Source organism: Virgibacillus carmonensis, assembly GCF_057836705.1.
Genome location: NZ_JBYQFJ010000013.1, coordinates 1 through 103,343, shown reverse-complemented (window position 1 = coordinate 103,343; position 103,343 = coordinate 1). Strand labels below are relative to the sequence as shown.

General features: G+C 37.2%; 110 protein-coding genes, 1 pseudogene and 6 riboswitches. Of the genes and pseudogenes, 34 read left to right on the top strand and 77 right to left on the bottom strand.

Going from position 1 to position 103,343, the window contains the following annotated elements; all coding sequences use genetic code 11:
* Positions 1-56 precede the first annotated feature (56 nt).
* The 3 genes from ytkD to AC3G7N_RS12115 form a co-directional block, all read right to left on the bottom strand.
* Positions 57-536, bottom strand: a complete 480-nt coding sequence (ytkD, locus tag AC3G7N_RS12125) for an RNA deprotection pyrophosphohydrolase (protein WP_489422421.1) — start codon at positions 534-536, stop codon at positions 57-59.
* A gap of 143 nt (positions 537-679) precedes the next feature.
* A complete protein-coding gene (locus AC3G7N_RS12120) occupies positions 680-1,000 on the bottom strand; it encodes a hydrolase (protein WP_489422416.1) in 321 nt (106 codons plus the stop codon).
* 160 nt (positions 1,001-1,160) lie between these two features.
* Positions 1,161-1,991, bottom strand: coding sequence for an ABC transporter ATP-binding protein (locus tag AC3G7N_RS12115; RefSeq protein WP_489422415.1), 831 nt, complete (start codon positions 1,989-1,991; stop codon positions 1,161-1,163).
* A gap of 222 nt (positions 1,992-2,213) precedes the next feature.
* On the opposite strand from AC3G7N_RS12115, the gene AC3G7N_RS12110 reads away from it, so the two are divergent.
* Positions 2,214-2,762, top strand: a complete 549-nt coding sequence (locus AC3G7N_RS12110; protein ID WP_489422414.1) for a DUF488 domain-containing protein — start codon at positions 2,214-2,216, stop codon at positions 2,760-2,762.
* 567 nt (positions 2,763-3,329) lie between these two features.
* Here AC3G7N_RS12110 and AC3G7N_RS12105 read toward each other — a convergent pair.
* The 6 genes from AC3G7N_RS12105 to AC3G7N_RS12080 form a co-directional block, all read right to left on the bottom strand.
* Entirely contained in the window at positions 3,330-3,692 is a 363-nt protein-coding gene (locus AC3G7N_RS12105; RefSeq protein WP_489422413.1) for a hypothetical protein, read from the bottom strand.
* A 183-nt stretch (positions 3,693-3,875) separates the two neighbouring features.
* Positions 3,876-5,327 carry an o-succinylbenzoate--CoA ligase gene (locus AC3G7N_RS12100; protein ID WP_489422412.1) on the bottom strand — a complete coding sequence of 484 codons (1,452 nt, stop codon included), beginning with the start codon at positions 5,325-5,327 and terminating at the stop codon, positions 3,876-3,878.
* A gap of 213 nt (positions 5,328-5,540) precedes the next feature.
* A complete protein-coding gene (gene menB / locus AC3G7N_RS12095; RefSeq protein WP_489422411.1) occupies positions 5,541-6,359 on the bottom strand; it encodes a 1,4-dihydroxy-2-naphthoyl-CoA synthase in 819 nt (272 codons plus the stop codon).
* A 38-nt stretch (positions 6,360-6,397) separates the two neighbouring features.
* Positions 6,398-7,207 (bottom strand): 2-succinyl-6-hydroxy-2,4-cyclohexadiene-1-carboxylate synthase, encoded by an 810-nt coding sequence (gene menH / locus AC3G7N_RS12090; RefSeq protein ID WP_489422410.1) that lies wholly within the window; start codon positions 7,205-7,207, stop codon positions 6,398-6,400.
* Positions 7,197-8,936, bottom strand: coding sequence for a 2-succinyl-5-enolpyruvyl-6-hydroxy-3-cyclohexene-1-carboxylic-acid synthase (menD, locus tag AC3G7N_RS12085; protein WP_489422409.1), 1,740 nt, complete (start codon positions 8,934-8,936; stop codon positions 7,197-7,199). Before menD ends, menH begins: the two co-directional genes overlap by 11 nt.
* 2 nt (positions 8,937-8,938) lie before the next feature.
* The gene (locus AC3G7N_RS12080; RefSeq protein ID WP_489422408.1) at positions 8,939-10,324 is read right to left on the bottom strand and encodes an isochorismate synthase; all 1,386 of its coding nucleotides are present in this window, start codon (positions 10,322-10,324) and stop codon (positions 8,939-8,941) included.
* 215 nt (positions 10,325-10,539) lie between these two features.
* Here AC3G7N_RS12080 and AC3G7N_RS12075 point away from each other — a divergent pair, with 215 nt between their 5' ends.
* From AC3G7N_RS12075 to AC3G7N_RS12065, 3 genes are all read left to right on the top strand, one after another.
* The gene (locus tag AC3G7N_RS12075; RefSeq protein ID WP_489422407.1) at positions 10,540-11,460 is read left to right on the top strand and encodes a 1,4-dihydroxy-2-naphthoate polyprenyltransferase; all 921 of its coding nucleotides are present in this window, start codon (positions 10,540-10,542) and stop codon (positions 11,458-11,460) included.
* Between the two features lie 256 nt (positions 11,461-11,716).
* On the top strand, positions 11,717-12,100 hold the full coding sequence (locus tag AC3G7N_RS12070; RefSeq protein WP_489422406.1) for a hotdog fold thioesterase: 384 nt from the start codon (positions 11,717-11,719) through the stop codon (positions 12,098-12,100).
* A gap of 22 nt (positions 12,101-12,122) precedes the next feature.
* Entirely contained in the window at positions 12,123-12,467 is a 345-nt protein-coding gene (locus AC3G7N_RS12065) for a TraR/DksA C4-type zinc finger protein (protein WP_489422405.1), read from the top strand.
* A gap of 380 nt (positions 12,468-12,847) precedes the next feature.
* On the opposite strand, the gene AC3G7N_RS12060 is transcribed toward AC3G7N_RS12065, so the two are convergent.
* From AC3G7N_RS12060 to AC3G7N_RS12030, 7 genes are all read right to left on the bottom strand, one after another.
* Positions 12,848-13,426 carry an ECF transporter S component gene (locus tag AC3G7N_RS12060; RefSeq protein ID WP_489422404.1) on the bottom strand — a complete coding sequence of 193 codons (579 nt, stop codon included), beginning with the start codon at positions 13,424-13,426 and terminating at the stop codon, positions 12,848-12,850.
* 156 nt (positions 13,427-13,582) lie between these two features.
* Positions 13,583-13,729: riboswitch (FMN riboswitch) on the bottom strand.
* Between the two features lie 288 nt (positions 13,730-14,017).
* Positions 14,018-18,370 (bottom strand): S8 family serine peptidase, encoded by a 4,353-nt coding sequence (locus tag AC3G7N_RS12055; RefSeq protein WP_489422403.1) that lies wholly within the window; start codon positions 18,368-18,370, stop codon positions 14,018-14,020.
* 678 nt (positions 18,371-19,048) lie between these two features.
* Entirely contained in the window at positions 19,049-20,260 is a 1,212-nt protein-coding gene (locus AC3G7N_RS12050) for a M20 family metallopeptidase (RefSeq protein ID WP_489422402.1), read from the bottom strand.
* 182 nt (positions 20,261-20,442) lie between these two features.
* Positions 20,443-21,252 (bottom strand): MetQ/NlpA family ABC transporter substrate-binding protein, encoded by an 810-nt coding sequence (locus AC3G7N_RS12045; protein ID WP_089531754.1) that lies wholly within the window; start codon positions 21,250-21,252, stop codon positions 20,443-20,445.
* Positions 21,253-21,296: 44 nt separating this feature from the next.
* On the bottom strand, positions 21,297-21,947 hold the full coding sequence (locus AC3G7N_RS12040; protein WP_489422401.1) for a methionine ABC transporter permease: 651 nt from the start codon (positions 21,945-21,947) through the stop codon (positions 21,297-21,299).
* The gene (locus tag AC3G7N_RS12035) at positions 21,937-22,968 is read right to left on the bottom strand and encodes a methionine ABC transporter ATP-binding protein (RefSeq protein WP_489422400.1); all 1,032 of its coding nucleotides are present in this window, start codon (positions 22,966-22,968) and stop codon (positions 21,937-21,939) included. Before AC3G7N_RS12035 ends, AC3G7N_RS12040 begins: the two co-directional genes overlap by 11 nt.
* Positions 22,969-23,039: 71 nt before the next feature.
* Positions 23,040-23,143: riboswitch (SAM riboswitch) on the bottom strand.
* Positions 23,144-23,246: 103 nt separating this feature from the next.
* Positions 23,247-23,350: riboswitch (SAM riboswitch) on the bottom strand.
* A gap of 80 nt (positions 23,351-23,430) precedes the next feature.
* Entirely contained in the window at positions 23,431-24,489 is a 1,059-nt protein-coding gene (locus tag AC3G7N_RS12030) for a M20/M25/M40 family metallo-hydrolase (RefSeq protein WP_489422399.1), read from the bottom strand.
* 133 nt (positions 24,490-24,622) lie between these two features.
* Here AC3G7N_RS12030 and AC3G7N_RS12025 point away from each other — a divergent pair, with 133 nt between their 5' ends.
* Together AC3G7N_RS12025 and AC3G7N_RS12020 are read left to right on the top strand one after the other, a co-directional pair.
* The gene (locus tag AC3G7N_RS12025) at positions 24,623-25,171 is read left to right on the top strand and encodes a thioredoxin family protein (protein WP_489422398.1); all 549 of its coding nucleotides are present in this window, start codon (positions 24,623-24,625) and stop codon (positions 25,169-25,171) included.
* A gap of 120 nt (positions 25,172-25,291) precedes the next feature.
* A complete protein-coding gene (locus tag AC3G7N_RS12020) occupies positions 25,292-26,296 on the top strand; it encodes a potassium channel family protein (protein WP_489422397.1) in 1,005 nt (334 codons plus the stop codon).
* Here the strand turns inward: AC3G7N_RS12020 and AC3G7N_RS12015 are convergent.
* Positions 26,276-26,686 carry a YugN family protein gene (locus tag AC3G7N_RS12015; protein WP_489422396.1) on the bottom strand — a complete coding sequence of 137 codons (411 nt, stop codon included), beginning with the start codon at positions 26,684-26,686 and terminating at the stop codon, positions 26,276-26,278. The genes AC3G7N_RS12020 and AC3G7N_RS12015 overlap by 21 nt on opposite strands.
* Positions 26,687-26,787: 101 nt before the next feature.
* Here AC3G7N_RS12015 and yugI point away from each other — a divergent pair, with 101 nt between their 5' ends.
* From yugI to AC3G7N_RS12000, 3 genes are all read left to right on the top strand, one after another.
* Positions 26,788-27,177 carry a S1 domain-containing post-transcriptional regulator GSP13 gene (gene yugI / locus AC3G7N_RS12010; protein WP_489422395.1) on the top strand — a complete coding sequence of 130 codons (390 nt, stop codon included), beginning with the start codon at positions 26,788-26,790 and terminating at the stop codon, positions 27,175-27,177.
* A 218-nt stretch (positions 27,178-27,395) separates the two neighbouring features.
* Entirely contained in the window at positions 27,396-28,742 is a 1,347-nt protein-coding gene (locus tag AC3G7N_RS12005; protein WP_489422394.1) for a glucose-6-phosphate isomerase, read from the top strand.
* Positions 28,743-28,973: 231 nt separating this feature from the next.
* Positions 28,974-30,143, top strand: coding sequence for a MalY/PatB family protein (locus AC3G7N_RS12000; RefSeq protein WP_489422393.1), 1,170 nt, complete (start codon positions 28,974-28,976; stop codon positions 30,141-30,143).
* A 36-nt stretch (positions 30,144-30,179) separates the two neighbouring features.
* On the opposite strand, the gene AC3G7N_RS11995 is transcribed toward AC3G7N_RS12000, so the two are convergent.
* A complete protein-coding gene (locus tag AC3G7N_RS11995) occupies positions 30,180-30,758 on the bottom strand; it encodes a superoxide dismutase family protein (protein WP_489422392.1) in 579 nt (192 codons plus the stop codon).
* A 117-nt stretch (positions 30,759-30,875) separates the two neighbouring features.
* Positions 30,876-31,094 (bottom strand): hypothetical protein, encoded by a 219-nt coding sequence (locus tag AC3G7N_RS11990; RefSeq protein WP_489422391.1) that lies wholly within the window; start codon positions 31,092-31,094, stop codon positions 30,876-30,878.
* Between the two features lie 165 nt (positions 31,095-31,259).
* Between AC3G7N_RS11990 and kapB the strand changes: the two genes are divergently transcribed.
* Positions 31,260-31,637 carry a kinase-associated lipoprotein KapB gene (kapB, locus tag AC3G7N_RS11985; RefSeq protein ID WP_489422390.1) on the top strand — a complete coding sequence of 126 codons (378 nt, stop codon included), beginning with the start codon at positions 31,260-31,262 and terminating at the stop codon, positions 31,635-31,637.
* A gap of 49 nt (positions 31,638-31,686) precedes the next feature.
* Here kapB and AC3G7N_RS11980 read toward each other — a convergent pair whose 3' ends face one another.
* The 3 genes from AC3G7N_RS11980 to AC3G7N_RS11970 all read right to left on the bottom strand — a co-directional run bounded on the left by AC3G7N_RS11980 (position 31,687) and on the right by AC3G7N_RS11970 (position 33,945).
* Positions 31,687-32,865, bottom strand: coding sequence for a cation:proton antiporter (locus AC3G7N_RS11980; RefSeq protein WP_489422389.1), 1,179 nt, complete (start codon positions 32,863-32,865; stop codon positions 31,687-31,689).
* A gap of 6 nt (positions 32,866-32,871) precedes the next feature.
* Entirely contained in the window at positions 32,872-33,369 is a 498-nt protein-coding gene (locus AC3G7N_RS11975) for a cation:proton antiporter regulatory subunit (protein ID WP_489422388.1), read from the bottom strand.
* Positions 33,370-33,681: 312 nt separating this feature from the next.
* Positions 33,682-33,945, bottom strand: coding sequence for a phosphocarrier protein HPr (locus AC3G7N_RS11970; protein WP_489422387.1), 264 nt, complete (start codon positions 33,943-33,945; stop codon positions 33,682-33,684).
* Positions 33,946-34,152: 207 nt separating this feature from the next.
* Here AC3G7N_RS11970 and deoD point away from each other — a divergent pair, with 207 nt between their 5' ends.
* The 3 genes from deoD to AC3G7N_RS11955 all read left to right on the top strand — a co-directional run bounded on the left by deoD (position 34,153) and on the right by AC3G7N_RS11955 (position 36,220).
* Positions 34,153-34,860, top strand: a complete 708-nt coding sequence (gene deoD / locus AC3G7N_RS11965; protein WP_489422386.1) for a purine-nucleoside phosphorylase — start codon at positions 34,153-34,155, stop codon at positions 34,858-34,860.
* A 116-nt stretch (positions 34,861-34,976) separates the two neighbouring features.
* The gene (locus tag AC3G7N_RS11960) at positions 34,977-35,570 is read left to right on the top strand and encodes a biotin transporter BioY (RefSeq protein WP_489422385.1); all 594 of its coding nucleotides are present in this window, start codon (positions 34,977-34,979) and stop codon (positions 35,568-35,570) included.
* Positions 35,571-35,746: 176 nt separating this feature from the next.
* Positions 35,747-36,220: a divergent PAP2 family protein gene (locus AC3G7N_RS11955; protein WP_489422384.1), complete on the top strand. Its 474-nt coding sequence runs from the start codon at positions 35,747-35,749 to the stop codon at positions 36,218-36,220.
* Positions 36,221-36,490: 270 nt separating this feature from the next.
* On the opposite strand, the gene spsC is transcribed toward AC3G7N_RS11955, so the two are convergent.
* The 3 genes from spsC to AC3G7N_RS11940 all read right to left on the bottom strand — a co-directional run bounded on the left by spsC (position 36,491) and on the right by AC3G7N_RS11940 (position 39,030).
* Positions 36,491-37,180: a stationary phase survival protein SpsC gene (gene spsC / locus AC3G7N_RS11950; RefSeq protein WP_489422383.1), complete on the bottom strand. Its 690-nt coding sequence runs from the start codon at positions 37,178-37,180 to the stop codon at positions 36,491-36,493.
* A gap of 218 nt (positions 37,181-37,398) precedes the next feature.
* Positions 37,399-37,710, bottom strand: a complete 312-nt coding sequence (locus AC3G7N_RS11945) for a YuiB family protein (protein ID WP_489422382.1) — start codon at positions 37,708-37,710, stop codon at positions 37,399-37,401.
* Between the two features lie 99 nt (positions 37,711-37,809).
* Positions 37,810-39,030: an NAD(P)/FAD-dependent oxidoreductase gene (locus tag AC3G7N_RS11940; RefSeq protein ID WP_489422381.1), complete on the bottom strand. Its 1,221-nt coding sequence runs from the start codon at positions 39,028-39,030 to the stop codon at positions 37,810-37,812.
* A gap of 315 nt (positions 39,031-39,345) precedes the next feature.
* On the opposite strand from AC3G7N_RS11940, the gene AC3G7N_RS11935 reads away from it, so the two are divergent.
* Positions 39,346-40,329, top strand: coding sequence for an NAD(P)/FAD-dependent oxidoreductase (locus tag AC3G7N_RS11935; RefSeq protein WP_489422380.1), 984 nt, complete (start codon positions 39,346-39,348; stop codon positions 40,327-40,329).
* 95 nt (positions 40,330-40,424) lie between these two features.
* Here the strand turns inward: AC3G7N_RS11935 and AC3G7N_RS11930 are convergent, their stop codons facing one another.
* The 5 genes from AC3G7N_RS11930 to AC3G7N_RS11910 all read right to left on the bottom strand — a co-directional run bounded on the left by AC3G7N_RS11930 (position 40,425) and on the right by AC3G7N_RS11910 (position 43,040).
* Positions 40,425-40,913: a CBO0543 family protein gene (locus AC3G7N_RS11930; protein ID WP_489422379.1), complete on the bottom strand. Its 489-nt coding sequence runs from the start codon at positions 40,911-40,913 to the stop codon at positions 40,425-40,427.
* Between the two features lie 192 nt (positions 40,914-41,105).
* A complete protein-coding gene (locus AC3G7N_RS11925) occupies positions 41,106-41,228 on the bottom strand; it encodes a hypothetical protein (protein WP_489422378.1) in 123 nt (40 codons plus the stop codon).
* A gap of 206 nt (positions 41,229-41,434) precedes the next feature.
* Entirely contained in the window at positions 41,435-41,791 is a 357-nt protein-coding gene (locus tag AC3G7N_RS11920) for a HesB/IscA family protein (protein ID WP_489422377.1), read from the bottom strand.
* A 44-nt stretch (positions 41,792-41,835) separates the two neighbouring features.
* Positions 41,836-42,696: a diaminopimelate epimerase gene (gene dapF, locus AC3G7N_RS11915; RefSeq protein ID WP_489422420.1), complete on the bottom strand. Its 861-nt coding sequence runs from the start codon at positions 42,694-42,696 to the stop codon at positions 41,836-41,838.
* Positions 42,697-42,710: 14 nt separating this feature from the next.
* Positions 42,711-43,040 carry a YuzD family protein gene (locus AC3G7N_RS11910; protein ID WP_489422376.1) on the bottom strand — a complete coding sequence of 110 codons (330 nt, stop codon included), beginning with the start codon at positions 43,038-43,040 and terminating at the stop codon, positions 42,711-42,713.
* A gap of 152 nt (positions 43,041-43,192) precedes the next feature.
* Between AC3G7N_RS11910 and AC3G7N_RS11905 the strand changes: the two genes are divergently transcribed.
* The gene (locus AC3G7N_RS11905) at positions 43,193-43,417 is read left to right on the top strand and encodes a NifU family protein (protein WP_089531729.1); all 225 of its coding nucleotides are present in this window, start codon (positions 43,193-43,195) and stop codon (positions 43,415-43,417) included.
* Between the two features lie 410 nt (positions 43,418-43,827).
* Here the strand turns inward: AC3G7N_RS11905 and AC3G7N_RS11900 are convergent, their stop codons facing one another.
* On the bottom strand, positions 43,828-44,802 hold the full coding sequence (locus AC3G7N_RS11900) for a protein kinase family protein (RefSeq protein ID WP_489422375.1): 975 nt from the start codon (positions 44,800-44,802) through the stop codon (positions 43,828-43,830).
* 77 nt (positions 44,803-44,879) lie between these two features.
* Here AC3G7N_RS11900 and AC3G7N_RS11895 point away from each other — a divergent pair, with 77 nt between their 5' ends.
* Positions 44,880-45,392: a phosphatidylglycerophosphatase A family protein gene (locus AC3G7N_RS11895; protein WP_489422374.1), complete on the top strand. Its 513-nt coding sequence runs from the start codon at positions 44,880-44,882 to the stop codon at positions 45,390-45,392.
* A gap of 57 nt (positions 45,393-45,449) precedes the next feature.
* On the opposite strand, the gene AC3G7N_RS11890 is transcribed toward AC3G7N_RS11895, so the two are convergent.
* Entirely contained in the window at positions 45,450-46,211 is a 762-nt protein-coding gene (locus AC3G7N_RS11890; RefSeq protein WP_489422373.1) for a TIGR01457 family HAD-type hydrolase, read from the bottom strand.
* Positions 46,212-46,228: 17 nt separating this feature from the next.
* Positions 46,229-46,666, bottom strand: coding sequence for a DUF86 domain-containing protein (locus AC3G7N_RS11885; protein ID WP_489422372.1), 438 nt, complete (start codon positions 46,664-46,666; stop codon positions 46,229-46,231).
* Between the two features lie 108 nt (positions 46,667-46,774).
* On the opposite strand from AC3G7N_RS11885, the gene AC3G7N_RS11880 reads away from it, so the two are divergent.
* Positions 46,775-47,041 (top strand): SAV0927 family protein, encoded by a 267-nt coding sequence (locus tag AC3G7N_RS11880; protein WP_489422371.1) that lies wholly within the window; start codon positions 46,775-46,777, stop codon positions 47,039-47,041.
* A 236-nt stretch (positions 47,042-47,277) separates the two neighbouring features.
* On the top strand, positions 47,278-47,559 hold the full coding sequence (locus AC3G7N_RS11875) for a hypothetical protein (RefSeq protein ID WP_489422370.1): 282 nt from the start codon (positions 47,278-47,280) through the stop codon (positions 47,557-47,559).
* 22 nt (positions 47,560-47,581) lie between these two features.
* On the opposite strand, the gene AC3G7N_RS11870 is transcribed toward AC3G7N_RS11875, so the two are convergent.
* Complete coding sequence (locus tag AC3G7N_RS11870; RefSeq protein WP_489422369.1) at positions 47,582-47,857, bottom strand: YutD family protein; 276 nt, start codon at positions 47,855-47,857, stop codon at positions 47,582-47,584.
* Between the two features lie 166 nt (positions 47,858-48,023).
* Here AC3G7N_RS11870 and AC3G7N_RS11865 point away from each other — a divergent pair, with 166 nt between their 5' ends.
* Complete coding sequence (locus tag AC3G7N_RS11865) at positions 48,024-48,596, top strand: YhcN/YlaJ family sporulation lipoprotein (RefSeq protein ID WP_489422368.1); 573 nt, start codon at positions 48,024-48,026, stop codon at positions 48,594-48,596.
* Positions 48,597-48,611: 15 nt separating this feature from the next.
* Positions 48,612-49,571 (top strand): M23 family metallopeptidase, encoded by a 960-nt coding sequence (locus AC3G7N_RS11860; protein ID WP_489422367.1) that lies wholly within the window; start codon positions 48,612-48,614, stop codon positions 49,569-49,571.
* A gap of 38 nt (positions 49,572-49,609) precedes the next feature.
* Here the strand turns inward: AC3G7N_RS11860 and AC3G7N_RS11855 are convergent, their stop codons facing one another.
* The 8 genes from AC3G7N_RS11855 to AC3G7N_RS11820 form a co-directional block, all read right to left on the bottom strand.
* A complete protein-coding gene (locus tag AC3G7N_RS11855) occupies positions 49,610-49,726 on the bottom strand; it encodes a methionine/alanine import family NSS transporter small subunit (protein WP_489422366.1) in 117 nt (38 codons plus the stop codon).
* A gap of 1 nt (position 49,727) precedes the next feature.
* Positions 49,728-51,245: a sodium-dependent transporter gene (locus AC3G7N_RS11850; RefSeq protein WP_489422365.1), complete on the bottom strand. Its 1,518-nt coding sequence runs from the start codon at positions 51,243-51,245 to the stop codon at positions 49,728-49,730.
* Positions 51,246-51,471: 226 nt separating this feature from the next.
* Positions 51,472-53,028: a Na+/H+ antiporter NhaC family protein gene (locus AC3G7N_RS11845; protein ID WP_489422364.1), complete on the bottom strand. Its 1,557-nt coding sequence runs from the start codon at positions 53,026-53,028 to the stop codon at positions 51,472-51,474.
* Positions 53,029-53,147: 119 nt separating this feature from the next.
* Positions 53,148-53,325, bottom strand: a riboswitch (Lysine riboswitch).
* A 45-nt stretch (positions 53,326-53,370) separates the two neighbouring features.
* Positions 53,371-54,159, bottom strand: coding sequence for a sporulation protein YunB (gene yunB / locus AC3G7N_RS11840; protein WP_489422419.1), 789 nt, complete (start codon positions 54,157-54,159; stop codon positions 53,371-53,373).
* A 66-nt stretch (positions 54,160-54,225) separates the two neighbouring features.
* Positions 54,226-55,311 carry an HD-GYP domain-containing protein gene (locus AC3G7N_RS11835; protein WP_489422363.1) on the bottom strand — a complete coding sequence of 362 codons (1,086 nt, stop codon included), beginning with the start codon at positions 55,309-55,311 and terminating at the stop codon, positions 54,226-54,228.
* 267 nt (positions 55,312-55,578) lie between these two features.
* Positions 55,579-55,881, bottom strand: a complete 303-nt coding sequence (locus tag AC3G7N_RS11830; protein WP_489422362.1) for a YunC family protein — start codon at positions 55,879-55,881, stop codon at positions 55,579-55,581.
* A 71-nt stretch (positions 55,882-55,952) separates the two neighbouring features.
* Positions 55,953-57,353 (bottom strand): bifunctional metallophosphatase/5'-nucleotidase, encoded by a 1,401-nt coding sequence (locus tag AC3G7N_RS11825; protein WP_489422361.1) that lies wholly within the window; start codon positions 57,351-57,353, stop codon positions 55,953-55,955.
* Between the two features lie 12 nt (positions 57,354-57,365).
* Positions 57,366-58,184: a sulfite exporter TauE/SafE family protein gene (locus tag AC3G7N_RS11820; RefSeq protein WP_489422360.1), complete on the bottom strand. Its 819-nt coding sequence runs from the start codon at positions 58,182-58,184 to the stop codon at positions 57,366-57,368.
* A 786-nt stretch (positions 58,185-58,970) separates the two neighbouring features.
* Between AC3G7N_RS11820 and AC3G7N_RS11815 the strand changes: the two genes are divergently transcribed.
* On the top strand, positions 58,971-59,171 hold the full coding sequence (locus tag AC3G7N_RS11815; protein WP_489422359.1) for a hypothetical protein: 201 nt from the start codon (positions 58,971-58,973) through the stop codon (positions 59,169-59,171).
* A gap of 104 nt (positions 59,172-59,275) precedes the next feature.
* On the opposite strand, the gene AC3G7N_RS11810 is transcribed toward AC3G7N_RS11815, so the two are convergent.
* Entirely contained in the window at positions 59,276-59,611 is a 336-nt protein-coding gene (locus AC3G7N_RS11810; protein WP_489422358.1) for a hypothetical protein, read from the bottom strand.
* Between the two features lie 181 nt (positions 59,612-59,792).
* Between AC3G7N_RS11810 and AC3G7N_RS11805 the strand changes: the two are divergent.
* Positions 59,793-60,362: pseudogene (locus AC3G7N_RS11805) on the top strand (IS3 family transposase); the annotation flags it as partial.
* Between the two features lie 190 nt (positions 60,363-60,552).
* Here AC3G7N_RS11805 and AC3G7N_RS11800 read toward each other — a convergent pair.
* The 9 genes from AC3G7N_RS11800 to AC3G7N_RS11760 are packed head-to-tail and all read right to left on the bottom strand — an operon-like array spanning position 60,553 to position 71,861.
* Positions 60,553-61,941, bottom strand: a complete 1,389-nt coding sequence (locus tag AC3G7N_RS11800; RefSeq protein WP_489422357.1) for a glycoside hydrolase family 1 protein — start codon at positions 61,939-61,941, stop codon at positions 60,553-60,555.
* A 53-nt stretch (positions 61,942-61,994) separates the two neighbouring features.
* On the bottom strand, positions 61,995-62,876 hold the full coding sequence (locus AC3G7N_RS11795) for an ROK family protein (RefSeq protein WP_489422356.1): 882 nt from the start codon (positions 62,874-62,876) through the stop codon (positions 61,995-61,997).
* Positions 62,877-62,912: 36 nt separating this feature from the next.
* Entirely contained in the window at positions 62,913-64,352 is a 1,440-nt protein-coding gene (locus AC3G7N_RS11790; protein ID WP_489422355.1) for a glycoside hydrolase family 1 protein, read from the bottom strand.
* Positions 64,353-64,366: 14 nt separating this feature from the next.
* Positions 64,367-65,407, bottom strand: coding sequence for a mannonate dehydratase (gene uxuA / locus AC3G7N_RS11785; protein WP_489422354.1), 1,041 nt, complete (start codon positions 65,405-65,407; stop codon positions 64,367-64,369).
* Positions 65,408-65,442: 35 nt separating this feature from the next.
* Entirely contained in the window at positions 65,443-66,999 is a 1,557-nt protein-coding gene (locus AC3G7N_RS11780; RefSeq protein WP_489422353.1) for a response regulator transcription factor, read from the bottom strand.
* Positions 67,000-67,004: 5 nt separating this feature from the next.
* Complete coding sequence (locus AC3G7N_RS11775) at positions 67,005-68,750, bottom strand: sensor histidine kinase (protein ID WP_489422352.1); 1,746 nt, start codon at positions 68,748-68,750, stop codon at positions 67,005-67,007.
* A 33-nt stretch (positions 68,751-68,783) separates the two neighbouring features.
* A complete protein-coding gene (locus tag AC3G7N_RS11770) occupies positions 68,784-69,638 on the bottom strand; it encodes a carbohydrate ABC transporter permease (protein ID WP_489422351.1) in 855 nt (284 codons plus the stop codon).
* Between the two features lie 15 nt (positions 69,639-69,653).
* The gene (locus AC3G7N_RS11765) at positions 69,654-70,529 is read right to left on the bottom strand and encodes a carbohydrate ABC transporter permease (protein WP_489422350.1); all 876 of its coding nucleotides are present in this window, start codon (positions 70,527-70,529) and stop codon (positions 69,654-69,656) included.
* A 57-nt stretch (positions 70,530-70,586) separates the two neighbouring features.
* Positions 70,587-71,861, bottom strand: a complete 1,275-nt coding sequence (locus tag AC3G7N_RS11760; RefSeq protein WP_489422349.1) for an ABC transporter substrate-binding protein — start codon at positions 71,859-71,861, stop codon at positions 70,587-70,589.
* Positions 71,862-72,133: 272 nt separating this feature from the next.
* Here AC3G7N_RS11760 and AC3G7N_RS11755 point away from each other — a divergent pair, with 272 nt between their 5' ends.
* The 5 genes from AC3G7N_RS11755 to AC3G7N_RS11735 all read left to right on the top strand — a co-directional run bounded on the left by AC3G7N_RS11755 (position 72,134) and on the right by AC3G7N_RS11735 (position 73,782).
* Positions 72,134-72,598 carry a hypothetical protein gene (locus AC3G7N_RS11755; RefSeq protein ID WP_489422348.1) on the top strand — a complete coding sequence of 155 codons (465 nt, stop codon included), beginning with the start codon at positions 72,134-72,136 and terminating at the stop codon, positions 72,596-72,598.
* Positions 72,599-72,615: 17 nt separating this feature from the next.
* Entirely contained in the window at positions 72,616-72,816 is a 201-nt protein-coding gene (locus AC3G7N_RS11750; RefSeq protein ID WP_489422347.1) for a hypothetical protein, read from the top strand.
* A gap of 40 nt (positions 72,817-72,856) precedes the next feature.
* Positions 72,857-72,982: a tyrosine-type recombinase/integrase gene (locus AC3G7N_RS11745; RefSeq protein WP_489422346.1), complete on the top strand. Its 126-nt coding sequence runs from the start codon at positions 72,857-72,859 to the stop codon at positions 72,980-72,982.
* Between the two features lie 75 nt (positions 72,983-73,057).
* The gene (locus AC3G7N_RS11740; RefSeq protein ID WP_489422345.1) at positions 73,058-73,516 is read left to right on the top strand and encodes a tyrosine-type recombinase/integrase; all 459 of its coding nucleotides are present in this window, start codon (positions 73,058-73,060) and stop codon (positions 73,514-73,516) included.
* Positions 73,456-73,782, top strand: a complete 327-nt coding sequence (locus AC3G7N_RS11735) for a tyrosine-type recombinase/integrase (RefSeq protein ID WP_489422418.1) — start codon at positions 73,456-73,458, stop codon at positions 73,780-73,782. The genes AC3G7N_RS11740 and AC3G7N_RS11735 overlap by 61 nt, the downstream gene beginning before the upstream one ends.
* Before the next feature lie 87 nt (positions 73,783-73,869).
* On the opposite strand, the gene sufB is transcribed toward AC3G7N_RS11735, so the two are convergent.
* From sufB to AC3G7N_RS11625, 22 genes are all read right to left on the bottom strand, one after another.
* Positions 73,870-75,267: a Fe-S cluster assembly protein SufB gene (gene sufB / locus AC3G7N_RS11730; protein WP_489422344.1), complete on the bottom strand. Its 1,398-nt coding sequence runs from the start codon at positions 75,265-75,267 to the stop codon at positions 73,870-73,872.
* Between the two features lie 71 nt (positions 75,268-75,338).
* On the bottom strand, positions 75,339-75,773 hold the full coding sequence (gene sufU, locus AC3G7N_RS11725) for a Fe-S cluster assembly sulfur transfer protein SufU (protein WP_489422343.1): 435 nt from the start codon (positions 75,771-75,773) through the stop codon (positions 75,339-75,341).
* Positions 75,763-76,983, bottom strand: a complete 1,221-nt coding sequence (locus AC3G7N_RS11720; RefSeq protein WP_489422342.1) for a cysteine desulfurase — start codon at positions 76,981-76,983, stop codon at positions 75,763-75,765. The genes sufU and AC3G7N_RS11720 overlap by 11 nt, the downstream gene beginning before the upstream one ends.
* Positions 76,983-78,284 carry a Fe-S cluster assembly protein SufD gene (gene sufD, locus AC3G7N_RS11715; RefSeq protein WP_489422341.1) on the bottom strand — a complete coding sequence of 434 codons (1,302 nt, stop codon included), beginning with the start codon at positions 78,282-78,284 and terminating at the stop codon, positions 76,983-76,985. Before sufD ends, AC3G7N_RS11720 begins: the two co-directional genes overlap by 1 nt.
* 17 nt (positions 78,285-78,301) lie before the next feature.
* Complete coding sequence (gene sufC, locus AC3G7N_RS11710) at positions 78,302-79,087, bottom strand: Fe-S cluster assembly ATPase SufC (protein ID WP_489422340.1); 786 nt, start codon at positions 79,085-79,087, stop codon at positions 78,302-78,304.
* Positions 79,088-79,604: 517 nt separating this feature from the next.
* Entirely contained in the window at positions 79,605-79,775 is a 171-nt protein-coding gene (locus tag AC3G7N_RS11705) for a YuzK family famiily protein (RefSeq protein WP_489422339.1), read from the bottom strand.
* A 213-nt stretch (positions 79,776-79,988) separates the two neighbouring features.
* The gene (locus AC3G7N_RS11700; protein ID WP_489422338.1) at positions 79,989-80,822 is read right to left on the bottom strand and encodes a MetQ/NlpA family ABC transporter substrate-binding protein; all 834 of its coding nucleotides are present in this window, start codon (positions 80,820-80,822) and stop codon (positions 79,989-79,991) included.
* A gap of 12 nt (positions 80,823-80,834) precedes the next feature.
* Positions 80,835-81,503, bottom strand: a complete 669-nt coding sequence (locus AC3G7N_RS11695; protein WP_489422337.1) for a methionine ABC transporter permease — start codon at positions 81,501-81,503, stop codon at positions 80,835-80,837.
* Positions 81,493-82,524, bottom strand: a complete 1,032-nt coding sequence (locus AC3G7N_RS11690) for a methionine ABC transporter ATP-binding protein (protein ID WP_489422336.1) — start codon at positions 82,522-82,524, stop codon at positions 81,493-81,495. The genes AC3G7N_RS11695 and AC3G7N_RS11690 overlap by 11 nt, the downstream gene beginning before the upstream one ends.
* Positions 82,525-82,687: 163 nt before the next feature.
* A riboswitch (SAM riboswitch) is annotated at positions 82,688-82,800 on the bottom strand.
* Between the two features lie 191 nt (positions 82,801-82,991).
* Positions 82,992-83,303 carry a thioredoxin family protein gene (locus AC3G7N_RS11685; protein ID WP_489422335.1) on the bottom strand — a complete coding sequence of 104 codons (312 nt, stop codon included), beginning with the start codon at positions 83,301-83,303 and terminating at the stop codon, positions 82,992-82,994.
* Between the two features lie 181 nt (positions 83,304-83,484).
* Entirely contained in the window at positions 83,485-83,841 is a 357-nt protein-coding gene (locus AC3G7N_RS11680) for a toprim domain-containing protein (RefSeq protein ID WP_489422334.1), read from the bottom strand.
* A 459-nt stretch (positions 83,842-84,300) separates the two neighbouring features.
* The gene (locus AC3G7N_RS11675; RefSeq protein ID WP_489422417.1) at positions 84,301-84,387 is read right to left on the bottom strand and encodes a putative holin-like toxin; all 87 of its coding nucleotides are present in this window, start codon (positions 84,385-84,387) and stop codon (positions 84,301-84,303) included.
* A gap of 413 nt (positions 84,388-84,800) precedes the next feature.
* Positions 84,801-85,184: a glycine cleavage system protein GcvH gene (gcvH, locus tag AC3G7N_RS11670; RefSeq protein ID WP_489422333.1), complete on the bottom strand. Its 384-nt coding sequence runs from the start codon at positions 85,182-85,184 to the stop codon at positions 84,801-84,803.
* A 26-nt stretch (positions 85,185-85,210) separates the two neighbouring features.
* Positions 85,211-85,663, bottom strand: a complete 453-nt coding sequence (locus tag AC3G7N_RS11665) for an arsenate reductase family protein (RefSeq protein ID WP_489422332.1) — start codon at positions 85,661-85,663, stop codon at positions 85,211-85,213.
* A 339-nt stretch (positions 85,664-86,002) separates the two neighbouring features.
* On the bottom strand, positions 86,003-87,787 hold the full coding sequence (locus AC3G7N_RS11660) for an acyl-CoA dehydrogenase FadE (protein ID WP_489422331.1): 1,785 nt from the start codon (positions 87,785-87,787) through the stop codon (positions 86,003-86,005).
* 29 nt (positions 87,788-87,816) lie between these two features.
* Entirely contained in the window at positions 87,817-88,992 is a 1,176-nt protein-coding gene (locus AC3G7N_RS11655; RefSeq protein ID WP_489422330.1) for an acetyl-CoA C-acetyltransferase, read from the bottom strand.
* Between the two features lie 19 nt (positions 88,993-89,011).
* Positions 89,012-91,411: a 3-hydroxyacyl-CoA dehydrogenase/enoyl-CoA hydratase family protein gene (locus AC3G7N_RS11650; protein ID WP_489422329.1), complete on the bottom strand. Its 2,400-nt coding sequence runs from the start codon at positions 91,409-91,411 to the stop codon at positions 89,012-89,014.
* A 196-nt stretch (positions 91,412-91,607) separates the two neighbouring features.
* The gene (locus AC3G7N_RS11645; RefSeq protein WP_489422328.1) at positions 91,608-92,525 is read right to left on the bottom strand and encodes a proline dehydrogenase family protein; all 918 of its coding nucleotides are present in this window, start codon (positions 92,523-92,525) and stop codon (positions 91,608-91,610) included.
* Between the two features lie 205 nt (positions 92,526-92,730).
* Positions 92,731-92,937, bottom strand: coding sequence for a copper chaperone CopZ (copZ, locus tag AC3G7N_RS11640; RefSeq protein WP_489422327.1), 207 nt, complete (start codon positions 92,935-92,937; stop codon positions 92,731-92,733).
* A gap of 21 nt (positions 92,938-92,958) precedes the next feature.
* The gene (locus tag AC3G7N_RS11635; protein ID WP_489422326.1) at positions 92,959-95,343 is read right to left on the bottom strand and encodes a heavy metal translocating P-type ATPase; all 2,385 of its coding nucleotides are present in this window, start codon (positions 95,341-95,343) and stop codon (positions 92,959-92,961) included.
* Positions 95,344-95,357: 14 nt separating this feature from the next.
* On the bottom strand, positions 95,358-95,657 hold the full coding sequence (locus tag AC3G7N_RS11630; RefSeq protein WP_489422325.1) for a metal-sensitive transcriptional regulator: 300 nt from the start codon (positions 95,655-95,657) through the stop codon (positions 95,358-95,360).
* 99 nt (positions 95,658-95,756) lie between these two features.
* Entirely contained in the window at positions 95,757-96,266 is a 510-nt protein-coding gene (locus AC3G7N_RS11625) for a PCYCGC motif-containing (lipo)protein (RefSeq protein ID WP_489422324.1), read from the bottom strand.
* Positions 96,267-96,442: 176 nt separating this feature from the next.
* On the opposite strand from AC3G7N_RS11625, the gene AC3G7N_RS11620 reads away from it, so the two are divergent.
* The 6 genes from AC3G7N_RS11620 (at position 96,443) to crcB (AC3G7N_RS11595) (ending at position 100,315) form a co-directional block, all read left to right on the top strand.
* Positions 96,443-97,396 carry a metal ABC transporter solute-binding protein, Zn/Mn family gene (locus tag AC3G7N_RS11620; RefSeq protein WP_489422323.1) on the top strand — a complete coding sequence of 318 codons (954 nt, stop codon included), beginning with the start codon at positions 96,443-96,445 and terminating at the stop codon, positions 97,394-97,396.
* Between the two features lie 16 nt (positions 97,397-97,412).
* A complete protein-coding gene (locus tag AC3G7N_RS11615; RefSeq protein ID WP_489422322.1) occupies positions 97,413-98,168 on the top strand; it encodes a metal ABC transporter ATP-binding protein in 756 nt (251 codons plus the stop codon).
* An 82-nt stretch (positions 98,169-98,250) separates the two neighbouring features.
* Entirely contained in the window at positions 98,251-99,093 is an 843-nt protein-coding gene (locus AC3G7N_RS11610; RefSeq protein WP_489422321.1) for a metal ABC transporter permease, read from the top strand.
* A gap of 72 nt (positions 99,094-99,165) precedes the next feature.
* Entirely contained in the window at positions 99,166-99,579 is a 414-nt protein-coding gene (locus tag AC3G7N_RS11605) for a Fur family transcriptional regulator (protein WP_489422320.1), read from the top strand.
* Complete coding sequence (gene crcB / locus AC3G7N_RS11600) at positions 99,576-99,974, top strand: fluoride efflux transporter CrcB (protein ID WP_489422319.1); 399 nt, start codon at positions 99,576-99,578, stop codon at positions 99,972-99,974. Before AC3G7N_RS11605 ends, crcB (AC3G7N_RS11600) begins: the two co-directional genes overlap by 4 nt.
* A complete protein-coding gene (gene crcB / locus AC3G7N_RS11595; protein WP_489422318.1) occupies positions 99,971-100,315 on the top strand; it encodes a fluoride efflux transporter CrcB in 345 nt (114 codons plus the stop codon). Before crcB (AC3G7N_RS11600) ends, crcB (AC3G7N_RS11595) begins: the two co-directional genes overlap by 4 nt.
* On the opposite strand, the gene AC3G7N_RS11590 is transcribed toward crcB (AC3G7N_RS11595), so the two are convergent.
* From AC3G7N_RS11590 to AC3G7N_RS11580, 3 genes are all read right to left on the bottom strand, one after another.
* Positions 100,312-100,626 carry a DMT family transporter gene (locus AC3G7N_RS11590; protein ID WP_489422317.1) on the bottom strand — a complete coding sequence of 105 codons (315 nt, stop codon included), beginning with the start codon at positions 100,624-100,626 and terminating at the stop codon, positions 100,312-100,314. The two genes, crcB (AC3G7N_RS11595) and AC3G7N_RS11590, sit on opposite strands and share 4 nt — an antisense overlap.
* Entirely contained in the window at positions 100,626-100,961 is a 336-nt protein-coding gene (locus tag AC3G7N_RS11585) for a DMT family transporter (RefSeq protein ID WP_489422316.1), read from the bottom strand. The genes AC3G7N_RS11590 and AC3G7N_RS11585 overlap by 1 nt, the downstream gene beginning before the upstream one ends.
* Before the next feature lie 53 nt (positions 100,962-101,014).
* Positions 101,015-101,116, bottom strand: a riboswitch (guanidine-I (ykkC/yxkD leader).
* Positions 101,117-101,120: 4 nt separating this feature from the next.
* On the bottom strand, positions 101,121-102,404 hold the full coding sequence (locus AC3G7N_RS11580; RefSeq protein ID WP_489422315.1) for a hemolysin family protein: 1,284 nt from the start codon (positions 102,402-102,404) through the stop codon (positions 101,121-101,123).
* A 280-nt stretch (positions 102,405-102,684) separates the two neighbouring features.
* On the opposite strand from AC3G7N_RS11580, the gene AC3G7N_RS11575 reads away from it, so the two are divergent.
* Positions 102,685-103,260 (top strand): YitT family protein, encoded by a 576-nt coding sequence (locus tag AC3G7N_RS11575; RefSeq protein ID WP_489422314.1) that lies wholly within the window; start codon positions 102,685-102,687, stop codon positions 103,258-103,260.
* Positions 103,261-103,343 lie beyond the last annotated feature (83 nt).

Genomic DNA, 103,343 nt, shown 5'->3' with positions numbered 1-103,343 from the left:
TCACCTACACGGTGATAGCCACGCTTTTTTATTTACTGGGTTTTGTCCCAGCCTCGTTACTTTTTTGATAAATAGTCTTTTTTAATTTTCCCCATACAATGTGTTAACACATCATCTTTCATAATAAAACTAAACTTTGCATTATGTTTCACGTTATTAGGTACCTTATCTAATAATACTGGTCCATGGGTTTCGAAATAAGTAGGTTGATCTACCAATTCATATACAGAAGCATAATAGACATTTTTTATCACAGTGCCGCCTTTACCAGCAACATAATATTGACCAATATATATCATCTGCTCTATTAATCCACCAGTTTCTTCTTTTACTTCACGTATCGCAGCTTGTTTAGCTGTCTCGCCTTCCTCCACTTTTCCACCAGGGAATTCCATACCCCTATCCTTATGTCTGGTTAACAACCATTTATTTCTATACTTACAAATTACCCATACGTGTTTTGGCTCTTTAGAAAAATAATGATCTTCAAATGTTAGTTTTACTTCATTGTTATAATAATCCCTAAACGTATTCATCATTTCAGCTGCCTTTAATTAATTAATTACTATCTACTAGTATATTCCTTTTAAGCAGCTGGCATAAACTACTTTTGCAAATAAGCGCAAGTACGGGCGCTGGCGCTAGACAAAAGTGGATGAAATAATGACTGTTTGCACCCCTACAAATGCTTATCAGATAATATTCCCATTGATTCTATATGCTCTTTTGCTTGTTCGTCACCTAAATCATACAGCATTTGATAAGCACCTGTCATCCCCATATCATAATCGTCATTTGATTTATCATTGTGATAAGACATGATTGGTACATGCGCACGGAAGAATGCGCGGGTATTCGCCTGATCCATGTCATTCAGTTTTTCCCGCAACAATAGTACCTCTTCATCTGTTGCATGAATGATAAAATCTACATTATTGCCGTATTTTATTTGTGATACCTCTTGTGTTCCCATATTAACATAAAAATTTTTCTTTTCCATTCTGCACCTCCTACCTTTAATTTGGCTTAAAATGAAGGAAGCATGTATGAAAGTACAAAAAAACTGGCATAAAAACATCAACGATGTCTTTTATGCCAGCCTGATAGTTAATTTTATCTTAGTTTGACGGCAGTAACCCTAAACTGAACAAAGTTTCACTTTATACAGTTTGTTTTGTTAGTTCCTGCCCGCGATTTGCGAAGATACAGCGACCTTTTCCATGAGGAATGCACATTGGAGTACCAAACATTGGGTCAAATGTTACATCACACTTCATTTCAAAGACATCATGCACCAAATTACAATTAACGATCTCTTCAGGTTTACCTTGCGCATAAACCTTTTTATCCTTGATCGCTACTACATGATGCGCATAACGACAAGCTAAATTTAAATCATGTAATACCATAACAACCGTACGGCCATCTTTTTCATTTAATTCGAATAACAGATCCAATACATCGATTTGATGTGTCATATCTAGATATGTTGTTGGTTCATCTAATAAAATCGTATCTGTTTCTTGTGCTAGTGTCATTGCTATCCATGCTCGTTGACGCTGTCCTCCTGATAAAGAGTCAACAGAACGATCTTTTAATTCGAGCATATTGGTTGATTCAAGCGCTCTGTTTACCGCACTTTCATCATCCTTTGACCATTGCTTTAGAAAACCACGATAGGGATGACGACCTTGCTTAACGAGTTCCGTCACTGTTAATCCTTCTGGTGTTACAGGACTTTGTGGCAAAATCGAGAGTTTTTTTGCTACCTCTTTCGTTCCGAGTTTAGCAATATCTTCTCCGTCTAAAACAACGTCCCCACCTTTTGGCTTAAGTAACCGTGCTAATGAACGAAGTAACGTTGATTTCCCACAACCATTTCCACCAATAAATACTGTGATTTCGCCTTTAGGTATTGCTATATTTAAATCGTCTATGATTATATCTTCACCGTAACCAAGAGTTAAGTCTTTCGCAGTTAACGTTTGCATTGGAATCACTCCCCTACATCTACATGATTTTACACTTACATGTATGTACGTATTTCTTCTATAAATTAATGTATCTTTAGTTTATTTGTTTTTTATCAATTAGTCAATGATTTTGAGAATCTTTATCAATTAGTTTTTTACATTTGTGTGAAAAACTTACGTTTCGGAACAAAAAATGTATACTATAGGAAAGCAAATTAATCATTAAGAGGTGAAGGGCAAATGCAAATTTATACTATTGGCCATTCTAGCCATTCCAAAGAAACATTTCTGGAAATGCTCACAAATGCATCAGTCCAATCATTAGTCGACGTACGTGCATTTCCTGGTAGCCGAAAGTTTCCACAGTTTTCAAAGGGCAACATGCTGAATTGGCTAGAAGACGCTGGTATTGAATACCATCACTTGCAAAAGCTTGGTGGACGACGGAAAAAGTCTAGTGATATAGGTACAAAGTTAAATGATAGCTGGAATAATCAATCCTTTCACAATTATGCCGATTATACATTGTCAGACACTTTCCAGGAAGGTATTGATGAACTAAACAAAATTGCCTCGAAGCAACGCACAGCATATTTTTGCTCTGAAAGCCACCCGGCACGTTGCCATCGCTTGATTATTAGTAACTGGCTAGCAGCGAATGACTGGAATGTGAAACATATTATTGAACAAAACAATAATACAACTATCGTAGTTGACCATGAACTCGGAAAGTGGGGAGCAATGCCGATTGTTGAAAAAAATGGTACTGTTGTATATCCGGAAAGTTAAAATCAGCTTGTTCCATCTGCACGATATCCCCTAATTATTTTAATAGAGATGAAATTCAATCATTTTACTCAATAAAAAATTAATCTGAGCGCCTTCCACTCAATACAATACAGATCATGTCAGAGTGTTCATCATATTCATCTCTGCCCATTGATCCCTTTAAGAAAATCGCTTGGACGTGCTCATCGCTTTTAAGCTTTGACATGCTTTTTTAACAGCTATTTCTTGTGGTAGCATGTTTCTTCTCCTCGGTTTATTGATAAATATTTCCTAAGTATAGTATACTTTCATAAACCTACATATATAGTGTAGTATTAACTAGAATCTAGAACGCTTACATCAACATCAGAGTTTCACTGTTCCTAATAAAAGGCTCGTATTCAATTGATTGTCCACTTTATGCCAATAAAAACTAATACTTACCTAAAAGCACAAGATAAGGGTACTATCCTCCTCTTATTTCAGAATCCATCTAGAAGTTTCCGTACCATAAAAAATACCCAAATCACATTGAATTTAGGTATCTTTATGATAAAAATCTATCCTGTTGTTTACTTAATAATCAGGCTAGTAGTAATATGGGTAGCGGAATAATCTTCTGAAAAAATAAAATGGGAACCGGCGTGGACGATAGCGACGATATCTTCTTCTATAGCCGCCATACCCATTGTAATCATCATAATTGTCATAGTCGTCATATCCATAGCCAAACTGCCTGTTTTCTTGTTCTCCATATTCTTCAGGAACTAACATTTCTACATAATCCTCGTTAATATCTGTAATAATACCTTCAATCTGAGACCCGTCTCCCATTTGGCCGATAACATGGTGTTGCATATACCTTTTACATTGGTCTTTGATAGAACCGTCATAGTAAGCATTATTCGACTGGTTTTCATATTGCATTCCATGTACATTATTCTTTTGCACGGAAAACCCCTCCTTTACGTGGTTAGGATATTCACCTAGCTTGGGAAATGTTCCTGTTAGCTGTATATTGCTTAGAAGAGTTATGTACAGTGAATGCAACCTTTCGTCAGTAGGAGTTACCCGTTTCCGTATAATTATAGAAAAATTAGACTTTATTTATAAACCAATATATGTAATAAATTACTAGATTAATTCTCGTAATTTATTTCTTAACAGCTTATTTGATGCGTTTCTAGGCAAGGCAGCTACAAAATTAATCTTTTTTGGTACTTTATATTTCGCTAAATTTTCTGATGCATACTGGAGTATGTCTATTTCAGAAATAGATTCATCATCCATAACAACACATGCGATTGGTACCTGTCCCCATTTCAGATCATCCATCCCAGTGACACCGACTTCTTTTACCCCTTCCATACCTGAAAGAACACTTTCAATTTCTGAAGGATAGATGTTTTCACCACCAGATATTATTAAATCTTTTCGCCTGTCAACAACGTAAAGAAATCCCTCGACATCCAACTGACCTAAATCACCAGTCGATAACCAACCATTATGGATAGACTTTGCAGTAGCTTGTTCATTTTTATAATAACCTTTTGTAACCATTGGTCCTTTTACAATGATTTCTCCTATCCCCTCATCGTTTGGATCAATAATTTTTAACTGTGCCGGAAAAAGAGGTTTTCCAGCAGATCCAAGTTTGCGAAGCGCATCCTTTGGACTAAGCGTGACAATTTGAGACGCTGTTTCTGTCATTCCATATGATTGAAAGACAGGAACTCCTTTATCTTTTGATTTTTCTAGTAATCCTTTTGGAGCAGGCCCGCCACCTAAAAGCATGCAACGAAATGATTTAGGGTAATCCTCTTCACCTAGCAAATCGATAAGTCGATGTAGCATTACGGTTACAACCGAGGCAATGGTAACCTGACAATTCATAATGGCATGGTGAACTTTTTGCTCATCAAACTTTTCCAATAAGTAAATGGGCATACCATAGATCACGCTTTTTAATAGGAGTGAAAATCCTCCAATATGAAATAACGGTAACACCGCTAACCATTTGTCATTTGAATGAATACCAATGTTAAGCGCGGATCCTGTTGCACTCCACCAATGATTTCCGTATGTATGAATAACGCCCTTTGGGTTTCCTGTAGTACCAGAAGTATACATGATGGTAGATGCATCATCTAAAGCAATTTCTGTTGCCAGCGGAACGTTCAGCTTTTTGAGTTCGCTGACGTCTGTAAAAGATAGGATTTGTGAATTTAAATTCATATTATTTATTTGAGTCGCCAAGCTATCCGCTGCTAAAATAAGAGACACTTCAGCATCTTCTATTTGAAAGCTGAGCTCTTTTTCCGTTAAGCGAATATTAAAGAAGACTCCTACCGCTCCAAGGTAGCTTAACGCATGGATGGCGATTACCATTTCAGTGCAATTGATTGAAAATAAACCTACTTTTGTACCTTTTTTTACACCTTGACTCGCTAATTTTTTTGCACAAGATTGGCTTTTTTGCATTAAGTCATTAAATGTAAGACAGGTTCCATCCTCTAATTCCAGGGCAGTATCATTTGGGGAAAGACTTGCCTGTTTGGTTAACCAATGTGGAATGATTTCACTCATGATGATGTTCCTCCATTTATAACTTTAGTGAAAAACCTTTGCTTCAGAGAAGCAAAGGTTAAATTTAACTTTAAACATGATGTTGAACCTTGTTTGGATCAACTTTTTAATGCTGACGATCAACTTTAACGTGATGTCGATTAACTTTAAGTAATGTCGATCGACTTTGTACTATTGCCGATCGACTTCAGTCGCCGCCGCTTATCTAATTGATCACGGGAAACGTGGAAATTGTTTAAAGTCGGGTTTTCTTTTTTCCTTAAATGCATCGCGACCTTCTTTTGCTTCATCAGTTGTATAATAAAGAAGTGTTGCGTCGCCACCCATTTGCTGAAGTCCAGCTAATCCATCAGTATCTGCAGTAAATGACGCTTTTAGGAAACGTAGTGCTGTAGGTGATTTTTCAAGAATTTCTGTGCACCACTGCATTGTTTCCTCTTCTAATTTTTCTAATGGAACGACTGTATTGATAAGTCCCATATCCAATGCTTCGTCCGCACTGTATTGACGACATAAGTACCAAATTTCTTTTGCTTTCTTTTGACCAACTGTACGTGCTAGGAGTCCAGCTCCATATCCTGCATCAAAGCTTCCAACTTTAGGTCCAGTTTGTCCAAACACAGCATTGTCTGCAGCAATTGTTAAGTCACAAACCAAATGTAGAACGTGTCCTCCTCCAATTGCATAGCCAGAAACCATTGCAATGACTGGCTTTGGAATAACACGAATTAAACGCTGTAAATCCAATACATTTAAACGAGGTACTTGGTCTTCCCCAACGTATCCACCGTGTCCCCGTACAGATTGATCTCCACCAGAACAAAATGCCTTGTCGCCAGCACCTGCTAAAATAATAACACCAATTGATGAATCATCTCGTGCATCTGCAAAAGCATCATACATTTCGTTTACTGTAAGTGGCGTAAACGCATTATGCTTTTCAGGACGATTCATTGTTACTTTCGCCACACCATCATATTTTTCATAAATAATTTCCTTATAATTTTTTACTTCTTCCCATTGAACACTCATAATTTTTCCTCCTTCTATGTACTTTGTTAGTTTTTGTGTTAAATAAACTCACTTACTATCTTACCAAAAAAATCGGATTGTTCCACATGAATTGCATGGCCAGCTTTTTCTACAATCACTAAATTACTGTTTGGAAGTCGACTCTGCATGGCTTTATTCAAATTAGTAAATTTCAAATCCCATTCACCAACTATTAGTAAAACAGGTATAGTTAAGGAATTAAGCTTGTCCCACCATGATGGCTGCACTCCGTTTCCCATATACGTTAAAGACATGTCCAACCCTTCTTCATGCTGGGATAACCGTTCTTGACGAATAGATTGTTTTATTAATTCTGGTAGCTCTTTTTGCGATTCAAAAAGTGGAAGTCCTTCCCAAAAGTCAACAAAGGACTCAAGACCCCCTGTCCTTATTCGATCCGCCAGTTTTTGATCGTTTTTTATTCTAGCTTTCCGATCCTTCTGCTTCTCAATTCCCGGTGAAGCACTTTCTAAAACAAGAGACATGACGAGTTCAGGATAGGTAATCGCAAATGACAGTGCAGTTCTTCCACCCATGGAATAGCCAAGTAGATGAACCTTTTCGCAGCCAATTTGTTTGATAATTATTTTTATATCATGACAACAATCCATCATCTTTTTCGGCGTATCCACTTTCGTTTTCCCGTGTCCAGGTAAATCAATGGTGATAACCTGATGATTTTCTTCTAATATCGAAACAAGATTAGACCAGGTGGCAGTACTTCCGCTAAATCCATGTAACAGCATTATTGGATCGCCTTGTCCGCTTACTTCACACCAATACTCAGATGACGCAACGTTTATGAACCTTTTACCTTCACTCGCCATTTATAATGTCCATTTCAATTTGTTTCCAATGGTCACGGTGCCACTCCATATTATTTGTTCTATCTGTTTTAACCTCTACAACAAATAGGCCATCATGCTGGTAACTCGCAAACAATACGTCCTCTAATTCTTTTTCACTCGTCACAATCTGATGTTTACCCCCGTACATTTCAATGGCATGTGAAAAATCAATACCGTGCGCTGTTCCAAATAATAACTCGAACTGATCTTTTTGCTGCTGTTGTGGTAGGAATGAAAAAATTCCGCCACCATCATTATTAATTAATACAATGGTTAAATTAATCTTATAGTGCTTAGAAGCAAGTAAACCGTTCATATCATGGAAAAAGGATAAGTCACCTAAGAGTAATGTCGTTAATTTACCAGCAGCTGCGGCACCAAGACCACTTGAAACCATTCCATCAATTCCGTTCGCCCCACGGTTTGCTAGTACATCTAATTGTTTTGGTGTTGTCATAAAAAATGTGTCTAAATCACGAACCGCCATACTATTTCCCACGTATAAGGAACTGTTGTCTGGAATGACTTCCATTAAACATTTTACTGCCTCTCCCTCTGTAATGGTATCTGCATGCGTAGCATTGATTAAATTCTTTTTCGCCACCTGATTCATTCGTTGCCAGTCTTCAAGCCAATCCTTATCAAACAACATTTCCTTGTCCATCGCCAAAAGATCCTCACATAGAATTTGGGAATCGGCAAAAATAAATTCAGTCTGGTTACCTGCTGGCTCACGGTATCCACTATGTTCTTCGACAATATATTGCTCAACTTCCTTGTGATCTTTTACATAAAAAAGATACGGTTTCGAAACTGGCATTGCGCCAAAACGAATGATAAAGTCTGGTTTCATTTTTTCGCGGATAGTTTCATTTCTTAAAAAAGCATCATACCCTTCGATAACCAAATCCTTATGGTGTTGTCCTGCTCTTACTTGTGATAATGGATCGGCTAACACAGGTATTTGCCATTTAGCGGCTAATTCTGAAACAGATTCTGCAAAGTCTTCGTTCGTTTGCGGTCCACATACGATTAGTCCACGCTTTTTATCACTTAGTTTTTCAAGTAAATGGGATAACTGTGTATGGTCTATACGCTTTTTCCCATCTACTGTTGGAAAATGTGTGGAACTATCTCTATTCCCCCATAAACTTTCCAGCGTAAAATCAGGGATTAATGGCTCTCTGAATGGGATATTCACATGCACGGGACCTGCGTTTCCTTCTTTTGCAACATGGACTGCTCGGGATGCCTTGCTTCTTGAGTAATCTAACATCTTAGGATCCGCGTCAGGCAATGCCATCTCATGAAACCATTTAACATAATCTCCATACATCTTTAACTGATCAATCGACTGTGGTGCTCCAACGTCCCGTAATTCATGCGGGCGATCAGCAGTTAATATAACTAATGGCACCCTGCTATAACAGGCCTCCACGATTGCTGGAAAATAATTTGCAGCAGCTGTTCCAGATGTGCAAACAATTGCTACTGGTCGTTTTAGTTGTTTGGCCATTCCTAATGCAAAAAATGCGGCCGAGCGCTCATCGATGACAATCCATTGCTTCATACCAGGATGCTCCACAATGGTCATAGCGAGCGGTGTCGATCTTGATCCAGGTGAAATGACTACTTCAGTAAGTCCACTTCTCACCAATTCATCTACAAAATTTGCAGTATAACGTGTTAAAGCTTCTGTATGACTCATGATTATCCCCCTAAAACAGATAGCATCGGTACAAATTTGATAGTCGTTTCTTCGTATTCTGCCTCTGGGTCAGAATCTTTTACTACACCACAGCCAGCAAATAGTGATGCCATGTCGCCTTGTATTAAACCAGAACGAATGGCTACTGCGAATTCACCATTATTATTATGGTCAACCCAGCCAACAGGTGCTCCATACCAGCCTCTATCCATTAATTCATGTTCACGAATAAATTGTAATGATTCCTGTCTAGGCACACCACCCAGTGCGGGTGTTGGGTGCAGCTGTTTAATAATGTCAAATAAACTTACATCAGGCATTACCTTTGCTGTTACTGGTGTGAATAAATGTTGTAAATTTTTTAATGGATAGATAGTTGGTTCATTTGGCACTTCTATATTTGTACAATACGGACTAATTGATTCCCTGATCATTTTCACCACAAAATCATGCTCACTGCGGTTTTTCTCATCGTTGAACAATTGATTAGCTAGAGCATTATCTTCTTCCAGTGTCTCCCCTCTTGGAGCTGTTCCAGCAAGACAAGTAGAAAGTAAATGTTTATTTTCTATTCTAATAAGCCTTTCAGGAGTAGCCCCGACAAAACAATCTTTCCCATGTTCAAAGGCAAACACATAGCTGTTAGTTTGTGTTGCTAACAAGTCATGTAAAACGGTTGCGATTTCTGCTTTGCGATTTAGTTTCACCCGCAATTCCCTGGAAAGTACAATCTTTTCGACGTTACTCGTTTTAATTTTTTTTGTCGCGTCGTCAACTGTTTGCTTCCACTTCTCAGGTTCAATTTCGTTTTTATCAACGATAACTGTTTTTACTGGCTTAGTTACAAATTGCTTCAATAATGTAGCAAAGTTTTCCTCAATAGAATTAGCAAGCTCTCCTACCTGATCATTTGTTGATACGTGAATATTTGTTGTAAGATAATGGTTGTTCTGATGTTTTGTTAACATATAGGATGGTACAGTGAACTCGCTATCAGAAAAGTTTTCCCATAGTTCAGTTCTATCTTTATCTGGGTCAAATGTCATTCCACCCATTGCTACTAACCCTGTCCCTGGCTTTTGATAGGGATCATGGACGACTGCTTGTTGTTTCACTCTTCGCCATTGTTCATCTGTCTCGCCAAAACGGTTATCTGTTGCTTCTATTTTATAGGTAGTTCCCACACCTACCATGAAGAAATCCTCAGCTGTGCTTGACCAAAAAGTGCGGTCCTGTTCCAGTTGCTTTGCAGCTTCAAAAAAATGAAGTGGATCAATCGCATCTATTTTTTTTGTAATACTAACCAACTGTATATGATTTGTTCTTATTGTTTTTTGAATAGCTTTGTTAAGTATTGATTCAATTAATTTTTCCTTAGTTTCAATCATCTCTATAAACCTCCGTCACACGATACACTTGTACATACATTTCTATTTTATTCTCTTTTTCCCTGTTTCTCAAGAAAAGTGAAGTGGACTTTCATCACTAGCCCATGCAACCAGACAAGAAATGCAACAACTATATAAACATTGTCGATTGACACCCTATGACGAATTGCCTAAACTTAAGTGGATATTGTACATAATTAGAGGAGAGAACAACAATGAATTCTACGAAACAAGCCTTAAATGAAAAGCCTGGATTTCAAATATGGTGGCGACTACTACGTCCTCATACACTTACCGCTTCTTTTGTTCCTGTTTTTGTAGGAACAATGCTAGCACTCAACGAGGGATCCTTTCATGTATTATTATTTTTAGCCATGATGGTCGCATCCATTCTCATTCAGTCTGCAACAAACATGTTTAATGAATACTTTGATTTCGAACGGGGCCTAGACAATGAGGAATCTGTAGGTATTGGTGGGACAATCGTCCGGGACGGTATCACACCAAAAACTGTGCTACGTCTTGCTATCATTTTCTTTGGCATAGCAGCTTTATTAGGAATTTTCATCTGCATGGCATCTAGCTGGTGGATCGCTGTGATTGGTTTAGTTTGCATGCTTTTCGGATACTTATATACAGGAGGACCATTCCCAATAGCATATACACCATTTGGTGAACTTTTTGCAGGTTTTTTTATGGGTCCTGTCATTATTGGAATAAGTTATTATATTCAAACGTTAAGCATTACATCAGAAGTTCTTTGGATTTCCATTCCAGTCGCCATTTTCATCGGGTGTATTATGTTATCAAACAATATTCGTGATTTAGATGGTGATAAAATAAATGGTCGTAAAACAATCGCTATCCTTTTAGGTAGGAAAAAGGCAATTAACTTTTTAGGCATTTTATTTATTATTGCTTATAGCTTAACACTTTATTACATCATTGTAGATATGCTACCGATATGGTCTGCAATCGCACTCCTGAGTGGCAAGATGGCGATTGATGTAATCGAGAAATTTAAAGGGAAAACAAAGCCAATTGACATGATGCCTGCTATGGTATTAACTGGTAAAACAAATAGTATTTATGGATTATTGCTGGGAATTTCCCTGCTATTTAGTAAACTATTTTAAGTGCGTGTTCAAAAAGTCGCCGAATTAGAAATAAGGTCGAATAAGTACTCGGGCGTCCTCGAAAATAAAAAACAATTTTCTTCGTGCGATGTTTTTTCAGGGGAGCTTCCCTTATCCTGTTGCAACATCGGCACTAGGACGTCCTGTGCGTCGGAGGCACGAGAGTTATGAGGACCGGATAAACCGAGTAACGAAGAGATTTGCCATTTATCATTTGATGACTTTTTAAACATCATCTTTAAGGAGTGGACCTCAGGTGGAATATACAAATACGTTGATAGAAACCCTAGGAATTGAAGTACAAACATTAGATAAGAACTTAGTTATCATGACAATGCCCGTAGATCACCGCACAAAACAGCCCGCGGGTTTTTTACATGGCGGTGCAAGTGTCGCGCTTGCTGAGACTGCCGCAAGTGTCGGAGCATCTTTGAACGTAGATTTGGAATTGTTCAGTGTTTTTGGTATTGAGATAAACGCCAATCATATTAAAAGTAAGCGGAGTGGCATCGTTACTGCTAAAGCAACTCCTGTGCATCTTGGCAAGTCGACCATGGTTTGGGAAATTAAAATTGAAGATGAAAAGGAAAAACTCATTTGTTTATCACGGTGCACCATAGGGGTAGTAACTAACAAATAAGACTTTTAAAAGGAGTTTTAACATGCTAAGTGATAAAAAGCTAGAACATTACAAGAAAAAATTATTTGAAATGAAAAATGATATTGAAAAACAATTGGGCAAAGACAATCAAGAAGGTCCAAATGAATCAGCAGGGGAGCTTGCCGATTATGACAACCATCCAGCAGATATGGGTACAGAGCAATTTGAACAGGAACGTGACGCTGGATTAAAACTGGTTAAAGAAGAACGGTTACAAGATATAAAGGATGCATTAGAGCGAATTGATAATGGTACGTATGGTAAAAGTACCGTATCTGGGAAACCAATTCCAGAAGAACGGTTAGAAATTGAACCGACTGCGACAATTTTAGTTGAAGAAGCTTAATTTAATGTACATCCGCTTCCGATTTGGGAAGTGGATTTTTTTGTTTGATTTTACCTGGCGCAATAAGAAAAGCGCAGGCGCTTTGAAAGACACGACAAGCATAAGCAGAGCGGTGCAGTGTGGGTGCTTTGCTCACGCGGAAGCGAACTGCTTATGTCTCGAGTGTCTAGGCGCTGGAGCTAGACAGATAAGAAAAGCTCAGGGCGCCTTGAAAGACACGACAAGCATAAGCAGAGCGGTGCAGTGTGGGTGCTTTGCTCACGCGGAAGCGAACTGCTTATGTCTCGAGTGTCTAGGCGCTGGAGCTAGACAGTTCATCGCCACTTTCTTTGCTCTTAAAAAAGCTAATCCTGTTAACGGGATTAGCTCTCTATCTATTTTCATGCTAAATTCGCTCTTTTTTGTTCAATCCATCTACGCATTTTTATAAATAAAGGAACAAATAACATTCCTACGATAATTCCTTTAATTATATTAAATGGCAGTACACCTGCATACACCGCAAACCATTTTGCAGTACCTTCTGCCATCTCAGGTGCCCCGATAAACCATGCATACGCTGGTAAAATTACATAATAATTTAGTACACTCATACCAACCGCCATAATGATAGTACCTGTTACCAATCCAGATACAATACTCTTCACACCTTTATATTTATGGTAAAGCATAGAAACTGGAACAATAAACATAACACCTGCTAGGAAGTTTGCCGTTACGCCAATAGGGTCACCTGCTCCTGATACAATAAGGTAAAGCATATTCTTTATTGCTTCCACCAGTACTCCGGCGAGCGGTGAAAAAATTAAAGCAGCGATAAGTGCTGGTACCTCACTAAAATCAATTTTTAAATACGGTGGTAAAAAAGGTAACGGGAAGTTCAGGAAAAATAATAGTAATGAAATAGTCCCAAGCAGTGCTAAAATAATTAACTTTAATAAACGTGATGATTTTTGCATATCCATCCTCCTTCATCTGATTATCGATTCACATCTCGTGATGAAGGATAAGCTTATTCCCTGTTTTGTTCATATAAAAAAACCTAAAACCTAATCAAGGCTTCAGGGATTATATTCACAGGAAATACAGGCGCATTTAGCACCTAAATTCAGCTCTATAATCTTCTCCCATCCAGACTGTAACTGTCGGCTCTGGATTTTCACCAGATCCACCGCTTTGCGACTGCATTGCGGGTCACGGACTTAGAACAACTTATGTTCATTACCGTCGGTCGGGAATTGCACCCTGCCCCGAAGATAGAATCGATATTTTATTGTCTTTTACCATTATACATACTATTTAATTATTTGAAAAGTGTTTTCTTTTTCCAAATAAGAAAAGCTAGGGCACCTTGAAAGACACGGCAAGCATAAGCAGAGCGGTGCAGTGTGAGTGCTTTGCTCGCGCGGAAGCGAACTGCTTATATCTCGAGTGTCTAGGCGCTGGAGCTAGACAGTTAATCGCCAAAAATTTTATAGTTTCTTTGCTCTTAAAAAAGACGCAGAGACAAATCTCTACGTCTTTTGATTTTACATTGTTGTCCTAATTACTTACTCTTCGTCAAGATTTATAAATAGTTTTCCTTCTGCTGTTTTTCGTGTTTCGTTGCCAAAACTATCGACAACTTTCACTTCAATCACAGCCCCATCTGCTTTTACATTATTGGTTGCTGTCCAATATCCTACGTAATGCCCGTCAGACAGTTCCATCATCGGTAGCTCGGTAGCATTGACTTGAACTCTAGCATTTGTGAGTGGCATATGGATAAAGAAGGTAGCCTTTAATCCTGGCTCACTATCAAACTCGATTCTCACACTTTCTCCAGCTTGAAGACTTTTATCTTCGGTAGGTGTTAAATTCTCGATTTCTGGTGCGTTGTATTTTACCTCAATCGTTACACTTTGTGTCTCTGAATTTCCTGCTAGATCTTGAGCAACAACTTGGATTTCGTTTTCCCCATTGTCAAGCAGGATTCGTTTGGAATAACTTCCATCGGTCACACTTGCCTGTTGACCATTTACTTCTACAAAATCAAGATTAGCATCTGAAACTGTACCTTCAACATTCACTGTTTCACGATTTGTTTTATCCGCATCTTTAGGACTATCAATCGTAAGTTCAGGTGCTTGGGTGTCTAATATTACTGTTACTGGTGCAGATTCACCAGTTTGCGCTCCATCAAGCAATGATACTGCTTTAAATTCATTTTCACCTTCCGTTAACTCAGTTGGAATAGCAAAGTTGCCATCATCACCAACATCGGCAGTTCCAACTTCTTCACCATTATTTACTAATTGAACAGTAGTTGTAGGTGAAGCAGTACCTTCAACTGTAATGTTTGGTTCATTTGTTAGTTCATCTTCTGCAGGTGAAGTGATAACAGGTGCGTCTACTTCATAACTAACGCGTGCACGAATCATATAGTTACCTTCAGCAGCGGGGGATTGTGACCATGCCCCACCAACATATTGATAGCTGCGTTCAGCATTGGGACTACTTTCATCCGTTGCTAAAGCAGGAGTAACAGGATTTGGATCCGTTTGGATATACACCATATAGAAGTCTCCTTCAACCATGATATTGTGCTCTGCCAAATCAATAACTGTCCACTCTGTTTCATCACGGATAGCTTCACCGTCAATTGGACCGGCTATTTTCTTACCAGGTTGTCCATCTGGACCTGAGGCATCCCATACTTCCACCGCAAACGCTGTGCCACCTGGATCTGGGAAATCTTCATTCCAAAACTTAAATACACCATCTGTAACAAGAGCGGATTCTTTACCCTCTGGTAATGACATTTTCACTGCCCATCCATTACCTGCATCATAAAATGCCCGAGCATTTTCTGCTGTACCATCGTCATATCCTATTTCACCACCAGGGTAGGTGTACAATGGTTCAAGCGTGATATTAACCACTTGATCTTCTTCAATCGTAACTTCAATCTCTTTACTCGTATAATCTCGTGCCATTACCTTAAGTGTGTAGGTACCCTCGTAAGCGGTGAGGGAATAGTTTCCATCTTCATCCGTTTCAACAGGAGCAATATTAGCATCCTCTACAAGCAATAGTGTTGCCCCTTCAATTGGTGATCCGGTTGCTTCATCAGTAATTGCTCCACTAACGGTTGCTTGTGGAATTTCGTCCAATGTGAAGTTAGCTTGGGCAAGTCCATCTCTTTCAACCGTTACAGATTGTTGCTCAGATTCAAATCCATATGATGATGCTTGTACGGTAAATTCGCCCGCAGCATGGGTTAACGAATATGTCCCATCTTCTGGATTTGTGTTTACAGAACGTCCACTTTCCAGTACACTTACTTGCGCATCAATTGGTAAAAGTGTAGGATTAATGGTGTCCTCTTCGACGGGAGGATTTTCTTTTACAGGTAGGTTCGGTTGAATATTATCCGGATCTACCTTTTCTTTTAATCCAGCTTTTTCATTGCTTTTGATTATTCCAAGACCATTGTTTCTTTTATTATGGCCTTTCTTTTTACCGTTATTGTCTTCCTTTTTCTTTATTGCTGTCTTACTGCTTATTGACGTATCTGATAATGCTACATCATCAATATAAAGCCCTTGCCTAGTAACACTGCCGTCAGTTGTTACATTGAAACCAACATAAATTCGTTGGCCACTGTATTCAGAAAGATCAACTTCCGCAAGTTCCCAGTCACTCGTTGTACCATTCATTTCCATGACTTGGGTCCATTCTTCTTGATCTGTAGAAACAAAAACATGACCGTAATCATAATTGTCTTCTAGTTCATACCATTGGTTGAACTGCAGATAAGCATTTCCTTCAGGCAAATCAATTGGTGGCATTACAAGTGTCGCGTTTGTATCACTTTCATATTCGCCATCAAGGCCCGTTGCATAAACGTTCTCGCCTGATGCTGCATTTCCAGGTCCTGACGTTGGCGTGCCCCACTCCCAACTATTATTCTCTCCGAAAGCATTCCAGCCAACAGGGGTAGTTTCAAAGTCCGCTGAATAACCTGGTGAAATACCTTGTAAAACGGATACAACATACGCTTCACTATTCACTTCATTATTCCCGAAATCATTGATTGTCCACTTATAAGTTAGTGAATCACCATCAATTTGTTCTCCGGGGACAGTTGCTAGATATTCACCAGCTTTAAAGTCACCTGATGTACGAGCAGCTTCAACTGCTTGCCACTCCCCATTCACATCTTGGTACTTTAATTCAACTGATGCAACACTAACATTATCATTAACTTGTATGGTTAAATCTAAATCCATTCCAGCGTAAGTTTCAGTTGGTGCAGCATGTTCAAATGTTGGAGCTTCACTATCTTCTCCTTGTTTGGTCACTTGACCCTCTAACGTTCCAAGACCACTTATTATTGAAGAGACAGCCGCATATCCATTGACTAATCCATATCCGTAACCATTATTAGGAGACTCTGGATATTCTGCGTCTGTCAATGGTGTTGCAGAATTTAATAATATGTCTTCCATTTCATCAACTGTCAAACTGGCATCTACTTGACGTAACAGTGCCGCCACACCAGCTACGGCTGGCCCTGCCATTGACGTTCCATTCCAGCCACCTTCATATCCGCTTCCAGGTACGGAGGAACGAATATTCACCCCAGGTGCAGATATATCAGGTTTAACCTCATCATATGGTGATGGTCCACGTAATGAAAAACCTGCAACTACGTCATTTATATCTGTCGCTCCAGTAGCAAACGACTCTGGATAGTTTGCTGGTGTAGCAACTGAGCCTGGTCCACCTGGATTAAACAACGTTGTATTTCCAGCTGAGAACTCAGGAAAAATGTCAGCCGCTCTCCAGTTTATTACGACATCTCGGTACCACTCATCAAGCCCTGGGCCACCACCCCATGAATTATTAACGACATCAGGTGCCAAATCTACGCGAGCATTACCTTCTGCGTCTGTTGGTGCTAAAATCCATTCCGCAGCAGCCAAAAGATCAACATCTGTACCTCCGGCCGCTGTAAATGCTTTTACAGCTATAAATTTAGCGCCAGGAGCTACTCCAATTTGGTTAGAACCATCTGGCTCAGAACCAACCATTGTTCCGATTGTATGTGTTCCATGTCCTTGATCGTCATATGGTTCTGACTCGCCCACTGTAGCATCAAACCAGTTGAAGTCATGATTAACTTCACCGGTTGCTGCGTCATATCCACGGTATTTTTCTTTTAAAGCAGGATGATCCCACTGAACACCTGTATCAATACTAGCTACAACCGTGCCTGTACCATCAAACCCCATTTCCCATACTTGGGGTGCTCCAACACGATTAACATTCCACTCAACGTTAGCCACTTCAGATTTAGGTGTTTTCGAGTCTTTTGTTTTTGTTGTAAATAATTGACGCGTTTCATTTGGTAATACCTTCTCCACTTCAGCAAATGACGCGACTTTTTGAGCAATCTCTTTCGTCGCTGTAACAGCCATCCCGTTCACGATATAATACGATTTTATATCTTTTACATTGCCTTTTTCAGCCTCTTCTTCTAGAAATTGCTTTACACCTTGCTGTGAAACAAGAGAAGTCGCTTTTAGTTCTGAGACAACAGCTGAACGTTGGATAAGCTCAAGCTTTTGTGCAGTTAGATTAGCAGACTTAGCACTTGCCTTCGCTTCCTTTGCAATTTTTTTGGTGTCCGCTTTTTCCTTAAATTTGATTAAAAATGTTACCTTATCATCCTTTTCGAAGCTTTCTAGCAAACGGTCACTCACTTTAACTTTTGTGACAGCCTGGGTATCGTTTACTGATCGATGCAATTTATCATTTGTTTCAGCACTTGCAATTCCTGGTGTAATTAACGAAAATGACATGAGTAATGATGCTGCAATACTAAAGGCTCTAATTCGACGTTGTTTCGTTTTTCTCAATTTCCTTCCTCCTCTCGAATTTTGAAACTAAGCTTCACACACCGTCAAGATAATTGTCTTTACATGTAATGCATGTTTAGACAATATAAAAAACACCCCTTGCCTCCTTTACTAAAAAATAGTGTAGGTTCTAAAGCTGCAGCGGTGCCGTTTGTAATATTCTTGTTGTTGCTGTAACTATAATGTAATACAAGTGAAAAAGGTGTCATAATTTGTCGAATTGAATCAGAATTTTTAGAAAATGGTAAATAAGTACTGATTCTTGAATTTTGTTGTACAGGCAAAAGACCTATCAGCTAAAGTTACTTTGAACGAAAAAGGGCTGTATACATTGTTATCACACCCTTTATGAGTAAACAGACTGTCTATTTACTTATAGGCATTTTTCAACAAAATAAAAAAATGAATCGTTATTCCTATGTTAAAGTAACCTAAAAGTTTGAGTTAGCAAAATTTTATAAAAACATAGTTCTATTCACCCTTAGTTCTTATTTAATTTACTTTTTTTACCATTACTAAGCCCTATAACAATTTTGTTTTCGCACTACCTTATGACCCATAAGAGAAAATTCAAAGATAAAAAAACATCCCCTTATGCTTTCCTCCAAGCAAAAGGGGCGTTTACATGTAACCAATTATGATGGGAAAGTCTGATAATTTGCTTCCAGTTTTCACATATTAGTTGGCGCGTTGCGTTTGTTCTTTAAATTCTTGGTAAATTCCATCATATAATGATTGATTTGTTAAAAGCTCTAGTATTGTTAATGCTACTGCTTTTGCTCCTGTAATAACTGCTTGATCTCCCTTTTCAGATTTAGCCGCTTCTCTGAATTCAACCGTGTGCCCTACTAAGTCACTGGAACCAATTTTGATATGTGGGTGAATAGTGGGAACAACTTGACTAACGTTCCCGGCATCAGTGGATCCAAGTCCTTTTCGTTCTTCCGTGCTTACTGTTTCTCCAAGGCTTTCTGCTACACCTTTAAAAACGTTATCAAAGTTCCGGTTAATAATAAAATTATCTACCTCATTTTGAAATGGATTTATTTTTACAGTTGCACCTGTAGCAAGAGCTGCCCCATTTGCAATACCTGTAATTTTTTCTGTGACATCATTTAGCACTGACCTTGTTGCAGCTCGAATAAAGAACCGTGCCTTTGCATACTCTGGAACGATATTAGGTGCATCACCACCGTTTGGGATAATACCATGAATCCTTACATCCGACGGTAAGTGTTGCCGTAATGCGTTAATCCCATTAAACAATTGAATTACTCCATCTAAAGCGTTGATTCCTTTATCTGGTTGTGCTGAAGCATGTGCTGGCTTACCAAAAAATTCAAAGTCCAGTGGATCGACAGCCAAGCTAGGACCCGTTAGATTTGTCTCATTTCCAGGGTGAAGCATGATTGCAGCATCAATCTTATCTAGTAACCCAGCTTTCACAAAACTTCCTTTTGCACTGCCATTTGGTCCACCTTCTTCAGCAGGAGTTCCAAGTACCACAAGTTCCCCGCCAATTTCATCAATTGCCTTACTTAATGCAATGGCTGCTGCAACACTAGTCGTTCCAATGATATTATGCCCGCATGCATGACCTATTCCTGGTAAAGCATCGTACTCGGCTAAAAATCCAATTCGTAGCCCTTCTTTTTCCCCTTTTCTTTTAGCCAAGAAAGCTGTCTCATGTCCAGCAACCCCCTTTTCAACAACAAACCCTTCCTTTCCAAGAATGTCCGTTAACAATTCGGAAGCGAAAAATTCCTCATTTCCAATTTCAGGTCTATTGTGGATCGCATGACTTGTTTTAATATAGCGTTCTTTATTTTCTTCTACATTGTCGATAATACGCTTTTTTATTTTTTCCAAGCTTTGTGTAACTACACTCATCTATTCACCTCATCTATTTTTTATTAATAGTACTTGTTCACAAAGTCACCAAATTAGAAACAAGAAGTTCAAGGCGGTGAAGTCTTGAGGACCGGAATGTAGGTTACTGCTACATGAGGACCGGAAAGACAAGCCAACGAAGAAATTCGTAGTTTATCATTTGGTGACTTTGTGAACACCCTCTACCAGCCAATATTACTTAACGGTACAAATGTTGGTATCTGATTTCCATCATACTCTTTTTGGATTAACTCCTTTACTTCTTCTGATTGATAAATATCTGCTAGCTTCTGCAGTGTTTTGTCATCTTTGTTTTTTTCTTGAACGGCAATAATATTTATATATGGTGTAGCTGTTTCATTTTCATGAAAAATAGAATCGCCTAATGGACTAAATCCAGCATCAACTGCAATACCATTATTAATAATAGATGCAGCTACATCTGGTAAGACCCTTGGAGTTTGAGCAGCCACAAGTGTTTCAAACTTTAAATTTTTTGGGTTTTCTACAATCTTATCTACTGAACCATTACCATCAAAATTTTCTTCTAATTTAATTAAACCAGCTGACTGAAGGAGTAATAATGCACGTCCCATATTTGTTGCTTCCTTTGGTAAGGCAATTGACGAACCTTCTGGAATTTCTTCAGGTGAATCATATTTATCGGAATAAAGACCCATTGGCGCTATAACTGTAGTTGCAATTGGTACTAAATCCAAATCATGTTCTTTTATAAATGAATCGAAATAAGAAACTGTTTGAAAGGCATTCGCATCGATTTCCCCTTCAGCAAGTGCCAAGTTTGGTTGTACATAGTCGGAAAATTTAACGATTTCAACGTTAATTCCCTCTTCTTTCGCCTTTTCTGCAATAAAATCCCAAATCGTTGTGTCAGAGCCGCTAATTCCTACTGAAACAGTTGATTCGTCATTTGAGCAGGCACTAGTTATCACCGCTAAACTTATAAATAATAAAAGTCCAATTCTTTTCATGTTGTTTTATCCCCTTTTTGTCTAGTTCATTTTTTTGTGTTTTTTTATCTTCGCCTGATTTTTCTAGATAAAATATTTCCTGTCGTTTGTAATCCTTGCACCATTACGACAAGAATGGCTACTGTAATAATCATCACTACCGTATCGAATCGTTGGTATCCATATGTAATGGCTAAATCACCAAGTCCTCCTCCACCAATCGCACCAGCCATAGCGGAAGCGCCAACAAGTCCTATTGTTGCAATTGTTAATCCCAGTAGTAGTGAGCTTAATGCTTCTGGTATTAAAAAACGGGTAATGATTTGTCTCGGTGTCGCTCCCATCGATTGCGCTGCTTCCATCACACCAGGATCAACTTCTAACAGCGAGTTTTCTATCAACCTGGCAATATAAGGACCAGAAAATAAAACCATTGGGACGATTGCCGCAGCAGTTCCTATCGAGGTTCCAACGATCAACCTGGTAAATGGTATAACTACCACAAGAAGGATAATAAACGGTATAGAACGGAACAAGTTCACGATTGTATTTAGTACACTAAAAACGGCAGCGTTCTCCCATAAATGTCCTTTACGTGTTACAACTAATAAAATTCCGAGCGGCAATCCGATTACCGTAGCAAAAATTAATGAAAATGCAACCATTGTAATGGTCTCTCCTAATGCTACAATAATTTGATCAAAGTCAACTAACATCCTCTAGCACCTCCTTGATTGTTACTTCTTGCTGGTTGATATGCATAATAACTCTACTAATCTCTTTCGCCGAACCCTCAAACTTCACAATCAAATTACCAAGGGATGTTCCTTGTAATTCTGTTATACTACCAAACAACACATTTACTTCTACATCGAATTTTTTCGCTATTTGTGATAAAAGTGGATGTCCAGCCGATTCACCGACAAACACAATCCGATAAATCTGATTGGTAGCTTCTTGCGCTCGAATTAATCGGTAAACTGATTCTGGTATCTCATCATGCATGACTGTGCTAACGAAATTATGAGCAGTTTTTGTTTTTGGTTGAGCAAACACATCAAAAGTTGATCCAGATTCAATCACCTTTCCACTTTCTAGCACTGCGACCTTATCGCAGATTTCCCGGATGACTCCCATCTCATGTGTAATGATTAAAATCGTGATTTTATACTCCTGATTTATTTTTTTCAACAGTTTTAAAATGTCATTTGTCGTCTGCGGATCAAGCGCTGATGTTGCTTCATCACACAATAATACGGATGGCTTTGTTGCTAATGCCCGTGCAATTCCTACTCGTTGTTTTTGCCCACCTGAAAGTTGGTCTGGATAATTATCTGCCTTATCACGTAACCCAACAAAATCTAACATCTCGAAAACTCTTTTTTTTACTTCTTCCTTTGGTGTCTTCATTAGCAGTAATGGCATTGCCACGTTTGTAAAAACTGTTTTTGAATTCAGGAGGTTAAAGTGTTGAAAAATCATTCCAATATTTCGCTTTGCTTCACGTAGTTCTTTTGGCGTAAGACTGAGTAAGTCCTGATTGTTTACAATTACTTTTCCTGATGTTGGACGTTCGAGCAGATTCACACAGCGTACTAACGAGCTTTTTCCAGCCCCACTAAAACCAATCACCCCGTATATTTCACCTTTTTCGATATGTAAGTCAACATCGTCTAATGCTTTTACTTGTGTTCCGTTACCTTGATAAACCTTCGTTACGTTCTCAAAAGTAATCATATTTTCCCTCCTTAAAATGCAAAAATGCCTCTTCTTAATAAAATAAGAAGAGGCATCATAAAACTTCCCTCTTCTCATCTATCAAGCTTACTGCTTGCTGGAATTGGCACGTTACTAAAAAAAGTACGCTGCCGAGGTATCGTAGGGCCAGTCCCTCCACCTCTCTAGATAAGAAGTTGCTATTCAGTTTTTAAATAAAGCGAAGGCGACTGTTTAAGAATTAAAAAAATCCCTCCTTATGATAATAAGAAGAGATTTGGATATACATCCGCCCACTCTTCTTATTTTTCAAGCTAATGCTTGTTGGATTTAGCACAGTACTTTTAAAAGTCCGTTGCCGAGGTATCGCAGGGCCAAGTCCCTCCACCTCTCTGAATAAGAAGTTCACTATTTAATTACTTAATACAATACTACCGTCATGAAATTTTGTCAAACAGTTTTTTCACTATTTTATAATTTTTCTCAGTCTTCTAATGGGTTTAAACTTTCTTCACCGGTTAAATTGGCTATCATCGTCACAAGTAGCTCAATTTCTTCATCAATATCCTCATAGCTAGCTGTTTCTACAGGTGAATGCATGTACCGTAATGGTAGTGAAACAAGTGATACTGGCACACCACGCCCTGTTAAACGCATTTTGTCGGCATCTGTGCCTGTCATTCTTGGTGTTAACTCATATTGTATATCCATATTTAAGTCTTTAGCCGTTTTTTCAAGCAGTTTATTAATTTTGATGTTTATCGGTGCTCCTTTAGCAAGAACTGGACCGCCATCTAAACAAACATCACCATGCTTATTTTTATCAACGGCTGGATAGTCCGTTGCAAAGGTAACGTCACAAGCGATTGCCATCGTTGGTTCGATTCCTGCAGCGGCAAAATAGGCTCCACCCATATTTGTTTCTTCATTCACCGTACTAGCAGCGTACACTCCTACTTTACAGCCTTGATCAGCCAATCGCTTTAGAACTTCTGCAACAATAAATGAACCTGTGCGGTTATCCAAACCACGGCCTGCTATATAACGATCCATTAATGGTTCCGGATCTGTTTTATATACGGCAAGATCTCCTATTTGCACATATTTTCCCATCTCTTCTTTAGATCTACATCCACAATCAATAAATAAATCTTCAAGTCCAAATTCATTTTTAAGACCGCCGTGGTGCTGTGCATTCACACCGATAACACCAGTCACTGTTTTTTCATAGCCTAGTATTGTAACTTTCATTCCTACTGCAGCTTTTGGGTTAATTCCTCCCATTTTATCAAAATGCAAAAACCCTTTTTCATCGATACGATTTATTACTAATGCAATTTCATCACAATGCCCTGCGAGTAAAACCTTAAAGGGTGCATCTGGGTTTAGAACACCAATTGCGTTACCCGCATTATCCGTGCGAATCTCATCGGCAAAATCTTGAACATAGTTTATCCATTTCTTCTGAATATGCATTTCATTACTTGATGGTGACGGTGTTTTTAATAATTCTAATAGAAAATTTCTGTTTGCTTGTTCCATTAAAAGTTCCTCCTACTAAATTTATTCTCCTATAATCATAGCAAATTTTATTGCGGTAAGCACTTTTGTTTACGAACCATGTCTAGTTGGGTAAAATTTGACAAAGACTTGTATACAAAGGAGAGAAATTTGAATGACGTTAAATGAGTGGTATGAAAAAGGAATGTCACCTGACGCATATATCGAATCAATGGAAAAACATAAAGAAAATTTAATACATATTTATGATCACTTCACGGTTCCAAATGATGAGGAATTTTTCCAACATGTAAGTAGAAAGCGGCTTCGAGTGTTGGTTTTGACGGAAGATTGGTGTGGAGATGCCATGTTAAATGTACCAATTTTATTGCGTATCGCCGAGTATACCAATATGGAAGTGGCTTTGTTTCCGAGAGACGCGAATTTAGAACTCATGGATCAGTATCTTACGAACGGAAAATCAAAATCCATACCAATATTTGTTTTCATCGATGAAGCAGGTAATGAAGTAGCAAAGTGGGGACCTCGAGCAGACAAGATTCAACAATTTCTTGATGATTCTCGTACAAATTTACCTAATAAGGACGCTGATGACTACAAAGAAAAGCTCAACGAAATGCTACTCTTCATGACAAAATCATTTCGCGATAACACTGATTTCTGGGATGAAGTATATCAAAGCATTAAAAAAACAATACAATAACCCTGAATTGAAAAAGGCATCCTGCTTGGATGTCTTTTTTTACGTTTATTCGTCCATACTGTAAGAAAAAAGAAAGCATTAGCTAAACATTAAAAAATAACTATAAATAAAGGTGAAATCATGCGTATTGAACTATTTAAACACATATATTTCCGGTTACCAATTATTCTGAGGCTATTGATTTCTGTATTTCTACTCATGCTCTCGTTTGGCGCTATCATCCACTTTGTTGAGCCAAATGAATTTCCGACCATTTTTGATGGTGTTTGGTGGGCATTTGTAACGGGAGCGACAGTTGGGTATGGTGATTATGTACCGTTAACAGTTCCTGGAAAGGTTATAGGTATTTTGTTGATTCTATCGGGTGGTGGACTACTTACTTTTTATATTACGACTGTATCAGCGGAAACCATTAAACATGAAAGTAGTTTATCTAAAGGAAAAGTTACATACAAAGGAAGTGATCATATCATTATTGTTGGCTGGAATGAGCGTACCAGACAACTTATCGATATCATCATATCCAAGGATAAACTTACCCAAATTGTTCTCATTGACCACAGCTTACAGCAGCTACCTTATCAAGAAATACCTGTACACTTTATACATGGTGATGCTAGTGAAGATGAGACACTTTTAAAAGCAAACATAGACAAAGCCAAATCTGTTTTAGTAACGGCAGATACGACGAAAAAGGAAAAACAAGCTGATCATCACACAGTTTTGACGACAGTGGCCATGAGAGGAAATAACCAGTCGGTGACTTTAATTGCAGAAATTTTATCGGTCAAGCAACTTGATAATGCATTGCGAGCAGGTGCTACCTCTGTCGTTCAACCAAATAACTTTTTAAGTAGTATGCTCTATCATGAGCTTTTTTTCCCTGAAACGAATAGTCCAATCGAATTAGTGACAACTCTTCTAGAGAATCAACAGTTTATAAAACGTACGCTTCCAGCTGATTTAGTGAACAAATCGTATATGAACGGTGTCGTCTATTTTCTTGAAGGACACCAGCTTTTAATTGGCGTAATCCGCAACGATAAATGGCGTATAAATCCATCACCTGACTTCTCTTTAAGATCAGGTGATGCTGTAATTACATTATCTGCTTGGAATAAGTAATCCTTCCACTTTCTTCACCATATCTTTTCCTATATCTATATATTCAGGTGGTAAATCTGCATCAGGATTGGAAGGTGATTGAAATTGATCCACTGCACCTCTTAACGCTCCACTTTCTCCTGTCTCATCAGTTCCCTTCTGGTATTGATGGGCCAGCAAGAATGGTTTATCAACACGAACTGTAACCCCTGGATAATCAAGTGACCCTGCTACAGCATAAAACGGGATTCGCAAAAAATAATAGGTTTCCTTGTTATCAATTAAATAGTCAAAATAACCACTATCGTAATCCCAGTTCGAACCGATGACAAACCCCTCTGGTTTTAATAATTCCTCCAGGACATATAAGGAGAAAATTGTACTTTCGATATTAGACTCTATAGGAACCATTTTTATCTTCCTTTCAAATTTTTTTGCTTGAATCCACAATTTGTGCTAAAATGTTATATTGTGTGAAAAGAATCGAATTAAAGGCATAGGAGTTGTTCAGCATGACAGACAAGTTTGAGACTGGTCAAGTTATAGAAGGAAAAGTTACAGGAATTCAACCATACGGCGCATTTGTCGCCTTAGATGATGAAACACAAGGGTTAGTTCATATTTCTGAAGTTACGCACGGTTACGTGAAAGATATTAATGATCACTTAACAGTCGGTGATGACGTAAATGTTAAAGTATTGAACGTAGATTCTGAAAGGAATAAAGTATCATTATCTATCCGCGCTACAGAAGAGGCACCAAAGAAGCAAACAAAAGCACCTAGAAAACAACCTGTTCAACAACAGCAACAGGATAGTTCAGCTGGTTTTAACACATTAAAAGATAAGCTAGAAGAATGGATTGAACAATCCGAAGAGCGAGAAGAAACATACAAAAATTAATTTAAATAAGAGGCACCTTAACCAATTACTCACTATGCAACTAGGATAATTTGGTAGAGTAAGCCTCTTTTTTTTGTATCTTTGACTCTTAAGACTTATTTCCTCATTTATCATTCCTTGTTATTTTTTCCGCTTAATTAAAATATATGCATGCTCGTTCTTGATTTCACCTCGTTATTTCAGGTAAAGTAAAATGAGTATTTAATAGGAGGCATAGCATGACACACATTAGTTTTTCTTATAAAAAAGCAATTTCTTTTCTAAATGAAAACGAACTGAACCAAATGAAGGAATATGTTTCTGTTGCACATCATGCATTACATAATAAATCTGGTGCAGGTAATGACTTTTTAGGGTGGTTAGACTTACCTAATATGTTTAATCAAGATGAATTTAAACGAATAAAAGCAAGCGCTGAAAAGATTAAAAGTGACTCTGACGTGCTGCTTGTAATTGGAATAGGTGGTTCTTACTTAGGCGCTCGTGCAGCTATTGAAATGTTAAGCCATTCTTTTTCCCACTTATTGAACAAACAAGAACGGAAAGCTCCTCAGATTATTTTTGTTGGACATCACATTAGTTCGACATATATGCAAGAATTGCTTGACGTCCTAAGGGATAAAGATGTTTCGATAAATATTATTTCCAAAAGCGGAACAACAACGGAACCAGCGATTGCTTTCCGTGTTTTTCGCGATTTTCTAGAGACGAAATACGGAGAAAATGAAGCGAAAAAACGAATTTATGCAACCACTGATAAAGAAAAAGGTGCACTAAAAAAACTTGCAACTGAAGAAGATTTCGAAAGCTTTGTTATTCCAGATGATGTCGGAGGACGTTATTCGGTTTTAACAGCTGTCGGATTATTACCAATTGCTGCAAGCGGGATTTCCATTGATGACATGATGGAAGGCGCCAGACAGGCTACAAACGATTTGGCCGAGGAAACGCTTGAAAAAAATCCTGCATATCAATATGCGGCTGTACGTAATGCGTTGTACAAGAAAGGAAAGACCATTGAAATGTTGGTCAATTATGAGCCACAACTTCAATACGTTGCTGAGTGGTGGAAGCAACTATTTGGCGAAAGTGAAGGAAAAGATCAAAAAGGGATATTCCCCGCTTCAGCCAACTTTACTACTGATTTACACTCATTGGGTCAATATATTCAAGATGGCAGACGCGATTTGTTTGAAACGGTTTTACATGTCAATTCATCTAAAAAGGAAATAACCGTAAAAGAAGACAAACAAAATTTAGATGGTTTGAATTACTTAACAGGGAAAACGCTTCATGAAATAAATGATAAAGCATACCAAGGTACCATGATTGCCCACAATGACGGGAATGTTCCGAACTTAGTCATTGAATTACCAGCACTTGATTCGTATACATTTGGGTACATGGTTTACTTTTTTGAGAAAGCTTGTGCCATTAGTGGTTACTTATTAGGAGTCAATCCATTTGATCAACCGGGTGTGGAGGCATACAAGAAAAATATGTTTGCTCTCTTAGGAAAACCTGGATTTGAAGACGAAAAAGAAGAATTAGAAAAACGCATCTAGAAATTGCCAAAATGTGTTTAAATTTTCTACGACGGGGTAATACTTATAGTGTAAGACTTTCTCGTATTCCCCCTGTTAGCAAGGCGTATAGCGCTTTGCTTTTTTTTACGTAAGGAAACACCAGTATAAGAAAAACTTCGCCATTCACTATTAAGGACGAAGCGACTGGTGAGTTTTTCTAATGATCTTTTTTCAATGATTCGATATACTAAAATAGAGGGAGGTTTTCATATGATAAATTTTACTGATATACATAATCGTAGGCAAACAAGATCCGTTAAATGGGATATTCTTCAAACTGTGTTTCAATCAGAGGACGTGCTTCCAATGTGGGTTGCAGACATGGATTTTCAAACACCCCAGCCAGTGATAGACGCATTAGTGGACCGTTCCAAGCACGGGATTTTCGGTTATACCATCCTTGATAACAGTGTGAAAGGCACCATTGCAAATTGGTTAGAAAGACGCCACAATTGGTTAATTGACACAGATTGGCTCTCATTCAGCCCCGGGGTTGTTGCTAGTATACATATGGCAATTCAGGCTTTCACTGAGCCAAAAGACAAGGTGCTAATTCAGACCCCAGTATATACACCTTTTTATAATGTCATTAAAAAGCATGACCGGGAAGTCGTAAAAAATACGTTAATTTATAAAAATAACTCGTATCAGATAGACTTCAAAGACTTTGAGGAAAAACTTAAAAGTGGTGTGAAAATATTTATCTTATGTTCTCCACATAATCCGGTGGGAAGGGTTTGGCATCAAGAGGAATTAAGAAAAATGGCTGATCTCTGTTTAGCTTATAATGTATTAATGATAAGCGATGAAATACATGGTGATTTAACTTTTCCAGGGAATAAACACACCCCACTCGCATCTTTATCAGAAGAAATCAGTCAACAAACCATAACATTTATGTCACCATCTAAAACATTTAATTTAGCTGGTTTGCAGGCGTCCTATATTATCACTACTGATAAGGAAAAACGGGCAATCCTTACTGACCAATTAGAAAGTCAAGGTCATCATATGCTGAACACCATGGGTAACGTTGCTCTGGAAACTGCATATTTATATGGTGATGCCTGGCTTGATGAATTACGAAATGTTCTACAAGACCATCGCAATTATGTTGCAGATATGTTTAATCATCATACCAACGAACTAAAAGTTGTTGATTCAGAAGGAACCTATTTATTATGGATAGATTGCAGTGGACTTGATTTAGATGACAAATCATTAAAAAACTTTATGATTGAAAAAGCAAAAGTCGGACTTAATACAGGAATTGAATACGGTGATGAAGGTAAACAGTTTATGCGCATGAATATTGCTTGCCCAAAAGCTACACTTGAAGACGGAGTAAAGCGGATTGTCGAAGCTGTTCGATCTAAATAATAAACGCTGCTTATACTGAAAAGTATAAGCAACGCTTTATTTTTTATTTTTTTCGATGTTTTCAGTTGGATCTGTTGGAGATTCCTTGGACCCCTTATTTGTTTCCAGCTTAATTTCACCGCAAATTAATCGCTCTCCAGAATCGCCACTGGGTTGACTAACTCCATCATCCATATCACTATGAATAATGAGTGACTTTCCTTGTTCTTTGAATAGAGATGTCTTTCCTTCTAACAATGTTGCACCTGCCAGCATTAATTCAACATCTACTACCCCACTCGAATCCGCTTCTACGTTTGGCAAATCACCTAAGTGTGGTCCCTTAGGATGCATTGCACCATGGTCCTTGCCTTCAGGATTTAAGTGATTTCCCGCACTCTTAAAATCTGGCCCTTTACATTTTGGAAATTCATGAACATGAATCCCGTGTAATCCAGGCGTCAACCCTTCTACCTTTACCTTTACTGATACACCCTCTGGTTGTTCCCTAAGCGTAGCAGTTCCAACCATATCACCAGCAGGATTATACATATCAACTTTTAATGTAGTCCGGCCATCACTCTGACATCCTATAAGAAAAATTAACACTAGTACAATCATAACATTACGTATCATTCTCAGATCCTCCAGTGGTGTTTTTTACTAGTATCAACCAAAAAGGATCAATGTAAACTTGGATTTAATATACAAAAAAACTACTATTCCTATCTGGATGTAGTAGTTTTCCGAAGTTCACTCACTTTTATTACCTTCGCCATTTTGGTTCGTATTATCATTAGTTGGCTTTGTTTCATTTAAATTAAATTTTTCATTAATCCGTTTTTCTTCTTTCTTAGATTGTTTATAAAAAAAATACATCGTTACAGCTGCGCCAATCATAAAAATGAGTAAGGTTATCACTGCAGGAATATATTCCGTCTTGTCCTCTGGAAAATAAAGAAACTCCATCATAGGTGCTCACGCCTTTCGACATAATTATACCAAATACACGTTTTCCCTTAAACCTATACGTTATTTGTTCATAAAGATGACATATAAGAAAGGCTAGTTTATTGAAGTTTATCAGATTTAACGTAAAATAGAGGCATAACTATTTTTAATGTGGAGGTTATATCTATGTCAGAGACACAAGTCGGACACGTAGTTCGAGCGCATTATAACTCAGGAATATATATTGGGGAAGTAATAGAGGACCGCGGTGATCGTTTTCTGATCAAAGTATTGGCTGTTCACAAACATCCGATGCAAGGTGATCTACATAACCCAGGCAAGGTGGAAGATGTATTTTTCCATGAAAGAAAAGCACTGTCTTACAATGAGAAAATGAATGTTGCCAAACCAGCAGTCCACCCTTTTGAAGGAGAACTGCCTGTATATAAAGCGTCACTTGAAAAGTCCATTAATAAACTAAAAGACAAACTCGCCTACAAAGATACACCCTTTAATAAAAAAGCTCTAAAAACGCTAGAAGGATTGGAAGAAAAGCATTATTAAAAGAAAAACGGCCAAGCTCAATGAATGAGCATGGCCGTTTTTCGTGTACTTAAACAGTTGGAACCTTTAAGTCTTTCTTTTTCTTAACAGGTTTGCCATATATTTTTGTCGTGATTTTGTTAGCATAGCTAAACAGAAGCATACCAATAAATGCTGATAAGATAATGTAAATCCCACCAAATATCTTTATAGTACCAAGAGCAATACTGGCTATAACCACCGAGAATTCTCCCCTCGCACAAAGCGATAAACCTGCTCGTAGTGATACCCGTTTAGATAATCCATATAACCTTCCACCGATAATTCCAACAAGTACTTTGGCGATAACCGACCATATAAGGAGCGTAACTAGTAGGAGTGGCATTGGTATACCGGAACCTATGTCAATGGTTGTACCAAAGTAAACGAAAAATGTAGGTAACAGCAAATTTTTAACTGGGGTTACTGTACTTTCAACACGCTCAATCTTACCAATTTCCGCAAGCATTACACCTGCAAGAAATGCACCTAAGACCTCTGAAAGCCCTAACAACAGTGCTAAACCTCCAAACGAAACTGCTATACCTACCAATAACGCAATTTTAAAGTCTTCATCATCAATCCGTAGTAAAAACTTTTCAAAGTGCTTAAATACTGTTTTGCCGAGAATAATTGCAATTAATCCAAGTCCAATAATTTTGCCTATCAACAGGAATAAATCGCTACTGCTAAACGCATCACCAGCACTAAGCGCTAGTAATATCGCAACAACAATTGGGGCAATAAGATCTTCAAATATAAGGATTCCTAAGACGAATTCAGTCTCAGCATTCGCCATTCTTCCCTTGTCATCCAACAGTTTTGCCGTTATTGACGAACTAGTTGCATATGTAATTCCACCAATCAGGAATGCACTAAACCAATCTAAACCAAATCCAAAGGCGATTATCATCGAAACACCTAAGCTGAGCACCATGTCAAGTATCCCTGAACTCCAAATCCTTTTTGCAATCGAACCTAAACGCTTGGTACTAAATTCTAATCCAAGTAAAAAGAATAACAATACAATCGCTACTTCACTTGAAAAATGTAGTATTTCATTATGTGTTAATAACCCTGCTAAAACAATTCCAAGTAAGATATATAAAATAACACTAGGAAATTTTGTCTTTAATCCTATATAGCCTAAAATGAATATTCCGAGTAAAACAAGTCCGGCACCTAATAGTATGGGAAACTCACTTAACAAGCCAACTTATTCCTCTCCCTGGCATAGCTTTGATAAAGATGATATCTGTTCCTCTTTCCCAACAGACATCAGGATATCTCCAGGCTTCAATGTCGTATCAGATTCGGGTATTGCAATTACATCGTCGCCATGGACGATTCCTATAATTGTTGCGCCGGTTTTATTTCTAACATCAGATTCTTCTATCGTTTTATTAACAAGTGATGACTTTTCTTTCACTTTAATATAGTCCACAATGATTTGACGTTTAAACATACGAATTTTTTCAATATCCACAGGTTGATAGGTCGCACCAAGTAATTGAGCAGCTATTTCACGGGTTTCTTCAGGTGTTAAGTCCATTGCAAAATCTGCCTCTTCACTCTCACTATCATCAAAAAAATATAATTCTCTTTTTCCAGTATGATGAACGATTATAACGAGCATGTCATCTTCTGATGTTTTCATCGAAATTTTCTGTCCAATCCCTGGTAACTGTGATACGGAAATATTCAATACTTTCACCTCTACTATGCGTATTTTTTAAGAACAAAAGCGCAAGCGCCCGTAATTGCCGTATGACCTATGCCCACGCAACGTGGGTAGTTCGATGTCGCTCATGCTTTGTGGCGGTTTTAATCGAACCTCCTTTTTTCTATGAGATAAAGGAAACACGAAGAGCGTAAGCGATTAAGGACGTTCGACTATGTCGAACTGTTATTGTAAGGAGGAGCCGGAAGGGCACTAGGCAATGGGCGCTGGAGCTAGACAGACTTTCGTTTATACTTTCTTTACTCTAAATAAAAAGCTAGAGTTAATTAGCTCTAGCTTCTTTGTTTATTCACCTAAATGTTCTTTAATAACTTCTGCAACACCAGCTAATGCTTCTTCTTCGTCGCCGCCTGTAGCAGCAACTTTAACTTCTGCACCTTTTGGAACACCTAAAGACATAACACCCATGATTGACTTGAGATTAACTGTTTTACCATTATACGTAACCTCAACCTCTGATTCAAATTGTCCCGCTTTATTAACCAACAACGTTGCAGGACGCGCATGTACACCAGTATCTGCAGTAATTGTAAATGTTTGTTCTTTCATTTTTCTTCATCCTTTCCATAATAGCATGATCACTATTTGAATTTACATTCTGTATGTAAAAAGTAAACTAACTATATTATATACAATTTTGCAGCTGAATGAAAACAAAAACAGTAAACATTGTAACTTGCGATAAATTTGTTTTTCACAAAACGTTGTGATAACGTTATTTTGTAAATTAAAAGATTTTAAACAGGAGGAAAATAAATGAGTGTACATATAGGTGCTAGTAAAAATGATATTGCTGATAAAATACTCTTACCAGGAGATCCATTACGTGCGAAATATATTGCAGAAACATTTTTGGAGGATGTAACGCAATACAATGAGGTTCGTGGAATGTATGGTTATACTGGAACATATCAAGGCGAACGTGTATCCGTTCAAGGAACAGGCATGGGCGTCCCATCGATATCTATCTACGTAAATGAACTAATTCAAAGCTATGATGTTCAAAAATTAATTCGAGTAGGTACATGCGGCGCCATTCAAAAGGATGTAAAAGTTCGTGACGTAATCTTAGCACAAGGTGCAACGACAGACTCTCAAATCAACCGCATGGTTTTTAATGGTATTGATTATGCCCCTCTTGCTGACTTTGATTTATTAAAGAAAGCATACGATGTTGGAACAGACAAAGGCATGAATCTGCGCGTAGGTAATGTATTTACAAGCGATACATTCTATCGGGACAATGCAAAGGAACTAAATGAATTGTTAGCGAAATACAAAGTGTTAGCAATTGAAATGGAAACATCAGCACTATACACACTTGCTGCAAAATACGATCGTCAAGCTCTATCTGTTCTTACGGTTTCCGATCATATTTTGACAGGGGAAGAAACATCTTCAGAGGAACGCCAAACGACATTTAATGAAATGATGATTGTCGCGTTGGAAGCTGCTATTAAATAAGTAATGAACTACCGGTGGATTTTATTATCTGCCGGTTTTTATTGTAAACTAAACTAAAATACAGTTGACAATACTCCTTTCCCTGTTTATTATAATGAGGAAAGGTGGAAGAATCGATGAATCAATTACGTACAGTAGATATAACGTTTGGTGCAGTGTTTGTGTGCTTGATGGCTATTGGTGCTAATATAGCAGTTTGGTTTCCAATGCTGGCAATTCCTATCGGTGGCGCATCAGTACCATTGTCCTTGCAAACATTTTTTGCTATCCTGGCAGGACTGATGCTTGGTAAAAAACTAGGTTCTATTTCAATGATTACATATACTCTCGTGGGTGTAGCCGGTGTACCCGTTTTTGCAAATATGAGTGCAGGGCCAATGGCTATAGTCAGTCCTACAGGCGGTTTTATTATTTCGTTTGCTTTCATAGCGTTTTTTGTAGGTTGGGTTTCAGAAGCAACTAAGAAACCCTCTGTTCCTATATACACAATCGCAGCACTTATTGGATTAGTATTAAATTATGCAATTGGTGTATCGTACATGTACCTTGCAATGAATACATGGTTAGCACTAGATATCTCTTATACAGTCGCATGGGTTAGTATGATCCCTTTTATTGTAAAAGATACAGCACTTGCATGTTTAGCAGCAGTATTCATGGTAACTTTAGCAAAACGTATTCCAATGAGATGGACATCTGCAAGAGCATAAGTTATCTCTCCTCTGGATCATTTTTACAATGATCCTTTTTTAATTCCAACAAGTAACTTCATGAATTATGTCCTCTCATATGATAAAATAACCATATATATATACGTAGAATACATATACTATCCGTAATAAGATTTGCATCATGTAAAAAGTACAGAAAGGATGACCATCCATTCATGGACTTGTTTTTAAATTTCCCTTTATGGGCTGCATTAGCAGCAATTATTTTTGCTCAAGTTGTTAAAATTCCTATACGATTCATTATTACGAGAGAATTTAAGCCAGATCTTGCTTTTAGCACTGGTGGAATGCCGAGCAGTCATTCTGCCGCTGTCGCTGCACTTTCAACTGGAGTAGGTATTGTTGACGGTGTTTCATCAACAACTTTTGCTATAGCCTGTGTCTTTAGCATCATCATTATGTTTGACGCATCAGGGGTACGGAGACAAGCTGGCGAACAAGCTGTGCTTTTAAATCAATTAATGAAAGATTTCAATCATTTTGTTGAAGGCGCAAAAGACTGGAACAAAAAAGAGGAGTATGAAAAGCGAAAAGAATTAAAAGAACTACTTGGTCACCAGCCAATCGAAGTGTTTTTTGGTGGTGTTTCAGGAATTGGCATCGCATTTTTACTACATCTTTTATACTAAGAAAAGCGGATGCGCCTGCTTAGTGACGTACAGACTGGACTGACCTGTGTGAGATATAGGAAAGCCAATGCCCTACAGGATGTAGGGTAGTTCGACGTTGCCACAGGACGTGGCGGTCTTAGTCGAACCTCCTCCTTAATTGTGCTTGATTTATTGAAACACAGGGAAGGAAGTCTGCTAGTCACTAGGCTGCAGCTAGACAATAGAAAAGCGGATGCGCCTGTATATTGGCACCTCCGCTTTTTTGTCCTAATTAGCTATTGTTACTTATTAACTTTTAATAATTTGATCTCGGAATACTTGCAATGCTTCGTTATTATTTAGTTCTATTAATTCTTCTTCTGTTAAAGATCCGTCACCCATTTCAACAATATAGACCTCCACCTCTTTTTTACCCCAATGCTCGTATACATCCGCAACAGTGTGATAATAAAGGTCGATTTTATGGCCATTGATGGCGCTACCTTTATCGGCAACTACCCCAAAACCATAATCAGGAATCCACATAATAGTTCCAATAGGATAAACATCTAAATCTGCTGCAATAGTAGAATACAAATCTCTTTTTACTTGCACTCCAGAAAACGTAACACCGTACATTGGATGATCAGGTGTTTTTCCTGTTGATTCTATACCTGCAGTATAGCCTGTTGCGAGTAATGTTGTACTAGGATATTGCTCGAAATTCATTGTTTCCTCAATTGTTTCCGGTCCGTCAATTTCTTCACTGGAAATATAACTTTCCTTTTCCTTCTCAAAGTTTAACGTTTTTTCCTTTAAAGCTATGTCTCTCTGTTTAAAAGAATTGTTACCACGAGAAGAGACTTCCTGAGACTTTTGTTCTGCCCACACTTGAACATCCTCAAAAGTAACATTCGAAATGGATGAAAATGTAGCGTAAATTGCACCAAAGAATAATAGAACCATTGCACTTTTCCGTAAAAATTTTCTTGTTTTCATTGATAACACCTCACTGGATGTCATCATTTCCAATATATTTGAATTTTATTCACTTTTCTATTAAAAGTGCGTGTTCAAAAAGTCGGCAAATTAGAAACAAGAAGTTCAAGGCGCGAAGATTTTGAGGACCGGAACGTATGCTTTTAATACGTGAGGACCGGAAAAACTAAGCAACGAAGAAATTCGCCGTTTATCATTTGGTGACTTTTTGAACATCCCTAAAACATTTGATACCCGCTTTTCCTTAAAAGCTTAATAACTATTCCTGAAACAATTGTGCCTATAAATCCAGAACTTAAAATAATTATATCAACTGGAGTAATTTCCATAAGTTTAGCAAATGCTATAGAAAAAGAACCTGTCAAATCTGTAAAATAAGCCCCTGTTGATAAATCATCGACGATTATTAATACGATAAATGGGTATAAACAAGCCATTAGCCAAGTTCGGCGCAGTAGCATATTTAGTATAAATGCTAGTCCAAAAAATATTACTAAAAATAATAAGACGGACATAATAAGTTGAACCACTGATGTATCCTCCCTTGCACAATCTTAATCACAATTTACATTTTATAGTAAAACGTTAAAAAAGCAAAGGCAGCAACTTAGCCTTTGCTCGGTATTATTTTAATAAAAAATATTAAATTTTCCTTTTTTAATTAATAATCCAGGTCCGCCTAACTTAAGCAAATAGCGATTATCAATAATTTTTTTCATTACAGTAGCTTTAAAACCGAATAACTTGCGGTCATTCAAGACTACTCCAATTGCATCATCATGACCAAGCGAGGCTACTGTACCCAATATTTTTGGTTCAAAGCTCTCTACTTCTCCGCTTTCAGTGGCTATTGCCTTCACATTATGTGAAACAGCCTCTGCCATTTGAATGGCAATTTGTGCGGTTGGTGGGAATGGGCGCCCACTATCTTCGTTCATGATAAGTGCGCAATCACCTACTACAAAAACATTATCGTGATCTGGAGCGCGCATGTCGTTACGTACTTCAATTTTTCCACGATTCGTTTCAAATCCTGATGCCTCAACGATAGAGTTAGCACGTACTCCAGCTGCCCAAACGGTAGTCATCGTTGAAATTTCTTCTAGCTTGCCATCCCTTTCAAAGACAATACCATCTGCTTTACATTCCTTCAGTAATGCACCTGTTTTAAATTCAATTCCACGTGATTCTAAAGAATTCATCGCATATTCCACTAGATCAGGATCAAATCCTGGTAAAACAGTAGGTGCGCCTTCCACATTAATGATACGAACTTTATTTTTATCAATATCAAACTCTTTACATAACTCAGGAATACGATTGGCTAGCTCCCCCAGAAACTCAATTCCTGTAAAACCTCCACCGCCAACGACAATATTTAGACGGGCCTCATTTGGTTCTTTTTCATTATTATACATCGCAAAGTTGTATTCAATATGTTCTCTTATTAACCGTGCACTATTTATGCTACCTATTGTGAAAGCATGTTCATCGAGCCCGGGAATTCCAAATGTTGCAGATTCAAACCCTAAAGCAATTATTAAATAATCATAGTAAAGTTCACCATTTTTCAGCTTAACTTTTTTCTCATCAGGTTTAATAGAAACCACAGTATCTTTAACAAAGTTAACCTTGTTCATGTTAATTACTTCTTTTATCTCAATACGTGTACGATCATGGTGCAATGTTCCCGCAGCATTTTCATGTAACCATGTAGTTTGGTAATGGTAGTCATGCTTGTTTACCAGTGTAATATTTGCTTCATTTACCCCTAAGGACTTCTGTAAGTTTACAGTTGCGATCATCCCACCATATCCTGCACCTAAAACAACAATACTAGGCTTCTTCATTTCTCTCATCACTTCCATCTATATAATTTCGTTCCAATTTATAAATTACGTATGTGACATACTTCACGTATTAGTGCATAAAAAAAGAGCCGAATCATTTATGAATTTGTAACACAATCGTAATATAATATCTAAAACCAATCTTAGCCGTTTTGACCCATTCTTTCAACCCTTATTTTTATGTTATAAAATTTAATTTTTTCGTTCTTTTATCGTTTATAATCCTGCTCGATGTATAAATACACAATGTATAACGGTTTGTGATATTATAGGCATAATGAAAAAATGAATTAGTTAAAAATGGGGGAATTTACCATGACAGATAAACTTTACGATGTAACAATAATTGGAGCGGGCCCAGTTGGATTGTTCACCGCATTCTATGGTGGTATGAGACAAGCAAGCGTTAAAATAATAGAAAGTTTACCACATACTGGTGGACAGCTAACCGCCTTATATCCGGAAAAATATATATATGATATTGCTGGTTTTCCGAAAGTACGTGCTCAGGAGCTAGTTGACAATCTCGAAGAACAAGCAAACATGTTTGATCCTACTATTGTCTTGGAACAAGCAATTGAAAAAGTTGAACGGATGGAAGATAACACATTTAAGTTAACTTCAGATAAAGAGGTTCATTACTCAAAGACCATTATTATTACAGCGGGGAATGGCGCATTTCAGCCTCGTCGTCTAAATGTTGGTGAATGCGATCAGTTTGAAGGAATAAACCTTCATTATCATGTAAAAGAAATGAATCATTATAAGGATCAAAATGTTGTCCTATTAGGCGGAGGCGATTCCGCTGTAGACTGGGCGCTTATGCTAGAGCCAATAGCCAAAAGCGTCACACTCGTTCATCGTCGGGACAAGTTCAGGGCACATGAACATAGTGTAGAGAAGTTAATGTCTTCAAATGTTAACGTCATTACTCCCTTTTCGCCAACCGATATCGTTGGAAAGGATCGGATTGAACAACTGATCCTGCAGGAAGTTAAGGGGGATAAAGAAATTGTCCTGGATGTCGATTCCTTATTATGTAACTATGGCTTTGTTTCGTCGTTAGGCCCAATTAAAGAATGGGACCTAGAAATCGATAAAAACAGTATCGTCGTTAATTCTAAAATGGAAACAAATATCCCAGGCATTTATGCTGCTGGTGACATTTGCACCTATCTTGGCAAAGTTAAATTAATTGCAACTGGGTTCGGTGAAGGCCCAACAGCTATTAACAATGCCAAATCATACATTGATCCAAAAGCACGCCTACAACCGAAGCATTCAACTAGTATGTTTTAATAATAGAGATTAAGCCCGTGCGACCGTCGCATGGGCTTTTTTTGATGAACGATTGGCTCCGATAATATGTAGCAAAAAATGGAGAGCTTACCCAATTATTTTGCATGTCCAGTGTTTGAATATATTTTCTTAAAGAACCATTTATAATATAAACGTGTCAAAAAGAAAGTTATAAATAAAGTTACCCAAGTCCAGTACCAAGACCAATGAATATACTTAATTAAATTAGTATTTATTTCAAGTATCTTCTCAAAAACTGTAATGATTGAAGTATAAAGAGAATAGTAACCTAATTTAGCCATTTTACTTTTCCCCTCTGGATAGTGAACATGAAAGATGGCACAGATTGCAGGATATGCAAAAAATTCAAAGGTAAAACTTGCCTTGCTTGCATAATCAAACAACCTGACAGGATATTTAATCAGCCTCATTTCAACAATAATAAGACCAAACAACCATGTTATAAACTGCTTAATATGAAATGCTACTAAGGCATGAAGAATTTTATCTTTTGGAATAAATATTAAAAGGGCAGAGCTTATTACTATCCACATCGTTATTAGAATAATTTGTTCTATAGACATACAAACCTGCCCCTCCAAAATTACAGCCTATAATTGAGTATGCCCGTTATTCACCTCCAACATGTAGCCATAAAAAAGAAAGATGCTTTCTCTCCTCTTCTCTACCTAATTAGCCCTGTTGAGTTTTCGTAGTTATCGTTTAGCCAAGCCGAATATTCCAATATTTTTACGTAGTCTTTAATACTCCGATCTCTAATACCTTCCGTCCTCTTTTCTGCTAATGACAATGTCAATCGCATTTGTTTGTGTTAGGTTCGGATAATCCTTTGCTGGATCGGCTAACTTCTTAATTCCCTTACGTTTCTTTAACGACAAAAAAAGACCCCCCAACGATTAAATTTATCGCTAAGAAAGTCTTTCTATCGTTATTAACTACCACAAAACGTCCAGTTAACGGTTGTTTTATTTCGTTTGAACTGTCAATATGCTTGAATTTTCCAGCACAACCTTTACGCCTTGTGTACCTTTGGATTAGTGAATTACACTACGTTGAAAAAACTCCAATAACCGTTGTCATACCGTTAACACTTCTCCGGTGCGCCCGCGCGATCTTTCGCTTTAAATGAAGATCCACAACCACAACTTACAATTGCGTTCGGATTATCGATCGAAAATCCTCCGCCCATCATGTTTTGTTTAAAGTCAATTTTTGTTCCTTCTATAATCGGGATATCCTGCTTGAAAATAACAACGGGAACTCCATTTATCTCGTCTATCATATCTAATTCTTCGTTAACTTCATATTCAAATCCTAAAGAATAGGATAGGCCACTACAGCCTCCACCTTTTATACCAAAGCGTAAACGGACATCTTCTGATTCTTCTCGCATCATTTCTCTAATTTGGTCCACTGCAGTTTCTGTAATTGTAACAACCATGTCATGTCCCTCCTTTTATCATAAGTATACAAACTGTGTCTTCACTATTCAACTGATTGCTCTAAATAAAATGTTCCATCAGCAATGATTTCTGCTTCGCCTGTCATCCAAATGTTTCCATGAGCATCCCATTTTATTATGAGGTCTCCTCCACTAAGATGAACACAGATATCGGTTTCTTTTTGCATATGTCCATTTAATATAGCTGCAACAACTGCGGCACAAGCACCAGTACCGCAAGCCTCCGTAATACCCGATCCGCGCTCCCACACACGATAATTCATTTCAATAAGGGAGAGCACTTCTACAAATCCCGCATTTACCCTATCTGGAAAACGGGCATCATTTTCAATAGGTGGTCCTAAATCAGTGACTAACGCATCTTCTATTTTATCAACAAAAAATAATGCATGCGGGTTTCCCATGGACACAGCAGTCAACTTTAATTCAACGTCTCCAACTGTAAATGATTCAGCAATCACATGATCTTTTCCCTCACCAACCATGGGAATCAATTCCCGAGTAAGTCGTGGCTCTCCCATGTTAATTGACACAACACCATCCTTCACTAGAACTTCTGCATCAACCAATCCTGATTTTGTTTCAATTTGAAACCTCTCGTTATCCACCAATCCACGTTCATACGCATACCTTGCGACACAACGAAGTCCGTTACCACAGTTCCATCCTTCAGAACCATCTTTATTAAAAATACGCATCCCTACTGCACCCGTTTCACTTGGGTGAATTAAAATCAAACCATCTGACCCGATACCAGTATATATATTTGATGCTCTCCTGGCGATAACTGGATAGATCTCTTCTTCAAATTCTGTCTTAAAAAGATCCAGATATATATAATTATTTCCAAGTCCATGCATTTTTGTGAATGGAATTTTCATGATTTAGCCCCTTTTCGTTAGGATTGCAAAGGAACCTCATGTTTATCCAATGCTTGGTAGATTGTTTTTAAACGAGGAATCCCCTCTGCGACCATTTCTTCATTTACAAATACAATTGGGTAAAATAAATCTTCATCGAAAATACGTTCAACAAAATCAGCATGTTTTTCTTCTGTTTGCGATTCATTAATATTTATATAGGTGTAATCCACATCGTCGTCTATATACTTTCTCCCGATAGCCGCTTGAAGCCATTCATACGTATCTTTTGAACCTGGTGCACCTACACAACTAGCACATATTTGTTCCGCCCCATAGACGGTTATTACGACTTTTTCATTCCCCATGGTGAAACCTCCACAATTTTAGTTACTTTTATTTTACAAAATCTTTCATTAAAGATAAAATAAAAGCATCTAGTATTAAAGAAATGTTTTTTAGCAATAGATTTTTTTCACCATTCATCTTATAATGGTACTTAGAAAGGGGAAGATGGATAATGCAAGAACAAGTGCAAGAAGTCTTAAATAAATTACGCCCATTTTTACTACGTGACGGTGGAGATGTGGAGTTAATAGATGTTGATGAGAATGGCATTGTGCTTCTTCGTCTCATGGGTGCATGTGGGAACTGCCCTAGTTCTACCATCACGTTAAAAGCTGGAATCGAACGTGCGTTGATCGCTGAAGTTCCTGGAGTTAGAGAAATCGAACAAGTATTTTAATACCACATAGATTAAAGGCAAACAATGTTGTTTGCCTTTTTACTTTAGTCTGCTTTCTAAAAGATTGTTGTTATTAATTAAAAAAGTATTACTGTATAGGAAGTAAATGCACATCAGCAGTGGAAATATGCGAGACTCCTGCTTAGAAGAAAAAGCTACCAAGACCCCGCAAGCGAGGAACGAGTGTCTAGCTACGGCTCCTAGCGCCTAGCAAATAGTTAGTCATGATGAAAGTAGGGATAGATCACCCTACTATTCACATGCCTAACTATTTGTATGCCGCTGAGCAGTCGCCTTCGCTTTTCATAAGAGGTAGAGGGGGCTTGCGGCTTCCCCGCGGAAAGCGAGTATATTTCCACTGCGGCATTATATAACATAAAACCACAATTATTACTAAAAAGAGCCTTATTTTATAACCATTCAACTACAGGTATGTTCCATTCATCATGTCTTACACCGACTGTTTGGAAGAACTCTCCCATAAATTTTTCATAACGAATTTGTTTAAGTTCTAGATCAGTCAAACTCGATAATAACGAATCATATGAGGTTGAGGCAAAACCTTTTTCCATTAAGTCGAAAAAGTGAACAGGGTAAAGGAGACGCGCATATAATAATCGCCAACTAAAAACCGAAAGTGATCGTTCCTTTTGATAATCCTGCAAAAACTTCATTACATTCTCTATACTTTGTTCACCTTGATATAACAAACAATATCTAATATGTTCAGCCAGATCACGTACTGGATGATCGAATATAAAATTCCCATGCCAGATCACATCTCGATTACATTGATTCGAGTATCGTTTATACGCAATTGTCCCCTGATCACTTTCATGGAATCGATTATCAAATTCAGCCTCCTGCAAATATTGTATTGCATTTTCACTTATGCCAATAATATATGGGAACAAATCCGAAAGTTTTCGGTGGTAGGGTGATTGGTATAATGTATCATCCTGTTCCATTTTTTGTTCGAATGCTGTCAGTTTGTTAATCCATAGCTGCTTCCATTGTCCATAGCTTGTGAAGTCTTGTGGTTCAAATGGATAGCCTGCCCCGACACCATGTAAATGAGCCATTAATTGTCCGTGTGGCAGTTTCAAACTCCTGTCTAAAGGACGCATTTTCACAACCATATATTCTTCTCCCATAAACAATGTAGTCCATTCTCCGTTTATATTTTCAACTGGAACGGCTATATTGTATACACCGTTATCAAAAAGATAATAGGCTAAAGCTAGCTGTTCTATATGAATAGCTTCCTTGTTTTCAGCAGGAATGATAAAATAAATGTAATCGTTTCCTATAAATCCCTCCGCCCCATCTAGGAAACAAGTTCCTTCTGTTTGGATACCATAATAGGTAGCAAGTAAATTTTTCACATATTTCCCCCCTTATACATTTACAATAAGTGTATGTATAACAATTGGATAAAAATACGTAAGAATAGGTGATTTTAATGGATAAAAATACAAATCAAAGTCAATTAGAGTTAAAAGCGCGTGAGTGGCTAACAGAGCGTGGTGTCACATTAGATGATATCGCAGAGTTAGTTTACTATTTACAGGCAAAATACCATGAGGATTTAAGTATGGAAGATTGTCGTCATAATGTGGATTGCGTTATAACAAAACGTGAGGTTCAGAACGCAATTTTAACTGGAATTCAGTTGGATAAACTTGCAGAACAAAAAATGTTGGATTTCCCACTTCAGCAAACGATTGAAACAGATGAGAGTTTGTATGGTGTGGACGAAATAATTGCCCTCTCCATTGTTAACGTTTATGGATCGATTGGATTTACTAATTATGGCTATATTGATAAGCAAAAACCTGGAATCCTTGAGCGTTTAAATGATAAATCAACTGGCGAATGCCATACGTTTCTTGATGATATTGTCGGTGCAATAGCTGCAGCGGCCTCAAGCAGACTTGCACACGGGGTAAGAGATGCAAGCATGCTAGATGATTAATATAAAGAAAGCTGTCTAAATACGAGCTAAGGCTCGATTAGACAGCTTTTTTTATGGTTAAATCCATTCACTTAAACGCTGCACATGATACGTTGGTTTTTTTGGTAATGTTGGAAAGTCTTCAAATGGGGTTACACCCGTGAAAACCATCAAGGTGTCTACCCCTGCCTGAATTCCCGCCATAATATCTGTATAATAATTGTCGCCAACCATAAGTGTTTCATCTTGCGATAACCCAAGCTTCTTTAATGCCTGCTCCATAATGATTGGTTCAGGCTTTCCAATAAATACTGGCTCGACACCTGTACTAACAGTGATAACAGAAGTAAGTGCACCATTTCCAGGAACAAGGCCTCGCTCAGTAGGAATCGCTATATCACTATTCGTTGAAACAAACGCAGCTCCATTTCGCACGAATAGGCATGCCTTTGCTAGCTTTTCATATGTTATTTCACGGTCAATACCAAGAACCACAAAATCCGGTTCTTCATCAGTAATAAATAATCCTTGATCCTGAAGCGCTTCATGCAGCCCTTTTTCCCCAATCACATAAACACGGGCATGCTTATTCAGATTTACAATATAACTAGCCGTAGCCATGCTGGATGTAAATATATGATTTTCCGTCGCAGGTATATCCATATCAGTTAACTTATTCGCAATCTCTACCTGTGTTTTTGATGAATTGTTAGTAAGGAATAAGTGTGGAAGACCTTTTTCTTTTAAAAATTCAACAAATTCCTTAGCAGCCTGAATTCGTTCATTCCCCTGATACATCGTTCCATCTAAATCAACTAAATATCCTTGATAATTTTTCATTTTCAATAACCCTCATTTCATTCATTTGAAAAGGCATTCGCAACACCGAGTTCATTTTCCAAATAGGTACGAACCCTTTTGCTAAATAACTCTAAAGCTTGTTTATTGTCATGCAAAGTAGTCAGGATTTTTTGATGATCAATATTCAAATATTCTTTTACAAGCGTTGTGCGTAGCTTAATAACCGCTTTATACCCTTCCTGTTCTTCTATAGGAAGTACTTTTTCATCAACTAAAATATCAATAATATCCTCATAACTCCCAGGGTCGCGCATGATAAACCCATCGATCATCATATTTCCAACATCTAATATAGATTCAATTACCATTTGTGTAACTCTCTCAAGCAACAATTTATCTCTAATCGAATCAAAAGATTGCTTCCCCAATTCTTGTAGCAAGTCATCCATATATATAAGTGTTTGTTCAATATTATTCCGGTCAACAAAATACATTAAAATACCTCCACGATTCTTGGTAATCCAAATATACCACATAATCCATGAACGCTTAAACAAAACGTGGTATAGTAGGGGAAATCATAAGTGTCAAGGAGGATTATTATGGCTAATAAATTTAAGCTTTTAATAGATGAAACAGTTAATCAGGATGTCCGATATATAAGCTTCATGGGAAACTTCCATCGGTATGACTTTGCCATCATGGACGCTCGTGAGGATAACAAAAAGGTTATAATCGACCTACGAAAAAACCGCTTTGCAGTTATAAGTAAAGAAGATTTCTCAAAAGAAGGAGAAATTGAACATGTTTTTCATGTTACGGAAATGGAAGCAGATGAATTGCGGGAATTTCTTAATGGTGTATTGTAAGTTGGGAAAGGCCCAATCGGTTACAGGGGGAAACTATTAGAAATGCGGCTGAAGTTTAACCTCTAAATTTTAATACGAAGTTTTTACATACATAGGTATAATTTTGGAATAGTACCACTTTGGAGTGATTATTGATAAAGGTATAAATTCGTACCATCTAACAGAACATAAAGTGAGACTTCATTCACTGGGGTTTTGCTGCCAGTCAATTGCCACAGACGAGAGGGTGAAAACAAATGGCTAAAAAGAGGAAAAGAAATTACTCTGAAGTTGATAATGTAAAGAAGCAACAAAATGAATTAATACCTGAAGAATTTCCGGAAGGCCCGTTTGGTTCGTCTATTAATGATGATGAGCCTGTTGAAAGTAAATCAACCCCTTGGGAAGAAGGTCAACGACGCCAAAGTGCATTCGTTTATCCAGATAAGGAGCGACATGATGATTTACCAAGGCAAGCCGCAGGTTCACATCCGATTCATGATGAAGAAGGCGAAGTTTTACCAGAAGAAGAGCAGTAGTTCCATTCAGGGACTACTGCTCTTATTTGTCTATTTTTTTTAATACAAAGTAGGCACATCCAAAATTACAGTATTCATACAAATAATCTTCTAAGGTACTAATTTTTGAATCGAATGCAGCTTTTGTATTTAGGTCATCATAAAATCCGCGTAACCGCAGCTGATCATATCCCCAATCACCAACAATAAAATCGTATTTCGTCAAAATATCGGAGAATCTTTCATTTAAACGTTCCGCATCATAACCTTCCTTTATGTTTTCCATTATTTCATACGTTTTTCCATGTATTTCGATCACCGAGCATCACCCCTTTTAAACTGACTATAGTTTACCATAAAGTTCTCCTGTTCAACCAGATATTATCCTTAATTTACATGTGACTATTCCTAATTTATGTGAATGAAAATTTCCTCATGTAGCAAAATAACTCCATAGATACCATCACAAAAAGGCGGGAAAATTTATGTATAAAAAATTTGCATTCGTACTTTTACTATGTACATTGTTCATTTCGGCGTGTGGTACTGCCAATCAGGAAGCTGACGAACAGGAGCAAATCAGGAATGAATTAGACCCAACAAGAAATGACGAAACGCCTGCTTCTCAAGAAGAGGAAAACCGACTTGGTTATGTACATTACACAAGAGATCAATTAAATTTAAACAACAATAATGAAAAAAACCATGGTGTAACAATGGATCGACATAAGATAGCAGATATGATTTCACGAATCATATTACGTAATGAGGGATTTGATGAAGTGGCTACATTAGTTACAGATAAAGAGGTGTTGATAGCTTACGGTAAGAATGATGGGCTTGACGACAAAATAGCTGCAGATATTGCTAAGAAATCTGCACTGTCTGTTATGCCACGCTATTTTCAAGTATTCGTTTCGGATGATAGAAGTTTAATTCCTGATATTCAAAGCTTACACAATAATAATACACAGCAAGGAACATACAGGAATACAATTACATCCATTATTAAAGAAATGAAAAAATCACCTCAGGGAATTGAGAATAAAAATAACTAACAAGGTGATGATGCTATGAAGATTTACCAATTAATCTGCGCCTTACTTATCTTTCTTTTTATACAAGTAGGTACTGATTCCGTTCATGCAAAAGAAGAAGATATTTATAAACAACGTATGGAACTATATAAGAAAACAGAAGCCCTGACATTAATCCCGTGGTATTATTTTGCAGCAATTGATCAATACGAACGCAATATTCAAAAGGATGTTCCACCTGACCAAATTATATCTATTTCCTTTGAGCCTAAAGAATGGTTCGGTATGGGTAATGCCAAAAATAAGAATGAAGCGGTGATTACACTTTTTCATGGGATTGGTAAAGATGGTGATGGAGACCATAAAGCAGATCCCAATGATCCGGATGATATTTTATATACATTAGGAAGGTATATACAACAATACGGCTATTCAAAAGAAGATATTAAAATCGCTTTATGGAATTATTATCAGCGAGATTTAAATGTGCAATCAATTATGAATACAGCCCGTGTTTTTAAAAAATTTAATGGTATTGAACTGACTGACCGCGTTTTCCCTTTGCCATCGAATTACAATTATAGTTACAATAATACTTGGGGAAACAGACGGGGGTTTGGTGGTCTCCGAATTCATGAAGGAACAGATATTTTTGCAGACTACGGTACACCAGTCAGATCAACTACTTATGGTGTAGTTGAACTAATGGGCTGGAATTTGTTTGGGGGATGGCGAATTGGACTGAGAGATGTTCATAACATCTATCATTACTATGCTCATTTAAACAAATATAAAGACAATATAAAAGTAGGTCAAATTGTGAAACCTGGTGATGTAATAGGTTATGTCGGCTCAACTGGCTATGGACCACCTGGAACATCAGGAAAGTTCCCGCCTCATTTACATTATGGCATGTACAAAGATAACGGATATAGTGAATGGTCTTTTGATCCTTATCCCTATTTAAAGAAATGGGAACGAATGGAAAATAAATAAGAAAAGCCGTTGTGATATTGCCTCACAACGGCTTTTCTTTAATTATTTGATTTAGCTTCTCTAGATTTTTTAACGGCATTGATAATACTCGCCGCAAGTCCTCCCCAGATAATAACCATACCTAAGATCATAATGAAAATTGCACTGCCACTCATATTATTCGCCTCCCTTATCTACTGTGTTTTTGGTTTTCCATTTGGTAAATGATAACAGGATACCTACAACAATTGCTGCTAGTGCTACTGCCCATCCACCAAATAAGATAAATGAATCTGCATATCCACCATAGTTACCTGTCTCCGTATCAAATTCCTGTAATAGGTTCTGCTTAAATAAGCCAAACATCATGTAACCAAGAACGAGTGGTGTTATTACACTTAGGCTAATCGTCCACCATGCACCTAAACGTATATCAGAAATTTCATCTGCATGTGATTTAAAGTCATTCAGCTTTCGGAAAATCCAAGCCATTAGAATTACCTCGACCAATCCTACGAACGCAACACCGAATTGGTTAATGAAGTAGTCTGCCGCATCAAGGAAATTCAAACCACCTTGTGTAGCAAACAATAGCGAAATAAGTGCTGCGAAACCGCCACCAAACAAGACGGCTTTATTTCTTGAAATTTTGAACTTATCCACTAATCCAGCTACATAGGTTTCTGTAATAGACATTAGTGACGTTAATCCAGCTAAAACTAATGAAGCAAAGAATAGAAATCCGAAGAGCTCATTAAGAGCCGGAAACTCGTTAATAATTTGCGGAAAGACAACAAATGCTAATCCAACTCCTCCGCTTACTACTTCATTAACAGGAACTCCCTGTTGTGTAGCCATGAAACCAAGTACTGAGAACACTCCTATACCACAAAGCAACTCAAAACTAGAGTTACCAAATCCTGTAATAAACGCGTTATTCGTAATATCCGACTTTTTTGGTAAGTAACTAGAATACGTAATCATAATTGCGAATGCGATTGACATACTAAAGAATATCTGTCCATAAGCCGCTACCCATACACCAGGCTCTAGTATCTTATCAAAATTCGGTTCAAAAAATGCTTCTAAACCTGTTAGCGCGCCCGGTAATGTGATTGCACGAATAACGATTATAATAAAAATAATTACCAATGCTGGTATAAATATTCGGTTTGCAACCTCGATACCCTTCTTAACACCTTTAAATAATATTCCTAACACAACAATCCAAACGATAATCAATGGAATAAGTACTCCAGGAACAAAGCTGCCGACTTGACCCGGATCCGTTAAGTTTAAGTATTCTCCAAACAAGAATCCTTCCGTATCTTCTCCCCAGTTTAAATTAAATGAGAAATAAGAATAGGATATTGCCCAGGCAATAATAACCGAGTAATATGTAGAAATAACAAATGCCACTATTACTGCCCACCAGCCGACCCATTCAGCCTTTTTATTAATTTTTCTATACGTTAGTGGTGCAGAACCTTTGTATTTATGGCCCATTGTGAATTCCATAATAAGAATTGGAATCCCCGCCGTAAGAAGCGCAAATAAATATGGAATAAAGAACGCTCCACCACCATTTTCATATGCTACGGCTGGAAATCGCCAAATATTTCCCAAGCCAACTGCTGAACCTACAGCAGCCAAAATAAAACCTGCTCGTGTTCCCCACTGAGATCTTGTCTCCATCGTTTCTACCTCCCCTGATAACTTTCTATTTTATATCTATGAAAAAAAGTAAGAAGGAATGTTATAAATCTTTACTTTTTTCAGATATTTATGTTTGTATTATAACGATACTTTAGAACTATGTCAAAGCAATTTGATGTTTACGCGCAACAAAATCGCTTGAAATCACTGATTACCCCAAAAAAATTCAGGCAACCGGGAGATTCTCCGGTTGCCTGAACGAATACTATAAAGTAGAAGATTTTGTTTTGTTAATAAAATGGATAAAGAAACTTACTGCTATTAGTAAAACTAGTGTCAATAGCAGCGCCAAGAATATGTTACCTGAGAAACCTATTACTAGATAACTTATCCCCCCAATTGTCGCTGCAATACAAGCATACGGCAATTGGGTTATAACGTGAACAATATGGTTTGATCCAGCACCGGTTGAGGATAAAATAGTCGTATCCGAAATGGGTGAACAATGATCACCAAATACCGAACCTGCTAAAACTGCTGCCAGTGATGGTAGTAGTAAGGAGACATCCGTAATAACTGTGATTTCTGCTGCAATAGGTAACATGATACCAAAGGTTCCCCATGACGTACCTGTTGCCAATGCCATCAGACTAGCTATAATGAAAAATATAAATGGTAAGAAAGCAGAATCGATTGATGCTCTTTCCACCAATTGCGCTAGGTAATTTCCCGTTCCTAACGTGCCAATTATGGATCCAATCATCCAAGCTAATAATAAAATATAAATGGCTGGAAGCATAGTCTTAATTCCTTCACCAAATATCTTAAAGGTATTTACTCTTGGCTTAGCTTGTACGAGGTGGAAAATTAATGCTAGAGCAACTGCTAGCCCACCACCAATAAATAAGGAAAGGTTAACATTGGTATTAGCAAAAATTGCCAACAAAGTTACATCTGTGCTAGCTAGAGCACCAGTAATAATCATTGCCCCCACTGTACCGATTACCAACACAATAATAGGAACAAGCAGATGATATAGTTTACCATTACTATGCGGCTTGAAAACTTCACCTAAATCACCTGGAACATTTTTTTCATCAGGATCCATTAGTTCACCTTTTTCAATCGCTCGTTTTTCATGTTTTCGCATAGGTCCAATATCCATTTTTAAATAGGCTGTAAAGAAAACTAGTATTAGTGCACCAATAGCATAAAAGTTGAGTGGGATCATCTTTACAAAGGCCTCGAGTGGTTGAATATCTGTAATTCCATTGGCTACAAAAAGACTACCAAGAACACCTATTATATATGCTCCCCAGCTTGAAATCGGTGAAAGTACCGTTACAGGAGCTGACGTAGAATCAATAAAGTACGCTAGCTTAGCACGCGAAATCTTATGGCGATCAGTCAGTGGGCGCGCAATTTGCCCAACAGCTAAAGCGTTAAAATAATCATCAATAAAAATAATAACTCCTAAAAATGCTGTCATGACCTGAGCACCTGTACGAGTTTTAACCCGCTTAATCATATATTCTCCAAAAGCACGGCTGCCCCCTGATGCACTTAAGAATGCCGTCATTATTCCAAGAAGCAATAAAAAGCTTAATAACAATAGATTACCAACATTAAGCCCTTCTGATGTATAAAAAATTTGATAAAAAACTACCCATATCTCGTTTATTGTTCGCAGTAGGTTAAAGTCGTGAATAAACAAGGCACCAAGAATAATTCCTATCCCCAGTGATAATAAAACTCTCTTTGTAAGTAACACCAAAACAAGCATAACAAATGCTGGTATTAATGAATAAATCGTTCCTTCCATCTTTCTTACCTCCATATTTTCTAATATGAAAGTGCACGGAGACACGTAAAAAAGTACGCAAAAAAACAATGATAGAAAATAACCTACCATTGTTTTGACAATATACGTTATCCTCCATCACGATCAGTAGTTCTCCATGCACAATCTTGAACATGACAGTATAGTCTTTTTTCAAAACTATCCCAGCAATAGAAAGTTTGACTCCTTTCCACACTTCGGCAAACAGTCCTTTCATCAATAATCACAGGTGTCATTCTCCTATTGACTACTATTCCTATTTGCGCCTCTACCTCACCGATCAGATAAGGTTAGTCTATGAAATTATTGTTTTATTATACTAAGTTATTCCTCTTTTTGCAAGTCATCTTTAGGAATGGCAATAGGTGGAGTATTATTTCCATCGCTACCATAGTACAGTGGAACCTCTGAATTTATCGTTCTTGCATCAATATATATCTTTGTGCTTACTGTATCAGTTTTTGTTGTAAAAGGGACAACAATTTGAACGTCAACCGTTACTTGAACATATAAATTATAAACAGCACTATTGATACCGAGTTCTTCCTTTTCCATTACTATATCAGACTGAATCGCACCAACAATTTCAAAATTTACTGGTATTCTTGGCCCCAGGTTGGCAAGTATTGTATTATCAAATGCTTGCCCAATAGGTATTTCCACGACTGTTGGATCCTTTTCTGCTAAATCGCCTGCCGAATCATCATAATCTATAGGTGGTAAGTCTGGGTCATCTGTATCAACAGTCTCTCCTTTATTCATATTATATAAAAAAAATTCGGCACGTTCCGTAGTTTTTCTTAATAATTTATTTTGCGCTTCCCCGCTCCAACTCACCATTGAAATATTTCCTTCATCATCTTCAGATATATCCACAAGGTTATCAAACGTTATACCTTCACTTGACTTAACCGCGGCATTGATGGCTCTGGTTGCAAATTCAGTCGTCTTTATTTCTGCGATTTCCATTAATGGTGGTTGTATTTTCTTTCCTATAAACCAGATACTGAATGATACCATTGCAATAAATAAAATACAGGTTACTGCAAATATGTATTTAACTGGAGGCGGTGTTCGTCTTCTTTTTTTAAAAACACTTTTCTTTGGTTGCATCAAGAATAAAACCCCCTTAACACAAGTTATGCTTGTTTTAAGAAGGTTAGAATTCAATATTTATTCTTATTCATTAAAGCATGCTTTAACTGTGATTGAGAGGCATTTAGACAAATCAATTTCATAAGGGGGGATACCTTGCTCGTTTTCAACCGTTATAATACGAACAATCGGACGATCACATAAATGTTTATGCTGTCTGACAACAACACCTAATCGGTTATCACTTAATTCAACTGCTAATCCATTTGGATAAACCGCAACGCTTCGTTTAAAGGCCTCAACAATCTCTTTGTCAAATAAATTCACAGCTCCTGCGTACAATATCTCTAGGCCGTCGTGTGGAAGCATGGCATCACGGTAAGTCCTGTTACTTGTTACAGCATCAAATACGTCAGCAACCGCAATTATCTTGGCATATGGATGAATCTCCTTACCCTCTATACCTCTTGGATATCCTGACCCATCCAATCGTTCGTGGTGTTGATATGCACAATGTGCCACTACTAAAGGAATACGTTCTTGTTTTCGTAAAAAATCATACCCATATTGTGAATGGCATTTAATCATTTCAAATTCGAGTGACGTTAGTTTAGAAGGTTTTTTTAGAATATCAGGGTCTATGAAAATTTTTCCAATATCATGCAACATTGAACCGACACCAATTTCAACAAGCTTCTCTTTTGGCAGCTTGAGCTCTGTCCCAATTGCAAGTGAATAGATCGTTACATTTAAGGAATGTTGAAAGATATAGTCATCCGTAACAAAAACATCCGCAAGTAATGATAAAGCATCTTTCCGCTTCATAATTTCATCAAGTAATCGTTCGACAACACAGGTCATCTGGCTACCTTTTTTCTCTAATATATAAGATCGATTACCAAAACCCTTTTGTTTTATATCATGAAATGTCTCTTTTATCGTGTTCGTAGCATCAATTCTTGCCTTTTCTGATATAACAGACTCAATTTGAATATCATTGGTTAACTCGTCTTCAATATAAATATATGTAATCCCTTGGTATACAAGACGATTGATCATTGTCTTGGTTAAACCCAATCCTTTTTGTATTAAAACCTTTCCACTTTCATTAAATACAGTTTGTCCAACAATGGTTCCAGGTTTAATTAATTTCGTACTTGCTAATCTCATAGCGTTCTCCTAACTCTGTATCATACCAAATTAATTCGGGATACTAAATCTGTATAAATTTTTAACAAAATATTTCAACTAATGCCATATATCATTAATGAAAAATGCAAAAAACAACAATTATCGACATTTCAACACCTTACAAAGTCCTGGCTTGTCGCCAAAAACTAATGGCGAAAGCCTTGACTTTTTTTACTTTTTACCGCCCAAGATGTTTTCTTAACGTGTAAGAAAGGCGCATGCCTTCCATAACGGAAGACTTACGTTTTATGATATGTGGCCCAATGCTTCTTTCCCAACCATTCCTACTTCCCAACCGTAGGACTTAGATGCATCGGTTACTTTTTCCAGTGGAGCATGTAATAATTCATCAATCGTTTTAACCCCAACCGCTCGAGCGGCAATTACATTTCGGTCTGCTAATTTTTCATTTAAGAGGTCTACATCTAAAGCACCGCACATAATATAACCGATATCATTAGAAATCATGAGTAAGTTTGTCTTTGGTAGTTCGACAGTAATTGCAGTAAAAAACATACCATCAATCTCCAAAGGATTTACAGTAATCATCAAGTATTGCCTCCTTTTCTACATCACCATATATGTGTATGCAGATAGAGGTATAGGTGCTACTCGAGCCCTTACCTTGATTCATATTCCTGTTTTAACGTTTGGGCTAATAAATCCCGCAGAAACTCTGGTAAAAAGTATTTTTTCGTTTCCGATCTTGCAACTTCTGGCAAAAGTCTTCCAAAGGTGAACGTATCAGCTGTTGCTAAATGGTATGATTGTTCTGGATTTAGAGGTTGTCCATTCACTCTTACATCTTTCACGTACTCTTGTCCATCTTCCCTTACCTCTGTTTCAACTTCCACACCTGCATAAATCATCCTTCCAAGAACCTCACCACGAAATCCAAAACCTTTTAATTGTAGTTCCATAAATTCTTTTGTAAATGATGCCCGAATAACCTCCATCAGCTCATCACCTTTCAAGACAACCAGACAAGGATTGATGGGATGGGGACAAATACGGTGGATATCTTTAAGCGAAACATCACCTGCTTCAAATTGATCAAGTAAAACACCCGCATTCAACATCGCACAGTCAGCATTCGTCCATGCTTTTAATGTTGCTGACAGTTTTTCCATTATCGGTGTATCTTTAAACCAACTAATTTCAATAGTCTCAGCAAGCGTGACAACTTTTGCTTTTAAAACTTTATCTGCCTGGACAACTAGATCATTCAATTTTTGTTCTGTTTGTAAATCTTTTGATCTATGTGTTATATCGGTTGTATAAGCCTCTTTGTTAACCAATTTTTTTTTGGATTGATCCCATGTCAAAATAACTTCACCGACAAATGCACAATGTTTGCCTGCAGCAGTAATTATCGTATTGTTAATCGTCTCACCCGTCCGCAGTAAATGATGTGTGTGCCCGCCAATAATGACATCAATATCATCATATCTTCTTGCAATTTCCTGGTCTTCGGTTATACCTAAATGCGACAGTAGAATAATGACATCTGTATGTTTAGCAAGGTCTCTTATATATTCATCTAATACCTCAAAAGGCGGTAAGATATGCCAATCTAGTAATTCATAAAACGCATTGAAAGGTGCAGTTAGCCCTAAAACACCAACTCTGACGCCATTTGTCGAGGTAATGTTGACGCTAGGTTGAAACCACGGTGGATTATCACCTTTTAAGTTTTGCAAATTGGCACAAACAACATCAAACTTTGCATCATCATACAGGTGATACAGGTCATCATGGTCCAACGTGATCCCTTCGTTATTTCCAAACGTGACTACATCATATCCCACATCATTCATTAATTGTACATTTGCCTTTCCCATAAACGCTTCGGCAATTGGATGCACACGATCGACATGATCACCAATATCAAATAACCAGCAGGATTTTTTTTCTGCTTTTTTCATACTTTTTGCTTCCTTCAAATACCCTGCTACCCGTGACCACTGATCAAAATTACTATGTAGATCGTTTGTATAATAAAAGAATAATTTTTCCTCCACGATACCTACTCCTTATGTTAATCCTTCAATAATTAAGCGTATCCCGACAACTATTAATAGCACACGTAATATCCATTCAAGCGACTGGCTTTTTAACTTTTGATTCGCCATTGCGCCAATTGTTCCACCAATCCACGCCCCAGGTATAAAAAACAGGACATGTTCCCATGATACGTGACCAAGGAAAATATGAGTTCCAGCACTTATGATGCTAATGAAAACAATCATAAACATGGATGTTGCAATTGCTATATGGGCAGGAAACCCAAACAACAAAATCATGAGCGGAACCATGACAGAACCTCCGCCAATCCCGAATAAACCAGATAATGTTCCAACAAATAGTGAAACGATAAACGCTGCCCAAAAAGAAATCGAATAATGATATGTTTTATCATCAAGATGGAATGATCGGATGTTTTTCTGTGAAATTGTTTGTTTTTCTGATGTAGCTTTTCTTTTTAGTAAAAAAAGTAATGATAATACAATCATCAAGATGCCGAAATAAAATGAAAAACTTTCTGCTGCAATAAACTGATTTAACCACGATCCGAAGATTCCCCCAGGAACGCTACCTGATAAAAGTAATAAACCAGTTTTATAATCAACTCGACCTTTTTTGGAATAAGAAATAGTTGAAGATAATGCTGTAAAAAACATAACAATTAATGATATTCCTACAATCGTTTGTGGAGTAGCCCATGCGAACTCGTTTGAAAATTGATGTAAAAATAATAAGCTTGGAATCAGAATAACTCCTCCACCCAGCCCAATCAGACTACCAGCAAATGCGGTGATGACCCCAATTAAAATACAAATAATATAAACCAATAATATCCCTTCCGTCTCCCAATCTTTATCTATACTACCTAATATATTAGCACGCTTTATATTTCATTTCTAATTATTGAATAACTTACTGCAACATTCCTATATTTCCTTATGCAAAAAACCCCGCACAGTGTGCAAGGTTTTTTTAAAAAGTTTTTATCCGATAGAACCTTCCATTTCGAATTTGATTAATGATGCTTTCCTAAATGTTCTATATTGCATCAAAAGTACCATTAAATCAACATTGTTTGATTTTTCTTTTCAGAATATATCAAAGTTTATCAATCAAGAGTAGGCACAAATTAGGCACGCAGGAAATAATGTCATGATTAAAAAGTTAGGACCGTTTACTTGTATTGGATAGTACCTTTACTTTAGCTAACTTTCATCTACTAGGTTCACCAACCATTATATATATGCAGCTTGTAATAAAGTTTGATCTTTTTCTCTTTGTTTTGCTATGCAATCGTTAGCAATAGGTAAGCGTTTAAAAGTAAAGGAACTATTCATATATCCGGAACAATTTAAAACTATTTTCTTTCACGTTTATCTAGTCAATAATTAGGTTTGAATGATAAATCAATATATAGTGTTAAATGAGGTAATATTTACTATATATTGAATATACTTTTAATTAATGTTAGAATATATTTACAAAGGTGGTGAAAAAATGAAAAATAAAGGTATTGGAGACTTTGAAAAAAAGTTAGACAAGTTAGGAAAAATACTAAAAGAATAGATGGTGATAATCAAATACCATTTAAGGATTTATTTAATCCAAAGTTTATGGCAACATACACTCAATTTAGTACTATTGACTTGTTTTTTGATGCTTCACCTTTTAGGCTTGAAACCCAGAATGACCTAGATGCTATTCCTGAACATCAATTGGATATATTCGTATCCCAAAATTCTTCATTTAACTCTTGGCATGACATGAAGGTTGAAGCTGGAAAAGAATGGACTATAAGAAAACTAGGTTTTTAATACTTAATCAGGGTGATCAAATCATCCCTCTTTTAATTTTTTAATTAGGCATAATAAAAACAGCCCTTAATTATAAGGACTGTTCGAAACTAAAACTCTACATATCATTTCATTACGGAAATAGAACTATCATGATAAAATGTTCTCTTGAAAATTAGATCAATTGTTTTAAATGTAATATAATGATTATTCTCATCTACAAATGCTAGATTATATTTAAAAAAATCCTTTCTGTCACCATTATGCACTGAACCATTTCCATTACCTGTCCCAACTCTAAAATGTGGTGTAATCTTAACCTTATCTGGTTCTCCTGCATCAATTTCTAACCATTGATCTCCTATCTTTAATAACCCCAAACCTTCATTAGAAAAGTTGATTGAATAAAAGTCACTGCTACCCAACTCTTCTTTTATTGGTTTAATTAATTTGATAAACATCTACTACAAAATCCAAAACTTCTTTGTTAGCATTCCTGTAGAACGTTAAATTTAAGGTTTGAAAAAAATAGAGCCCCTCGATAAGATGAATTTACACACAAACAAATCAACTTAGGAGGAAGCTCTACATGAAGTATAAAATGCAGGTATGGGGTATCTAACGAAATTCTAGGATTTCCCCTTAATCTATGACTTCATCTACAAGCACCGACACGAATTTCGTGTAGCGAAGATGTGCGAAGTATTAGGTGAATCCAAAAGTGGCTATTATGTTTGGCTTAATCGACCAAAAAGTGAACAGAAAAAGAGACGAGAGCGTCTTACAGCACGCATTAAACGTATTCACTTAGAATCCAGAAAAATCTATGGAAGTCCTAAAATTACTAAGACATTGAACACACAGGGTATTAACGTATCCCAGAAGACTGTGACACGGATCATGAAGGAGAACCAAATTTGATCTAAAACAATGAAAAAATATAAAGCAACAACGAACTCAAAGCACAATTTGCCTATTTATCCAAACTTATTAAATCAAGAGTTTAAAGTAGACCATCCGGGACAAGTTTGGGTCGGTGACATCACACATATTTGGACAAGCGAAGGCTGGTTGTATTTAGCCTCTATTATGGATCTTTATTCACGTCGTCTTATTGGTTGGGCTATGGGAGAACGAATGACGAAGGAACTTGTCATAACTGCTTTAAAGCGAACAATGGTCACACAACCACCAACAAAAGGATTGATTCACTCTACCACATCAATATCATCTGGTCCCAGTTCCGCCTCCTGATAAGCTCTTTTTCCCGATTCGTACGTGGCCGGAATACCTTTTAATAAAACCTTCTACCAGCTCGGGAGTATAGCTAGATCCCCCACCAATAGTTACTACTTTAATGCCTTCCATTTACATTTCCCTCTCTATAGTGTGTAGCAGGTAATTAAAAACCATTGTTGTTTGATACTTCTGCAAACCATAACGCACTTTTCTTAGCTGTTCTTTCTTTTGTTTCAATATTAACGGAAAAAAATCCGTACCTATTTTTGTAGGCATTCATCCAAGACCAGTTATCCATAAACGTCCATAAATGGTACCCTTTTGCATTACATCCTTCTTGAATAGCCTTATGCAGCCATTCAAGGTGACCTTGAATAAATTCAATACGATAGTTGTCTTCAATTCTATCATTTTCAATAAAACGGTCTTCATCTTGAACACCCATCCCATTCTCCGAAATAAATGATTCAATGTTACCGTAGTTTTCTTTAAGATTAATCATGATATCATAAATTCCTTTTTCGTAAATTTCCCAACCTCTATACGGGTTCATTTTTCGTCCTGGCATTTCATAATTATCAAAGAACCAGTCAGGCATAAATGGGCAATACGGATTAGGTAAACTGTCTTTCGCCTTGACACGCCTTGGTTGATAATAGTTAACACCTAATAGTTCAACTGTATTATTTTTTAATAATTCTACATCCCCAAACTCCGTATCAGGAAGCTGACCGTGTTGCTCTAACAGTTCAATTAGTTCCTGTGGGTATTCCCCTTTTACAACAGGGTCTAGGAAACTTCTATTGAAAAATAAATCACAAATATTAGAAGCTTTTAAGTCTGCAGGGTTTTGACTTCTCGGGTATGAAGGAGTCAAATTAAGTATAATACCTATTTTAGAGTCATTCTGGTCAAGCTTGCGAAAAACCTCTACAGCTTTCGCATGAGCAATTATAGTGTTGTAGGCAACTTGAAAAGCTCTCTTTGCATCAACCACATTAGGATAGTGGAAATCATAAAGATATCCACCTTCAACAGGTACGATTGGTTCATTAAAAGTAAACCATTTTTTCACGCGGCCCCCAAAAAGTTCAAAGCTTTTGCGAGCATATTCTACATAAGCGTCAACTACTTCTCTATTTTCCCAACCACCTTTATTTTGCAATTCCAGTGGCATATCAAAGTGGAACAAGTTAACGAATGGTTCAATATCATTAGATAGTAGTTCTTCAATTACATTATTATAGAAGGTAACAGCCTCTTGGTTTACCTTTCCTTCTCCACCCGGAATTAATCTAGACCATGAAATAGACAATCTAAATGAATTATGTCCAATCTCTTTTATTAAACGGATGTCATCTTTGTACCGATGATAAAAATCAGATGTTGTTTCTGGTCCTACTCCTTCAAAAAAGCGGTTAGGTTCCTTGGCATACCAATGATCCCAAATATTTAGTCCTTTGCCACCTTCCGACGCAGCACCTTCCATCTGTGTTGCTGAAGCCGCGCTTCCCCACCAAAATCCTTCTGGGAATTTATGCTGTATTTCCATAAAAAAAATACCTCCCATATATTGTTCAATTAGTTTTACTAATCTCTTATACTTTAGTTATTCCTTATAAAGCCATATACAGCCCCTAGAATATTCGCATTTTGACGAAACTTACATGTATCTATTTTCGGCTTCACTTTGGCAAGAGGAATAAGGTCTAGTATTCTATCAAGTTTTTCATTTATATGATCAACTAAATCTTCTCTTGCACTAATTCCTCCACCTATTAATATCACTTCTGGATCATATACATATTGCAGGTTGTAGATACCTATAGCCAACAAGTGATAAAAACGATCCAATGCATCAATACAAACTTGATCACCTGCTTCAGCTAATTCAAAAATTCGCTCACCAGACAATGATTCTGGTTCTATCTGCTTTAAATGAGCGACTCGTTTAACTAACGCCTTAGTAGATGCAATTCTACTCCACACATCATCGCTACTTTCAAGGTCAGTGCTTAGTAACATGTACCCAAATTCACCGCCATGCAAGTTAGCCCCTTTATGCAAAGAACCATTTTTGATAACAGCTCCACCAATTCCTGTTCCAATTACAATAACAAGTACATCTTTCCTACCCTTTGCCGAACCCTTCCAAATTTCCGCATACCCAGCACAATAGGCATCATTTTCTAAATAAACGGATTGCCCCGTCCGTGCTGCAATCAATTCTTTTATGTTTGTTCCATGTATATACTGAATTGCACTTGAGCCATAAATGAATCCTTCATTAGATACAGCACCTGGAGAACTAATTGCAATCCCTTTCGTATTTTGGTTTTCTTTGCTGATTGTTTCTATCAACTGTACTAGTTCATCTAATGTTTTTGGTGTTTTCACTTTGTTTTTTTCTACTATTTCCGCATTTTCTCCCACTACACCATACTTCACAAAAGTTCCACCGAAATCGAAAGCTAAATATTTTTTCATAACTACACCCATTCTTATTGACTTTACTAAGAATAATTATTTGTTTATGGCATCATTTTTAGCATCAAATTCCCTTGTTTCGATGACCTGTTTATACCAATAAGCAGATTTTTTCAGACTGCGGTTTCGGTTATCTGCCAGATTTATTTCCACTAATCCGTACCGATTTTTAAATGCATTCATCGGTGACACACAATCCGAAAATGCCCAGAGCATATACCCAGTACAATTAACCCCTTCCTCTACTGCTTTTAGTAACCACTTTAAATGTTCACTGATAAAATCGATTCGATAATCATCCTGAATGATATTCTCTTCATTTTTAAATCGGTGTTCGTTTTCTACACCCATTCCATTTTCTGCAATGAACCATTCGATATTTCCATACTCCTCTTTCATACGGATGCCCATATCGTACATAATTTGCGGATAAATCTCCCAACCACGGTATGGATTCATTTTCTTACCTGGAAGCTCAAATTTTTCATAATAATAAGCTGGGTGGAAAGGAATTCCCTCATTCCATGCGGACGTACGTGCTTGTACACGGTGTGGGAAGTATAAATTTAATCCTACATAGTCCACCGTGTTTTCTTTGATGACTTGCAGCTCTTCTTCTGTATAATCAAACGTAATATCATGCTTATACAGTAGGTCAAATAATTCTTGCGGATATTCCCCTTTAATTGCCGGGTCTAAGAATGTACGGTTAAAAAGTAGATCATATATTCTAGCAGCTTCCTGATCATGTGGAGCTGTAGATCGCGCATAGGTTACCTCAGGATTTAAAATAACACCAATTTTAGCACCATATTTTTCTTTTAATTCTTTTTCTTTAAACAGCTTAACAAGTCTCGCTGTCGCTAGGCCTTTATTATAATTCCACTGCATCCATTTTTTCGTATTTTGTTCAAACGGCCACCGGATCGCATCTAAGTACACCCGCGTTTGGACAACGACAGGTTCATTGAATGAAAACCAATGCTTGACGCGATCACCAAAGCGATCAAACACTTTTTCTGCATATGTAATAAATAACTCCAGTACATGCTTTGATTCCCAACCGCCATACTTTTCAAATAACTCGGCAGGAACTTCATAATGTTCTAAAGCAAACATTGGCTCAATTCCATTGGCATGTAACTCATTGATAACATCATCCACATAGCTTGCATACTCTTCATCTACTACTCCATTTTCATAATCAGTTAAGAAGCGTGCCCAATTAATTGACGTGCGAAAATGGGTAAGACCTATTTCTTTCATTAACGCAATATCTTCTTTATATCTATTTCTAAAATCAGTAGCAACTGCTGGTCCATAACCATCGTGCCAAACATGCTTGTTATTCTTATACCAAAGGTCAAGGTAAGAATCCTGTGAATCCTTTTTTCCTGACCAACCTTCTGTTTGCCAAGCTGATACCGCAGCACCTATAATGAAATTTTTCGGTACATTAACTTTTATATTTTCCATAATAGTTGTCCTCCTTAGATTTTTTTCAACGTTTCCCAGATACCTAGTAGATACATTGCTCCTAGACCCCTGTCATACAAACCATAGCCAGGTCTCCCAGTTTCTCCCCAAATCATTCTTCCGTGATCAGGTCGGATGAATCCGTCAAAGTCATTTTCGTGATAGGCTTTCAATATGTCTACCATATCTAAACTTCCAGTTGAAGTATAGTGGGCTGATTCTTCAAAATCGCCATTTTCAAAAATCTTTACATTTCTCATATGACCAAAGTGAATTCTTTTTTGCTTAGAATATTTTCTTACTAAGAATGCGACATCATTTTTACTGCTGCATCCAAGTGAGCCACTACACAGTGTTAACCCATTTGCAGGGCTATCATATAGCTGTAAAAACCGATCAAGGTTTTGTTCATTCGTTATGATTCTTGGAATACCAAATATACGCCAAGGTGGATCGTCTGGATGAATTGCCATTTTCACATCACATTCTTCTGCAACAGGAATAATCTCGTTTAAGAAATAAGTTAAATTGTCCCATAGTTGTTCTTCACCAAGATCTTTGTATTGAGCAATTAAACCCTTTAGCTCATTATGTGTGTATGAGGCATTCCACCCTGGTAAAGATAAATGATTCGTTTCTGGATCTATATCTGTTAACTGTGATTGGTAGTAGACTAACGCTGTCGAGCCATCCGATAATTCTTTATCTAGTTGTGTTCTTGTCCAATCAAACACTGACATGAAATTATAACAAATTACAGAAATACCCACTTTAGCAACATTACGAATCGTTTCTTTATAGTTATTGATATAATAATCTCGTGTAGACAGCCCTAGTTTTATATCCTCATGTACTGGAACACTTTCAATTACATCAAATGCCAATGATTCGGACTCAATTTTACGCTTTAACGAATCAAGTTTTGATAAAGGCCAAACTTCCCCTACAGGTACATCATAGATAGCACTAACAATCCCATGCATTCCAGGTAGTTGTTTAATCTGCTTTAACGTAACCGGATCCGACTCACCATACCACCTAAAGGTCATCTTCATGGTATTCCCTCCCACCCCCTTTTTGCTAAAATAACTTATTCACTTTTAACAGTAGTGAATTTTCTGAATTTTGTAGGTGTCATTCCTGCATATTTCTTAAAGACCCCGACAAAATATTTATACTCATGAAAACCAACTTGTTCAGCAATCTCACCTACCTTAAAAGGAGTTTCAGCAAGTAATTTTTTCGCTTCCTCTACCCGCATATGATTGACGTATTCATTGAAATTCCTACCTGTTTTCTGTTTAAACAGGGAACTAAAGTAATTTGGTGATATATTGATTACATCAGCAACTTCCTGTGCCTTGATTTCAGACTTATAATAAGACTTAATATAGTCGATTGCCCTCTCCATTAACCAATCCTTACTCTCAACGTCTTTTAAATTAAACGCGTAAATCACTTTTTCAATATCCTGTTCAAACAATTCCTGTAACAGATCATAGGAATCAAACAAAAGAAAATCAATACTCTGGTTAAAATGAAAAGGAACAACTGCCGATTCCTTTTGCAAAAGGTTACTCAATCGATTGACCACCTTGTTCATTATTTTACTACAAACGTTAACGATTTCTTCCAATAAAAATTGGTTTACTTGCAAGTAGTTAAATAACTGGTTCGTATAATCTGATATTCCCCTTTGGTTAAATTGAACAATGGATTCGGTCAAGTTATCTTCTAGTTGTATCGGATACGAATAATTGGCTTCGCTTAACTTTTCCACAGTTGAATCAATAACCATCTGTTCCGTATTTATTGGAAGATATTTCACGTTCTCAATCAATAGATTAGTAGCTTGATTAATGTTCTTAACTTCGGTACTGGTTTCGTGTAATATAAACAAGATTTGATTCGATTCCATTTCATTCGCAAGGGGAACAAAATCTCCCACCAACAAATTGTTACGATCATCCTTGACACAAGTAAGTAACATATTTTCACTTAGGAATATCGAAATAGTCGTCAATCCCTTAGATGCTAAATGATCAACCACTGCGTTTTTCCACTGAAGTTTAAACGAATTCAATTCCTCTGGATCCATGTTTTTTGTAATTTGCATATAATTTTTTACCATCGTTAAAAATGGGTAAATCCTTTCGTGTTGGAACACTACTAACTCCTCAGGGACTTTAATAGGATAATTAAAAACTTGATGATAAAGGGCATTCATTAAATTTGCGTGTTGATAGTGCTCGGTTTCCAGTTGTGTTTTTTTAAATTCACTCGTTACTTTTCGAACAACTTTCAATAATTCATCAATATCAACTGGTTTTAATAGATAATCATGAACACCCAATTGTATTGCCTGTTGCGCATATTTAAATTCGTCATACCCACTAATGATAATAACCTTCGTTTCAGGGTAATTTTCAGATAGATAGACTGATAATTCAAGACCATCTTTGTTTGGCATTTTGACATCTGTAATGACCAGGTCGATTCCTTTGTTTTTAGTAATCTTTGCAATGGCTTCATCACCATCATATGCTATATCCGTGACTTCCAAATCATGGTCATTCCATGGAATAGTAGTTGCTAATCCACGACAAATGATTGGTTCGTCATCTACAATTAACATGTTAAAAGTCATTCAACTCACCTGATTCTAGTGTCATTAATATCATGACTACTAAGGATTGGAAGTGTCAGGCGGATCCAAGCGCCCTGTTCAGAGGCTATTCGCTCCAGCCCAAACGTATCTCCAAAAACAATTCTCATCCGTTCTTCTAAATTGCTCATTGCATAACCTGTCTTTTGCCCATCTTCTATTTCATTTGCACGATTTGGAAAGCCCCGCCCATTATCGATAATATCGATCTGAATCTCTTGCCCTACTTTGTAACAGCGAATATATATTTTCCCTTGTCTTGTCAGGTCTTTAAAACCATGTTGAATACTGTTTTCAACAAGGGGCTGTACTATTTGCTTAATCATATATGCATTCCTTAGTTGATCATCATAAAAGATAGTAAAGTTTAAACGTTCTCCCATTCGACTTCTTTGTAACTCCAGATAGTTATAAATATACGTGATCTCTTCTTCCACCGTAACCCACGTTTTTCCCATATTTAAATTCATACGAAAAATCTTTGAAAGTCGCCCAATTAACTGACCAGTTTCTAACGCGTTTTCCATCCTTGCCGTCCAACGAATCATATCGAGTGTATTATAAAGAAAATGCGGGTCAATTTGGTTTTGCAGTGCTTTAAGATCCGATTCTTTTTGCTTTATTTTCAACTTATATTCGATGTCAATGTATTTCTGAATCATGACAACCATCTGGTTAAATCTCATGCCTAGTTTACCAATTTCATCCTTGGAATTTATCGTAACCTTTGCCGTAAAATTTCCCTTTTCAAGCTGTTTCGTTTGCTCCGTGAGCTCAACAATTGGCTTAACATGCCACTTATAGAATCCAATGAATGCAACAACACCTAGTACCGAAAGTAAAACAACCATAATAACAATGAGAGTTCTAACATCATACAAACTATTTACTACCGCATCTTGATTAACCATCACGACAGATATCCAATTGGTTCCTTCTATTTTTTTCTTTACAATTAGAAATGTATCTCCATCTTTTTCATACGTAACCGTGCGCTTCTTACTATTCATAACTAAGTCGGCTACATTTGAATCTGGAAATGGTTGTCCAACTAGTGAACTATCTTCATGCAGAACAACATTACTCTTGTTGGAAATAACAAAATAATTACCTTGTCGAGACGGATCTGCTTCAATTGATTGATAGAGATGTGCTTCATTAAGGCGAATGTTTATATAACCAATTGGTTGAGAGATATTAATAATATTATTAATAACCCTCGTCATGCTGATAACTGTATGTGTTCCAGACCAGTCACTAACCACTTGATAAGAGTTACTCCAGTTGGGCGCCCCTTGTTTCTCAACTGCGTCCTCCTTTAAATGCCTTTCATTTGTTGAGACAGGATTACCAAAGTACAGGGAACTGCCCTCTTTACCTGTCAACTTAATCGAATCAATATACTCATAGCTCATCAACTGGAAGGTAAAATATCCACGAATCGCTTCTTCCGCTCGTCTGATTACCTGAACATCCTCTTTCGGAGTAGTAAAAAAGGTCCGGAAGCTCTCGTCATAAATCATATAAGAGGACATATTCTCTATCCCCTGCATAATAGCTGTAAGGTTTTCTTCATTTTTTTCAAGTCTTGATCCAATATTCTGTTCAGCCTGATTTTTAAAGGCCTCGGTTGCCTGATGATAGATTAAGAGACCAAAAAGAATAATAGGTAGTGTGATTAAAACTAGAAATATGGTTACAAATTTCTTCCTTAAACTTAAGTGACGAAACATATGCATCAGCCTTTTACATTTACTACCTCTATCTTATCCTTTTACAGCACCTGCTGTCATACCTTTTACAATTTCTTTTTCCAACAGTAAATAGAAAGCAAGAATAGGTACTAATGACATTGTTAAACCAGCCATTTGAGCCCCATAATTGGTTGTAAATTGACCAGCGAAGCTAGCAAGACCTAATGGTAGTGTTTGTAATGCAGGATCATTTATTAGAACAAGTGCAAAAGAAAATTCATTCCAGTTGTAGATGAAATTTAGGATAAGAACCGTCGCTAAGGCAGGACGAGTCATTGGCAAAATGATTGACCAGAATACCCGAAATATTCCACAGCCGTCCATGATGGCAGATTCCTCTATATCTTTTGGAAATGCCTTCATAAAACTGGTCAAAATAAAAATTGTAATCGGTAAATGAAAAGCTATATATGGAAATAGTAATGTTATAGGAGTGTTTAACAGTCCTATATTTCTCATTAAAATAAACATGGGTACTAATGTTGCGTGAATCGGGATCAACATACCAAAAATGAAAAAGGTATAAACGATTTTGTTCATTTTAAATGTAAATCTTGATAGGAAATACGATGTTATTGCTCCTATCAATACGGTGATGATCGTTGCACTAACACAAATAAATATGCTATTGGTAAACAAGGTACCTAAGTCCGCAGTTTTCCATGCATTGATATAGTTATCAATCACAAACTCATGAGGTAATCCAGACTGATTGTTAGCAAACTCTTGCTTTGACTTAAACGAGTTGATGACCATCCATAGAATCGGATAGGCATTTACAATTGCAAATATAATTAATAAGGTGTAAATAATTGGGTTTTTCATTCTAAACTTCCTTACTCTTCCTGAATTCTTCACGGATTCCATATGAATTCCTCCTCCCTACACCATCTTTTTCCCTAATAGTTTTGTCACAGTGTAAATTAAAATTAAACTAAAGAAGAAAATAACTACTGAAACAGCACTACCATATCCGTATTGCAGCTGACTGAATGTCTCATTGAACATATACAATGCCATAACGTCAGTCGAATGGGCTGGACCACCGTGGGTCATTACGTAAATTAAATCAAATGTTTTAAGACTACCAGCAATACATAAAATAACTGCCACAATAATGGTGTCCCAAATCATTGGTACCGTTATCTTCCAGGTAGTTGTCCATTCAGAAGCACCATCGATTTTTGCTGCTTCTATTACTTCCTCCGGTATATTCTGTAACGCAGCCAGGAAAATAATTAAATACAGACCTACAAACTGCCAAATAACTACAACTAAAACAGAAATCATGGTCAAATTGGTATCACCTAACCAGTTCTGCGCAAGTTCACCAAGGCCAATTGCTCTTAGAAATTCATTTATCAAGCCATTTTCAGAGTTATAAATCAGACTCCATGTCAACGAAATGACAACCGTTGATAGTACAACCGGCAAAAAGCCAATCGTACGAAAAAATTTTAAACCTTTAATTTTTCTATTTAACAGTAGCGCAAAAAATAATGCGATAGGCACTTGACCAAAAACGGATGCCAACACAACATAAATATTGTTTTTCATTGAATTCCAGAATAATGGGTCCTGGAAAAGTTCAGTGAAGTTCCTTAATCCCACAAATTGCATTTCAGAAAATCCATTCCATTCCATTAATGAATAGTAAAAGGATTGAAGAATCGGCAAAATTGCAAAGACAAGATAAATAAGTATTGCAGGTAATAAGCCAAAAATAATGGCTATTCTTTTGTTTCTAGCCGCATGCATAGTCTCCCCCCTTGATAAGTACAGGTTGCCAATAATTTGGAAAACTGTACGTTTAAATTATTTGGCTTCTACATTTTCCTGCATTTCAGCTGCAAGTTCTTCCGGGGTCTTTTCACCAATCGTAATCGACTGCAGACCGTTGTTAATAATATCAGTTAATTCAGGTGTTAACACTGCATCATAAACCGGTGCTAATCCACCCTGTGCCAATTTATTAGCTTCTTGGAATACCTGTGGAATGTCTTCGCCCATTTCTAAATCTACAGGGACAATAATGTTCGCTTCTAACAGTTGCTGGTACATTTCGTCATTGTAGAAGAACTTCAAAAATTCAAATGCTGCTTCTTTTTTCTCCCCGCTCAGCTTACTATTAAGTGCGATACCACCACCAGCAACACCTGCAATCTTCCCTGGATCACCTTCTCCTTCAGCAAAAGTTGGGAACGGTGCAACACCAATGTTATCAATGTCCTTTGAGCTTTCTAAGATTGGTCCAATTGCCCATGAACCAGCAAAGTGCATCGCAGTTTCACCGGAAATAAATTTGTTTCTAGCTTGTGCTTCATCTAACGTGTTCATATCTGTGTTAAACGCATTTAACTTAGTTAGTTCTTCAATTACAGCTAATGATTTAATAAACTGCTCATTTTCAAAAGTACCTTCACCGCTTAATACATTTGGTAAGAAATCGCTTCCAGTAAAGTGATCAGCAATCGTTGAAATATAAATGGATTGAAGTGGCCAAATTGATTTATTCCCAAGTGCAATTGGTGTAACCTCTTGATCATTTAGTGCTTTAATTAGTGATTTTAATTCTTCATATGATTTAGGGAATTTTTCAAAACCTGCTTCAGAAACTAATTTCTTGTTATAGAAAATTAAACTTGTTTCGCTAATATTTCCTGGAATTGCATACTGTTCTCCATCAACCGCATAGTCTTTCATAATGCCTTCAGGGATATCCTTCCAATTATCAGCGATTTCATTTAATGAAAGAACCGCTCCTCCTTTTACTAATGGAGCAAGTCTTGCCCCTGGCCATACACGGAACATATCCGGTAACTGTTTACCAGCTGCTTGTGTTCTAAGCTTTGTTTCATACTGATCATGTGGAATTGCTTCAATTATCACTTCAATATCATCATGTTTCTCATTGAACTTTTTCACCATATTCTTATAAGCTGTATTCTCAGGACGATCTTCTGTCCAGTCATTCCAAACTGTTAGCTCAATGACACCACTTCCGGATGCCTCTTTGCTTTCTCCGCCACTACATGCAGCTAAACCAAAAAGTGCTACGATACTAAAAAGCATAAGTGCAAGCTTCTTCATATTAATATCCCCCTTTTTTCTTAAGCGCTTACATGTATTGTAACTGCTTACATTATTTAAAAATATACTACTTTTCTATAGAATCATCCGAAAACTTATGATTTTGAATTTTAAGTAGATTTATTTGGAAGCCAGAAGAAACTTACATTATACTATCCCAATATTGACAGCCTGAAGGTGAATTTAGATAACAATTTAAAAAAGCCAACACACTAGCACCACCTCCTGTATTAAGGGCGCTTGATGCGATTGAGGTAAATTCTATATCTGATTTGTGCGGACTAACCCATACAGCATCTAAACAGATTAAAAAGTTCTTAACCAGAGGCAAGAATGAATATAATATACATTATGCCGAGGACAACCCGATACGAATACTATTTGCTGCTTTTATCAAACAGAGGGAGGACACAAACCAAACGGAGAAGATACCTATTATAACAACAAGTAAGTGCCCAAATTGCAATACTGGTGTTTCAGGAAAAACATCAAATTATTGTATCATTTGTGGTGTTTACCTGATAAATAAATGCACGAGTCTTAATATAAATGATGATGATGATTATAAGCAATCTATCAAGTGGCATAATCATGACGAAGGTTGTGGTGAAATACTTGAAAACAATGCTAGATTTTGTCCAAACTGTGGTTCAACATCAACGCTTTTTGAAGATGGACGACTAAAAAAATGGGATTCATCACCTCAATTAATTGCCGTTCCATATAGTGAGGATTAGTAATTGGAGGATTGATCATGGCTACATTCAGAAAACTAAACAGTGGCAGATGGCAAGCACGGGTCTTAAAGGATGGTAAACAAACCAGTATTGGTTCTTTCCGCTCGAAAAAAGAAGCTAAAGTTAAGGCAAGTGAAGTCGAAGAAAGGCTTTATTATGGCTATACGTTAACCGATAGGGAAATTTTGTTTAAAGAAGTAGTAAGAGTGGTTATATGAACACAAAAAGACATCCGTAAAAGAATCAACATTCCATCAATTGGAGGTCATTGTTAAACTACATATTCTACCTTATTTTGAAAAAAAACGCTTAATGCACATAAAAAGACCAGAAATAAAAAGATGGCTAAATAAGTACCATGGAATGAAGGATGATAATGATTGAAATTGTTATTCTTTCGGGTCAAGATTGAAATATTTATCCGTTTTAAAAAGCATTTTTCATTATGCAGTCCATGAAATGGAGATATTGGACAAAAACCCAGCAGAAAAACTCAAAATACCTGTTCAGGATAAAATTAATACAGATAAAATAGTTAAGTATTATCAACTCGAAGAATTAAATCAGTTGCTTTATTTCATGAAAACATATCAACATCAACGCTTTGAGGAATATCGTTTATATTATATGTTAATCTATTTTCTTAGTCAGACTGGATTAAGAATTAGTGAAGCACTTGCATTACGATGGACGGACATACAAAAAGATAAAATAGCTGTTCAATGCCAAACGTGCAGGGATGATAATAATAATGTCCGAATAACATCTCTGAAAAATTCCGCATCATACAGAACCATAAAATTGAACAAAAACCTATTGAATGAATTAAAACAATTTAAAACGACTCAAAACAAGTTATTTTTAAATATAAGCCATTTAAGCGTAATAAAGATGATATTATTTTTCAAAATTATTTAGGGAACTACCTCACTCCATCAACCGTAAGGGAATCCTTTCAGGATTATTGTAATAAGGCTGCCGTCAGCTACAAAGGAACACATGGGTTCCGGCACACACATGCTGTTTTACTACTTGAAGCTGGCACGAGTTTAAAGTATGTATCACAAAGGTTAGGACATCAAACTATAAAAACAACCGCAGATACTTATCTCGATGTAACAGAAAAAATTGACGAAGATGAACTGAATAAGTTCATTTTATATACAAAAGCGAAGGAAAAGTGATTCAAACTAGGCACAAATTAGGCACGAACCCAATTCACACAAAAAAATCCCTGTCATAAACATTGTTATGACAGGGATTTATAGACTTTAACCAATACTACCTTCCATTTCGAATTTAATTAATCGATTCATTTCGACTGCATATTCCATTGGAAGTTCTTTCGTGAACGGCTCAATAAAGCCCATAACAATCATTTCAGTGGCTTCCTGTTCGCTAATTCCCCTACTCATTAAGTAGAATAATTGTTCCTCAGAGACCTTTGAAACTTTTGCTTCGTGCTCAAGTGAAATGTTTTCATTGTTTACTTCATTGTATGGAATTGTATCTGAAGTAGATTCATTATCCATGATTAATGTATCACATTCAATATTAGAGCGTGCACCTTCTGCTTTACGTCCAAAATGAACGATACCACGGTATGTTACTTTACCACCCTGTTTTGAAATTGATTTCGAAACAATAGTTGATGAAGTGTTTGGGGCAAGGTGATGCATTTTAGCTCCAGCATCTTGGTGTTGCCCGCGTCCAGCAATTGCAATGGATAATGTCATACCGCGTGCGCCTTCACCTTTTAAGATGACAGCAGGATATTTCATTGTTAATTTAGATCCGATGTTACCATCGACCCATTCCATTGTTGCGTTAGCATCGCACGTTGCCCGTTTTGTTACAAGATTATAGACATTGTTTGCCCAGTTTTGAATGGTTGTATAGCGGCAGTATGCGTCTTTTTTAACAAAGATTTCAACTACTGCACTATGCAAGGAATTCGTTGTATACACTGGTGCTGTACAACCTTCTACATAGTGAACCGATGCACCTTCATCAACAATGATCAGTGTCCGTTCGAATTGTCCCATGTTTTCCGAGTTAATACGGAAATATGCTTGTAATGGTGTAGTTGTTTGCACACCTTTTGGAATATAGATGAACGAACCGCCTGACCATACCGCTGAATTTAGTGCAGAAAACTTATTGTCCGTATAGGGAATAACTTTTCCGAAATATTCTTTGAATAAATCTTCATTCTCTTTTAATGCAGTATCTGTATCCTTAAAGACAATTCCTAAATCTGATAGATCTTTTTTCAAGCTATGATACACAACTTCAGATTCATATTGTGCGGAAACTCCAGCCAAGTATTTTTGCTCAGCTTCAGGAATTCCTAACTTATCAAAAGTTTCTTTAATTTCTTCAGGTACCTCATCCCATGTTTTACCTTGACGTTCTGATGGTTTAACGTAGTAAATAATTTCATCAAAATTTAATTCAGAAAGATCTCCACCCCATTGTGGCATTGGCATTTTATAGAAATGCTCTAATGCTTTCAAGCGATAGTCAAGCATCCACTGAGGTTCATCCTTGATTTTTGAAATCTCCTTTACCACGTTTGGTGTTAACCCTTTTTCTGTACGAAAAATAGAAACGTCTTTGTCATGAAAACCATATTTATACCCTTCCATTTCAGGTGCTTTTTTCGCCATGTAAAAAACCTCCTTTAGGTGTTTGTAACTCATGTTTCATAAAATGACCCAATGGCTACCGCTTTGGCTACTTACTCGTCATGAACACCTTTCTCCATTGCTTTCCAGGCCAGTGTTGCACATTTAATGCGCGCTGGAAATTTTGTTACTCCTTGCAATGCTTCAATGTCTTCCAAATCAAATTCATCAGTATCAACATCTTCACCGAGCATCATTTTTGAAAATAACTCAGACATTTTTACTGCTTGATCTACATTCTTCCCTTTAACTGCTTGTGTCATCATAGATGCCGATGACATGCTAATGGAACAACCTTCACCCTCGAACTTCGCGTCAGTAACAATGCCATCATCAATTTTGAGCTGCAGTTGAATACGATCACCACATGTAGGGTTATTCATTTCAACTGTCAACGCATCACCTTCGACAAAGCCACGGTTTCTTGGGTGCTTATAGTGATCCATAATTACTTGTCTATATAGTGTATCGAGGTTATTAAAAGACATCACCAAAATACTCCTTTGTTTTAACAAGTCCTGAAACTAACTTGTCAATATCTTCTTCGGTGTTATATACATAAAAGCTAGCACGTGCTGTTGCAGTTACTTCTAACCAACGCATTAATGGTTGTGCACAATGATGTCCTGCACGCACTGCTATACCTTCCGCATCCAATGCTGTTGCTGTATCATGTGGATGTACATCATCTAAATTGAATGTGACAAGCCCTGCACGTTCTTCTGGACCATAAATGGTAATCCCATCAATCGTACGCAATTGATCAAGTGCATAACGAGCTAATTTATGTTCGTGTTCAATGATGTTGTCCATTCCTACTTCATTTAGGAAATCAATCGCAGCGCCTAATCCAATAGCACCTGCAATGATTGGCGTGCCACCTTCAAACTTCCAAGGAAGCTCTTTCCAAGTGGAATCTTGTAAATGAACAAAATCAATCATTTCTCCACCAAATTCAACAGGTTCCATCTTTTCTAAAAGTTCGCGTTTACCATACAAGATACCAATTCCAGTTGGTCCTCCCATTTTATGACCCGAAAACGCATAAAAATCACAATCCAAATCGATTACATCAACCGCCATGTGAGGCGCACCTTGTGCACCGTCAACAAGCATTACTGCTCCATTTTGATGAGCAATTTCTGTAATTTCCTTAATTGGATTTATCGTTCCAAGAACATTGGAAACATGCATAACTGAAACGATTTTTGTATTACTAGTAATTGTATCACGTACAGCGTCAAGTGCAACAGTACCATCTTCTTGAAGTGGTATATATTTTAAAGTTGCACCAGTAGCTTTTGCGACCTGCTGCCAAGGAATGATATTACTGTGGTGTTCCATCGGCGTAATAACAATTTCATCGCCTTCTTTTAAATTCTGACGAGCATAGCTAGTTGCCACTGTATTAATTGATGTAGTCGTACCTCGTGTAAAGATAACCTCCGCAGTGCTAGAAGCATTGATGAAGCGACGAACCTTTTCACGCGCCCCTTCATATTTTTCAGTCGCACGCGTTCCTAGTGTGTGCACCCCTCGATGGACATTTGAATTGTCCTGACGATAATAGGTATCGAGCGCCTCAATGACTGGTAATGGCTTTTGTGAGGTAGCCGATGAATCAAGGTAAACTAATGGATGTCCGTTTACTTCCTGATCAAGAATAGGAAACATTTGCCTAATGGCTTTTACATCCATTAGTAAACTTTCCTTTCAATGACTTGTGTTAATTGCTTTTTAACCGATTCAATCGGAAGTTGATTAACAACCGGTGCCAAGAAACCATGGATAATTAAACGTTCAGCTTCTTGTTGCGTAATACCACGGCTCATCAAGTAGTATAATTGAACAGGATCAACACGACCTACTGATGCAGCGTGTCCTGCTGTTACATCATCTTCATCAATTAATAGGATTGGATTAGCATCGCCACGTGACTTTTTACTTAACATTAACACACGTGATTCTTGTTCAGCGTTAGACTTAGAAGCTCCATGTTCGATTTTTCCAATTCCGTTAAAAATCGCAGTAGCACTATCTTTCATCACACCATGTTGCAAAATATATCCTTCTGATTCTTTACCAAAGTGAACGATTTTTGCAGTAAAGTTTTGTGTTTGTTTTCCACGACCTACTGTTACTGTTTTTGCCTTTGACTCAGAATTATCCCCAACTAAATGTGTAATATTTTCTGAGACAGTGTTTCCATCATTCATTTGTCCTAATGCCCAGTCAATTTTCGCATCACGGTATGCAACTCCACGACGGTTAACATACGTGGTAGTTCCAGATGCGAAATTGTCAACGGCCCCAAATGAGATCCGTGCATTATTATGTGCAATGACTTCCGTAACGATATTTGCTACAGTTTCTTGCTCATCATTAGTTGAAATATAGTTTTCTACATAGGTTAATGAACTATTATCATCCGCCACAACTAACACATGGTTAAATAGTGCAACTTCAGGATCTTCCTGCCAAAAAATAGTTTGTAATGGTACATCTAGTTCAACATTTTTGGGTACATAAACAAAGATTCCGCCATTCATCAACGCTGCATGTAACGCCGTTAAACGATGCTCGTCAACCGATACTGCATCTTTCATATAATAGCGTTTCACTAAATCTTCATGTTCTTTTAACGCTGTGAAAATATCGGTGAAAATAACACCTTTTTCTTTAAGTTCAGCATTTAGTGATGCATATGCTACAGAATGATTACGTTGGATAATAAGGTTTTCTGAACCCTTTTCAATAAAGTCTCTAATTTCCTCTGGTAAATTTTCAAGCGATGAAATACTCTCGCCTTGTGCGGAATGTTTAAAGTTACTGAAATTCCAATTACCAATCTTGGTTTTATCAGGCCTTGGCATCTCGAGTGACTCAGCTTGATCAAGAGCTTGAAGGCGTAATGATTTCATCCATTCTGGTTCATTTCTATCTTTTGAAAACTGGTTGATATATTCTTGATCATATGGCAGTTTAGTTTCAACAGTCATACTACCCCTCCTTACTTCTACGCTTTTTGACCTACAGTTTCGTCTTCAATACCTAATTCTTCTTTAATCCACTCATAACCTTCAGCTTCTAAACGTTTAGCAAGCTCAGGTCCACCGGATTTAACGACACGTCCTTGCATCATGACATGAACTTGATCTGGTGTAATATAATTTAATAAACGTTGATAGTGTGTAATGATTAAGCAACCAAAGTTTTCAGCTCGCAATTTATTAATTCCTTTTGATACTACCTTTAATGCGTCAATATCTAAACCAGAATCAATTTCATCTAAAATTGCAATTTCTGGTTTAATCATCATTAATTGAAGAATCTCGTTACGTTTCTTTTCTCCACCAGAAAAACCTGTATTTAAATAACGCTGAGCCATATTTTTATCAATTTCAAGATAATCAAGTGTGCGATCCATTTCTTTAATGAACTTCATCAATGAAATTTCATCACCTTCAGCGCGACGTGCATTTACAGATGAACGCAAGAAGTCAGAAGTTGTTACACCACTTATCTCACTTGGATATTGCATACCTAAGAAAAGTCCAGCACGAGCACGTTCGTCTACTTCCATTTCAAGAACATTTTCGCCATCTAAAAGGACACTGCCCTCTGTAACTTCATATTTAGGATGACCCATAATCGCGGACGCAAGTGTCGATTTCCCTGTACCATTCGGTCCCATAACTGCATGGAATTCGCCACCTTTTATCGTAAGGTTTACCCCGCTTAATATTTCATTATCCTCAATTGATACATGAAGATTCTTTATCTCTAGTGTTGATCCTGCCATATCAATACCTCCAATTACTGTTATATGCTATTTATCAAACGGACATTTATATCCATTCTCAATTTATTCTCATTACAATCTTAAATCATTTCGAATTTAATATCAACTCTTTTAAACAAAGGTAAGTAACGGATTTATCCTTTAATTATCCCTTCTTAAGTAATTGAAGAATCCGAGTTTCTTCTATATGTATAGTAAAAGCTTTATTTAAAAAGAAGGCTGTTTTCGTATAGTTTATTGCTCATACCGCCGAAGTTGATATAAACTGCGACATAACAGCAACGTGATTACCGCTGCGGGCAGTCGCTTTCCGCGGGCGACTGGTGAGTCTCCTCGTGCGTTCGCACTGCGGTGTCTCACCTATGCCTTTCCTCCCGCAGGAGGGAACTGAACATGATTTTTACGTCGCAGTTTATAGATTTTGTTTCAAAAACAACAATCTTTTAGAAGACAGCCAAAAAGAAAAATGCTGATGATGCCAATTTCATCGCATCACCAACATAGACATAAGATCTATTTATTTGTGTAGTTGATTTTCAAGTTCAGCAACCATGTGTTTACATTTTTCGTATTCATGTTGACGTCTTTTTTCGACAGCAATTTGATTTTCTAACTTGCGTCCGTACTCTGCATAGCCCATATTGTGTGACTGTTGCATTGCTTTCTCCATTTCTGGAGTGTGTTTCATTCGTATACCACTATAAATAGTGAATCATCCTTTCGAATTAAGTACAATAATAAGATTAACATATATATATTACCCTTACAAAACGTAAATAAACGTAGGATATCGAATTAGATTGAATATTCACCCCTGAAATAAAGATAGCGATCTTTTCTTATTTTATTTAACTAATTGCTCTCATTTGCTGTATAATACTCATGATTCAGGAAAAGATTATTATTTTTTGCCATCAACTGGGACAACTGCACCATCGAATTCTTCTAAAATAAAGTTTTGAATTTCCTCTGAATGTAATACATCAACTAAGGTATTCAATGCTTCATTATCCTTATTTTCCTTCTGAACCGCAACTACGTTCACATATGGTGATTCTTCACCTTCTAGGATCAAAGCGTCCTCCGTTGGATTTAATTCAGCTCCAATTGCATAGTTTGTATTAATCGCTACTAACGCATTTTCCTCCGTTTCGTACATATTCGGCAAAAGTGCTGCATCAATGTCGGATGAGAATTGTAATTTTTTAGGATTTTCAACGATATCATCAACTGTTGCTTCAACTTTATTAACATCTTCCGCTAGCTTTATTAACCCCTCTCTTTCTAACAAGGATAGAATCCGTCCATGATCAGCCACCGAACGGCTCATGATTACTTCCGTGCCTTTTGATATATCCTCTACACTCTCAATTGTTTTGGAATAAATTCCAATTGGTTCAATATGAATTCCACCAAGATGCGTAAAGTCATAACCTAGATTTGGATCTTCATTTTGCTGATTTAAATATGGAATATGCTGGAAATAGTTCGCATCCAAAGCACCACTGGCTAAGTCTTGGTTAGGTAAAACATAGTCTTGGTACTCTTCAATGTTCAACGTAATACCTTTTTCTTCAAGAATTGGCTTTGCTTCTTCTAAAATTTGAGCGTGGGGTACACTAGATGCACCTACAGTTATTTCCGAGTCATTGTTACCACTTGTATCGTCATTACCTCCACATGCAGCTAACGTCAATAATACTAGAACTGAAACAAATGCTAAAATTTTCTTCATGTTACTCTCCCCTTATCTTTTATCTAATTTGTTGGAAATGAAGTCTCCAATGAACTGAAAAATAAATACAATAATGACAATCAATATGGTACAAACCAGCACAACATCAAAATCATGTCGTTGAAAACCGTAAAAATAAGCATAGTTTCCGAGTCCGCCTGCACCAATAACGCCAGCCATCGCAGTATAACCAATTAAAGCAATTGCCGTAACCGTCAGACCAGAAATAAGCGCGGGCATGGATTCAGGCAATAGCACACGAAAGATTATCGTTCGTGTTTTGGCCCCCATTGACTTCGCGGCTTCAACAACTCCTTTATCAACCTCTTTCAAAGCTATTTCAACTAGCCTACCGTAAAATGGTGCAGATCCTATAATTAATGCTGGTAGTGCTGCGTTTGGACCGCGTATCGTACCAATTAAAAAGTCAGTAAAAGGAAATAATAGCAAAATTAAAATGATAAACGGAATAGCCCGAAAAACATTTACAATGGCTGCTACAATCATGTTCAAAATTTTATTTTCCCAAATCCCATTTTTCGTTGTCAAATATAAAAGTAAGCCTAGCAGGATACCTAAAATAAATGTTCCAATCAAAGATAAGATTGTCATATAAAATGTTTCATAAGTGGCAAGCCAAAAATCCTGGACATCTAAATTGGGAAATAGCTTAGTCAACATCGCGAATCACCTCTACTTCTACGGAGGTATCGTCCGTCACAAAACGTACGGCTTCATCCAGTTCTGTTTTTTCTCCATTCATTTGGACAAATAGTGTTCCATAGGCACCGCGTTGTGTTTGGGTAATTTTCCCCTGTAAGATATTAATGTCAATCTCATATTTTTTTGCCAAGTGACTGATTAAAGCCTGATTGGTCGTTTCACCGATAAAGTGAAGGCGAACAATCTTTCCTTGATCATAACTTTGAATAAGCTGATCTATACTTTCATTTTCATCTTCTGTACCCATGACTTGCTCTACGAATTTTCTTGTAACCTGTTGCTGTGGTCTTAAGAAAATATCTAGTACATCTCCTTGTTCAACAATTTTTCCATTTTCCATAACAGCGACCTGATTACATATTTTTCGAATCACATGCATTTCATGGGTAATTAAAATAATGGTTAAACCAAGCTTTTTATTAATATCCACTAATAAATCAAGTATCGAGTTTGTTGTCTCTGGATCAAGTGCGGATGTCGCTTCATCACAAAGTAATACTTTTGGATTGTTAGCTAATGCTCGCGCAATACCAACCCGTTGCTTTTGTCCACCGCTTAGTTGGGAAGGATACGCGGTTTCCCTACCTGTTAGTCCTACTAAACGAATAAGTTCGGTAACCCGTTCATCTCGCTCGCTTTTTGGAACGCCAGCAATTTCTAAAGGAAATGTAATATTATCTCTTACCGTTCTAGACCAAAGAAGATTAAAGTGCTGAAAAATCATCCCAATTTCCTGCCTTGCTAATCGTAATTGTTTAGTATTAAGCGCAGTGACTTCTTGTTCATCAATAACGATACGACCACCAGAAGGCTCTTCTAGCCGATTTAACAACCTGACAAATGTACTTTTTCCAGCACCACTGTAACCAATGACACCAAATATTTCACCTTCTTTTATTGTTAGTGATAAATCATCAACCGCATGTATTGTCGATTTATTTGTTATATATTGTTTGCGTAAACCTTCAATTGAAATCATGAGAATCCTCCTAAAATAAGAACAAAAGCGCAAGTGCTAAACTAGAAGTGGCTAATCTTGTTGTTTAGTATTCCACAGCTCATCAATTTTATCGTTTGTAAAAAAATTAAAAACGTCTTTCTGTAAGAGAACAGAAAGACGTAATAATTTAAGTCTTCACGTTCTCCCATCTGCCAAAGCGATTGCTTCGCAGGAGTTAGCACCTTTCAAACAATAAATCGTTTGAAGGTTGCCGCGGTTTCATAGGGCCAGCCCCTCCACCGCTCTAGATAAGAGAGTAAAAGTATTTAATTGGTACAAAAAGTTGTAAATCAAATCGTATCACCTGTTTAGTAGCCTGTCAACAATAAAAAGCGAAAACGCGTATGGAATGCGCCCGTGCAACACGGGTGGTTCGATGTTGATTTATCGTACGGCGGTAAAGGTAGTCCACCAGACGCTTTAGCGCTGAAGCTAGGCAATAAAAGTTAAGTTCCAAACAGTTTTGGCTCATATTTCATCAAATAGGTATAGATATTCGGTATCGATTGAAATGCATAAACCTTTTCTTTAATTATGTCATCATCCACAATAAGAAGACACGGAACACACTTAACTTTCGCTTCTTGCATAAAATCAGGATGTAAAGATGCATTCATTTCCAAAAAAATATCCTGTTTGTGAACCGATTCGATTTTATTTAACATCGTTTTTGCCAAGTGACAAGTTCCACAAAAAGGTGTATAAATGTATAAAAAATAATGATCTTGCTTTAATTGTTCATCAGTTATTGGTTGCAATACGATCACCTTACACTTTAGAGGTTGTTCAAAAAGTCACCAAATGATAAACGGCGAATTTCTTCGTTGCTCAGTTTTTCCGGTCCTCACGTATTAAAAGCATACGTTCCGGTTCCTCAGAACCTTCGCGCCTTGAACTTCTTGTTTCTAATTTGCCACCTTTTTGGACACACACTTTAATTCAAATTAAAAATATCGGATTAACATTAATTCGCTTGCTTACCAGCGCAGTAGCAAGTACAGATTCTGGAGTGGTTGCTACCTCACGGAATTCGCTACTCACATGAATATGTTCAGCGTGCGGAAGTTCACGAGTCAATTGTTTTCTAAGTTTCATTCCAGCATTGTCTTCATCTGCAAGAATATATACTTCTTTATTATCCAAATCATAGGTATCTAAAAGCTCATCAAACCGAGCCACACCAAAAGTTCCATTTGTACAAATAATCGTGATTTGGTCCGTGATTATTTTTTGTATTTTCTTCTTATCTGTTAATCCTTCAACAATTATCACTTTGTCAGGGTCAGGTGTTATCATGACATATCACTCCTCATGAAATCAAGCAAAATAACTTCCATACACTAATCATATGACGTGAATAAGGCTGACTATACACCCTTTTTAAAAGACTCATTAATTGCCGGAACTTTTCTGTTGTCAGGAGCATATAATTCAAAATATGCGAAATACATAAGACCAATTCGCACCTTGCCAACTTTGATTTGGAACATTGTCAATTTTTCAGATGACGGATGTTGTATTAGTATTATCGATAATGTTGCCGTCTAGCCATTTTAGATGCAACTATTATATGATTATTTTTAAGTAAAACGTTTTAAAAATAACCAATATGAGGTATACTGTGAGTAGAAAGTTATACAATATTAAAGACTGAATGGTGCTTCACACCATTCAGCCTAGGCGTAATAGCCCTTCAAAGGGGCAACTCATGATGGATATAGAAATAACCACCAATTGCTAGCAGGCTAAGGGTGGTTATTTCTGTTTATTCAGGTATGTCAGCAGAGCAACGATTAACATGCTAGAATTAAGCATTAAAAAAATTGTTTCAAATACTGACATAAGCCTCACCCCCTCTCTGGGGATGAGCTACCACCCTTGAAAAAGCCTTATTACACCTATCTTTATTATAACAAAAAATAGTATCAAAAGGGGTTGTTAATAATAAAACTGCTACAAATAAAACCCTCTTTGTTCGTCAGTACCTAGTAGACGCTTCAAACTTTTTCTATTCAAAATCACAAACACTATAAGAAAAGCGCAAGGGCCTTGAAAGACACGACAAGCAGAGCGGTGCAGTGTGTGTGCTTTGCTTTACTCGCACGGAAGCGAACTGCTTATGTCTCGAGTGTCCTAGGTACTGGAGCTAGATATAATCGCCAAAATTTATACTATCTTTGCTCTTAAATAAGACTGACTATACACCTTTTAAAAAAGGTGTATAGTCAGTCTAAAATAAATTCTATTTAGTACGATTAATCTTCATCAATTACTTCTTCATATTTTTCAGGAGATAGTAACTCCTCTAATTCTGATTCATTTGATAGTTCAACCACAACCATCCATGCTTTTTCATATGGTGATTCGTTAACAAATTCTGGGCTATCTTCAAGGTTTTCATTAATTTCAACAACTTTCCCACTAACAGGAGCATATAATTCAGAAACCGTTTTAACTGACTCAACGCTACCAAATGGTTCATCCGCTTCAATTTCGTCCCCAACTTCTGGAAGTTCAACAAATACGATATCACCTAATTCGGATTGTGCGAAATCTGTAATACCAATTCGTACCTTGCCATCTTCCTTTTTCACCCATTCGTGTTCCTCTGAATACAATAAGCCTTTTGGTAAACTCATTTAAATCCCTCCAATAATTAGTTCCATTATTTTTTCCATGTATGATTAAAGATTTCTTCTTTAAATCCAACTGTTATGTTTTCACCGTCTGTTATTAGTGGGCGCTTAATTAGCATACCATCAGACGCTAGAAATTCTGCCATCTCTTCATTTGATGCATTTGCAATTTTATCTTTGATGTTTTTTTCGCGATAACTTTTGCCACTTGTGTTAAAAAACCTTTTAGCAGGAAGCTCACTTTTGTTCATCATATCTAAAATTGTTTGTTCAGATGGTGTTTGTTCAACAATATGTATACTAGTATAATCGATATTATTATCGTCAAGCCATTTTTTCGCTTTCTTACACGTTCCACAATTAGGATACCAATAAAATGTTAAAGCCACAAGCATTCCTCCAAACCTTTTTATCATTGTATTCATTATAGCAAAAATTGTCGTGTATGGTCGATTGAAATGCTGGATTCTTTGTATTGCCATTCGTTTTACACTCGTAGCCCTAGATTAGAAAATAGGAAAAAATCATTTAGATGGTATACTAAAATACTGTTAATAAGTTGTTCATATCAATCGTTAATATCGCCCCCAATCTTGTTGTTGAAATCCTTTCATCTAGAACGATGACAAGATAAATTCCCCGCAGATACCTTGTCTATTTTTTACCATGACTGAAGTTAGATATTGCCGGACACACATTCCGTTATTTGTGGAAAATCATCAAAAAACGGCAGTTATTTCCTATAATAGCGGAACCTATGTCTGATTATAAATTTTTAAAGAGCCACAATCACATGATTGCGGCCCCATCTCGTTACAATTTTACACTACATAACATTCTTCTTCTATAATCTTCGCCGCAATCTCGCGTTTCTTTGCAATAACATTAATTGGCGTGTGGCGAGTTAGCTTACGTAATGACGATAGCATCGTGCGCAAATTGTCACCGGATTCAATTGCAATTAACGTTTCCTTTGCATCCGCTTCAACACGATTAAATGCTTCTTGAACATATACTTGTGTATATAGAAGCTTTTGTTTGTTTTTCTCCTCACCAGTTTTGTTAATTGCTTTCTCCGTACGAAGAATCGCTGCTTCCATATTGTACACTTCTGCTGTCATGTCGGCCAAGTTTACTAGAATTTCTTGTTCATTTTCTAGCTTCTTCATATACGTTTGTGCTGCTAGACCCGCTCCAAGCAATACCATTTTCTTTGCATTTCTTAAAAGGTACTTTTCTTGATCTAATATTTCTGTACCAACTTCTTCTGGCATCATCATCATTAATTCTTCTTGTAAGCTTTGAGCCTTTTGAAGTAATGGTAATTCGCCGTTCATCGCTTTCTTCAACAATGTTCCAGGTACGATTAGGCGATTAATTTCGTTTGTTCCTTCAAAAATACGGTTGATCCGTGAGTCACGATACATCCGAGCAACTTCATATTCTTCCATGAAGCCATATCCACCATGAAGTTGTACGGCCTCATCAGCAACATAATCAAGACATTCTGTAGCAGTGTATTTATTCATGGAACACTCAATTTGATATTCTGCAATTGCGGCGGCCACCGCACGGCCATCCTTTAACTCTTCGTCGGTCAATGCACCCATACGTTGCTCGAATAAACCAACTGTACGATAAACGGCACTTTCGTTTGCATACGTTCTTGCTGCCATCGTTGCTAATTTTTCCTGGGTTAAGCTGAAGCTAGAAATTGATGTACCAAACTGTTTGCGTTCGTTCACGTATTTCGTAGCAACTTCAATTCCGCGCTTTGATCCACCTACACCACCGATAGCTAATTTGTATCGACCTACATTAAGAATGTTGAATGCGATAACATGGCCACGACCTTTTTCACCTAAAAGATTTTCTACAGGTACTTCAGCATCTTCCAATATCAATGTGCGAGTTGATGAACTTTTGATTCCCATTTTATCTTCTTCATTACCAGTAGAAACACCAGGAAATTCACGTTCTACGATAAATGCTGTAAAATGCTCGCTATCAATTTTTGCATAAACGACGAATACGTCAGCAAATGCGGAATTTGTGATCCATTGTTTTTCGCCATTTAAAATATAATGTGTGCCAGCTTCATTTAATTTTGCAGTCGTTTTTGCACCTAGTGCATCAGATCCTGATGAAGGTTCTGTTAATGCATATGCCGCCAAAAGCTCACCTGTTGCTAATTTTGGTAAATATTTTTCTTTTTGCTTATCGTTTCCAAAAAATACGATTGGCAGTGATCCGATCCCAACGTGTGCACCATGTGTCACAGAGAATCCACCGGCACGCGAAAATTTTTCTGTGATAAGTGATGAACTAATTTTATCTAATGCTAATCCGCCATACTCTTCAGGTACATCAGCGCCTAGTAATCCAAGTTCCCCAGCTTTTTTCAAGAGTTCTACGGAGTATTCAAATTCATGGTTTTCAAGATTTTCTACTTTTGGTAAAACCTCCCCACTTACAAAATCTTCCGTAGTTTTAGCAATCATCTTATGTTCGTCTGTAAAATCCTCTGGCGTAATAACATCATCAAAAGATAGGTCTTCTACTAAGAATGCGCCACCTTTAAAAATTCTTTCTTTTGTCTCACTCATGTTAAACGTCCCCTTTTAATGGAATAAGTTTATAGTAATTCAAATACACCTGCAGCACCCATACCGCCACCAATACACATGGTTACAACTCCGTATTGTACGTTACGGCGTTTCATTTCATAAATAAGACTTAGGGTTAATTTCGTTCCTGTACAGCCTAATGGATGACCCAGTGCAATTGCACCACCGTTTACATTGACTTTATTTATATCTAAATCAAGTCCTTGAATAACGCGTACAGATTGTGCAGCAAATGCTTCATTTAATTCAAATAGCCCTATATCGGAAAGCTGTAGTCCAGCAATTTTCAATGCTTTCGGTACCGCTTCGATTGGTCCAACACCCATGATTTCCGGTTCTACACCAGCAACTGCAAATGAACGGAATTTCACTAAGGGTGTTAAGCCTTCTGCCTCAGCCTTGTCGCGATCCATTACTAGAACAGATGCAGCACCATCACTCATTTGCGATGAATTTCCTGCTGTAACTGATCCTCTAACATTAAAAGCTGGTCGAAGCTTGCTTAAAATGTCCATGGTTGTTCCCATGCGTACACCTTCATCCATTTTGAACATGGTTGTCTCTTCTTCAATCTTATTATTTTTTCCAACCACACGCTCGGTTACTTCAACCGGTACAATCTCATCATTAAATCTCCCCTCTTGAATTGCCTTGGCAGCATTTTCATGACTTCGAACAGCGAAAGCATCCTGATCTTCTCGCGAGATATTAAAACGATTTGCTACTTCTTCAGCTGTGTGTCCCATTGACATGTAATAGCCCGGCGCATCTTGTACAAGCTTAGTATTTGGCTTGATAACGTGGCCACCCATCGGTACGAGGCTCATCGATTCCGCGCCACCGGCAATAATCGAATCACTCGCCCCAACCATAATCTTTTCTGCTGCATAGGCAATACTTTGCAAGCCTGATGAACAAAACCTGTTAATCGTAACACCTGGAACAGTATGGTTTAATCCTGCTAAACCTACGATATTCCGCCCCATGTTTGCACCTTGTTCAGCTTCTGGCATGGCACAACCAATAATGACATCATCGATATTCCCCTCATAATTTCCAGCACGTTTCAATGTTTCTCTTATCGTCAATGCTGCTAAATCGTCTGGTCTTGTATTTGCAAGGGTCCCTTTTTTTGCTCTGCCTACAGGGGTTCTAGCACCTGCAACAATTACTGCTTCCTTCACATTACTTCCCCCTCTTCAATTAATTACGTAACGGTTTTCCTTTTACTAACATATGTTGCATACGTTCCTGCGTTTTGCGTTCGCCAATCAGACTTAGGAATGCTTCACGCTCTATATCTAGTAATACTTGTTCATCGACAAGTGTCCCTTCTTTAATGCGACCACCTGATAACATATACGCTAGCTTCTCAGCAATTTTCACATCGTGTTCTGATGCGAATCCACTTGAATGCAGTGATTTTGCCCCCATTAACATTGCCGCGTATCCAGAATCACCAACAACCGGTACTTTTTCGCGCTTAGGTGCTTGGTATCCAGCACTAGCCAGTGTTAATACTTTTTGTTTTGCATCATATAATAAATGATCCGGATTAACACTGATTCCATCCATTTTATTTAAAAAACCATTTTCATGAGCTTCCGCTGCAGATGTTGATACTTTAGCAGTTGCGACTTTTTCAAATACATCATTTGCTACTTTAGATAGATCAAAGTCCACACCTTTCGGTAGATTACGAAGCTGCTTTAGGTAAAGCTCTTTCGTTCCCCCACCTCCAGGAATTAATCCAACGCCAAATTCAACAAGACCCATATACGTTTCAGCAGATGCTTGAATTGCACTTGCTGGTAACGAAAATTCAGCACCACCACCCAATGTCATATTAAAAGGTGCGGTAACTACTGGTTTATTTGAATATTTAATATTCATGGCAGCATCTTGGAATTGTTTGACGACCAAGTCGAGTTCAAAGAAATTATCATCCTGTGCTTCCATTAACATCATGGCTAGGTTTGCACCGACACAGAAGTTCTTTCCTTGATTACCAATAACAAGTCCATGGAAGTTTTTATCCACTTCTTCTAATGCAAAGTTAATCATTTGAATGATATCTGGACCAATCGCATTACTCACGGAATGGAATTCAAGTCCGGCAACACCATCGCCTAAGTCTATTAAACTTGCACCAGTATTTTTCTTAATTACACCATTTACGCTTTTTAATTGTTTTAGATTGATTTCTTTTTCATTAAAAGTTTGTTGTTTATACTCACCATTATCATAGTAATAAACCGTACCACTTTCTGTTTTGTAGAAGGATTCGTTGCCATCTTCTAATAGCTTAAGCACCCATTCAGGAACAGTTTCACCCTCTTCTTGCATGCGTTCAACTGATTTACGCAGCCCAATCGCATCCCACATTTCAAACGGTCCAAACTCCCAGCCGAATCCCCAGCGCATTGCTTGGTCAATGGACACAATATCATCGGCAATTTCCCCAAGTAACTCAGCAGAATAGATTAAAGCAGGTTTTGAGATATTCCATATTAATTCACCAGCTTTGTCACCCTTAGCAGATATAAGCGCTTTCAATTTGCGGCGAGAGCCTTTTTCTTGTTTTGCCATTTCAGTCGCAGCGGTTTTTAGTTTTCTTCGATCCTCGTATTCTAGTGTTTCCGGATTCAGTTCATAAATGCCACTGCCGTTTTTATCTTTTTTCTTCTGGAAAAATCCTTGGCCACTTTTTGCTCCTAACCAGCCATTTTCCTGCATTTTTAAAATGAATTCAGGTACATCGAATACCTTCTTTTCTTCCCCTTCAACCTGGTCACGTACATTATTCGCAACATGGATAAAGGTATCTAAGCCTACCACATCGAGCGTACGGAATGTAGCACTTTTCGGTCGTCCAATCATCTGGCCAGTTACCGAATCAACTTCCCCCACACTATATCCACCTTTGATCATTTCCTGTACCGTTACAAGAAGCCCATACGTACCGATTCGGTTCGCAATAAAGTTTGGTGTATCTTTTGCTTCAACAACACCTTTTCCAAGTACATTTTCACCGAACGTTTTCATAAATGCCAAAACGTTTGGATCCGTATCTTTTGTTGGGATTACCTCAAGTAATTTCAGGTAACGTGCCGGGTTGAAAAAATGTGTACCAAGAAAATGCTTCCGAAAATCCTCTGAACGATCTGCAGCCATATCTCCTACTGAGATTCCTGACGTATTAGAACTTACAATCGTGCCTTCTTTACGGTATTTATCCACATTTGCAAATACCTTTTTCTTAATATCTAAATTTTCCACGACGACTTCGATGATCCAGTCAACGTCACTTAGCTTATCCATATCGTCATCCATGTTACCAATTTCGATTAAGTCCAGACTACTTTTCGATGTGATTGGTGATGGCTTTTGTTTTAAAAGTGCTTTTTTGCTTTGAGCCGCAACACGGTTTCGAACAGCACGATCTTCTAAGGTTAAACCCTTTCTTTCTTCACCCTTCGTTAATTCGCGTGGTGCAATATCGAGCATAATTGTTGGTATACCTACATTAGCCAAGTGGGCAGCAATTCCAGACCCCATTACACCAGAGCCTAATACCGCAGCACGCTTGATTGTTTGCTTCATGTTATATCCCCCTATCCTCATTTGAATGAATACTCATTCATTTTTAATGCTAAAAAATAAAAGATAGTTGCCTATCCATCTATTATTTACTATATATTAAATTCTGACATTTCGCAATAAATATTATTGAAATTTTTGAGTTTAATTTTACAACTGTGTATGAAAAAGGGCCCTTTTTCAGGACCCATGTTCAGTATTATTTTTTGAATACACCCTTTAGGACAAACATGACGTTTGCAGGGCGTTCTGCTAGTCGACGCATGTTATAGCCATACCAATCATTTCCATATGGTACATAAACACGCATTTTATATCCTTCCTTCATCAGTTTTTCCTGTAAATCTTTTCGAATACCAAAAAGCATTTGAAATTCGAACTGTTCACGGGATAAGCTGAGATCTTTTTCCAGTTGCTTCACATATTTGATAATCACATCATCATGTGTGGCAATTGCTGTATAATTTCCATTTAATAAGTTCATCTTAATAATTTTCTTATAATTTTCATCAACGTCTGTCTTAGCCGGGTATGCTACCTCTGGTACTTCTTTATATGCACCTTTGACCAGACGTAAATACGGATCATATTCATTTAATTGTTTAATATCGTCTTCTGTTTCATATAAGTATGCTTGGAGAACTGTTCCGAGATTCTCGTAATCTTTTTTTAATTCCTTAAAGATATCCAGCGTTTTTCTATGACGTTCATAATCTTCCATGTCAATTGTAACCGTAACATTATGCTTTTTACCAGCATCCAAAATCTTACGCATATTTTCCATTACTAGTTCTTTTGACACATCTAGGCCCATTGAGGTTAATTTTAATGAAACCTGAGAATCCAATTTCTTTTCAGCAATAACTTCAATTGCATGTATACATTCATCAGCCGACTCTCTCGCTTCTTTTTCGTTATCAATAAACTCACCTAAATGATCGATGGTTACCACATAACCACTTTCATTAATTTCCTTGATTTTTTTTGCAGCATGATCGATATCAACACCAGCAACAAAGCGTGCTGCTCCAAATCTAAGACCATACTTTTTAGCAAGTCTTGTAAGCGTTTTATTTTTCGACAAAAATAAAAAGAAGTTACGCATAAGTTGTTCCACGTCTATTACCCCCAATAATCAATCTTTAGTACCATATAATATTTACTACAGTTTCTATAGTTTATCATTTTTTTACAAAAAAGGAGTATATTTTTCAAAAAAGAATATATATTTTTATTCAATAAAAAGCTGGCTCCCAATTACCGGGAACCAGTTCACTATTTATCGCAGTTTGACGTGCAGTAACCTCCACTAAAGGTTTACTTTATGCTACTACATCATAGCCTTGCTCTTCAATCGCTTCTCGCATCTCAGCAATTGTAACTTCTGCATCGTCATAGGAAACATCCGCTTTTCCAGCGGTTAAATGAATTTCCACACCTTTTACCCCTTCTAATTTTTCTAAAGCTCCTTTTACTGCTTTTTCACAATGACCACAAGTCATTCCACGAACATCTAAAGTTGTTTGCATGAAAAATCCCTCTTTCTAATTTTATAGTTTTACTCGCTTTAGTCTAAGCGAGTTGGTAACAACACTCACAGAGCTGAAAGCCATTGCTGCACCAGCAATCCATGGTGCTAATAAACCTAACGCGGCAATCGGTATTCCAGCACTATTAAAGGCAAAAGCCCAAAATAAATTTTGTCTAATATTTCTAATGGTTGCATCACTCATTTTAATTGCTTTTGGAATAAGTGATAGTTCCCCACCGAGGATTGTAACATCAGCCGCTTCAATAGCGATTTCAGTTCCAGTACCAATGGCAATTCCAATGTCAGCAACTGCTAGAGCAGGAGCATCATTGATTCCATCACCAACCATTGCTACTATTTTACCTTTTTGTTGTATTACTTTCAGTTTATCCGCTTTTTGCTCTGGTAAAACCTGTGCGATAACTTGATCTATACCTACCTGTCTTGCAATCGCATGTGCAGTACGCTCGTTATCACCTGTAAGCATGAACACCTCAAGTCCAAGTCGTTTTAGTTCTTCAATCGCTTCCACTGCATTTTCCTTAACTGTATCAGCAACAGCAACAATCCCTTCATACTCGCCATTTATTGCAATAACCATTGCTGTTTTTCCGTTTGTTTCAAATGTAATTAGATCATCTTCTATAGCTTCTATCGCAATGTGGTTTTCCTTCATTAACTTTCTAGTGCCTACTAATACATGTTTTTTTGCAATTTCTGCTTTGATGCCGTGACCAGGTATTGCTTCAAAGTCATCCGCTTCAAGTAAAGGAACATCTTGATCTAAAGCATAGGAAACAATTGCGTCCGCTAAAGGATGTTCAGATCCTTTTTCAGCACTTGCTAGAAGTTGTAATGCCTGCATGTTACCAACAAAGTTTGTTACAATAGGCTTTCCTTTTGTGATGGTCCCCGTTTTATCAAAAACAATCGCATCCAGTTTATGTGTCCGTTCTAAATGCTCACCACCCTTAAACAGAATCCCATTTTCTGCCGCTTTCCCAGTGCCAACCATAATTGAGGTTGGCGTGGCTAGACCTAATGCACACGGACATGCGATGACCAATACAGCAATAGCCGCGGTTAATGCTGGTTCTAGGCTTCCTGGCGATACAATCATTATCCATACGGTAAAGGTAATAATTGCAATTCCTACTACAATTGGTACAAAATATCCCGAGATGATATCTGCTAGTCGCTGGATTGGCGCTTTAGAACCTTGCGCATCCTCAACTGCCTTTACAATCGAGGCAAGAGCTGTATCTGTTCCTACCTTTGTTGTCTCGATCTCGATTGACCCATTTTTATTAATGGTTGCTCCAATTACTCTATCGTCTGAATTTTTTTCGACGGGTATCGATTCTCCTGTAATCATCGATTCATCAATTGACGTTTTTCCTTTTTTCACAATACCGTCCACTGGTATCTTTTCACCTGGCTTCACAGCGATTCGATCACCAACCATTACATCTTCAACCGGAATCATTGTTTCTTCATCACCCCGAATGACTCTTGCCTGTTTCGCTTGTAAATTGAGTAGTTTCGAAATCGCGTGCGTTGTTTTTCCCTTAGCGCTGGTTTCTAAATATTTTCCTACTAAAATTAATGTAATCAAAATAGCACTCGTTTCAAAATACAAATGAGGCATATAGGATGGATTGCCAATTGCTTTTACTGCTTCATATAAACTATAAAAATAAGCAGCACTTGTACCTAACGCAACTAGTACGTCCATATTCGCACTCTTGTTCCGCAAATTTTTGTATGCACCAACATAAAATTGCCAGCCAATAACAAATTGTACTGGTGTAGCTAAAGCAAATTGAAACCATGGATTCATCATTATTTCGGGTAAGGCTATCCCTTGAAAATGGTTAAGCATCGTTGCTAAAAGGGGAATGGTTAGTAAAACAGCTACCAATAATTTTATACGCATTCCTTTTAGTTGTTTTTCTTTATGTGTTTGTTTATCATCATTATTTGCACGGGCTTTTGCATCATAACCAAGCTTCTGAATTTTTCCAATTAAGTCTGTTTCAGCTAGTATTCCTGGGTGATAGGTTATTACAGCAGTTTCATTTGCTAAGTTTACCGTTGCCATTTGAACGGCTTCTTGCTTATTCAATACCTTTTCAATGCGTGTCGAGCAAGCAGTACAAGTCATACCGAAGACATCCAGTTCTGCCTTTTCCATTTGCACGTTGTAGCCCAATTTTTTAATTTCAGCCGTAAACTCATCCACATTGGTTGTACTTGGATTAAAGTCAATGGTAGCCTTTTCTGTAGTTAAATTAACTTTCGCATCAACACCATCCATTTTATTAAGCGCCTTTTCGATCCTAGTAGAACAAGCAGCACAGGTCATTCCTGTAACTCCAAGAGTCACATGTTTTGTTTCACTCATGACTATCCCTCCCATCACTTGGAAAATTGCTTCATAACCTCCATTAATTCTTCAATTGCTTCGTTTCCTTCACCTGACTGAACGGCATGACTTACACAATGCTTCATATGTCGTTCCGTAATAGAAAAACCAACCTTTTTCAACGCGGCATTAATAGCACTAATTTGCACTAGAACGTCGACACAATAACGATCTTCCTCCACCATCTTTTGTATTCCGCGAACTTGTCCTTCGATACGCTTTAAACGATTAACTACTGCCTGCTTCTCGTCATTTGTTCTTGGTGTCACAGGTTTCTTATCCGTGTTTTCCATTCACTTCACGTCCTTTTTGTTTATATTTATACTATACCCCCCTATCGTATTAATGTCAACTAAAAAAACTGACTCTCGCTGAATAGAGTCAGTTTTTTCTTATCCTTTTGGCAGTGGTGTTGGTGTTGGGCCAATCCCATTCCCTCCAAAGGTATCATCAATGTACTGGCGAATATCTTTTAATGATTCCCCATTTTTATATTTATCAACTGCTTTATTTGCTATATCAATACAAATTCCACAACTAAAACCCATACTATCTAATGTAACAACTTCCCCTTTAAATTCATCAACAAAGCAATGCTTGTTGCTTTCATGCCCATTGTTTTCATAACAACCACAATAACAAGGCATATACTCGAGAACATCGGCATAATTGATGGCCAATTCGTAAGCTCCTTGTACACGTTTATCATCTACTTCGCCCAAGAACTGTACCATTGTCGGCGACCAGGCTTCTTTTTCCATATTATAAGCTAATCCTTCTAATGATTCATCAACAGGTAATTCCCCTGATGAATGGTTCATTGGATTAGTAGATTCTTTTTCATTTGCACATGCTACTAGCACTATAACGAATAGTAAAAATAATAACGCAAATTTTTTCATGAATTATTGCCCCTTTTCTACATACTTTCTTCTATTATAATATCGAAAGTTCTCTAATGTGTAGTGGCAAAATCATGAACAATTTTAAATTACCTAAATCGTAATCATTACTGTTTACAAATCGTAATCATTACGGTATGATATTTTGAGTAATCATGTTAAAGGGGGAAACGTTTTTGAAAAAATTCAGCTTTTTTTTATCATTATTATTTCTATCATTGATATTAGCGGGATGCAGTTCTACAACGTCATCTGAAACGACCGAGCAACATGGCATGACAATTTACACATCGATTTATCCAATTGAATATGCCACCGAGCGTATTGGTGGGGATACAGTAAATGTGAAATCGGTTTATCCTCCTGGTGTTGATGCACATACGTACGAACCCACATCAAAAGAAATGACGGATATTGCAACAAGTGATGCATTTATCTACTTAGGTGCGGGTATGGAAGGTTTTGCGGAAACAGCTGCAGATGCGTTAAAATCTGAAGATGTAGCATTAATCGAACTTGGTACGCATGAAGGGCTTTTCCATAAGGACGAAGACGAAAATGAGGAAGATCATGCTGATGAAAGTGCACATAATGAACATAGTCACGGTGATCAGAATCCGCACATCTGGTTAGATCCAACGCGAATGATTGAAATGGCTGGTCTAATTAAAGGAAAATTAATCGAGTTAAATCCGGATGAAAAAGAGGTATACATTAAGAACTTTAAATTACTAAAGAAAGATTTACTGGCTTTAGATAAAATGTTTCGAGAAACATTACAAACAAAAGAAAATAAAGAAATTCTTGTATCACACGCAGCATACGGATATTGGGCAGAACGTTATGGCATTGAACAAATTGCTATTAGTGGATTGACATCAAGCGATGAACCTTCACAAAAAGAACTCACCCAAATAATTGATAAAGCAAAAAAACTTAACTTAGAGTATGTTATTTTTGAACAAAATGGTTCAAATCGTGTATCCGAAATCATTCAAGAACAAATTGATGCAGATGCCCTTCACATTCATAACCTTTCTGTATTAACAGAAGAGGATATAAAAAATGATGAAGATTATTTCACCTTGATGCAGCACAACCTAGAAGTGCTAGATAAAGCAACAAATTAAGAAAGCTGGTGTATAAATGACTGATTCCATTGTTTCAATGAAAAACGTGGGTTATGCATATGAAAACAAAGCTGTATTAACCAATATAAACTTTGAGATACCTCAAGGAGCATTCATGGGGTTACTCGGCCCAAATGGTGGTGGTAAGACCACGTTGATAAAACTAATACTAGGTATATTAAAACCTCATGCAGGATCGATTTCTTTGTTTGAGGAACCAATTGGTAAATTTAAAGCCTGGAGTCATATTGGTTTTGTTTCCCAAAAATCAAATTCATTTAATAAAGATTTCCCTGCTACTGTATTTGAAGTAGTATCGATGGGGTTAACAGCACAGGTTGGTTATTTAAAGTTTTTTAAAAAACAAGATAAAGCAAAAATTTTACAAGCTATCGAACAAGTTGGCATGAGGGAATATGCCTACCAGAATATTGGTAATCTGTCAGGGGGACAACAACAGCGTGTTTTTATAGCGCGTTCCCTCGTTAATGATCCTAAATTACTTATTTTAGATGAACCAACAGTTGGAGTAGATAATGAAAATGTACAACGTTTTTACGATCTATTACATCAATTAAATCAACAGCGCAATATCACGTTGTTACTTGTTACACATGATACTGGCATAATGACAGAACATGCCACAGATATCGTTTGCTTAAACAACACCATGCACTTTCACGGGAACAAAGAGGAATATTCATCGTTAACAGAGCGCGACCTTTCTCATTTTTATGGACACCCTGTTAACGTAGTGACACATGATCATTAATAGAGGATGTACAAAACGTCACTAAATGATCAACTAAGAATTTGTCATCTTTTTGAACAAACATTCATACGGAGGAACTTTTATGCTAGCAGATATTATCGAATACGACTTTTTAAGAAATACATTTCTAACTGGACTTTTGATTGGCATAATTGCTCCATTGCTTGGTACATTTATCGTTGTCAGGCGGTTGTCACTGATTGCAGATGCCCTTTCCCATGTTACATTAGCTGGAATTGCATTTGGTTTGTTACTAGAAAAAAAATTCGCGATTACTATTATTACACCACTTTACGGCGGAATGATTTTTTCGGTGATAGGATCAATTTTCATTGAAAAACTTAGAGGAGTATATAAATCCTATCAAGAGTTGGCAATTCCTATCATACTGTCAGGTGGGGTGGGATTGAGTGTCATTTTCATTTCTTTAGCAGATGGATTTAATACAGAACTGTTCAATTACCTATTTGGATCAGTGTCAGCTGTTAGTCAAAAAGACTTTCTATCTATTTTAGGTATATCGCTATTTGTTATCCTTATCATCTTTTTATTTTATAAAGAATTATTTACCTTATCATTTGATGAAGAACATGCAAGTGTTTCTGGTATACATGCAAAGCGCATTCATCTTCTTTTCATTGTACTTACTGCACTAGTTATTGCCGCTTCCATCCGAATTGTTGGTGTTTTGCTTGTTTCTGCTTTAATGACATTACCGGTAGCAGCAAGCATGCGATTAGCGAGAGGGTTTAAACAAACCATTATTTTATCTGTGGTGTTTGGTGAGTTAGCTGTTATTCTAGGATTATTATCTGGTTATTATTTCAGCATACCCCCAGGTGGAACGATTGTACTCATTTCCATTATCATTTTACTCATTTCGATTGGAATAAAGAAATTTTCTTTTAACAAAATTAAGGTTTAAGCATAAGAAAACGTCAACATTCGCTAGCTAAAGATTATTTTCTTAAGTGAGAAAAGAAAGTGGTGAATTAAAATGAATCTAGAGGACGCAATAAGCAGATTTAAAGAACATGGCTATAAATCAACAGCTAAACGTGAAGATATCTTGACTTACTTTACCGAGGCTGATGGCTACCGTACGGCAAAGGATCTAATTCATTACCTGGAGCCAACTTACGCAGGGATAAGCTTTGATACGGTCTATCGTAATCTACATTTATTTAATCAGGTTGGAATTCTAGAAACGACAGAACTTGATGGGGAAAAACACTTCCGAATTTCATGTACGCACCATCATCACCACCACTTTATTTGTAAAGATTGTGGGAAAACGAAAGAGATAGATGTTTGCCCAATGAACGAAGTGGAAAACACACTTGCGAACTACTTAATCGAAGGGCACAAATTTGAAATTTACGGGCTTTGTCCAGCATGCATGAGCGCATGAAGGTAGATACGTTACATTCCAAAAACATGTATTTAGCTGTAGGTATTGGTGGTATGATTGGCGCTGTTTGCCGATATGGTATTTCTTATTTCATCTCCGAAAACGGGTTCCCCTATGCTACTTTAACAGCAAATTTAATCGGGTGCTTTCTTTTAAGCTTTTTATTAAATCAAACTGTACTAAAGCAAAAGCTCTCGCCCGAGCTTTTTGCAGCAGTAGGAACAGGTATGATTGGGGCATTTACAACCTTTTCAACATTTATGGTAGAAACCGTGTCCTTATACGAATCAAATCTTATACTTGCAATAAGTTATGTCAGTATTAGTATCTTTGGCGGACTGCTTTTTTGCCTTGTTGGTTATTGGCTAGCCACTAGAAAGCGAGTTAAATTATGAATATTTTACTAGTCGCAGTAGGGGGATTCTTTGGAAGCGTTTTTCGTTTTCATATTTCCCTAAAATCAACTAAACACCTGATAGGCACGTGGACTGCCAATAGTTTGGGATCGATTTTATTAGGGCTCCTATTCCATTTACACATGGAAAACCAACTTTCTGATTGGACCTGGATGTTGCTGGGCGTTGGATTCTGTGGGGCATTCACAACCTTTTCAACATTTGGAAATGAAACGCTACAGTTGATTTTAAATAAAAAATACAAGCAAGCAATTACCTATGTCTTAAGTTCATTGCTCGTATCGTTCTTTTTTGTATACGTGATAATCGTTTTTTTCTAATCAATAAGTTTTAACCCAATAGCCGCAGATAAAATCATTCCGATAAACAATATTCTGCGCCAGTCTGCAGATTCTTTATAAACGATAATTCCAACTAATGCGCTACCAACAGTCCCCATTCCAGTCCAAACTGCATAAGCCGTACTCATTTGAATCGTTTCCATCGCAATTGTTAAAAATATAAAACTGAAAATAAATCCTCCGAATAAAACGAGAAATGACTTCCAGTTTTTATTTTGATTAACTTTATTTATTCCCATTACACCAATAACTTCACCTACACCTGCAATTATTAAGAAAAACCATGCCATTATTCTTTTGCCCCCTCAACCTCTTTGGTAATTGTTTTTAAACCAATAACTCCACTAATCAACAAAACGATTAGGAGTATCTTTGTTATGTTAAACGGCTCTTGAAATAGAACAATATCTAAAATAACCGTTCCTGCTGTTCCAATACCTGTAAATACAGCATAGGTTGTACCAATTGGCAGTTTTTTGGATGCAACAATTAATAGATGCATGCTTACATATATGGCAATAGCCGTTCCAACCCATGTAATCAGACTATCTGCATGCTTCAGGCCCACTACCCATCCTATTTCAAATAATCCTGCAAAAAATACTACATTCCAGTTCCTTTTCATTGCTAAACACTCCTTTAAAATTTAAAAGCCCAGGATGATATCTTTTATAGATATCATCCCGGGCTTTTGTCCCTCCGTGTACACATACATAATACATGCGCTTTCTCTTGGACCAGACCAACTCTCATCATTGCGGAACCCTAGAAAGCATTTATAGTTTTATCTTTTCACAACTTTTATTTTCTTAATTTGATACCCGTCAATTTCCTCGACAATAAACTCGTGGTCTTGAAAATTAATGGCAGTCCCTTTTTCGGCATCAAGATTATGCGTAATAATCCAACCGCCAATAGTATCTACTTCATCATCTTCTAAGTCAATACCAAATAACTCATTAACATCATCCAATAGAAATTTTCCATCTACCAAAGTAGTGGTATCATCTACTTCTTCAATCATTGGTTTTTCATTCATATCAAATTCATCGCGAATATCCCCCACGATTTCTTCTAATATATCTTCAACTGTTAACAATCCTGCAGTTCCACCATATTCATCAATAACAATTGCCATATGAATGCGTTCTTTTTGCATTTGAATTAGAACTTGTTTGATTGGTGTTGCTTCAGTTATATGAAGAATAGGTCGAATATATTCAGTTAATGACTCTTGATCCTTATGGATATGACCTGTAAATATCTCTTTAATATTCACCAAGCCTATTATATGATCCTTGTCTTCATCTGCTACCGGATAGCGGGTAAATTGTCCTTCTTTTATTACATCGAGATTTTCCTCAAAACTATCCTCTGCAAAAAAACAAATCATTTCCGTTCGGGGGATCATGATTTCTTTTGCAACACGATCATCGAATTCGAATATATTATTTACGTATGTCATTTCTGCCTGATTAATCTCTCCACTTTTATAGCTTTGAGAAAGAATTAGTCGAAGCTCTTCTTCGGAGTGGGCAACTTCATGCTCGTTTACAGGCTTGAATCCAAATAACTGAATAAAAAGCCTTGCTGATCCATTTAATAACCAAATGAATGGATACATGACTTTGTAAAAGAATATCAGTGGACGCGATAAGAGCAACGTAATTGTTTCAGCCTTCTGAATTGCAATTGTTTTAGGTGCTAATTCTCCAAGTACTACATGAAAAAATGTAATAACAGAAAAAGCGATTGCAAAAGATAACACTTCAGACAATCCGGCACTAACCCCAAATTCTATAAAAATTGGATCTAATAAGTGCTTTACAGTAGGTTCTCCCAACCAACCTAGACCTAAAGCTGTTACCGTTATTCCTAATTGACACGCAGATAAATAGGCATCCAAATTGTCCACCAGTTTCTTTGCATGCAACGCGCTTTTATTACCTTCTGCTATTAAATGATCCAAACGTGTAGAGCGTACTTTTACGATTGCGAATTCGGTTGCCACAAAGAATGCTGTAAAAATTATCAATATGACAACCATAAGTAAATTAACTATTTCCAATTATTATCCCTGCATTTAAAAATACAAGGATTTCACCTCCAGAATTGTTATCTTTAAAAATCCTCCGTTGTAAGTGACTCAGTGAAAAAAATCGATAATTGCACTAGATTTTTTATGTAAATTCACCATCTGTAATTGTTTTAAATCCTTCCCATCTGAACCACCTACTTTCTGTGATAAATTATAAGCTAAATGGAAACACAAGTCCATAATAAGTATATCTTACCACCTTACAAGCATACATTTACATTATAGCTTATTGGACAAGGGTGGAATCAACATGCTCAAGAAATCACTATTTATTTTTATCGGCAGTTTACTGATTGCACTTGGCATCAATCTATTTATTATCCCAAATCACTTACTTGATGGTGGCATAATAGGAATTGGGTTAATTGCAAAATACACACTTGGGCTAAAGCCTGGTTTAACGATTATTGTTTTAAGTCTACCTGTCTATCTCTTCGCATGGAAATATGATAGACCCTATTTTTATAATGGTTTGCACGGGCTATTAATTAGCTCCTTCTTTATCGACTTATTTCATCCACTATCACACGCCTTTCGTTATCCGATTTTAATCTCTTCGCTTAGCGGTGGTATGCTAATCGGTATAGGAATAAGTTTTATGTTAGCAACAAAATCAAGTGCAGGAGGGACAGATTTACTTGCATTAATGATTTCGAAAACCACTACTATTAATGTCGGCATTTTAATCTTTATTATTGATGTAGCTGTCATCTTTTTAGGTTGGGTTCTCATTCCAAATGCACATATCTTTTACTCCGCAATTATGATAGTTGTGATTGGCCTTACAACATCAGTCGCCACTTCCGTAACTAAGCCTAGTTCATAAGAAAAGCGCAACTGCCTTGAAAGACACTACAAGCATAAGCAGAGCGGTGCAGTGTGGGTGCTTTGCCCGCACGGAAGCGAACT

Excerpts from the sequence above, each read along its gene's own strand:
- AC3G7N_RS11635 (WP_489422326.1), bottom strand. The coding sequence starts at position 95,343 with ATGAGTGAAACAAAACATGTGACTCTTGGAGTTACAGGAATGACCTGT.
- AC3G7N_RS11720 (WP_489422342.1), bottom strand. The coding sequence starts at position 76,983 with ATGGATGTAAAAGCCATTAGGCAAATGTTTCCTATTCTTGATCAGGAA.
- AC3G7N_RS12000 (WP_489422393.1), top strand. The coding sequence starts at position 28,974 with ATGATAAATTTTACTGATATACATAATCGTAGGCAAACAAGATCCGTT.
- AC3G7N_RS12035 (WP_489422400.1), bottom strand. The coding sequence starts at position 22,968 with ATGATTACTTTTGAGAACGTAACGAAGGTTTATCAAGGTAACGGAACA.
- AC3G7N_RS11680 (WP_489422334.1), bottom strand. The coding sequence starts at position 83,841 with ATGATAACACCTGACCCTGACAAAGTGATAATTGTTGAAGGATTAACA.
- AC3G7N_RS11845 (WP_489422364.1), bottom strand. The coding sequence starts at position 53,028 with ATGGAAGGAACGATTTATTCATTAATACCAGCATTTGTTATGCTTGTT.
- AC3G7N_RS11750 (WP_489422347.1), top strand. The coding sequence starts at position 72,616 with ATGGCTACATTCAGAAAACTAAACAGTGGCAGATGGCAAGCACGGGTC.
- AC3G7N_RS12025 (WP_489422398.1), top strand. The coding sequence starts at position 24,623 with ATGACGTTAAATGAGTGGTATGAAAAAGGAATGTCACCTGACGCATAT.
- AC3G7N_RS11800 (WP_489422357.1), bottom strand. The coding sequence starts at position 61,941 with ATGGAAATACAGCATAAATTCCCAGAAGGATTTTGGTGGGGAAGCGCG.
- AC3G7N_RS11815 (WP_489422359.1), top strand. The coding sequence starts at position 58,971 with ATGGCAACATACACTCAATTTAGTACTATTGACTTGTTTTTTGATGCT.
- AC3G7N_RS12110 (WP_489422414.1), top strand. The coding sequence starts at position 2,214 with ATGCAAATTTATACTATTGGCCATTCTAGCCATTCCAAAGAAACATTT.
- AC3G7N_RS12080 (WP_489422408.1), bottom strand. The coding sequence starts at position 10,324 with ATGATTGAAACTAAGGAAAAATTAATTGAATCAATACTTAACAAAGCT.
- AC3G7N_RS11765 (WP_489422350.1), bottom strand. The coding sequence starts at position 70,529 with ATGCATGCGGCTAGAAACAAAAGAATAGCCATTATTTTTGGCTTATTA.
- AC3G7N_RS11905 (WP_089531729.1), top strand. The coding sequence starts at position 43,193 with ATGCAAGAACAAGTGCAAGAAGTCTTAAATAAATTACGCCCATTTTTA.
- AC3G7N_RS12015 (WP_489422396.1), bottom strand. The coding sequence starts at position 26,686 with ATGGTTCCTATAGAGTCTAATATCGAAAGTACAATTTTCTCCTTATAT.
- AC3G7N_RS11835 (WP_489422363.1), bottom strand. The coding sequence starts at position 55,311 with ATGAGATTAGCAAGTACGAAATTAATTAAACCTGGAACCATTGTTGGA.
- AC3G7N_RS11695 (WP_489422337.1), bottom strand. The coding sequence starts at position 81,503 with ATGTTGACTAAGCTATTTCCCAATTTAGATGTCCAGGATTTTTGGCTT.
- AC3G7N_RS11850 (WP_489422365.1), bottom strand. The coding sequence starts at position 51,245 with ATGGAGACAAGATCTCAGTGGGGAACACGAGCAGGTTTTATTTTGGCT.
- AC3G7N_RS11795 (WP_489422356.1), bottom strand. The coding sequence starts at position 62,876 with ATGAAAAAATATTTAGCTTTCGATTTCGGTGGAACTTTTGTGAAGTAT.
- deoD (WP_489422386.1), top strand. The coding sequence starts at position 34,153 with ATGAGTGTACATATAGGTGCTAGTAAAAATGATATTGCTGATAAAATA.
- crcB (WP_489422318.1), top strand. The coding sequence starts at position 99,971 with ATGAATATTTTACTAGTCGCAGTAGGGGGATTCTTTGGAAGCGTTTTT.
- AC3G7N_RS11615 (WP_489422322.1), top strand. The coding sequence starts at position 97,413 with ATGACTGATTCCATTGTTTCAATGAAAAACGTGGGTTATGCATATGAA.
- AC3G7N_RS11740 (WP_489422345.1), top strand. The coding sequence starts at position 73,058 with ATGGAGATATTGGACAAAAACCCAGCAGAAAAACTCAAAATACCTGTT.
- AC3G7N_RS11940 (WP_489422381.1), bottom strand. The coding sequence starts at position 39,030 with ATGAAGAAGCCTAGTATTGTTGTTTTAGGTGCAGGATATGGTGGGATG.
- AC3G7N_RS12040 (WP_489422401.1), bottom strand. The coding sequence starts at position 21,947 with ATGTTAGTTGACTTTGATCAAATTATTGTAGCATTAGGAGAGACCATT.
- menD (WP_489422409.1), bottom strand. The coding sequence starts at position 8,936 with ATGAGTCATACAGAAGCTTTAACACGTTATACTGCAAATTTTGTAGAT.
- copZ (WP_489422327.1), bottom strand. The coding sequence starts at position 92,937 with ATGCAAACAACTTTAGATGTTCGTGGAATGACTTGTGGTCATTGTGAA.
- sufU (WP_489422343.1), bottom strand. The coding sequence starts at position 75,773 with ATGTCTTTTAATAACCTCGATACACTATATAGACAAGTAATTATGGAT.
- AC3G7N_RS11660 (WP_489422331.1), bottom strand. The coding sequence starts at position 87,787 with ATGAGTGAGACAAAAGAAAGAATTTTTAAAGGTGGCGCATTCTTAGTA.
- AC3G7N_RS11690 (WP_489422336.1), bottom strand. The coding sequence starts at position 82,524 with ATGATTTCAATTGAAGGTTTACGCAAACAATATATAACAAATAAATCG.
- AC3G7N_RS11910 (WP_489422376.1), bottom strand. The coding sequence starts at position 43,040 with ATGGGGAATGAAAAAGTCGTAATAACCGTCTATGGGGCGGAACAAATA.
- yugI (WP_489422395.1), top strand. The coding sequence starts at position 26,788 with ATGACAGACAAGTTTGAGACTGGTCAAGTTATAGAAGGAAAAGTTACA.
- AC3G7N_RS11920 (WP_489422377.1), bottom strand. The coding sequence starts at position 41,791 with ATGGTTGTTACAATTACAGAAACTGCAGTGGACCAAATTAGAGAAATG.
- AC3G7N_RS11960 (WP_489422385.1), top strand. The coding sequence starts at position 34,977 with ATGAATCAATTACGTACAGTAGATATAACGTTTGGTGCAGTGTTTGTG.
- sufB (WP_489422344.1), bottom strand. The coding sequence starts at position 75,267 with ATGGCGAAAAAAGCACCTGAAATGGAAGGGTATAAATATGGTTTTCAT.
- AC3G7N_RS11860 (WP_489422367.1), top strand. The coding sequence starts at position 48,612 with ATGAAGATTTACCAATTAATCTGCGCCTTACTTATCTTTCTTTTTATA.
- AC3G7N_RS12120 (WP_489422416.1), bottom strand. The coding sequence starts at position 1,000 with ATGGAAAAGAAAAATTTTTATGTTAATATGGGAACACAAGAGGTATCA.
- AC3G7N_RS11780 (WP_489422353.1), bottom strand. The coding sequence starts at position 66,999 with ATGACTTTTAACATGTTAATTGTAGATGACGAACCAATCATTTGTCGT.
- menH (WP_489422410.1), bottom strand. The coding sequence starts at position 7,207 with ATGGCGAGTGAAGGTAAAAGGTTCATAAACGTTGCGTCATCTGAGTAT.
- sufC (WP_489422340.1), bottom strand. The coding sequence starts at position 79,087 with ATGGCAGGATCAACACTAGAGATAAAGAATCTTCATGTATCAATTGAG.
- AC3G7N_RS12050 (WP_489422402.1), bottom strand. The coding sequence starts at position 20,260 with ATGAGTGTAGTTACACAAAGCTTGGAAAAAATAAAAAAGCGTATTATC.
- AC3G7N_RS11705 (WP_489422339.1), bottom strand. The coding sequence starts at position 79,775 with ATGAAACACACTCCAGAAATGGAGAAAGCAATGCAACAGTCACACAAT.
- kapB (WP_489422390.1), top strand. The coding sequence starts at position 31,260 with ATGTCAGAGACACAAGTCGGACACGTAGTTCGAGCGCATTATAACTCA.
- AC3G7N_RS11865 (WP_489422368.1), top strand. The coding sequence starts at position 48,024 with ATGTATAAAAAATTTGCATTCGTACTTTTACTATGTACATTGTTCATT.
- AC3G7N_RS11775 (WP_489422352.1), bottom strand. The coding sequence starts at position 68,750 with ATGTTTCGTCACTTAAGTTTAAGGAAGAAATTTGTAACCATATTTCTA.
- AC3G7N_RS12030 (WP_489422399.1), bottom strand. The coding sequence starts at position 24,489 with ATGGAACAAGCAAACAGAAATTTTCTATTAGAATTATTAAAAACACCG.
- AC3G7N_RS12100 (WP_489422412.1), bottom strand. The coding sequence starts at position 5,327 with ATGAGTGAAATCATTCCACATTGGTTAACCAAACAGGCAAGTCTTTCC.
- AC3G7N_RS11650 (WP_489422329.1), bottom strand. The coding sequence starts at position 91,411 with ATGAAGCAAACAATCAAGCGTGCTGCGGTATTAGGCTCTGGTGTAATG.
- spsC (WP_489422383.1), bottom strand. The coding sequence starts at position 37,180 with ATGAAAACAAGAAAATTTTTACGGAAAAGTGCAATGGTTCTATTATTC.
- AC3G7N_RS11885 (WP_489422372.1), bottom strand. The coding sequence starts at position 46,666 with ATGTATTTTGTTGACCGGAATAATATTGAACAAACACTTATATATATG.
- AC3G7N_RS11970 (WP_489422387.1), bottom strand. The coding sequence starts at position 33,945 with ATGAAAGAACAAACATTTACAATTACTGCAGATACTGGTGTACATGCG.
- AC3G7N_RS11855 (WP_489422366.1), bottom strand. The coding sequence starts at position 49,726 with ATGAGTGGCAGTGCAATTTTCATTATGATCTTAGGTATGGTTATTATC.
- AC3G7N_RS12115 (WP_489422415.1), bottom strand. The coding sequence starts at position 1,991 with ATGCAAACGTTAACTGCGAAAGACTTAACTCTTGGTTACGGTGAAGAT.
- AC3G7N_RS11895 (WP_489422374.1), top strand. The coding sequence starts at position 44,880 with ATGGATAAAAATACAAATCAAAGTCAATTAGAGTTAAAAGCGCGTGAG.
- AC3G7N_RS11995 (WP_489422392.1), bottom strand. The coding sequence starts at position 30,758 with ATGATACGTAATGTTATGATTGTACTAGTGTTAATTTTTCTTATAGGA.
- ytkD (WP_489422421.1), bottom strand. The coding sequence starts at position 536 with ATGAATACGTTTAGGGATTATTATAACAATGAAGTAAAACTAACATTT.
- AC3G7N_RS11665 (WP_489422332.1), bottom strand. The coding sequence starts at position 85,663 with ATGGCAATACAAAGAATCCAGCATTTCAATCGACCATACACGACAATT.
- gcvH (WP_489422333.1), bottom strand. The coding sequence starts at position 85,184 with ATGAGTTTACCAAAAGGCTTATTGTATTCAGAGGAACACGAATGGGTG.
- AC3G7N_RS12005 (WP_489422394.1), top strand. The coding sequence starts at position 27,396 with ATGACACACATTAGTTTTTCTTATAAAAAAGCAATTTCTTTTCTAAAT.
- AC3G7N_RS12045 (WP_089531754.1), bottom strand. The coding sequence starts at position 21,252 with ATGAAAAGAATTGGACTTTTATTATTTATAAGTTTAGCGGTGATAACT.
- AC3G7N_RS11770 (WP_489422351.1), bottom strand. The coding sequence starts at position 69,638 with ATGGAATCCGTGAAGAATTCAGGAAGAGTAAGGAAGTTTAGAATGAAA.
- AC3G7N_RS11930 (WP_489422379.1), bottom strand. The coding sequence starts at position 40,913 with ATGTCTATAGAACAAATTATTCTAATAACGATGTGGATAGTAATAAGC.
- AC3G7N_RS12075 (WP_489422407.1), top strand. The coding sequence starts at position 10,540 with ATGAATTCTACGAAACAAGCCTTAAATGAAAAGCCTGGATTTCAAATA.
- AC3G7N_RS11890 (WP_489422373.1), bottom strand. The coding sequence starts at position 46,211 with ATGAAAAATTATCAAGGATATTTAGTTGATTTAGATGGAACGATGTAT.
- AC3G7N_RS11760 (WP_489422349.1), bottom strand. The coding sequence starts at position 71,861 with ATGAAGAAGCTTGCACTTATGCTTTTTAGTATCGTAGCACTTTTTGGT.
- AC3G7N_RS11990 (WP_489422391.1), bottom strand. The coding sequence starts at position 31,094 with ATGATGGAGTTTCTTTATTTTCCAGAGGACAAGACGGAATATATTCCT.
- sufD (WP_489422341.1), bottom strand. The coding sequence starts at position 78,284 with ATGACTGTTGAAACTAAACTGCCATATGATCAAGAATATATCAACCAG.
- AC3G7N_RS11630 (WP_489422325.1), bottom strand. The coding sequence starts at position 95,657 with ATGGAAAACACGGATAAGAAACCTGTGACACCAAGAACAAATGACGAG.
- AC3G7N_RS11585 (WP_489422316.1), bottom strand. The coding sequence starts at position 100,961 with ATGAAAAGGAACTGGAATGTAGTATTTTTTGCAGGATTATTTGAAATA.
- AC3G7N_RS11935 (WP_489422380.1), top strand. The coding sequence starts at position 39,346 with ATGACAGATAAACTTTACGATGTAACAATAATTGGAGCGGGCCCAGTT.
- AC3G7N_RS11605 (WP_489422320.1), top strand. The coding sequence starts at position 99,166 with ATGAATCTAGAGGACGCAATAAGCAGATTTAAAGAACATGGCTATAAA.
- AC3G7N_RS11675 (WP_489422417.1), bottom strand. The coding sequence starts at position 84,387 with ATGTCAGTATTTGAAACAATTTTTTTAATGCTTAATTCTAGCATGTTA.
- AC3G7N_RS11955 (WP_489422384.1), top strand. The coding sequence starts at position 35,747 with ATGGACTTGTTTTTAAATTTCCCTTTATGGGCTGCATTAGCAGCAATT.
- AC3G7N_RS11880 (WP_489422371.1), top strand. The coding sequence starts at position 46,775 with ATGGCTAATAAATTTAAGCTTTTAATAGATGAAACAGTTAATCAGGAT.
- AC3G7N_RS11625 (WP_489422324.1), bottom strand. The coding sequence starts at position 96,266 with ATGAAAAAATTTGCGTTATTATTTTTACTATTCGTTATAGTGCTAGTA.
- uxuA (WP_489422354.1), bottom strand. The coding sequence starts at position 65,407 with ATGAAGATGACCTTTAGGTGGTATGGTGAGTCGGATCCGGTTACGTTA.
- AC3G7N_RS11810 (WP_489422358.1), bottom strand. The coding sequence starts at position 59,611 with ATGTTTATCAAATTAATTAAACCAATAAAAGAAGAGTTGGGTAGCAGT.
- AC3G7N_RS11830 (WP_489422362.1), bottom strand. The coding sequence starts at position 55,881 with ATGATTACTGTAAATCCTTTGGAGATTGATGGTATGTTTTTTACTGCA.
- AC3G7N_RS11790 (WP_489422355.1), bottom strand. The coding sequence starts at position 64,352 with ATGGAAAATATAAAAGTTAATGTACCGAAAAATTTCATTATAGGTGCT.
- AC3G7N_RS12060 (WP_489422404.1), bottom strand. The coding sequence starts at position 13,426 with ATGCAAAAATCATCACGTTTATTAAAGTTAATTATTTTAGCACTGCTT.
- AC3G7N_RS11700 (WP_489422338.1), bottom strand. The coding sequence starts at position 80,822 with ATGAAGAAAATTTTAGCATTTGTTTCAGTTCTAGTATTATTGACGTTA.
- menB (WP_489422411.1), bottom strand. The coding sequence starts at position 6,359 with ATGAGTGTTCAATGGGAAGAAGTAAAAAATTATAAGGAAATTATTTAT.
- AC3G7N_RS11590 (WP_489422317.1), bottom strand. The coding sequence starts at position 100,626 with ATGGCATGGTTTTTCTTAATAATTGCAGGTGTAGGTGAAGTTATTGGT.
- crcB (WP_489422319.1), top strand. The coding sequence starts at position 99,576 with ATGAAGGTAGATACGTTACATTCCAAAAACATGTATTTAGCTGTAGGT.
- AC3G7N_RS11875 (WP_489422370.1), top strand. The coding sequence starts at position 47,278 with ATGGCTAAAAAGAGGAAAAGAAATTACTCTGAAGTTGATAATGTAAAG.
- AC3G7N_RS11610 (WP_489422321.1), top strand. The coding sequence starts at position 98,251 with ATGCTAGCAGATATTATCGAATACGACTTTTTAAGAAATACATTTCTA.
- AC3G7N_RS12020 (WP_489422397.1), top strand. The coding sequence starts at position 25,292 with ATGCGTATTGAACTATTTAAACACATATATTTCCGGTTACCAATTATT.
- AC3G7N_RS11575 (WP_489422314.1), top strand. The coding sequence starts at position 102,685 with ATGCTCAAGAAATCACTATTTATTTTTATCGGCAGTTTACTGATTGCA.
- yunB (WP_489422419.1), bottom strand. The coding sequence starts at position 54,159 with ATGCAACCAAAGAAAAGTGTTTTTAAAAAAAGAAGACGAACACCGCCT.
- AC3G7N_RS12065 (WP_489422405.1), top strand. The coding sequence starts at position 12,123 with ATGCTAAGTGATAAAAAGCTAGAACATTACAAGAAAAAATTATTTGAA.